Here is a 111,018-nt window from a genome sequence, read left to right on the forward strand (position 1 = left end):
GGTGGCGACCGGGACCGCTGGGAGCACCGGATGTTCGACGGCGCGTACCAGCGACCCGGCGTGACACCGGCGCAGCGGCCCACGTACGGCGGCCTGAACCTGCTCGACCACGCGGACGGTGCCTGCCCACGCTTCGGCTCCTGCCACCTGCGGCTGCGCCCGGCGGTGCTGGCCCGGGCGACCTTCTGCCTCGGCGACAGCCATCTCAGCCCGACGGTGGTCGGCACGGCCGACGCCTTCGAGGCGGTGCTCGCCGGGCTGCTGGCCGGCGTCGCCAGCACGGGCGAGTGCCTGGGCCGGGCCGGCACGGACATCGCCACCCTGGCGCGGACGCTGCTGGACCCGCCGAGCGCGCAGGGCACGGTCGGTCGCGCGCTCGACGACTACGTGGAGGCCCAGATCCACGGCCCGCTCGACCTCGCGCACGACGTCGGGGCACTGGTGGCGGACCCGTCCTTCGCCGGCACTCCGACCGGCGCGACGCTGGAATCGATCGCCCAGCGGTACGGTTTTCCGCTGCGGTGGCACCCCGGCTTCGCGCTGGACGTCGACCGGGTCGACGCCGAGTTCCGGGGTCCGGCTGTCCCGGTGCTGGCGGCGCGCCTGCACCGGGAGTTTGCCCGACCGGGCGCCCCGGTGGACGCGGCGCTGATCGGTCGGGCGGCTGCCTCGGTGGTCGCCGAACCGCACCGGTGGGCGGACCGCGGCCCGATCGCGGACACCCTTCAGCATCTGAAGCAACTCTGGCACCTGCTGGTCCGCTACGGCACGCCGTACGGCACCTGATCTGCCCGCTGCGTCGATCGTCTGTTTCGGGCCGAGATGTCCTCGGTCGCGTCGACCGTCCCACGTCCCCAGGTGACCGGCACTACCCCGGACCCCGGCCCCGGCATTTCCGGAATGCCCGACAGGTGAACCTGGTTGTGTCCCCGTACCGCCGGAGCACCAAACCCTCTTCCGCGGTCATCTCCCGAGGAGCGTTCACCCCGGAGCGTTCCGACGATCGAAAGGAACCATCGTGAAGGCCGACTTCACTCGATGGCTCCCCGCCATCGCCAAGGACTCGTACCGCAAGACCGCGCTGAGCGTGGCGGGTGTGGCTGCCCTCGGCGGTCTGGCACTCGCGCCGACCGCGGCCGCCGCCCCGGTCACCTCCGGACCCCACGAGGGCGCCGTGGCCGCCATCGACCTGGCCACCGGCAAGGCCAAGGCCGCTGCCCCCGCGCACCAGGAGGAGCAGCCCGTCGAGTCCGGGCTGACCACCGGCTCCGCCACCGGCAAGCCGCCGGCCGGCAAGCCCAGCCGCGACCAGCTCATTCCGCACGGCATCGAGGGCGCGCAGTCGCGCATCCCGCTCGACGACGCGCAGCTCGACAACGCCCGCAAGATCGTGGACGCGGCCAAGAAGACCGGCGTCGGCGACCGGGGCGCGGTGATCGGCGTCGCCACCTCGTTGCAGGAGTCGAAGCTCTACAACCTCGGCCACCTCGGCGCGTACAACGACCACGACTCGCAGGGCCTGTTCCAGCAGCGCCCGTCGTCCGGTTGGGGCACGCCCGAGCAGATCACCGACCCGGAGTACGCCGCCACGGCGTTCTTCACCGCACTGCGTAACGTCGGCGGCTGGCAGGACCTGCCGCTGACCGCCGCCGCGCAGACCGTCCAGGTCTCCGCCTTCCCCTACGCGTACGCGCAGTGGGAGGAGCAGGCGGCGGACATCGTCCAACAGATGTGGTGACACCGGCGAGTTGTCGGCCGGCTCCCTTCGATGGGAGCCGGCCGGTTCTGTTCAACAGGCCGGGTAGAGGCGGCGGGTGCCAACCCCGGCGGCGTACGCGTCCCGGTCGCTGAACCGGCAGCCGTAGTCGGGCCGCGCCACCACGGCCGGGTCCGTCACGGTGTCGCCGGCCGGGCGCTTGCCGGTGCGTACCCACGACACCAGGTCGTCCCAGGCGGCGCCGGCCTCGGCCGGGGTGAACTCGCAGTGCTGCGTGGCCCGGATCGCCCGCTGCACCACCAGCCCGCCGCGACCGTTGCGTGCCACGTCGGTGGCGTACGCCTGCTCCATGCTGAACGGAACGAACAGGTCACCGAGGCCGTGCAGGCTGAGCACCGGCGCGGTGGGCCGACCGGCGATCCGCGGCACCTCGGTCAGCGTCGGCAGGAGCCGCTGCACGACGTTCTCCGGGGGGACCCGCCGCACGGTGGCGTTGACGTTCACCGGGCTGTTCGGGGTGTACCGGGTGAGCAGGTTCGTGGACAGCTGACCGGGTCGCTGGGCGGGAGAGTTGCCGCTGCTGGTGGGCACACTGATCGAGAAGAGGAAGTCCTTCCAGACCGCGAACGCGGCGTCAGCTCCCGGACGAGGCCCGCCCGAACGATTCACCGTGATCGCCCGCAGTTGCCTGCCCCGCTCGGTGGTGGTGTCCGGCCCGGTGGGGGTCAATCCCGTCAGGCCGAGCGCCGCCTGGATGCGGGGCACCGCGTTGGTCAGGTAGTCGGCCGGGGCGGGATGGGCCGGCACCTCGGCGAGCGCCTGCGCGACCAGGTTGTAGTCCAGGTAGAAGTCGAGCAGCGTCTGATCGCCGAGCACCCCGCACATCGGCAGCGCCCCGTCGTAGTAGCCCGGGTACTGCTCCAGCGAGCGACCGATGACGTAGCCGCCCATCGATACCCCGGCCAGGTAGGTGTGGTGCGGACGGCGAACCGTCCGTCCGAAGTGGTCGGCGAGGTCCTTGGTGCCCAGCACGCCGGAGCGGATGTCGAAGCCGTTGCGGTCGTACGACGACGACGCCCAGGCGTACCCCTGTTCCAGGAGGCGCTCGCGCAACCCGAAGGCGGGCGGCTCCGGCGAGAGCACCGTGCCCTGGCCCCGGTAGCCGTGCGCCCACAACACCAGGTTGCCGTTCCACCGGGCGGGGACCTCGATGATGTAGCCGGCGTGGCGGTGCACGCCCTGGCGTACCGTCGTCGACCTGCCGCCCACGACCAGCGGGGCCAACGGCGGGTTCTCGATGGTGTAGCCGGGCAGCGGTTGGTCGCCACCCGGGTCGCGACCGGTGGCGCTGGCCGGCGCCGCACCGGCCAACCCGACCGCCAGGGTCAGCGTCACGGTCGCGGCGAGCAGCCGGCGGAGGGTACGAACGGGTGCGGACAGCATCGATGCTCCCCATCGGACGGATGTCGCCCTGGGGGCGACCAGGCGGGACGGTTGCCTACCGGCCGGTAGCGTCCTGAACCTAGGACCGCCGTCGACATGTGTCAATGGCTGTGCTGATCGGCTGGTCAAGCGGTTTGCGCCGCGTGCTGGTGGATGGTCGGCCGGACGTACCCGGTTGTCGGTGTGGGTGGGCCGGTCGGGTTGACTTGTCGGCGTGGACGAGTTGATCTGGGAGGCGGCCCGAGCGTCGCGCACGTGGCTGGACACGGCGAACGGCACCGGGCAGACCGAACTGACCTGCCGCATCCTCAAGCTGACCGAGGAGGCGGGGGAGGCGTCCGCCGCCTGGATCGGGCTGCTCGGGCAGAATCCTCGCAAAGGTGTCACCCACACCCGCGAGGACGTCGCGGCGGAGTTGGCGGACGTCGCCTTCACGGCGTTGGTGGCCATCGAGAGCCTGGGGTTGGACGCGCAGACCGTCCTGGACGCGTGCGCCGCGAAGGTACGCTCCCGCCTCGCCGGGTGAACCCGCCCCGGCCGAGGTCCCCGTACGCCGTGCGCGGCGTGGCCCGAGTCCGTGCGTGCCTGCGCGGGGCGTGTCGGAGTCCGTGCGTGCCTGCGCGGGGCGTGTCGGAGTCCGTGCATGCCCGCGCGGTGCGTGTCGGAGTCCGTGCGTGCCTGCGCGGTGCGTGTCGGAGTCCGCGCGTGCCCCAGGCGGGCATGATTCACTCGGTTTTCTTGATATCGGGGTTACTGAGGGTCCGGGATAGCCCGACTCTCTTGAAGTCGAGTGGAACTGCCCGTTTGGTGGCTCAAGATCGTGGGCGCGAGATGGTGTGGGTGTTTTGTCCGGTCAGGGTGGGTTGTGGGCTGTGACCGGATCCCTCCGTGGGCCGGAATGCTGGCCGGGGTGGGGTCGTTACACACCCTGACGATCGCAGGACCACCGGCCCGCCGCCCCGCCCTCCTGGGTGGGAATGCGGGACCCGCTCCGGTCGTTGCAGTCCCCACGGACGACCGCAGGCACCGCCTTCAGGTGGGTGCCGATGGATGGGCCACCCCCGGAATGATCCCGGCCCCCCGGTCGTTACACCTGGACCCGGCGCCACGAGCCCCCGCTCGGCAGGTCGCCGACCCCGACGCCTGACAGGGCGTCACCCCCAGACTTTCCCCGTTTGTTTGTGCAGCGCCGGACGAGGTGCTCACACCCTGCTGCCGTGTCCCCTCTTGGTGGTGGGGTGTTCTACCCCCGAAGGAGCTACCCCCATGAACACGATCATGCGTAAGAGCGTGCTGTCCGTTGCTGGTCTGGCGTTCGCCGGTGGTGTGTTCGCCGGTCCGATCGCCGCCCACGCCGCCACCCCGGTCGAGGGCAAGCCCGTCGCGGTAGCGGTGCAGACCAGCGCGCCGAAGCCGCAGGGCGAGCAGTCGCACATCGACCTCAACGGTGAGAAGACCGCCAACGTCAAGGCGATCATCGCCGCGACGAAGAAGGCCGGCCTGCCCGAGCGGGCTGCGGTGATCTCAATCGCGACGAGCCTGCAGGAGTCGAAGCTGGACAACCTGGGCCACCTCGGTGACGCCAACGACCACGACTCGTTGGGCCTGTTCCAGCAGCGCCCGTCCAGTGGTTGGGGTACGCCGGAGCAGATCACCGACCCCGCCTACTCGACGACCGCGTTCCTCAAGGGCCTCAAGCAGGTTGATGGGTGGCAGGACATGCCGCTGACCGAGGCCGCGCAGACCGTGCAGGTGTCGGCCTACCCGGACGCCTACGCCCAGTGGGAGCAGCAGGCCACCGACCTGGTCGCCCAGTACTGGAACAGCTGACCCACCGCACCACCGCACCAGCACCACCCGCACGACACCGACCGCTGGCCGGCACCCCGCAACTCGGGGTGCCGGCCAGCGGTGTATCCGCCGCCTGGTCGGGGCTCGCGCTGGTCGGGGCTCGCGCTGGTCGGGGCTCGCGCTGGTCGGGGCTCGCGCTGGTCGGGGCTCGCGGCCGAGCGGTCAGGTGCCCCACGTACCCCTCGGACATGCCAGGGAGGTGATCGACCGGCCTGATCGGCGGTTGCCCGCAGATCTTGGACACTTTCTGCTTGCGTCGCGAGACGGAGACTGTCCAAGATCTCCGCCCGGCGGCGGTGGGAGTGCGAAATTGGCGACGCCGGCGGCGGTGGGCGTGCCTGATTGGCACCGAGTGATTCGGCCGTCCGGCAGCTGCGGTACCTGCCGGCTCGACCTGGGGCGGGGCGGGAACTGTCGTCCGGCTCTCGGCGAGCCCTGACCAGGAAGCGCCGCGACGGCCCGAGGGCGTGAGCGTACAGTCGGGCGGTGGAGCGTACCGAATCGATGCTGGCGCAGACCCGGCCACCCGGCGTGGCCGAGGTGGATCCCGGCAGTGTGCTGTTGCCCGGCCACGACGTGCCGTTGGGTCGGTACACCACGGTGCGGCGGTTGTTGCCGCAGCGGGTCCGTCGGATGGTCGGCGCCTGGTGTTTCGTGGACCATTTCGGCCCGGACGATGTGGCGCAGCGGCCCGGCATGGAGGTGCCGCCGCACCCGCACACCGGTCTGCAGACGGTGACGTGGCTCCTCGACGGTGAGATCCTGCACCGCGACAGCCTCGGCAACGTCCAGCCGATCCGGCCCGGTCAACTCAATGTGATGACCTCGGGCAACGGCATCGCCCACTCCGAGCGGTCGCCGGCCGTCCACCCGCCGGTGATGCACGGCGTGCAGCTCTGGGTGGCGCTGCCGGACCCGGCGCGGGCCGGGGCGGCCGACTTCGCGCACCACGCCGACCTGCCGCGGTGGCGCGACGGCGACCTGGATCTCACCCTGCTGGTTGGCGAGTTCGCCGGGCAACGGTCACCGGCGGTGGTGCACACCCCGCTGGTCGGCGTGCAGCTGGAGTTGAGCGGTGAGGCGCCGACGACGTTGACGCTGCGGCCCGACTTCGAGTACGCCCTGCTGGCGATGTCCGGTGCCGCCGAGGCCGCCGAGGTGGGATTCGAGCCGGGGGAGTTGCTGTACCTGGGCTCCGGTCGCCGCGAGCTGACCGTGCGCGGCGGGGCCGGGGCCCGCCTGCTGTTGCTGGGCGGTGCGCCCTTTGAGGAGCCGCTGGTCATGTGGTGGAACTTTGTCGGCCGCTCGCACGAGGAGATCGCGGCAGCCCGCGCGGACTGGATGGCTGGGGACGGACGGTTCGGCGTGGTCGCCGACGATTCGGCGCCTCCGCTGCCGGCCCCCGCCCTGCCCACCACCCGCCTCAAGGCCCGCGACCGCACCGGCGGCCTGCACAACTGACGCGGCCCGACGCGGTCCGGGTGTGACCGAAAATCGCACGGGTGGCTCGGGTCGACCTGGAGCACCGGTACGCGGAGGTGACAGGACGGCGGTGACGTGCCCTGGCCCACACTTCGCCAAATTCTGACCAAACGGAGGATGTTCTGTCGTATGGTTGGACCCGGCAGTGGTGACCGCTCGGTTCGGGCGGGCCTCCACCGCTTGGTGGCCGCGACCGGTTCGGACGCGGTTCACCGCCTGGGCAGGCTTGCGCGGCGCCCCGGGTCGCGGTTCGTGACCAGGGGCGCCCGCCCGCCTGTCCCGGCACTTCGTTCGCGCCGCTCCGTGCCGTCCCCGGGGCCAGCGCCACCCCCTCCATCGGACCCACCCGCTCAGTTGGCCAGGCCGGCCAGCAGATTCACCGTCACGGCGATGATGAAGGCACCGAACAGGTACGACACCATCGAGTGCCGGAGCACCGTACGACGCATCTCGTTGCTGGTCAGGTTGGTGTCCGAGATCTGGAACGTGGTCCCGATGGTGAACGCGACGTATGCGAAGTCGGAGTAGCGCGGCGGCTCGGACTGGTTGAAGTTCACCCCGCCGTCCGGGCCGGTGTAGTAGATCCGTGCGTACCGGGCGGCGAACACGGTGTGCACCACGAACCAGGAGAGCAGCACGCTGAGTACGCCGAGGGCGCCGTGCGCCTCCCGGTCGAGCCCGGGTGGCGCGCTCTGGGCGCTGGCCACCACCAGTCCCACGGCCAGCAGGCTGGCCAGGCAGGCGACGAGCAGCAGCGCGTCGCGGATCGCCCGGTTCGGGTCCTCGTGTACGGCCAGCCGGGCGGTCCGCTCGGCGTCCATCGGCCAGAGCTTGTGCCAGACCAGGGCGAGCCAGCTCAGCGCGCCCACGTCCCAGCCCGCGAGCGCGGCGAGCGGTAGGGGTAGCAGCAGCGCGAAGAGGCAGCCGGCGATGACACCGACCACGGCCACCACGACGAGTTGCACGGCGGCGGCCGGGAAGCGTGCGTCCGGCGGTCGGGGCGGCGGTCGGGACGCCGGGCCGGTGTGGGTCATTGGCGACGCCTCGGTGTCGGAGCCGTGGCCGCCATCGCCGGGTCAGATGCCGCGCAGATGCTGCGAGACCCGGTTGTGCGTCTTGTCCCGGGCCTGTTCGGCGCGCTGCGCGGGACCCACCTCGGGCGCGGCCTCGATGCCGGCCGACCGGGCCACCTCGGTGCCGTTGGCGTAGTCCACCGGCGGCAGGGCGCGCAACGCCTTCAGTACGTCCGGCGGGGCGCCCTCCCGTTCGGCCTCGCGGACCACGTCGTCCTTCTCGGCCGGGTAGTCCAGGCTCGACAGGTACTGCAGGACGTCGGCGTAGCTCGCCATGGCGTCGGCTCCCTCGGGGCATCGATGTGGTCACGACCGGCGGCGGTTACCCACCCGCCGGCCGGTCACGCCCGAACGGCGTAGGAATCCCGGCGCCGTTTCCGCCCCGCCGCCGTGGGTACCCGCCGACGCCGACGCGAGCCCAAGGGAGTACGCGATGAACTACGACACCTTCATCGACCAGGTTTCCCACCGCACCGCGACGTCCTCGCAGCGGGCGGTCGAGGTGACCCGTGCCGTCCTGGAGACGTTCGCCGAGCGGCTGACCGGCGGCGAGGTCCTGGACCTGGCCGCCCAGTTGCCGCAGCCGTTGCAACTGGTGCTCAAGCCGAGCCCGAGCACCGAGCAGGCGGACCGGTTCGGGGCGGCCGAGTTCGTCGCCCGGGTGGCGTTGCGCGCGGGGGTGCAGGAGCCGGCTGCCCGGGACGCCGCGCGGGCGGTCTTCACCACCCTGCGGGAGGCGATCACCGGTGGCGAGTTCGATGACGTCGTCACCCAGTTGCCGCGCGACTACCGGGGTCTCGTGGAGCAGGCGATGGCTCCGGGGGCGACACTGCGCCGCGCCTGACCGCGGCGCGCACAGCTGTTTACCAGGGCAACCATTGATGTCCCGCTTGGCGCGGGGATTCAGCAGGGCCTAACCTTGTCGTGCGAGGGGAGTACTTCCCACGAACCATTCCGGTCAGTACGGCGCGCCCGGCGTGCCTCGGGTGGTTGCCCATCAGGTGATGGGTGAAGGAGACCTCGAACATGACGGTGTTCGAGGAGAGCCATGATCGAAGTGTCTTATTTGTCCGCCGCCAGCGACCTGTCGTCGGTGGGCACGCCCATGCTGTGGGCGGTGACCATCATCGGCGTCATCCTGCTGCTGGTGCTCGATTTCCTGGTCACCCGCCGCCCGCACGAGGTGTCCATGCGGGAGGCCATCGGCTGGTCGGCGTTCTACGTCGCGCTGCCGCTCGCTTTCGGCGGCTGGATCTGGTCCCGCTACGGCTCCGACCAGGGCGTGCAGTACCTGACCGGTTACCTGGTGGAGAAGTCCCTCTCGGTCGACAACCTCTTCGTCTTCATGCTGCTGCTGGCCGCGTTCGCGGTGCCGGCCGTGCTCGCCCAGCGGGTGCTGCTCTACGGCATCGCCGGCGCGCTGGTGCTGCGGGCCATCTTCATCGCCCTCGGCGCGGCGGCGTTGCAGACCCTCGACTTCGCCTTCCTGCTCTTCGCGATCATCCTCATCGCCACCGCGGTGAAGCTGCTGCGTGACGCCCTCTCCGGGCACCAGCAGGAAGTCGACATCAACAAGATGCGCTCGGTGAAGCTGCTGCGCAAGATCATGCCGGTGGTCGACGAGTACCACGGCACGAAGATGACCGTCCGGCAGGGCGCGAAGCGGGCACTCACTCCGTTCGCCCTGGTGGTGGTGGCGGTGCTGGCCACCGACATCGTCTTCGCTGTCGACTCGGTGCCGGCGGTCTACGGCATCACCGAGGACCCGTACCTGGTCTTCGCCACCAACGCGTTCGCCCTGCTCGGCCTGCGGGCGCTCTACTTCGTTCTGCACGCGGCGCTGAGCCGGCTGGTGCACCTCAGCTACGGCCTGGCCATCATCCTGGCGTTCATCGGCCTCAAGCTGGGTCTGCACTGGGCGCACGGCATCTGGGACAGCGTGTGGGAGATCCCCACCGAGATCTCGCTTGGCGTGATCATCGGTGTGCTGGCGGTGGTCACCCTGACCAGCCTGCGCGCCACCCGGGGCGGCGACGTGCCCGAGGAGCGCGAGGTCGTCACCGAGCGGCACTGACCGCACCGCGCCGGCACGACCAGGAGGTACGCGGGAAAGCTCCCGGCCGGGCCGGCGCGGGTGGTACGACTGTGCAATGGGAATCGTGTCACCGGGCTTTCAGGGTCGGCCCCGAACGCAGGAGCCGGCCCTGCCACCCGGTCAGTACCTGACCGAGGACTTCCCGGTGCTCTCGGCCGGCCCGACGCCCCGGGTGTCCCTGGACACCTGGGAGTTCGTCATCGCCGCCGAGAACGGCAGCGAGCACCGGTGGTCGTGGCAGGAGTTGATGGCCCTGCCGCAGGAGACGCCGATGGTGGACATCCACTGCGTCACCCGTTGGTCCAAGCTCGGCACCACGTGGCAGGGCGTCTCCCTGGACACGCTGCTCGCCGACGTCGACACCGGCGCGCACTTCGCGCTGGCGCACTCCTACGGCGGGTACACGACGAACCTGCCGCTGGACGACCTGCGCGGCGGTCAGGCCTGGGTGGTGCACACCTTCGACGGCGCGCCGCTGCCCGCCGAGCACGGCGGGCCGGCCCGACTGCTGGTGCCGCACCTGTACTTCTGGAAGTCCGCCAAGTGGGTGCGCGGCCTCCGGCTCAAGACGATGGACGAGCCGGGGTTCTGGGAGACCGCCGGATACCACGACTACGGCGACCCGTGGCGCGAGCAGCGGTACCAGGGTGACTGAGCGCGCCGTGGCGACGAGCACCCAGCGCCGGACGCCCAACCGGTGGCAGGTCGGCCGGCTGGTGGAGCGCCGGGTGGAGACACCGAGCGCGCAGACCCTGGTGCTGGAGGTGCCGGACTGGCCGGGGCACCTGCCGGGGCAACACGTCGACCTGCGACTCACCGCGCCGGACGGCTACCAGGCGGCCCGGTCGTACTCGATCGCCGGGCCCGTGGTGGACGGCCCGGGTGGCCCACGCATCGAGGTGACCGTCCAGCGGGTGCCCGACGGCGAGGTGTCCCCGTACCTCATCGATGTCTTTGGCGCCGGCGACCCGGTGGAGGTCCGCGGACCGCTCGGTGGCTGGTTCATCTGGAGGCCCGAGGAGACCGCGCCGGTGCAGCTGGTCGCCGGTGGTTCCGGCATCGTGCCGCTGATGGCGATGATCCGGGCGCGGCGGGCGACCGGCAGCAAGGCGCCGTTCCGGCTGATCTACTCGGTGCGCACCCCGGGCGACGTGATCTACGCCGATGAGCTGCGCCGCCGGGTCCGCGACGACTTCGGCCTGGACATCGCGTACGTCTACACCCGCGAGGCGCCCGAGGGCTGGCGCGGCGAGCCGCACCGGGTCGGGTTGGCCGACGTCAACACGCACGGCTGGCCGCCGGACCTGGAACCGCTCACCTACGTGTGCGGTCCGACCGCGTTCGTGGAGACCGTGGCTGACCTGCTGGTGGGGCTGGGTCATCCGTCGCGGCGGGTCAAGACCGAACGCTTCGGCCCCACCGGCTGACCGCCCATCCGCTCCCGTAACGCCGAGGAGATCCGATGACCGAGATGTCGTACCTGGACGGCAACATGCTCGACGGCCCGATGCGTGAGCTGTTCACCGTGGACCTGAGCACCGCGATGGGCCGTTGCGAGAACTGCGGGACGACCGGCTCGATGGCCAGCCTGCACGTCTACTCGCACGCCCCGGGTCTGGTCGCCCGCTGCCCCTCCTGCGAGGAGGTGATGGTGCGACTGGTCCGTGGACCGGACCGGGCCTGGCTGGACCTGCGCGGCACCACGTACCTCCAGGTGCCGATGCCGATGGAACAGACGTTTCCCGGCCCGCTCTGAACGACCCCCGCGCGCGCCCGCGCCGCGCTCCCGCGCGGCATGATCAACTCGGGTTCATTGAACTCGCGGTGTCCGGATGTCCCGGATGCCCCGACCCCAGTGAAGCCGAGGTGACCTTACGGGGTGAACGCCGGCTGGCCGTTTCAGGCGCTGGCGACGGTCCTGATCGTGCGGATCGCCTCGGCGACCCCACCGGACCAGGGCGTGCCGTGGCCCGGTAGGACCCACGTCGCCTGAACGTCCTCGAGGTGGCGCAGCGACGCCAGCGCCTGGTGGGGGTCGTCGGTGAAGGGCGCGGGTTGTGGACCCCGCTGGCCGGTCAGCACGTGCCGGGTGGTCAGGGCGTCACCGACGAAGACGGCGTCGGCGATCGGCACGTGGATGGCGATGCTGCCCGCCGAGTGCCCGGGGACCGCGATGACGCGTGGCGCGCCGGGCAGGTCCAGCACCTGGCCGTCGTGCACGGCGACGACCTCGGTGAGGTGAGTGGTGCGAAGTCCGCCCTTGCGCATGGCGTACCAGAAGAAGCCGGCCGTGGCGCCGAGCTTCATCGTGCCCCACGACATGTCGGCCTTGACCTCGCCTCGCGCGCGGGCCGCGTCCGCCTCGTGCACGTAGATCGGCACGCCGTGGTCGCGCCGGAGCCGTTCGGCGAACCCGAGGTGGTCGGTGTCGCCGTGGGTGAGGACGACGCCGCGGATGTCGTCCACCGAGCGGCCCAGGTCCGACAGTTCGGCCCGCAGCTCGCGCCAGTGCCCGGCCAGGCCCGCGTCGATGACTGTCACCCCCTCGTCCGTATCGACGAGGTAGACGGCCACGATGTCGTTGCCGATGCGGCGCAGGTGCGGGGCGAGCCTCATCGCCGCACCCGTGTCGGGATTGCTATCGTCTGCATGAGGCTATGGTACGTAGCCATCATGGCTATGGTCAATAGCCATCGAATCCGACCCCCGGTCAGGAGGGAAGCGGCATGCCGACGCCCGATCGGACCTCCGTCGACGCCATCGTCCGCGCCGGGCAGGACATCCTGGAATCAGCGGGTATCGCCGGCCTGACCATGCAGGCCGTCGCCGACCGGGTCGGCGTGCGCGCACCGTCGCTGTACAAGCGGGTGCGAAACCGCGACGACCTGGTGCGCCTCATCACCGAAGCCACCATTCGCGACCTCGGGGAACGGCTCGCCGTGATCGTTGCCGGCAGCGACCCACGCCGCGAGTTGGCCGAGCTGGCCCGAGCCTTTCGCGCGTTCGCGCACGCCCGACCGCGGGGCTACCAGCTGATCTTCGCACCGCGATCCGACCTCGCCGGCCCCAGCATCGTCCTGACCCACGCCGTCGAACCCGTGCTGCGGGTGACCGCGAACCTCGCCGGCGAGGACCACGCCCTGGACGCCGCACGCACGCTCACCGCGTGGGCGAACGGATTCGTCAGCATGGAACTGGCCGGGGCCTTCAAGCTGGGTGGCGATGTGGACCAGGCATACGAGTACGGCATCGCCCGCCTCGCCGACGCGCTGGCCCGATGAACACCGCCCGATGGCGCGACGCGCCGCTCGTGGTCCGGCTGGTCGTGTCGGTCGCGGTGCTGGTCTTCGCCTACGGCGGCCTGGTGCATGTCGTCCAGTTGCTCGTACCGACGCTCCGGCCGCAGCTCGCCCTGCCGGGGTGGCTCACGGTCTATTTCGTGTCCCTGACGCTGTGGGATCCCGTCGCCGCGCTGCTCCTGGCGGCCCGCCGGGTGGAGGGGCTCGCACTGGGCTGCGCGGTGCTGGTGACGGATGCGGCCGCCAACTGGTACGCCAACTACGTGTTGGACCCGGCGGTCGGCATCACCCCGGGCCGGATCGGGCAGGCGGTCATCACCGCCCTCGCCGTCATCCTTGTGGCGCTTACCCCGTGGTTGGGCCGGTGGTTCGCCGCGGCCGGCCACCCGGATCGTCCGTGATGCGCTGGCGCACGGTGCGGTCGTACGCGTCCGAGTAAGACTCCACGGTGATGGTGCCCAGGGCGGCCAACTCCCCTCCACCGGCGTCGGCGAACAGCACGTCCAGTACTCGGCTGGTCCGCGCTCGGCGTCCCTGGCGGAGGCGCGGAAACTCGAGTGCGGGTGACCCGGCCCACCCCTAGGCTTCCGCTCCGACGGCCGGCGCGGCGTCCGGTCGCAGGGGGGATGGGCGAAGCGATGACTGCACACCTGTTCGCGATCTGCTTCGACGCACGCGAGCCGCTGCGACTCGCGCAGTTCTGGTCCGGGCTCCTCGGCCGAGACCTCGTCGACGATCCACGTGACGGCGTTCTGCTGCTGCCCGCCGGCGACCCCGACTTCCGGATCCGCTTCCCCCCGCACCAGCAGCCCAAGGTCGTCCAGAACCGGATGCACTTCGACCTGACGAGCAGCTCGCTGGAGGACCAGCGGCGGTCGGTGGCCAGGGCCCTGGAGCTCGGCGGACGACACATCGACATCGGCCAGGACCCGAACGACGATCACGTGGTGCTCGCCGACCCCGAGGGCAACGAGTTCGACGTGATCGGGCCGGGCAACAAATTCCTCGCCGACACCGGGCCGATCGGCGCCCTCGCCTGCGACGGCTCGCCGCAGGTCGGCCACTTCTGGAGCGCCGCACTGGGCTGGCCGCTGGTCTGGGACCAGGACGAGGAGACCGCGATCCAGTCGCCCCACGGAGGCACGAAGATCTCCTGGGGCGGTCCGCCGTACATGTCGAACGGGGGCCGGGACCGGGTCCGATTCGACGTCGCCGCGGGCGTCGACACCGACCGACCGGCGGAGATCGACCGTCTGCTGTCGCTCGGCGCGACAGTCGTCGACGCCGACCGCGGCGATATCGGCGGGCGGGTGTTGATGGCCGACCCGGACGGCGGCGAGTTCTGGCTCCGGACGGCACGCTAGCGCGGGTCCGAGCCCGCCAGCGCGGTCCCCGAGCCACACTCGACGGCTCTGCGGCCGGTGCCGACGGACCGGGTCAGTCGAAGACCGAGACGCGGGTGCGGTGGTGCCGAGGGGATTCGATCTCGTCGAGCACCGCGACCGCGAGGTCGGCGTACGACAGGGTGGTCGATCCGGACCGGGGCACGGTATCCCCGCCGAGCCGGTAGCGGCCCCGTCGTGGAGCCGCCACGTCCAGCATCGCCGGTGGGGTGAGCATCAGCCAGTCGACCGGGGTGTCCGCCGTACGGAGCCGGTCCAGTCCGGCGGTGTGCGACAGGGCGAACGGGCGGAGCCCGCTCGGGAACGCCGTGGGGTCGTCCAGGATCAGGCGGCCGTGCCCGTCGTGGAGGTTGGCGAAGAGTCCGATGAGGACGAGGCGACGGACTCCGGCCTCGGTCATGCCGTGCAGGAGCGCGTCGACGGCGTTGACGAAGAACGTGTCGTCGAGTCGGCCGAGGGCGGCCAGGGCCTCGGGTCCGGACGCGGGGCTGACCGCGCTGACCACGGCGTCGTGACCGTGGAGGATCGTGGACGTCGAGCGCGGGTCCGTGACGTCCCCGCGGACCACCGAGACGCCGTCCGCGGCGATGTCGTTGCTCGGGTCCGGATTCCGGACCACGGCGGTGACCCGATGTCCACGGGCGCGGGCCTCGGCGGTGATGGCCCGTCCCGCTCTGCCGCCGGCACCGAAGATGGCGATGCTGCTCATGGATTCGTCCCCCGTCTAGCTGTCGCTGCGGACCACGGGAACGGTATCTACGAGATACTGGTTACTACAAGGAAACGGGGATGGATGGGGGCATACCGTGACGGAGCTGGATCCCGAGATGTTCGACCCGATGTGCCCCTCCGGTGCCCTGCCCTTCCAGATCGGTGACAAGTGGACCGGGATGGTCGTGCTCTGTCTGCAGGGTGGTCGGCGTCGCTTCACCGAGATCCGGGTGCCACTTCGTGGCGTCACACCCAAGGTGCTGACGCAGACCCTGCGGGCGATGGAACGCGACGGCCTGGTGGTGCGCACCGCGTACCCGGAAAATCCGCCGCGCGTCGAGTACGAACTCACCGACCTGGGGCGCACGCTGCTGACCCTGATCGAGGCGGCGCGTGCCTGGAGCAAGGACCACCTTCCCGCCCTGCTCGACGCTCGGGAGGCGTCGACACGAGCGGCCTCGCCCGGCCCGAGTGGTCGGCCGTGAGATATCTGCGTACCGGTGGTCCCGCCGCGATCCGGCGGCCCCGGCCCACCGACTCCGACGAGTTCGTCGCCGCCGCCCGGCGCAGTCGGGACCTGCACCACCCGTGGTTGGTCGCGCCGTCCAGCCCGCAGGAGTACGACAACTACCTGAGACGGATCCGCCGCCGCGACAGCGCCGGCTACCTGATCTGTGACCGGGCCAGCGGTGCGATCGCCGGCTACGTGAACATCAGTGGGATCGTGCTGGGTGCGCTGCGCGGTGGTTACCTGGGATACGCGGCGTTCCAGCCGTACAGCGGGACCGGGCACGCCTCGGCAGGCGTGGCGCTGGTGATCGACCACGCGTTCCACACGGTCGGACTGCACCGCCTGGAGGCGAACATCCAACCGGGCAACGAACCGTCGCGCCGGGTCGCCCGCAAGCTCGGCTTCCGGTTGGAGGGCTTCTCGCCGAACTACCTGTTCATCGACGGCGCCTGGCGCGACCACGAGCGCTGGGCGATCACCGCGCCGAGCGGGTCCGGAGGGCGGCCGGACGGCGGCTGAGCCACGTCACATGTTTGACAATAGATCCCTACAAAACGGTATAAAAAGTTACATAAGCAATGACGAGCATCAACGGATATGGTCCGGCTCGATTACCCTCGGCGAGGTGATGGTCAGTCCCGGCAATGAGCCCTGGCCGGTCCGTGTCCGTGCCGAGCACGGTGAGGTGCTGGGCGCCGGGATGGCGCTTGATGACCGTCACGTTCTGACCTGCGCCCACGTCGTCGGCGCGGCCGGCGGTACCGACCTCCCCGACGCCGAGCCGGCGTGGACGGTCCTGGTCGACCTGGTCGGCCAACCGAACCGCCAAACAGTCCCGGCCCGGGTCGTACCCGGCTGCTGGTGGCCGCCCACAAGCGACGGACGGGACGACATCGCGCTGCTTGAGCTGGCAGACCCCGCGCCGCAGGGTCCGTTCGCGCCGTTGCGACGCATGCGGGGCACCTGGGACCGCCGCGTCATTATGTACGGCTTTCCGGAAACTCTGGAACACGGCGTGTACGTCGAGGCCAGGCTCACCGGTCGGTCCGGGGCGGGACGGGAACGCGTCCAGATGCTTTCGGCGACCACCGGCCCCCAGGTAAGCCCCGGCTTCAGCGGTTCGGCGGTGGTCGACGCGCAGACCGGGCACGTCGTCGGGATGGTGGTCAGCACGTACCGCGATGGCGGCCGTGTCCAGGACGTGGCCGGCGGCACCGACCCGGGCAGCGGCCTGTCGTGGATGATTCCGATCGAGACGATCCTGGGTCGCCTCCCGCGGCTCCGCGCCCAGGTTCCCGGCGAATCCTCCGTCGACGCACGCTTCCGGTCGACGGAGGACACCCCGGCGAATCCGAGGGTTCTCCGTCAGCTCGCGGACTTCTTCGGACGCCTCTCGTCCGACAACGTGCTCGTCATCGTCATCGACCACCGTGAGTCCGACGTCGCCGCAGCGGTGCGACAGGCGGCCGTGCTCTCCAGTCGGGAGCTGCGGCCGTCGATCGATCCCGAGAAGATCTCGGACGCTCCGCCGATCGGCAGCATCGACCTCGCGGTGGACGCGACGGACCGCAGCACGAAGGACGTGTCCCGGCGGATCGCCGACTGGGTCGGCGAAGCGGACGCTGCGAGCACGGCACCGGGCCACGACCCGGCCGCCGAGACGACGCCGCGCTCCATCATCATCAACAACATCGACGAGGCCGCCGAGCCCGACACGCTGCTGTCCGAGGTGGTGCTGCCGCTCGTCGACCAGGCGCCTGCCCGTGACCTGCGGATGCTGCTGACCTTTCGCGGCACGTCGATCCCGCTGCGCACCACGCTGCTGGTGAGCCGCGTCGCCAGCCTCCAGGCCACCGAGAAGGCCGTCCGCCGGGCATATCGCAGAGCAGCCGCCGTGGTCGCCGACGTGCCCCGGCTCCAGCCCAGGGCTATCGAGCTGCGGATCCAACTGACCAAGCTGCGGGCCGCTGCCGCCACCGTCGACGGCGACACCCTGGCTGCCCTGCTCGCCTCGACCGAGCGGGCCGCCGACCGGGCGCTGGGTGCGGCCGAGTCGGTCCGCCGGGAGATCGTGGCCCGGGAGGATCTCTGGTCCGAGCTGCACGGTCGGCTGGGTGCCTATCGCGCGATGGCCGTGCAGCACCGGCTCGCCGAGGATCCGGCCCTCGGCACGTCGTACCGCCGGGCGCACGACCTGCTGCTGACCGCGCCGTGCGATCTGGTGGCGGCCGAGGCGGCGGTACGCCAGTACACCGAGGCGATCTCGCACCGAACTGACGGCCGACGCGGAGGGGCCGGGTCGTGACCACACCATGCGACTGGCCAGGCTGCGCCGGTACGGTCGACGAGACCGGGTTCTGTGACGTCTGCGGCCTGGCACCCCGTGCCGCCGACAGCGCCAAGCCGGCCGCGACCCCGTCCCGGTCGACCGCTCGGGACGTCTGGACGGTGGCCAGCCTCGTCTCCCTACCGGTGCTGACCTTCTCGCCCGACGTCACGAGCACCCAACCGTTGCGGGTGCCCGACGAGTTCCGCTTCTGCCCCAAGGGCCACCCGGTCGGTCGGAGCCGGGGCGGTCGACCGGGTAGGGACAGAGGCTTCTGCCCCTACTGCCCGACCCCGACGCCGTTCACCTTCCTCCCCGGCCTCCGGGCCGACGACGTGGTCGCCGACCGCTACCAGGTGGTCCGCTGTGTGGCCCGTGGCGGGCAGGTGTGGGTCTACCTTGCCCACGACACCCACAACGACCACGTCGACGTCGCGCTCAAGGGTGTGCTGCACGCCGCCGACGAGGCCTCCCTGAAGGCCGCGGTCGAGGAACGACGGTTCCTCAACGCGCTGGACCACCCGAACATCGTCCGGAGCATCGACTTCGCCACCCACGACGACCCGGTCGCCGGCCCTACCGGCTACATCGTGATGGACTACCTCGACGGCATGTCGCTGCGCCGGTTGCAGCTCGCCGCGAAGGATCCACGACAGCTCGATGTGTCGCTGCCGATCGACCACATCCTCGCCTACGGTCACGAGATTCTCGCCGCACTCGACTACCTGCACCGGCGCGGGTTGCTCTACACCGACTTGAAGCCCGACAACGTGATGCGCACCGCTGACCGGATCAAGGTGATCGACCTCGGCGGGGTCCGCAAGGCCGGCAGCGGGGCCGAGGGGATCGTCCACTCCGTCGACTTCTCGGTCAGCAAGGCCGAGTATCAGACCCGGGGGCCGACCGAGCGCTCCGACCTGTTCTCCCTCGGTCGCACGCTTGAGGAGTTGTACCGGTCCCGCACGCCGGGCCCGGACAATCCGGGCGCGGCTCTGGACGCCCTCGGCATCGAGTCGTTCAACCGGCTGGTCGCCCGAGCGGTCCGCCAGGACTGGGACCGGCGGTTCGCCTCCGCCACCGAGATGTCCGAGCAGCTGCTCGGGGTGTTGCGGGAGATCCTGGCGGGCCAGCCGGACCGGCGCCAACCCGAGCCGATCTCCCTGTTCCAACCCTCCGCGCAGCTGCTGGACGCGGGCCTGGGGCTGGTCCTGCCACTGCGTACCTGGATCGGCGCGGGCGACGGCACGCTCCTGGACGACGGCCTGCCCGCCTCCGTCGACGTGGCCCTCGGCCTGGCAGTGCCGCGACTCGACCCGGACGACCCGGCTGTCAACGTGCTCCGCACGGTCGACGCGTCGGACGCCCAGGCCCTGCTGGGTGAGCTGTCGATGGTCGAGCAGACGTCGGTGGAGATCGAGTTGAGCAGGTGCCGGGCACACCTCGCGCTGGCCGATCCCGACGGGGCCGCCGCGAGGCTGGCGAGCGCCGAGACGTTGACCGGCACCCGAGCCGACGTCGACTGGCGGATCGCCTGGCACCGCGGGCTGCTCGCGCTCGCCGCGGACCGCATCGACGAGGCGGGGCAGCGGTTCGACGCGGTCTACAGCGACATCCCTGGAGAGGTCGCTCCGAAGCTCGCCCTCGGCTACTGCGCCGAGCGAGCCGGTGACGCGGCGAGGGCGGCCCGCTACTACGCGGCCGTCTGGCTGCGCGACCCCTTCCAGGCCAGCGCCGCGTTCGGGTTGGCCCGGCTCCGCCTGGCGGTGACCGACCGGGCCGGGGCTGTCGCCGTCCTCGACGAGGTGCCGGCGCTCTCCCGGCATCACGACGCCGCCCGGGTCGCCGCGGTGCGGGTGCTGTCGTCCCGGTTGCCCGGCGGCCCACCCGCCGCCGGTGAGGTCAACCAGGCCGTCCACCGGCTGGCCGGGCTGAACATCGACGGCGAGTCGCGGGACCGGCTGACCACGGCGATCCGGGAGATGGCGCTCGACCTGAACTGCGCCGGCGGTGCCGCCGATCTGGCTGGTGGTCCGGTGCTGGGCGAGCCGCCGACCGAACGCGCCATCCGCGCGTTGCTGGAGAGGTCCTACCGGGCACTGGGCCAGCAGGCCCGACACGCCGATCTACCCGAACCGATGACGGCGCGCTCGGGCCGCTTCCGGCTGGCCGGTCGTACCGGCGACACTGCCCGCCGCGCCGCCCATGACGTGCTCGTCGACCGGGCGAACGCCGTCCGACCCCACAGCCGATGGTGACCCGACCCGGAACGGAGCGTGAATGGGTGGATACCGCACTGCAGTTCGACCTGGAAGTCAACCAGAACAAGTTTCTTCCCGTGGGCGGCCGGGAGATGCACGCGGTCCTCTCGGTGGCCGGACAGGAAGCGGCGGCAGCGGACGATCAGCCGGCCCGGACGGATCCGTCCCGGCTGGTCGAGGTGCTGGTGATCGACTGCTCCGGATCGATGGCCGACCCACCGACCAAGATGGCCGCCGCGCAGCAGGCCGCCGCCTCGGCCATCACCGTGCTTCCGGATGGTGTCCGGTTCGCGGTGATTCAGGGGACCCATCAGGCGAAGGTTGTCTACCCGGCGACCCAGACGCTCGCGACGGCCTCGCAGGCCACCCGGAAGGAGGCCCGCGCCGCGGTCGCACGCCTGAGCGCCAGCGGCGGGACGGCGATGGGCAGTTGGCTCGCGGCAGCCCGGGACCTGCTCCCGTCCTCCGCGCCGACGATCAACCACGTGCTGCTGCTCACTGATGGCATCAACGAGCACGAGACCGAGGAGGAGTTGGGGCGCGTCCTGCGCAGCTGCGCAGGACGGTTCGTCTGCGACCCGCGCGGCATCGGCGAGGGTTGGCACCCCGCGGACCTGCTCCGGATCGCCGCCGCGCTGCACGGCACCGCCGAGGCGGTACGGCGGCCCGGCGACCTGGCCGTCAGCTTCCAGGAGTCCGTTCTCGCCGCGCTGACCAAGCTGCTGCCGGACGTCCGGATCCGGCTGCGGATGATGCCGTACGCGGAGCTGGTCTTCTTCAAACAGAGCAGCCCCACCATCCAGGACCTCACCGGGTACGCCGACCGGGTTGACGAGCGGACGTGGGAGTTCGCCACTGGCTCGTGGGGTGCGGAGCGCCGGGATTTCCACCTCTGTCTGCGGCTCGAGGCGCCCGACGACATCCTGGAGCAGGACCGGTTGGCCGCCCGGGTCGACCTGGTGGTCGACGGGGACCTGCGGGCCACCGCCGCGACAGTCCTCGTGAACTGGACTGTCGACATGGCCAAGTCGGCCCGGATCGACCTGAGCGTCTCCCAGTTGACCGGGCAGGAGGACGTCCGGCAGGCCATCAACGCCGGCTGCGACGCGTACGACCGGGGTGACCGGGTCGAGGCACACGCACAGTGGGCCCAGGCGGTGGCGCTGGCGTCCGCGGCCCGGGACGACGCCGCGCTGGAGCAACTGCGGCACCTGGTGGACATCGAGCCCAACGGCGTCGTCCGGCTCAAGGAGGAGCTCAGCCAGACCGACATTAAGGTCAGCATCGTCGGCTCGGTGCGCAACCCGACGCACCCACCGGCGCCACGGGGGCCGGCGGTCGCGGAGAAGATCTGCGGCGCCTGTCTGGAGAGTTCGCCGGAGGGCTCGGAAATCTGCGAGAACTGTGGCACGCCGTTCACCGACGATCCGTTGGCGAGAGTGCGGGCATGACGGCGGACGCGCGTACGCCGCCGTGGGTCAGCACCACCCGGCGGACCCTTGTTCGCCTGCGGGGGTGGCTGCTCGGGATCACCGCAGTCACCCTGGCGGCCAGTCTGGCGGTCGTCCTCGGTGTCGCCCGCAACGCCGACGTCGCCGCGGAACGATCGGTGCCGGCGATCCTCGCCAGTTACGACGCACAGGACGCGCTGCGAAGCGCGCACCTCGCGGCGGTGGACAACCTCGGCGACGGTGGTGTCGTCCTCGGCGTCGGCGGCCCCGGAGTGGATTTCCAGCGCCAGATCGCCGCCGCCGGCCAGTTCCTCACCCTGTTGGCGGAGAACAACGCGGCCGGCGACGCCGGCACCCGGGACATCCAGACGATCGAGGCGCTGCTGGTCACGTACACCGGGCTCATCGGCCAGGCCGACGCGCGCCTGCGGGACGCCGAGTTGAGGGCGCTCGGGGTGGCCCTGCTCCGGGACGCGGCGAGCCTGTTGGACGACATCCTGGTCCGGATCATGGACCTGCGGGGCAAGCAACTGCTCGCTTTGGACGACCAGGTGCACAACTGGTGGACGAACACGCTGACCGCGGCCGTCTGGTTGCTGCCGTTGGTCGCGCTCGGTGTGCTGTTGGTGCGGACCCAGGTGTATCTGACCCGCCGCTTTCGCCGGGCGGTGAACGTCCCCCTGTTGCTGGCCACTGTCGCTGCGGTGGGTTTGGGGGCCCTCACCGCGCTGAGTCTCTGGTCGGCGTGTCGGCTGGACCAGACCCGAGCGGGCGTCGTTGTGGTGCACGACAGCAGGCAGTGGCAGATCAGGGACGCGGGCTTCCGGGCCGCCGACGGCCTCGCGGTCGAGGTGCAGGCGCAGTGTCAGATCGGCTGCGAGGCCAGCATCGGGGAGCTGCGCAGCTTGTACCCGTTGCCGTCTGCGTCCCCCTCGCCATCCCCGTCCTCGACGCCGAAGGATGCCGAGGCCGACGAGGCCATCACGGCCGATGCCCGCGACGCGGCCGGCAGACGCTGGATCGAACTCGCCCTGCCGCTGCTCGCGCTCGGCATCGCGGCGCTGGTCCTGGAGGGCTTTCGTCCCCGCCTGGCCGAATATGGAGAGCGATCGACATGAGGCAGTCTGGACGGACGGCCCGGAGGGCGTTGGCGATGGTCACGGTGCTGATCGCCGGTGTCGCGCTGAGCGGGTGCTTCGCCGAGCCGGCTCCGGAGGTGACGATCTTCGGCTCCTGGACCGGGGCCGAAAAGACGGAGTTCGAGGGGGTCCTCAAGAAGTTTGAAGAGGAGCCTGATATCAAGAAGCTCCGTATCAAGACCCACTACGAGGGGCACCGGGATGTCAGCCAGGTGCTCCAGGTGGGGATCGAGCGAGGTCGACCACCCGACGTGGCGGTCCTTCCCCGCGTCAACGATCTGCAACAGTACGTCAATGCCGGCCGGCTGGTGTCGCTGACCGCCGTGCTCGGGGCCGACGCGGCGGTGACTCCACAGTTGATCAATCTTGCCCGGCGGACCGAGCCGTACGGCGGCGATGCCACCTACGGCGTCGCGATTGCCACCCACCTGAAGAGCCTGGTCTGGTACGACCCGGCCAAGTTGGGCCCGACGCCGCCGCAGACCTGGCAGGAGATGGTCGACCAGACCAGGCGCACCATCGGTGACCAGCAGGTGCGTTGGTGCCTCGCCATGAGTTCCCCGCCGGTCTCCGGTTGGCCGGGCACCGACTGGATCGAGGACATCCTGTTGCACCGGTCCGGCGCGGGGGTATACGAGCGGTGGACGCGCGGCGACCTCTCCTGGACGTCGGAGGAGTTCACCGGCGCCTGGACGACCTGGGGTGACCTGCTGGCTGACTCGTCGCCGGGGACGGACCGAGCCAGCCTCTTCACCACCTTCGAGATGGCGGCGAAGGGCCTGTTTCCGGGCGGGGCGACGGCGGACGGGAAGCCGACGGAGTCGTCCGCCGCGAAGGGGTGTCACCTGGACCACCAGGGTTCCTTCGTGATCCGTGAGTACCGGAAACGCCTCGCCGAACTGCCCGCCCAGGCGCCGGGCGGCCTGCCGCCGTTCACCTTCTTCCCGACACCGCCGCTGCCCGGCCCGCAGGCCAACTCGCCGCTTCAGGAGGTCTCCGACGATGTCGCGGCGATGTTCCGGGACACCAGGCCGGCCCGGCTACTGATGAGGTACCTCGCCGGGGAGGTGGCACAGGAGACTCGGCGCGAGAAGGCCGACGGGGTGGCCTTCAGCCGGCGGGCGACACCAGCGGAGGAGTACGAGGACCCGGTCACGAGGGCTGTCGCGCAGCGACTGAGCACCAGCACGTTGTGCTGGGACGGGTCTGACCTGCTGCCGGCCACGATGGCCACGGCGTTCGAGCGGGCGGTCATGGTGTTCCTGAAAGATCAGACGCGCCTGGCCCCTTTGCTCGATGAACTGGAAGCACTTCGACAAGCGGTGCCTGAGTCCGAGTGGATGAGTCTCGGGTGCGTGCCGGCGGGGCAAGAGGAGACGTGAACGATGACGGAGCTGCGCAGATTCGATCTCGACGGTGGCGGCTCGGTGGTGGTCGAGGTCGACGGTAGGGCCGGCGTGACCCCGGCCGGCAACGCCGGCAAGGTGGTCCGTGAGGCACGGGCGACGTTCGACCGGGCGCTCTCGGAGGTACGTGATGCCGCCTCCGCCGCGCTCGGACAGTTCCAGTCGATGGCCCACCGTCCGGACGAGGTCGAGATCTCCTTCGGGGTGCAGTTGACCGCGGAGGCCGGCGCGGTGATCGCCCGCACCGGCGTCCAGGGTCAGTTGACGGTCACGGTGCGCTGGCAGCGGCCACCACACGGCCCCACCCCACCGCACCCCGAGGCACCTGTTTCGCCGCAGTGATCAGGAGGTTCGCCCCCCCGAAGTCAGGCCAGGGGCCGTGCGCCGGTGTCGTCTGATCCCATCGCGGCATCCTGCCCATCGACGGTGCTGTCTGTCTATGTCGCTGCTCGCGGATGTTTCGCCGCTCGCACCCGAGCGGCGGTTCCACGTTTGTCCTGGGCTTCGACGGGAAACGGCCCGCAATGACGAAACCTCGTGTGGTGATCGTGGGGGCCGGGTTCGCCGGTTACCACGCGGCGAAGACGTTGAGCCGAATCGCCCGTGATCGGGCCGAGATCGTGGTACTGAACTCCACCGACTACTTCCTCTACCTCCCGTTGCTGCCCGAGGTGGCGGCCGGGGTGGTCGAGCCCAAACGGATCGCGGTGCCGCTGACCGGGACGCTCAAGGGCGTACGTGTGGTGGTCGGCGAGGCGGACCACGTCGACCTGCAGAACCGGTGGGTCGGCTTTACCCAGGCGGAGGGGGAGAAGAACCGGTTGGCGTACGACCGGCTGATCCTCGCCGTGGGCAGCGTCAACAAGCTGCTGCCGATCCCGGGGGTGACCGAGTACGCGCACGGCTTCCGAGGTCTGCCCGAGGCCGTCTACCTGCATGATCACATCGTCCGGCAGGTCGAACTGGCCGAGCAGGCCGAGGACCCGGCCGAGCAGCAGGCCCGTTCCACCTTCGTGGTGGTCGGAGCTGGTTACACCGGCACCGAGGTCGCCGCGCACGGGCAGCTGTTCACCGACGCGCTGCACGCCCAGCGGCCCCGGCTCACGGTCCGGCCGCGGTGGATGCTGCTCGACGTGGCACCGCGGGTGCTGCCCGAAATGGACGAGCGGATGTCGAACACCTCGCACCGGGTGCTCAACCGCCGGGGTGTGGACGTGCGGCTGGGCACCTCCGTGGCGGAGGCGACCTGCGACGGGGTGAAGCTCACCGACGGCGAGTACGTGCCGACCTGCACCCTGGTGTGGTGTGTGGGGGTGCGCCCCGACCCGTTCGTCAACGAGTTGGGCCTGCGCACCGACCGGGGGCGGCTGGTGGTCGACGAGTTCCTCAACGTCCCCGGCTACCCGGAGGTGTTCGCCTGCGGCGACGCCGCCGCGGTGCCCGACCTGGTGAATCCGGGGAAGATCTGCGGGATGACGGCTCAGCACGCGCAGCGGCAGGGCAAGCGCGCGGCGCACAACATCGCCGCGTCGTACGGCTTCGGCAAGCGCAAGCCGTACAAGCACCACGACCTGGGTTGGGTCGTCGACCTGGGGGGCAAGGACGCGGCGGCGAACCCGTTGCAGGTCAACCTGGCGGGGTTGCCGGCCAAGACGGTCACCCGGGCGTACCACCTGATGGCGATGCCGGGCAACCGCACGCGGGTCAGCGCCGACTGGGTGCTCGACGCCGCACTGACCCGCTCGGCGGTCCAGTTGGGCCTGGTCCCGGCGAACGCGGTGCCGTTGGAGAGCACCACACCCGAGGTCGCGTCCCGAGCCCGCTGAGGGGAAGCCCGCGCTCCGGCCGGTCAGCCCCGCGGGGCGGGACCGGCCGGTCGCCGCGCGCCGGGACCGGCCGGTGGGGCGGGCCGCAGCCGGCGCGGGCCGTACTCGCGCAGCAGGGCCTGGATGATCCCGGCGGCGGGGATGGCCAGCAGCGCGCCGAGCAGACCGGCCAGCTCCGCGGCGAGCAGCACGCTGACCAGCACGGTCAGCGGGTTGAGCCGGACCGCCCGGGACAGGATCAACGGCTGGAGCAGGTGGTTCTCCACCTGCTGGTAGACCACGAAGAAGACAAGCACCACCACCCCGGCGCTGGGGGAGTGCAGGAAACCGGCCCCGGCCGCGATCACCGCGCCGAGCGTCGCACCGACAAGCGGTACCAGGTCGGCCACCGCCACCAGCAGGGCGATCACGGCCGCGAACGGCACGCCGGTGAGGGCCAGCACCACGTAGGTCAACACCCCGCAGATGACGCTGATCAGCAGGTTGCCGGTGAGGTAGCCAGTGACGGTGCGCGACACCTCTCGGCCCACCCGGCGCAGCCGCTCACCCTGACCGTCCCCGGCCGCCGCGAGCAGGCCGCGGGTGATCCGCGGCGCCTCCAGGACCATGAGGTACGCCAGCACGATGACGGTGACCAGCCCGGCGACCGTCTCGACGACGCCGCGCAGCACGCCCACCGCGGGTTGCCGCAGTCGGCTGCCGAAGTCGCGGAGCTGGTCGGAGTGCTCGCTGACGTAACGCCGCGCCCCGGTGCGCTCCAGCAGTTGCCCCAGCGGGCCCCGACCGGCGCGGGCGTCGTGCAGCAGGCCGGGCGCCCGGTCGGCGAACCGGGCCAGTTCCCCGGACAACGGCACCAGGATCAGCGCGGCCAGGATCGCCAGCAGCACGAACGCGACGAGGAACACCAGCAGCGTGGCCAGCGAGCGCCGCCGCACGAGGCGGCGTTGCACGCGGTCGACGAGGGGTTTGAGCGCCACGGCGAAGAACGCGGCGACCACCGCCCAGACCAGCACCCGGCGGGTCGCGTACACGAGGACCAACGCGAGCGCGGTCGCGAGCAGCAAACCGATCACGATCAGGGTCCGGCGGGCGGTCGCCCGGTCGTCGGCGGTGCTCATCCGCCGCGTCTTCCCCGCACTCGCCGGCAGAAACCCGGCATTGCGGACGGAGAGGTCGCTCTGGTCCTTGCGCGCGGGCCAGCCGCTCAGCCGCGCTCGTCGGCGTCCGTGACGGGGTGCGCGCCGGCGACGAACGTGTCGAGCGCGGCGGCGTGCAGCAGCCCGCCCGGCACCGGGTCCCGCAGGGCGGCCACCGCCAGTCGGCCGACCGGCAGCCCGGCGGGTCGGGACGTCGCGGCCAACACCAGGTTGCCGTACCGACGACCGCGCAGCATCCGCCGGTCGCCGAGCACGCACACGTCGGCGAAGACCGCCCGCAGGGTGGCCACCTGCACCCGGGTGGCGACGAGTGGCGGCAGGTCCGTGACGTTGACCAGGACCATGCCGTCGGGGCGCAGGACGCGGGCCACCTCGGCGGCGAACTCGACGGTGCGTACGTGCGGGGGCATCCGGGCCGCCCGGTAGATGTCGGCGATCACCAGGTCGTGGCAACCGGCCGGGGTGGCGCTGAGCGCGTCCCGGGCGTCGGCGACCTCCACCCGTACCTGCGGCGGCAGCGGCGGCAACTCCCGGGCCACCAGCGCGACCACGGCTGGGTCCCGCTCGACGACGCGTTGCGGGGAGCCCGGGCGGGTGGCGGCCAGCCAGCGGGGCAACGTCAACGCGCCGCCGCCCAGGTGCAGCACGCTCATCGGGACGCCCGTCGGGGCGGCCAGCTCGACCGCGGCGCCGATCCGTCGCACGTACTCGAAGTGCAGGTGGCGGGGATCCTCGACATCCACGTACGACTGCTCGACCCCGGCGGACAGCAGGATCCGCCCGGTCCGCCGGACCGGGTCGGCGACCAGCTCCAGCCGGTCGGCGGCGCGGTTCATGACCGGCACGCTAGCTCAGGCCGACGATCCAGCCGGCGTGCGGCCCGGCACGGCCGACGGGCCGGCGGAGCGGGAGGTCCCGCGTCCACCGGCCCGTCGGTGCCGCCGTAGCCGATCAGCTGCCGGCCATCCCGGCCCCCACCTCGTCGATCGCGTCGTCGATCCGGTGGGCGAGGTCCACGTCGAGCGCGGTCACCCCGTTGGCCTGACTGGTGCGCACGGTCAGGACGGCGGCGGTGTCTCCCGGACGTCCGATGCTCGGTCCGCGCCCGTTGTCCCGGCGCATCCGATCGAGCCGGTCGAGCACCCGGTCCAGGTTGTCCGGCGGCAACGCGACCACCCGGTGCAGACCCTGGGTGTCGCCGGCCCAGTACGGCAGGTCGTCCAGCGCCGCGTCGACCGCGTCCGGGTCCAGGGTGGGCGTGGTGGTGGAGGCGCCCACCAGGCCGCCGCCAGCTTCCGGTGGGTTCAGCAGGTCACGCAACCCGTCGGGTACGTGCAACGACTCGACGAGGTCGCCATCCCGCGCGGCGAGCGCGGCGATCGTCGCCTCCGCCTGGTATCGGGCCTGCTCGGGGGTGTTGCCACTGATCCGGCCCACCTCGGCGAGGAAGCCGGGCAGGTCACGGTGTCGCTCGATGCCGTCGACGGGCAGCACGTCGTGCAGCGACGCCGGCACCGCCGCGAGCAGGCGTTGCCGCTCGGCGGCTTCCAGGGCGAAGGCGAGGACGAGCACGGTCGCCTCGGTGCCCACCTTCGCCGTCTTGAAGTCGACCCCGGCCCGACGCCGGACCTCGTCGACCAGGTCGTGGTAGCCCATGCTGCTGACTCCGGCCGCGCCGGTCGGCGGGGACGGCTGCGGCCTCGGATTGTCGGCGCTGCCGACCGGCGGCGGCGCCGGCCCGCCGCGCGTACTGTCCGGCTTGTGCGGTCCGGCCGCCGGTGGACCGGATCGCCTGCTCTGGTCCAGGCTCGTGAGTTGCTTGGAAGCGCTCAGGCTGGCACCGATCTCGCTGGGCTGGCGACCCTGTTCGCGGGCCTGCCGGGCCAGCGCCCGACGCCGCTGGTTGTCGCCCTCCATCTGCTTACGCATGGTGGCACCCCTTCCGCTGGGGATCGTGGGCTGTGTCAGCCGCCTTCCCGCCGCCCCGGGAGCCGAAACGGGCGCCGTCGGGGCGGGTCGGCCCGGCGTCCGCGACGCTTCATCCGGCGGGGGTGAGGGGTGCTCACCCGCTCGGCGCGCACGGTCGGGTCAGGACCGAGGTTCTTCCGAGGTACGCGGAAGGTTGGTCGTCATGAAGCAGATCGTCGAGATCGTCCCCGCCCGCCGCGGCTGGTACGCCCGCTGGCAGCTCACACCCGAGGTCACCAGGTGTTACCCGGTGAGCCTGTGGGCGCTGCTGGAGGAGGCCGACGGGACCGGCCGTGAGGTCATCGGGATGGACTGCATCGGCCAGTGGCCCGGCGCGGACGACAACGAGGCGGGTGGGCAGTTCGTCCGCTACCTGTACCAGACGCCCGATTCGGGAGAGCCCGAGGACGTCGATCGGGCCCCGACGGGCGAGCTGCGCGAGAACGGACCTCGACTTCAGCCGATGACGACGCCCTAGCGACATTCCTCCGGCCCCCGACCCCAGGTCCCAGGGTCGGGGGCCACCCCGGCTGCCCGGAGGCGGCCGGGGTCGCGTCGGGCTGCCCGACGCGAACCGCTGAGAGTCCCCCCGCCGACGTCGCTGTCGATCACCGCGCCCTAGGGCCCACGCGGCGACCCTGCGTATACTTGCCGCACTGCAAATGTCCACCTGCGGGTGGAGCGAGGGGGAGAATGGTGACGTTCAGCGTCAGCTACGTCGAGCGTGACGGCGGTGGCGCCTGCCTGCGTCTGGCGGGTGAGCTGGACATGAGCACGTCCCCCGAGCTGACCGCCGCGATCGACCGGCTCATGGCCGGCAGCGAGTCCCGGGTGCTGCTCGACCTCACCGACCTCACCTTCTGCGATTCCACCGGGATGGCGGTGTTCGTCCGGGGGGACAATCAGGCCGCGGCCGACGGTGGGTGGCTCCGGCTCATCGGCGCCAACGGCCGCGTCGAGCGGGTGTTGCGGATGACCGGTCTGGCCGACGTGTTGAGCTACGAACCGGAATCGGTCGACCCCGCGTCCCACAGCGCCTCCTGATGGGCTAGATTTCCCCGCCAGCGCGGTGACCGTCAGGTCCCGTCCCCGCCGACCCGAGGCAGGTAGTGATGGGCGCAGACAGCCCGCAGCCGGTACGCATCCTGGTGGTCGACGACGACCCCGGTGACGTACTGATGATCGAGGAGGCGTTGTCGGACTCCGACGTCGACAAGGTCATCAACGTGGTCAGCGACGGCGAGGAGGCGATGGAGTTCCTCCGCGCCGAGGGCCGGCACGAGCAGGCCCGGCGGCCGGACGTGATCCTGCTGGACCTGAACATGCCCCGGATGGACGGTCGGCAGGTGCTCAGTGCGGTCAAGCAGGACGAGGACCTGCGGACCATCCCGATCGTGGTGCTGACCACGTCCAACGCCGACACCGACATCGTCGGCAGCTACACGTTGCAGGCCAACGCGTACGTCACCAAGCCGATCGACCTGGACGACTTCAACGACGTGGTCCGCCGCATCGACGAGTTCTTCGGCCGGGTGGTCGTGCTGCCCAAGCGCATCTGACGCGCCCCCGTGCGCGCATGCTGAACATTTTTCCCGAACCCCCTCGGTCGTCACCGTCGCGGCCGAGGATCCAGAAGGGGAAGTAACAGCGGCTGCCTGGGGGCGACGGGATGAGGTTCTCCATCGTTGAGACCGGTTACGACACGCGGCAGGTGGATTCCTGCCTGGACGAGTTGGGGATCCGGCTGTCCCGGCTCGCGGCGCGCGCCGAGGGTGCCGCCGACGCCTCCGGCGAGTGGGACGAGATCCGGCAGGAAGCGGCGTGGCTCAGCGGGCTCCTCCAGCGACTGGACCTCGGCGACACCGCCGTCACCCGGGACGCCTCCGCGGGCGAGCGACGGGCGGCAGCCGAGATCCTGGCCCAGGCCCGTGCCGAGCTGGACGAGGCCCGCGCGGAGGCACGACAGGTACGCGAGCAGGCGTACGAGGAGGCGGTGCAGGCCCGGCGCGACTTCGAGGCGGCACTGTACGTCCGGCGGCGGCGCGAGGCACGGGTGGACCAGCTCCTCGGTCAGGTGACCGAGGATCAGGTGCCCGCCGACACCCCGACCGCGGCTGCCGGCCTGGCAGGGCGCCGGGTGGAAGTCGGCGGGCTGGACGCGGGTGCGGAGCCGCCCTCGGGCCGTCGCTGACAGCGGCCGGCGCGGAGGTGGATGGTCGGGTCAGGTGGTGAGCGCCGCCGCGACGGTGGACGCCCGGTCCTCGTGCTGGGCGTACGCGTCGGGGTAGGCGGAGATCTGCACGGCCTGGGCGGCGGCGGTGACGCTCATGTCCTGCCAGCCGGGGACCTCGTTCAGCGCGCTGTAGAAGGCCCGCGCGGCGTACGACGGGCGCATCAGCTCGGCCACCGTGCCCCAGCCGCTGCTGGGTCGTTGCTGGAACAACCCGAGCGAGTCGTGGTCGGAGCCGCTGCCCTGGTTCGGGTAGTCGGCCGACTCGGGGAGGACGTCGCTGGCCAGGTTGTAGAGGTTGCTCTCCTGCATCGCGGTGGCCAGGGCCACCACCAGGGCGCGACGCGGCATCTTCATGTCCCGGCCGACATCCACGATGATCTTCGCGTTGTCCATCTGTGCCTGGTCGAGACCGGCCACCGGTCGGGGTCGGCGGGGCTTGACCGGCTTCTTCGGCGCCTTGCGGGCGACGGTGGGCGCGGGGGTCGGCGTCGCCGTCGGGGTGGGCAGGACCCGCGCGGGGGCGAGATCGCGGTCCAGCGACCGGGAGGCGCGCTCGTCGGCGACGGCGGCGCGGTCAGCCACCGCCTCAGCGAGGGGCTCCACCGAGCGGGCCGGCTCGTCGTCGTTGCCCCGGGCGGTGGCGACCGCGACGAGGCTTAGGCAGCAGGTGACGCCGGTGGCCAGGGCTACCCGGATCGGGGTCGAGCCCAGCAGGGGCCGCCGGGGCGGTTCGGGGACGCGGTGCCGGCCGATCGTCCGTTCGGTTGATGCGACGTCGCCCGATGGGGTGCTCGGATGCGCGTCGGTCAGCTTCTGGTCGGAGAGGTCGTCGGGATGCACCTGACGAGGTTAAAGACCCAATTGCTCGAATTCGCCTGCCCGTGCGGTGGCCTGCGCCACAATTTGCCCCGATCCGGGGGATTGCCGGGGGCGAAGGTGGCGCAAAACCTCACAACCTCGCGGATCGGGCCAGACCGGCATTTCCGATTGGCGGTGCGAAGGTGGTCAGGCGTCCGGGTCGCCGTGTTGAGGCGTGCCGTCTAGGAGGCCTCACCCCTTCGGGTGAGGTCCCCCTCGACGGAACGGGCCAGGCCGGTCTGCGCGCCCAGTCCACAGGGATAGACGTCCCCCCACGTCCTTTGCTCTGCTGCAACCGACGCAATGCCACCTGTCCGCTATCCGGACACCGGGTGTTGCGCGGGTTGAAGCAGAGCAAAGGGGCCACCCAGGGCCCCAGGCCACCCGAGCACGACGGCTGCTGGAGCAGCCCGAGCACGACGGCTGCCGGAGCAGCCCGAGCACGACGGCTGCTGGAGCAGCCCGAGCACGACGGCTGCCGGAGCAGCCCGAGCACCCGTCCCGGCGCCCCCGAGGGGCCGCCGGGACGTACGAGGGGGCGCCGACAGGCCGTCGCCTGACGTTGAATCGTTCGGCCAGACCTCAGTGTCGACCGTTCTCCGCCGGTGTGACGGTCAGCCGATGCCGGCTCGTGTCGCCGCTGGAGAACGGCCAGAGCCGGTCCGCGTACTCCACCAGGTCGGCCAGTTGATCTCGGCTCAGGCCGGCGGACGAGATCGAGGCGTGCACGTCGGCCCGGTACAGCCCGTCGTCGTCGCGCCCCAGCTTCGCCTCCGCCCGTACCTGCACGGTGTGCGCCTCATTGGTGATCTCCCCGGCCGCCTCCACCGCCGCGTGATGCAGGCAGGACGCGAAGGCGGCGGCCAGCAACTGCTCTGGTCTCAGCCCCGTGCAGTGCGCCGCCAGCGGCGAGGCCAGCGGGGTGGAAAGCCCGCCATCGTCGGTGCGTACGTGACCACCCTCGGCGGTCGCGGTGGCCTCACGCAGCCAGGAACTCTGATCCGGCATCGCGTTTCTCCCGTCGCTCGGCAGGTCGGCTACCCGGCCGCCGCCCGCCGAAACGCCCGTGCGCCCCCGGTCAGCGCCCGGAGGCCCCCTCCGGCTCGTCGAGCAGGACCACCGCCTCGGTCGCCTCGGTGGCGGCCCGTTCGGTCCATTCCGACGTCGGCACCGGCCGGCGGGGCGTCGGGGTCGTCATCGGGACGTACACCCGGGCGTCCACGGCCTCGGCCAGCAGCAGCGCCGCGACCATGCTGCTCGGGCGCAGCTCGGGATCGTCGGACAGGCAGGAGCGGCACAACTCGGCCACCTCCGGCGGCAGCCCGTCGATCTCGGGCAGCGGCTCCGGTGGCTGACAGCGGCGCACGCCGAGCAGTTCGTTGAGGGTGGCCGCGTGGTACGGCAGACGGGCGGTGAGGCTGTAGTAGAGCAGGACGCCGAGGGCGTACATGTCGGCGGCGGGGGTGGCCGGTGCCCGCTCCAACTGCTCGGGCGCGAGGAAGGCCGGGGTGCCCAACACCATCCCGGTCGGGTTCGGATCGGGTGCGCCGGCGGGGACGGCGATGCCGAAGTCGAGCACCTTCACGCCCGACGGGGTGAGCATGACGTTCGCGGGTTTGACGTCGCGGTGCACGATGCCCTCGGCGTGCGCGGCGGCCAGCGCCGCGGCGACCTCCGCGCAGACCCGTACCGCGATCCGCCAGTCCAGCGGCCCGGCCCGCAGGTGCGCGGCGAGCGTCTCACCCTCGGCCAGCTCCATCACGATGTAGGGCACGGCCCGGCCCGGCCAGGTCGAGGCGGTGCCGAAGTCGTGCACGCTCGCCACGTTCGGGTGCACCAGGCGGGCGGCCGACCGGGCCTCCGTGCGGATCCGATCCACCGGGCCGCCCTGGCTGTGCCGGCCGTCCTGGTCGTCCGGGCCGGGAAGGATGAGCTTCACCGCGACCAGTCGGTCCAGCACCTGGTCGTGGGCCCGCCACACCTCCGACATCCCACCCACCCCGATGCGCTGCTCGAGCTGATAACGCCCGTCCAGTGTGCGCATCGACCACTCCTCGCCCTCGCTCCGCCGACGGCGGGTGCTCCGATCGCGGTACCCGAGCGTCAAGCTGGGCAAACCGCAGCGGTGTTCGGGGCGATCGGCGCTGCGCCGACGGTGGCGGGTGCGGTAGCTTGCGAGCCAGAGCCGGCGTCACCGATTGTGCTGGCACGGTCACCCGAGGGGGCACCGCGATGAGCGAGGTCACCGTACGCTTCGTCGGCGGGCCCGCGGACGGCCTGGTCCGCCTGCTGCCGGCCGGCTCGGACGGCGCCCCACCGCAGCACTGGATCATGCGGCACCCGGACGGCACCGGGCCGGTGCAGCCCGGCCCCGACCACCTCTACGAACGCGACCGACCCGACGACGCGGGCGGTTGGAGCATGCGGTTCGTGCGTACCGACGCGTACGGGGTGTCCGAGTGACCACGAGGCGGGGCTGACGATGGTGACGCCGGCGTCCCGTCGGGTCGGCCGCACAGCTGGCGCACAGCTCCCGCAGGGGCGTGGCACAGGCGTCGCGGCCACGATGGGGCCCATGGGCACCAACGGGCAGGCCGCGCTGAGCCGGATCGAATTGCGTCGCCCCGACGGCGAACCCGTCCGGGTGCTGGTGGTCGACGACGAGGCGACGCTCACCGACCTGCTGTCGATGGCGCTGCGCTACGAGGGCTGGCAGGTCCGCAGCGCCGGCAACGGCATGGCGGCGTTGAGCGCCGCCCGACAGTTCCAGCCGGACGCGGTGGTCCTCGACGTGATGCTGCCCGACCTGGACGGCTTCCAGGTGCTGCGCCGCCTGCGTGAGCACGCCCCCACCGTTCCGGTGCTCTTCCTGACCGCCCGCGACGCCGTCGAGGAACGCATCGCCGGTCTGACCGTCGGCGGCGACGACTACGTGACGAAGCCGTTCAGCCTGGAGGAGGTGATCGCCCGGCTGCGCGCGCTGCTGCGGCGGTCCGGCTTCGCCGTCGCCGCCCGGGAGGACGCGGTCCTCACCGTCGGTGACCTCAGCCTGGACGAGGACAGCCACGAGGTCCGCCGCGACGGCCAGCTGATCACCCTCACCGCAACCGAGTTCGAGCTGCTGCGGTACCTGATGCGCAACCCGCGTCGCGTGCTCAGCAAGGCGCAGATCCTCGACCGGGTGTGGCACTACGACTTCGGCGGCCAGGCCAACGTCGTGGAGCTGTACATCTCGTACCTGCGCAAGAAGATCGACGCCGGTCGCGCGCCGATGATCCACACGCTGCGCGGCGCCGGCTATGTCCTCAAGCCCGCCGAGTAGCCGCCGCCCACTGCGCGCCGCCCGCCGGTGGCTGGCCGGCCGCTCCCTGCGTACCCGACTGGTGTTTGCCCTTCTCGCGCTGCTGGCGGTGGTCAGCGTCGCCGTCGCCGGCCTGACCACCGTGGCGCTGCGGCACGTCCTGATCGACCGGCTGGACGCCGAGTTGGCGCCCGCCACGGTGATGCGGGGTGACCGCCCCGGACGGCCGGCCTTCCCGGGCAGCGGCCCGGCCATCCCACCCGGGTCCCCGTCCGGGACGGTGGTCGCCGAGATCACCGATGGCCGGGTGACGAGCGCCCGGACCCTGACCGACAGCCCGTCGGGCGACGATCCGTTCCCCGACGAGCAGACCGTCGGAGTCGGCGACGTCGCCACACTGGCGGACCTGCCGGTCGACGCCACACCACGCACCGTCGACCTGGGCGCCCGCGGCGACTACCGGGCCGTGGCCCGGCAGTACTGGGACGGTCGGGTACGCGTCGTCGCCGTCCCGCTGGCCGGCGTCCAGGAGACCATCCGGCGGCAACTCGCCGCCCAGGCCGGGGTGGTCGCCCTCGGGCTGCTCGTCGCGGGCGCCGCCGGGGCGCTGATCGTGCGGGTCACGCTGCGCCCGCTCAACCGGGTGGCCGCCACCGCCACCCGGGTCACCGAACTGCCCCTGGACCGCGGCGAGGTGGCACTCGCCGTCCGCGTCCCGACCGCGGACACCGATCCGCGTACCGAAGTCGGCCAGGTCGGCGCGGCGCTGAACCGGATGCTGGGCCACGTCGCCGACGCGCTGTCCGCGCGGCAGGCCAGCGAGACCCGGGTACGCCAGTTCGTCGCCGACGCCAGCCACGAGCTGCGTACGCCCCTCGCGGCGATCCGCGGCTACGCGGAGCTGGCCCGGCGCGGCCGCGGCGAGGTTCCGGCCGACGTGGCGCACGCGCTGCGCCGGGTGGAGTCGGAGAGCACCCGGATGACCAGCCTCGTCGACGACCTGCTGCTGCTGGCCCGCCTCGACTCCGGTCGGCCGCTCGCGGTGGACCCGGTGGACCTGACCGCCCTGCTGGTGGACGCGGTCAGTGACGCGCACGTCGCCGGCCCCGACCACCGCTGGCAGCTCGGTCTGCCCGAGGTGGCGATCCGGGTGCCCGGCGACGCCGCGCGACTGCACCAGGTGGTGGCGAACCTGCTCGGCAACGCCCGGGTGCACACCCCGCCCGGCAGCACCGTCGCCACCACGTTGGCCGTCGACGCCGACAGTGCCGTGCTCACCGTCGCCGACGACGGACCCGGAGTGCCGGCGGAGGTGCGACCGGAGATGTTCGAACGGTTTGCCCGCGGCGACAGCTCCCGGTCCCGGGAGCACGGCAGCACCGGCCTCGGCCTGGCGATCGTGGCGGCCGTGGTGGAGGCCCACCACGGCACGGTCGCGGTGGACAGCCGCCCCGGCCGGACCGTGTTCACCGTCCGGTTGCCCGGCCCCAGCACGGACACCTGATCGGCCCGCGGCGACACCCGTGGGTCAGCCGCGCAGCACCTGGGCGAGGACCTCGACGACGCGTCGCGTGGAATGTCCGTCGGGGTCCTCGTCGGTGTTCAGGTCGGTCACGCTCATCCCGAGCAGCCGGTCGGCGCGGGCCAGCGGGGTGACAAGCGCGACCAGGTCGGCCCAGCGCAACCCGTCCGGCTCGGGGTAGGTCACCGCGGGCAGATCGCTCGGGTCCACCACGTCCAGGTCGAGGTGCAGCCAGGCCGGCCCGTCGGAGTCGGCGGCCAGGCCCGCCCCGACCCTCGCGGCACCTCGGCGCAGCACCTCGGCGGCGTTCACCTGGCGGATCGCCGGGTCGATCCGGGCCGCCTCGACCCGGCTGCTCTCGTCGGTGGCCGGGCGGTGCCCGAGCAGACAGACGCGGCTCGGCGCGATCAGCGTGCCGTCCGGGCCGACGGCGGCCGCCGGGCCGTGCCCGGTGACCACCGAGAGGTCCATGTCGGCGGCTTCGCCGGTCGGGGAGGTCGCACCGTCGAGAAAGTCCGGGTGGGCGTCGACGAACCACAGCTCGGTCCCCGGCGGCAGGGCACGGCAGATGCCGGGCAGGATCGCGCAGTCCCCGCCGAGCACCAGCGGTCGGTGGCCGTCCGCCAGGAGCGCGCCGACCCGCGCGGCGATCGCGCCACCGGCCCGGACCAGGCCCGCGGCGCCGATCACCCCGCTGGCCGGGTCCCGGACCGGGTCGCGCAACCGGGCCTCGTCGATCTGGCCGTCGTCGTCGGCGGACAACGCGTCGCGCAGGCCGGCCCGGCGCAGCGCGGCGGGGGCCCGTTCCTCGCCGCGCCCAGCGCCGGAGGAGTCCAGCGGCGCGTCCACGATCATCCAGCGCACGTTCGCAGCGTACCGGCGCGGTCGGGCGTTTCGACCACATTCTGTGGCGAGGCTGGGAGTACGCCGATGTGCCCGCGACGGCGATGAGGAGCGGCGTACGGTGAGGGACAAGTCCGGCTTTCTGGATCAAAAGCCTCACCGGTGCTGCGGCCGGGACGCCGGTGTCGAAACGGCGAGCGCAAGGAGCGATCGGTGATACATCTGGCCTACCTGGACGCGGGATCCGGCAGCCTGATCGTGCAGGCGGTCGTCGGCGGGGTGGCCGGCGCCGCGGTCGCCGCCAAGCTCTACTGGCGACGCCTCGTCGACCGGTTCCGCCGGCAACCGACCGACCAGCGGTGAGCGGGCCGGTCCCGACGATGGCGATCTCACCAACCGAGGTACGACCCGAGCCGGCCTCCTTCCGCGACCCCGCCAACCGCGTCTTCCACGTCGGCGACGAGGTGCTGCGCGGGCTGGACCCGCAGGCCGCCGAGCACTGGCGTGCCCTCACCGGCAGCACGTTCTTCCCGGCCCTGGTCGCCGCCCGCAAGGTCTGCGCCACCGAGGACGCCCCGTCGACACTGGTGCCCGCCGCGACCGGCGCGCCGTGGGCCGCCGTGCTGCGCCACGAGCGCATCCCGTTCGTCTCCCACCCGTACGAGTGGTCGTTCAGCATGCTGCGCGACGCCGCCCTGCTGCACCTGGAGATTCTGCACGCCGCGCTCACCGACGGCTTCACCACCAAGGACGGCTCGGCGTACAACCTGCAGTGGCGCGGCGCCGAGCCGGTCTTCATCGACATCGGCTCCTTCGAGCCGGTCCGCGACGGCGAGCCGTGGGCCGGTTACCGGCAGTTCTGCCAGACCGTGCTCTATCCGCTGATGCTCACCGCCCACCTGGGCGTCGACTTCCAACCCTGGCTGCGCGCCCGGGTCGACGGCATCGAGGCCGACGAACTCCGGCCCCTGTTCGGCGGGACCCGCCGGCTGCGCCCCGGCGTGCTGACCCACCTGCACCTGCACGGCGCCATGCAGCGCCGCAACGCCGCCGCCAGCACCACCGACGTCCGCGACCAGCTCCGGGCCGCCGGCTTCTCCCGGGAGTTGCTGCTGGCCACCGTAGGCGGCATGCGGAAACTGGTCCGCAAGCTGGACCATCGCCCCGCGGAGACCCACTGGTCGGACTACCAGCAGACCTGCGGTTACTCGGCCCGCGACCGCGTGGCGAAGGAACAGTTCGTCGCCGCCGCGGTGGCCGCCGGCACCCGCCCCCGCCTGGTGCTCGACCTCGGCGCCAACGACGGCCGGTACTCCCGACTGGCCGCCGGGCACGCCGACTACGTGGTCGCCGTCGAGCAGGACCCGGCGGTGGTCGACCAGTTGTACCGGACCCTGCGCGCCGAGGGGCAGCGCCGCATCCTGCCGCTGGTGCTGGACCTCGCCGACCCGTCGCCCGGCGGCGGCTGGCGGGGCGTCGAGCGGGCCGGCTTCGCGCAACGGGCGTCCGCCGACGTGGTGCTCGCCCTGGCCGTGGTGCACCACCTGGCGATCGGGCGCAACGTGCCGCTGCCGGAGGTCGTCGACTGGCTGACCGGGCTGACCGCGCCCGGCGGCGCGGTCGTGGTGGAGTTCGTCGGCCCGGAGGACCCGATGGCGACCCGACTGCTCGCCAACAAGCCCGCCGGCCTCTTCCCGGACTACCGACGCGACACGTTCGAGGCGTTGCTCGCCGCGCGGGGCCGGATCACCGACCGGCTGGAACTGCCCTCGGGCACCCGCACGCTCTACCGGACGGTGGTGGGTGGCTGACCCGGCCGCCCACCCACCAGCCCCGGACGCCCGGCCACGACCGGCCGCCACCCGCTGGTACCAGGGCTGGCGGAACGAGCTGGGCCGGCTGCTGGAGGTGGCCGCGCTGGTCGGGCTGGTCGTCACCCAGCCCCTACTGGACGTGCTCGGCCGCAGCCCCGACTTCTTCCTGTTCCACCGTGCCGACCCGGCCCAGATCCTGCTGCTGACCGCCCTGGTCGCGGTGCTGCCCACGACCGCGGTGGCCCTGCTCGGCGCGCTCAGTCGACTGGCCGGCCGAACCGCCCGCGCCCACACCCACACCGGTCTGGTCGGGCTGCTGCTCGCCGCCCTCGCCGTGCAGGTGGGCCGGCACGTGACGCCGCTTCGGGGCGTACCCCTGCTGCTGGTGGCCGTGCTGGCCGGTGCCGGCGGTGCGGCCGCGCACCGGCGGTGGCGGGCGCCGGGCCGGGCGCTGCGACTGGCCGCCGCCGGGCCGGTGGCGTTCGTGGCGCTGTTCCTGCTCGTCTCACCCACCTCGGCGGTGGTGCTGCCGCGCGGCGACGGCGGCACGGCCGGCACCGCCCAGGGCACCGGCGTACACCCGCCGGTGGTCATGCTGATCCTCGACGAGCTGCCGCTGGTCAGCCTGCTCGGGACGGACGGACGGATCGACGCCACGCGGTATCCGCACGTCGCCGAGCTGGCCGCCGGCTCGACCTGGTACCGCAACGCCACCGGGGTCAGCGGCTGGACGCCCAACGCGCTGCCCGCGATGCTCACCGGCCGGTACCCGGCCAAGCCCGTCGCACCGCACTACTCGCAGTACCCGGACAACATCTTCACCGCCTTCGGCGGCCTGTACGACATCCGGGCCGAGGAGAGCATCACCCGACTGTGCCCGCCCAGCCGCTGCGATCAACCGGTCGCCCCCGAACAGGGGCTCGGCGTGCTGGCCCGGCAGACCGGCAGGCTGCTCGGCCAGCTCTCCGGGCCGACGGAGAGCGCCGTCGACCCGGAGGACTCCTACCGGGAGCAGACCCGGGCCGAGGCCGGCCTGGACGCCGCCGAGCCGGTACCGGCCGACCCGACGTTCCGCTGGGACAGCCTGGACGACAACCAACCGGCCCGGTTCACCACCTTCCTGGCCGGGCTGAAACCGACGTCCCGGCCCACCCTGCACTTCCTGCACCTGCTGATGCCGCACTCACCGTGGGCCTACCTGCCCTCGGGGGCGCGCTACGACGCCCCCGAGGACCTGCCCAACGACGGCGCCGGCTGGATCGACCTGGCCCGGCAACGCCACCTCGCCCAACTCGGCTACACCGACCGGCTGATCGGCGAGACCCTGCGGACGCTGCGCGCCAGCGGCCTCTACGACCAGGCCCTCGTCGTGGTCACCGCCGACCACGGCGTCAGCTTCCGCCCCGGCGCGCAGGGCCGGGGCATGGACGCGATCAAGGCCGCCGCCGGTGAGGTCGCCTGGGTGCCGACGTTCGTCAAGGAGCCGCGGCAGCAGACCGGGCGGGTGGACGACCGCAACTGGGAACACGTCGACCTGCTGCCGACCGTCGCCGACGAGGCGAACCTCCGGCTGCCCTGGCGGGTCGACGGCCGCTCCGCCCGGCAGGCCCCCCGCACCGACGGCACGAAACACTTCTACGACCGCCCAGGCGAACCGGTCACCTTCCCCGGCGGGGTGCCCGCCCCGCCGCCACCGCCGACACCGCACCCCCTGGTCGGCACCGAGGTGCGCGCCGGACCGGCCGGCGGCAACGCTCGGGTGGCCGACCTGGCCGCGTTCACGGCCATGGACCCGGACACCGGCACCCTCCCGGCGCTCGTCTGGGGCGACGTCCCGGACCGGATCCCGGACGGCACGCTGCTGGCGGTGGCCGTCAACGGCCGGATCGGTGCCGTCGTCCCGGTGGTGCCGCCCGACCCCGGCGGACGTCGGTTCGCCGCGTTGCTCACCGACGACAGGCTGTTCCACGCCGGTAGCAACCAGCTCGACGTCTACCAGATCGCGACGGACGGTACGCTGCGACGCCTCGCACTGTCCTGAACGGGTCGTCCCGCCCACCGGGAAGCCGGGTTTCCCGGTGGCCCGGTCGGGAATCGGGTGACGCATACCTCACCGCCGAACCACGGCGGGCGTTGTCCCCCGAGCCGCAATTACGGTAGAAGCGAAGGCAATTCAACGTAGATCTGCCGGCGAAGCGAGGAACCACATGACGGAAGTCAAGCTCGATCACCCCGGCGGGCAGCTGTCGATGCCGGTACACCCAGCGGTCGACGGCCCCGCCGGTATCGGGGTGAGCAAGCTGCTGAAGGAAACCGGGATGACGACGTACGACCCCGGTTTCGTCAACACCGCGGCCGCCTCATCGGCGATCACCTATATCGACGGCGACGCGGGGATCCTGCGTTACCGGGGATACCCGATCGAGCAGCTGGCCGAGAAGTCCTCCTTCCTGGAGGTCTCGTACCTGCTCATCTACGGTGAGCTGCCGACCGAGCAGCAGTTGACCGAGTTCACCGAGTGGATCCGGCGGCACTCGCTGCTGCACGAGGAGATGCGCCGCTTCTTCGAGGGCTTCCCCCGGGACGCCCACCCGATGGCGGTGCTGTCGTCCGCGGTGAGCGCCCTGTCGACCTTCTACCAGGACAGCCTGGACCCGTTCGACTCCGAGCACGTGGAGATCTCCACGGTCCGGCTGATGGCGAAGGTCCCGACCATCGCCTCGTACGCGTACAAGAAGTCCATCGGGCAGCCGCTGCTCTACCCGGACAACTCGCTGGGGTACGTGGACAACCTGCTGCGGATGACCTTCGGCGTGCCGGCGGAGCCGTACGAGGTCGACCCGGTGATGTCGAAGGTGCTGGACATGCTGTTCGTCCTGCACGCCGACCACGAGCAGAACTGCTCCACCTCGACCGTCCGCCTGGTCGGCTCCAGCAACGCCAACCTGTTCGCCTCGGTCTCCGCCGGCGTGAACGCGCTGTTCGGCCCGCTGCACGGCGGTGCCAACCAGGCGGTGCTGGAGATGCTCCAGAAGATCCACGCCGGCGACGACGACGTCCGCTCCTTCGTCCGCAAGGTGAAGAACAAGGAGGACGGCGTCAAGCTGATGGGCTTCGGCCACCGGGTCTACAAGAACTACGACCCGCGGGCGGCGATCGTCAAGAAGGCCGCGCAGGACGTGCTGGGCCGGATGGCCAAGCCCGACCCGCTGCTGGACATCGCCATGGAGTTGGAGGAGATCGCCCTCGCCGACGACTTCTTCGTCTCCCGTCGGCTCTACCCGAACGTGGACTTCTACACCGGCCTGATCTACAAGGCCATGGGCTTTCCGACGAAGATGTTCACGGTGCTCTTCGCGCTCGGCCGGCTCCCCGGCTGGATCGCCCAGTGGCGCGAGATGATCAGCGACCCGGAGACCAAGATCGGCCGTCCGCGGCAGGTCTACGTCGGCGCGCCCGAGCGGGACTACGTCCCCTTCGCCGAGCGCTGACACCCGCTCCTCGCTTCACCAGCAGGCCGTCGACCCCTCCGGGTCGGCGGCCTGCCGCCTTCCCCGGTGCTGATCGAGCCCGGTCGGCCTGCTCTCCTTTGCATCGGCGGGGCTGGTGCTTGATCGACTCGGTTTTAGTGATGTCGGGGTGTCCCGGTGCGATTGATGGCCCGACTTCCAGGAGCACGAGTTGATCATCTGGGTGGACGCCCCGGTTTTCTGGAGAGCGAGTTGATCAGCGCGGGGTGCGGCACGACGCCGTGTCCCTGGTGCTGTCCGTGTTGGGCGAGTTGTGGTGCTGTTGCCTGCTTGGGCGAGTCATCGCCACGTCCCCGATACGATGTGCGCACCAGTCAAAACGGGGCAAACAAGCCCAGGGGGCGTTGTCGTGTCGGATGGGCGGGCCGCTCATCGGGAGTCGCGGCTCCTACGTGCCGTTCAGACGACAGGTGAGGGTCAGTCGGCGACGACGTTCGAGTTGCTCTTCGACCTGGTGTACGTCTTCGCGATCACGCGGGTGACCGCCTACATGGCCGACGCGCACAGTGCGCCCGGGGTGCTGCGGGGGTTGATCCTGCTCGCGTTGTTGTGGACGACGTGGGCCGGCTATGCGTGGCTGGGCAACCAGGCCCGGGCCGATGTGGGTCTGCTCCGGCCGGGGCTGTCGGTGGCGATGGTCGCGATCTTCATCGTCGACCTGACCGTCCTGCAGGCGTGGCACGACGCGCCGGGCGCGCTGAACGCGCCGCTGGTGTTCGTCTGCGCCTACCTGGTCGTGCGCTTCGTGCACCTCGGGGTCTACTCGGTCGCCGCCGGCAAGGACGCGGGGCTGCGGCGTCAGATCGCCCTCACGTGGATCCCGGTGGCGGCCAGCGTGACCCTGCTGTTGATCGGGATTGGGATCGGCGGGTGGTGGCAGACCCTGCTGTTCGCCGGTGCCGTCGTGGTCGAGTGGGTCGTGTACCTCCTGACGTCACGGCGGGGTGACTGGCGGGTGCACAGCGCCGCGCACTGGACCGAGCGGCACGGCTTGTTCGTGATCCTGACGATCGGCGAGTCGATTCTGTCGATCGGCTTCGGCGCCCAGGGCCAGCCCGTCGCCTGGCCGCTGCTCGTGGTCGCCGTGCTGGGTGTCGCGCTCGCCATCGGTCTGTGGTGGCTCTACTTCGATCTCGTATCGCTGGCGGCGGCACGCCGGCTGGAGCAAGCCCGAGGGCAGGCAAGAACGATCCTTGCCGTGGAGGCCTACAACTTCGCGCATTTCCCGATCGTCGCCGGCGTCGTCCTCACCGCTCTCGGCATCGAGGGCGTGGCAGCCCACGCCGGCGACGGGGACCCACTGGGTGTCTTCTCCGCCTCGGCCCTGTTCGGCGGCCTCGCGACCTACCTGGCCGGGCAGTTGCTGTTCGTCCAGCGCATGCACATGGCGCTCAACGTCGTACGGCTGGTCGCCGTGGGCGTGCTGCTGGCCGGCATCGCGCTCGCGGCCCTGGTGCCGCCGCTGGCCGCGCTCGCGCTGCTGGTGCTGATCGTCGCGGCACTGATCGTTGTGGACACGGCCCGACACAGCGACCTGCGTCGGCAGTTACGGGGGAGTAGCTGAGGGAGGCGCTAGATGACGGGAAGTTCGCCGCCGTCGACGGTCAGGCTTATTCCGGTGACCCACTGCGCCCGGTCCGACACGAGGTAGGCGACAGCCTCGGCGATGTCGCGTGGGTCTCCGGGACGACCCAGTGGGATGCCCGCCGTGGTGGCGGCAAGTGCGACGTTCATCGCGTCGGCGAAGTTCTGGCGGATCGCGTCGGCGCCCGGGGTGAGCACGTTGCCGGGGATGATCGTGTTGACGCGGATTCCGGCGGGCGCTAGCTCGCTGGCGAGCGCTTTGCCGTAGGTGTTGAGGGCGGCCTTGGCGGCACCGTAGTGCGCCAGTGGCGGCGCCGGCGTGAGCGCCGCTCCGGAGGAGATGTTGACGATCGCGGCGCCCGCCCCGGCCTCGCGCAGCGCCGGCAGCACCGCGTTGTTGACCCGCACTGCGGACAGATAGTTGAGGTAGAGCGCGTCGAGCCATTCCTCATCGGGGATGGATGAGATGCCCCCGAGGTGAGCGCGTGCCGCCGCTGCGTTGTTGACCACGATGTCGACGCCGCCGAGTTCGTCGAGCGCCGCCGCTGCGAACGCCTGCACGCCCGCGAGCGTGCCGATGTCGCCCTGAATGAAGGTGGCTGCCTTCGGTGTCTCGTCGGAGGCGTTACGCGCCGTGGTGACGACTGTCGCGCCGCCGTCGAGCAGCCGCTGGACGATGGCCGCGCCGATCCCGCGACTGCCTCCCGTGACGATCGCGCGCTTTTGGGCGAACTCGGTGGGGTCGGGTGAGGTGACGGTCCTGTACATACGGTTCACCGTAATCGACAAGATTCCCGATTCGGACCGATGCCTCAGAACGGCGCACCACGGCGGCGGGTGGCGACCACGGAAGGGACGGATTCCAGGAAGCCGAGTCGATCACCGACGGGGTCGGGGCTGGCGTGCGTCGGCGGGTCGGGGCTGGCGTTCGCCGCTCGGTCGGGGCTGGCGTGCGCGAACCGGTCGGGCTGGTGGGCCGCGACCGGTCGGGCTGGGAGGTCGCGGCCGGCCGGTGCCGGGTGGCGCGGCGTGATCGACTCGGCTTCCGGGAAGTCGGGGTGTCGCGGACGCTGGGACACCCCGACGTCAAGGAAACCGAGTCGATCAAGCGCCGGGCGTCGATCGAGCGGCGTCAGCGCAGGCCGGCGGCGGCGAGCAGGTTGCCCTCGGGTAGCGCCGGAAGCGCCCGGCCCTGGGCCATGCGCTGCTCGGCGCGTTGGGCGGTGAACGCGGCGTCGGTGGCGATGGCGGCGGCGTAGCTGGCGGCGGTGCGCTGGGCGATCGCCGACCAGCCGTACTGGTCGTGAACCATCCGGCGGGCACGGCGGGCCATGACGCGCGCCCGGTCGGGGTCGGACAGCAGCGCGTCGATCGCGTCGGTGAGTCCGTCGGGGTCGTGCGGGCGGAAGGTCATCCCGGTCACGCCCGGCTCGACGATCTCGCCGAGGCCACCGGTGGCGGCGACGGCCAGGGGTGTGCCGGCTGCCGCGCCCTCCAGGGCCACCATGCCGAACGGCTCGTAGATGCTCGGCACGGCGAAGCAGTCGGACGCGGCCATCAACGCCGGCAGGTCGGTGCCGCCCAGGAAGCCCGGCATGGTGACCATCCCGCCGAGGCCACGGCGGTGCACCTCGGCCTCCAACTCGGCGCGGTAGGGGCCGTCGCCGGCGATCACGGCCCGCAGCCCGGGGTGCCGCTCGCGCAGCCGGGGCAGCGCGGCGATCAGGTGCTGGACGCCCTTCTCGTAGACGAGGCGGCCGGCGAAGGTGACCAGCGGGCCGTCCCCGGCGAACCGGGCGCGGGCGGCGGCCACCGCGCGGGCCGGTACCCGCCAGCGGTGCGGCTCGACGCCGTTGGCGACCACGTCGACCCGGGCGGTCGGGACGTCGAACAGGGCGTTCACCTCGTCGCGCATGTACCCGGAGCAGACGATCACCCGGCCGGACTCACTGGTGAGCCACTGCTCGACGCCGTGGATGGTGCGGTTCATCTCCTCGGGCAGCCAGCCCTGGTGCCGTCCCGCCTCGGTGGCGTGGATCGTGCTGACCAGCGGGATGTCCAGGTGGTCGCGCAACGTCATCGCCGTGTGGGCGACGAGCCAGTCGTGGGCGTGGATGACGTCGTAGCTGCCGGCCTGGGTGGCTCGCAGCGCGGTGCGGGTGAGGGTGTGGTTGAAGGCCATGGTCCAGGCCAGCAGGGAGTCGGTGGCGAGGGGGAACGTGACCGGATCCTCGGGGGCGCGCAGGACGCGGACGCCGTCGGCGTACTCCTCCATCGGTGCGCCGTCGGTGTGGCGGGTGACGACGGTGACCTCGTGGCCGGCGGCGGCGAGGGCGACGGAGAGGGCGTGCACGTGGCGGCCGAGGCCGCCGACGAGCACCGGCGGGTACTCCCAGGACAGCATCAGGATGCGGCGGGTCTGCGGGGGCACCCCGGCGGCGGGGTGCACCGGCACGCCAGCAGCCGGCGCGACAACAGCGGGCACGACCACACCGGGCTGGGTCGGGAGCGGGGACCGGGAGGTCAGGGTGGGCCGGTGGGCCCGGTCCTTGCTGGCTGTGTGCTGCTCGTCGACCCGCATTGTCACATCAATCTCCGTCCATGCATGGTGGTACGCCGACGTCAGTGGCGGCGGAGTGAGGTGTAAGGGGTGGCCGAGTGGCCCGGCGGAAACGCGCGAACGCTTGTCCCCGATCAAGGAAAGGGCATCGCGCCCGAGAACGCACCTCAAAAAGGGTCATCGTGACGGAGGACACCTGCGGGTGTTGCCCGCCTCAGACGGGTGGTTTTCCGTCACCGCCTGAAAGGATGGATTGGCGCTCCCAGGCGGGGGGCATTACCTGCGTGCGCGCGGGCATGCGTCGGCCGGTGCGGGCACAACCATGGTCTAAGGAGCAACATGCAGGTCTGGCCGGGCGAGCGGTACCCCCTGGGCGCCACCTACGACGGGATGGGCACCAACTTCGCCATCTTCTCCGAGGTGGCCGACAGGGTCGAGCTGTGCCTCTTCGACGAGTGGGACACCGGCGCGGAGCGCCGCGTCGAGCTGCGTGAGGTGGACGCCTACGTGTGGCACGCGTACCTGCCGGGCATCGAGCCGGGGCAGCGCTACGGCTACCGGGTGCACGGCCCGTACGACCCGGCCAACGGGCTGCGCTGCAACCCGCACAAGCTGCTCCTCGACCCGTACGCGAAGGCCATCGACGGTGACGTCCAGTGGGACCCGGCGGTCTACGACTACGACATGGGGGAGCCGGAGAAGATGTCGGAGACCGACTCGGCGCCGTTCATGCCGAAGTCGGTGGTGGTCAACCCGTACTTCGACTGGGGCAACGACAAGCCGCCGCGCACCCCTTACCACCACTCGGTGATCTACGAGGCGCACGTGCGCGGGCTGACCATGCGCCACCCGGACATCCCGGAGGAACTGCGCGGCACGTACGCGGCCATCGCCTCCCCGCCGATGATCGACTATCTGACCCGGCTCGGGGTGACCGCGATCGAGCTGATGCCGGTGCACCAGTTCATCCACGACAACCGCCTCAGCGACCTGGGGCTGCGCAACTACTGGGGTTACAACACCATCGGGTTCTTCGCCCCGCATCACGGCTACTCGGCGCTGGGCCGCACCGGCCAGCAGGTGCAGGAGTTCCGGGGCATGGTCAAGGCGCTGCACGCGGCCGGCATCGAGGTCATCCTCGACGTGGTCTACAACCACACCGCCGAGGGCAACCACCTCGGCCCGACGCTGAGCTTCAAGGGCGTGGACGCCCCCAGCTACTACCGGCTCAGCGAGGAAGATCGCCGCTACTTCGTCGACTACACCGGCACCGGCAACAGCCTCAACGTGCGCAGCCCGCACTCCCTGCAACTGATCATGGATTCGCTGCGCTACTGGGTGACCGAGATGCACGTCGACGGTTTCCGCTTCGACCTGGCGGCCACCCTGGCCCGCGAGTTCTACGAGGTGGACCGGCTCTCCACGTTCTTCGAGGTGGTGCAGCAGGACCCGGTGGTCAGCCAGGTGAAGCTGATCGCCGAACCGTGGGACGTCGGCCCCGGCGGCTACCAGGTGGGCAACTTCCCGCCATTGTGGACGGAGTGGAACGGAAAATACCGTGACACCGTGCGGGACTTCTGGCGCGGCGAGCCGGCCACCCTCGCCGAGTTCGCGTCGCGGATCTCCGGCTCCGCCGACCTCTACCAGGACGACGGCCGCCGCCCGTTCCACAGCATCAACTTCGTCACCGTGCACGACGGGTTCACCCTCAACGACCTGGTGTCGTACAACGACAAGCACAACGAGGCCAACGGCGAGGACAACCGCGACGGCGAGAGCCACAACCGTTCCTGGAACTGCGGCGTCGAGGGCGACACCGACGACGAGGCGGTGCTCGCCCTGCGCGCCAAGCAGCGGCGCAACTTCCTGGCCACCCTGATGCTGTCGCAGGGCGTACCGATGATCGGCCACGGCGACGAGTTGGGCCGCACCCAGCACGGCAACAACAACGTCTACTGCCAGGACAGCGAGCTGGCCTGGGTCGACTGGGACAACGTCGACGAGCACCTGCTGGAGTTCGTCCAGACGTTGACCGCGTTCCGCAAACGGCACCAGGTGTTCCGCCGTCGCCGGTTCTTCACCGGCCTGCCGGTGAACGGGCGCGGCATCGACGAGCCGCTGCCCGACCTGGCCTGGCACACCCCGGACGGGCGGGAGATGACCGCCGACGACTGGGGCAACGACTTCGGCCGCTCGGTGGCGCTGTTCGTCAACGGCGAGGGCATCCGCGAACGCGGCCAGTACGGCCAGAAACACCACGACGCCTCGTTCCTGCTCTGCTTCAACGCCCACGACGCGCCGCTGGAGTTCACCATGCCCGGCAGCGAGTACGGCCAGAAGTGGGAACGGGTGATCAGCACTGCCGAACCCGAGCCTGGCGACGCCACGGTGATCAGCGCGGGCGGCACCATCCGGGTGCCGGACCGGTCCCTCGTCGTGCTGGAGAGGACGATCTGACATGCCGGCCACCCCTCCGAAGGCCACCTACCGCATCCAGGTCCGCCCCGGCTTCGACCTGGACGCCACCGCCGCGATCCTCGACTACCTCGCCGACCTGGGCGTCAGCCACCTCTACACCGCCCCGCTGCTGACCGCCACCCCCGGTTCGCAGCACGGCTACGACGTGGTCGACCACCGGGCGGTCAACCCGGAGCTGGGCGGCGAGGCCGCCCGGCAGCGACTGCTGGGCGCGCTGCGCGCCAACCAGCTCGGCCTGGTCGTCGACATCGTGCCCAACCACGCCGGTGTCGCCGTACCTTCGGCCAACCCGGCCTGGTGGGACGTGCTGCGCCGGGGGCGCGACTCGTCGTACGCCGACTGGTTCGACATCGACTGGGACCGGGGCCGGCTGCTGCTGCCGGTGCTCGCCGACGACCCGGCCGCCCTGGACGACCTCAAGGTGGTCGACGACGAGCTGCGCTACCACGAGCACCGCTTCCCGATCGCCGACGGCACCGGCGACGGCACCGCCGCCGACGTGCACGACCGGCAGCGCTACGAGCTGGTCTCCTGGCGGCGCGGTGACGCCGAGCTGACGTACCGCCGGTTCTTCGCCATCGCGGGCCTGGCCGGTCTGCGCGTGGAGGACCCGGCGGTGTTCGCCGCCACCCACGAGCTGATCCTGCGCTGGGCCGCCGCCGGGGAGGTCGACGGCATCCGCGTCGACCACCCGGACGGCCTGCGCGACCCGGCCGGCTACCTGACCCGGTTGCGGGCCGCCGCCCCGGACGCCTGGCTCGTGGTGGAGAAGATCCTGGAGTACGGCGAGGAGCTGCCGGACTGGCCGGTGGACGGCACCACCGGCTACGAGGCGCTGGCCGCGGTCGGCGGGCTCTTCGTCGACACCGACGCCGAGGGCGACTTCACGGTGCTGGACACCCAGCTCGCCGGGCACCGCACCTCCTGGGAGGACCTCACCCACGCCACCAAGCTGGCCGCCGCCACCGGGCTGCTCGCCGCCGAGCTGACCCGACTGGCCGCGCTCGCCCCCGAGGTGCCCACCGAGCAGGCCCGCTCGGCCCTCGCCGAGCTGGCCGCCGCGTTCGAGGTCTACCGGGGCTACCCACCGCACGGCGCCCGGCACCTCGCCGCCGCCCGCTCCGAGGCCGGCCGCCGTCGCCCCGACCTGGCCGGCGCCCTGGACGCGGTCACCCGCCGACTGCGCGATCCCAACGACGAGCTGGCAAAACGGTTCCCGCAGCTCACCGGCGCGGTGATGGCCAAGGGCGTGGAGGACACCGCGTTCTACCGGTGGACCCGGTTCGTGGCGCTCAACGAGGTCGGCGACAGCCCCGCCCACTTCGGGGTGCCGCCGGCGGAGTTCCACCGCAACGCCTCCGCCCAGCAGGTTCGCTGGCCCGCCACCATGACCACCGTCTCCACCCACGACACCAAACGCGGCGAGGACGTCCGCGCCCGCCTCGCCGTGCTCAGCGAGCTGCCGGGCCGCTGGGCCGAGCAGGTCAAGACCTGGATGGAGTACGCGCCGCTGCCCGACCCGGCGTTCGCCCACCTGCTGTGGCAGACCGCCGTCGGCGCGTGGCCGATCGAACGGGAACGGCTGCACGCGTACGCCGAGAAGGCCGCCCGGGAGGCCGCGGCCTCGACCAGTTGGGCGGACCCGGACCCGGCCTTCGAACAGGCCATGCACGCGGTCATCGACCGGATGTACGACGACCCGAGCCTGCACGACGAGCTGACCGAACTCGCCGCCGCCATCACCCCGGCCGGCTGGTCCAACTCCCTCGGGCAGAAACTCGTACAACTCACCATGCCCGGTGTCCCGGACACCTACCAGGGCACCGAGTTGTGGGACAACTCCCTGGTCGACCCGGACAACCGCCGCCCGGTCGACTTCGACGTACGCCGAGAGTTGCTGGCCCGCCTCGACGGCGGCTGGCGTCCCCCGATCGACACCGACGGCGCGGCGAAGCTGCTCGTCGTGTCGCGGACCCTGCGGCTGCGGCGGGCGCACCCGGAGCTGTTCACCGGCTACCGGCCGGTGCCGGCGCACGGGCGGCTGGGGCGGCACGCGGTGGCGTTCGACCGGGGCGGCGCGATCACCGTCGCGACCCGGCTGCCGCTGGGCCTGGCCCGCGCCGGCGGCTGGTGCGACACCGCGCTGTCGCTTCCCGTTAACGAGGTGACCGACCTGTTCACCGGTCGGGTCTACAGTGGCGGGGAGACCCCTCTGGACGACCTTCTGTCCGACTATCCCGTCGCACTGCTGGCCCCACCCACCGCTGCCGTGGAGGCTGCGTCATGACCGAATTCTCCGTGTGGGCACCGGACGCCACCCGCGTGCGGCTACGCCTCACCGGTGACGCCGACCACGAGATGCGCGCCGCCGCCGACGGCTGGTGGCGCGTCGACGTGCCCAACGCCGGCCTCGACTACTCCTTTCTGCTGAACGACGACGAAACCCCGCTGCCCGACCCCCGCTCACCGTGGCAGCCTGCTGGTGTGCACGGGCCCAGCCGCCGCTACGACCACTCGGCCTTCGCGTGGTCCGACACCTCGTGGACCGGCCGGCAACTGCCCGGCAGCATCCTCTACGAGCTGCACATCGGCACCTTCACCCCGGAAGGCACCTTCGACGCGGCGATCGACCGCCTCGACCACCTGGTGTCACTCGGCGTCGACCTGATCGAACTGCTCCCGGTCAACGCCTTCAACGGCGAACACAACTGGGGGTACGACGGCGTCTGCTGGTTTGCCCCGCACCAGCCGTACGGCGGCCCCGACGGCCTGAAACGGTTCGTCGACGCCGCCCACGCGCGCGGGTTGGGGGTGATCCTCGACGTCGTCTACAACCATTTCGGGCCCTCCGGGGCCTACGCGCCACAGTTCGGGCCGTACCTCGCCGAGCAGTCGAACTCCTGGGGGCGGTCGGTCAACCTGGACGGGCCGCACTCCGACGAGGTACGCCGCTACATCATCGACAGCGTCCTCATGTGGCTGCGCGACTATCACGTGGACGGGCTGCGGTTGGATGCCGTGCACGCCCTGCCGGACTCGCGGGCGGTGCCGCTGCTCGAAGAGCTGGCTCTTGCCGTGGAGTCGCTGTCGACGCACCTGGGGCGGCCGTTGTCGCTGATCGCCGAGTCCGACCTCAACGATCCGCGGCTGATCACGTCTCGGGAGGCTGGTGGGTTCGGGCTGCACGCGCAGTGGAACGACGATGCTCATCACGCGCTGCACACGTTGCTGACGGGGGAGCGGCAGGGGTACTACGGGGATTTTGGCTCTCTGGAGACGCTGTCGGATGTGCTGACGGGTGGGTTCTTCCACGCCGGGACCTGGTCGAGCTTCCGCAACCGGCACCATGGGCGGCCGCTGGATTCGCGGGTGCCTGGGCATCGGTTGGTGGCTTACCTGCAGAACCATGATCAGATCGGGAACCGGGCTACCGGGGATCGGATCTCGGCTTCGCTGTCGCCTTCGCTGCTGCGGGTCGGGGCCACGTTGCTGTTGACGGCTCCGTTTACTCCCATGTTGTTCATGGGGGAGGAGTGGGCTGCCTCTACGCCCTGGCAGTTCTTCACGTCGCATCCGGAGCCGGAGTTGGCGTCTGCGGTGCGTAGCGGGCGGCGGCGGGAGTTCGCGTCGCACGGGTGGCCGGAGGGGGACGTGCCGGATCCGCAGGATCCGGAGACGTTCGTGCGGTCGCGGTTGGACTGGGCAGAGCTGGACAAGCCTGAGCATGCTTCGATGTTGTCGTTCTACCAGCGGTTGATTGGGCTGCGGCGGTCTGTGCCTGACCTGTCGGATCCTCGGCTGCATGCGGTTTCTGTGCAGCATGGGGACCAGTTTTTGCTGATGCGGCGGGGGGACACGCTTGTGGTGGCGAACTTCGCTGGGCGGGGGCAGGGGGTGTCGCTGCCTGGGGTGGCTCGGCGGGTGTTGCTGGCTACGGGGGAGGGGGTCACCGTCATGCGGGACCGGATCCAGTTGCCTGCGGAGACTGCGGCGATTGTGGCGCTCTAACATCAATATGCGCATCAGATTACGTAGTTATTGCTCGTTCTCTAAATCACGTGGGACACGTAGTTGAGGCGCCCTTCTCCTGGGGATGTTTTCCACTTCCGCATCTACTGACAATAGGATGAGATTGAATAGGAAAAGTAGCCGCGCAAATTTAGTTATGGCGATAGCTAGGGCGCTCTCAAATATCCATTGAGAGCCATTAGGATTGCTGGGGCGATCGACCGTCATGGCACCCAGGCAAAAGACCGCGCCGACAAGTAGCCATGCAGCGATGTTGATCCAATTTCGACGAATTCTTGGTCCGTGGGTAGAGCGCAAAGCAGTTACTACGGGACCTGATGAACTGCCATACTGAGCGATTGCAGTGCCCGCGAATCCTGCTATCAGGGCCATTAAAGCGGACCCCGCGCTGTATATATCCTTTCTTTGGTCTTGGCTAGTCCATGCCAATGCATCGCCGACGTGGTGCACCCCCACGATGTAAGAATGGACCCCTACGGCTAGGGCAACGAGTAGAAGGTCAATTCCTGGATGATTGGACCATGGGTTGAGAACCCGAAATAGCCGACGTCGTAGCGAAGCCCGGACTCCAGTTAGAGCGTCGCGAACTGTGTGTCCCATGCCACCACCTCCCTCTGGAGGGTATAGCTAGGGTGTGACAGGATCCGAGGCGTCCGATCCCGCCTCGATCGCTGGCCGTGGCCTCTGCTTGAGCGAAAGAGCCCTCGGAGCCGACAGGGCCTGCTCTATGACAATTTTGTCGAGGGTGGATGCAAGTTCAGGTAGGTCGCCACGCTTATTCTCGATGGCTCGGTAGATCGCATCGATAGCAGAGTGGACCCTAACCGATTTTCCGTCCTTGTCGGTGACAGTGATCTTAGCCTTCGCGGTCAGACGGTTATTTAGGAAATCGACAGCCTCGGTCCTTTCGTTCCCATCGTCGTCAATGGATATCAACGAAGCAAAGGCTTTCTTGAAGTCTCTTGTGGCAGCGAGGCTTTGAACTTCTTCTAGTAGGTTCCTCCGCTCGCGCGGGCTCGGCGCAACCTTCAACTCAAGGCTGATCTCAACATCACCAATGCGTTCTTGCATTCGATATGCGGCATCAGCTAGTGCGCTGCTTTGCCGGATGCGATCCGGATGGTCTGCTTCAAAAGTCACCTTGACCAATTTGGCTGATTTCGCGCTATAGATTTTTTCCATTACCCGTGCGTCGATTACCGGGACAATCTCGACTTCCTCGTCAAGGACCTGATGCTGGTTTATCCAGGCAGCCAGGGTGCTAACTCGGGGTGCGGCATTGGATCCTAGTACGAGCCCCAAGGAATTTGTTTTCGGAATGAAGTGGATAAACGTCACTTCTACGTATGGGCTTGACGCATCGGACTCTGTATCAATCAGCTCGTCTTTGCCGAGGTCGAGGGACGATACCTCGTCCCGCTTCCGAGCAAGCAGCAGGTGCCAGATGCCCTTATAGTGGTAGGATTTGCCCCAGTGGTTGGCTCCGTTTATGAAGTGTCGACGCTCTTCGATCGATTGCTCGGAAATGTAGCTGAGGAGCTCTTGCCAATTCACTTTATCGCCGAAAGGCTCGCCGGTGGCGCTCCTGACTTGATAGAAACTGATTTGCGCATTGCGGCGCTTTCCGGCCAATTTTCCTCCACCAGTCGAACAAGCATAGGTCAGCAGTGGCCACCGGCTGCGCGTGGTGCGCAACGGGTTGCGGTTCTGCGTGCCCCGTTCAATCTTCTCTCGACAGAATAGACCTTGCGCGTCAACTCATCGCACTCAAGCCTCCCCGGCTGGGTGGCAACTGTCGGATTCCCGATCCTCTTGGGCAGCGGAAGTGCATAAAATGGTCACAAGAGTGATTGTTTGCCTACGTCCGCCCGGCGGAACCGCCAGCTAGGTAAGCGGGAACTTTGCTGGCTCGGGCGTGTGCGGCCGCGCGGACTCGGGGAGCGACGTTCTCGGGTAGGTGCCGTTCCGCCTCGCCTAGCGAGAAGAAGGCAACCTCGTCCAATTCTTGCCCAGGTAGTTCGAGATCGTCCAGCGTCGAGAGAGTCCCGCAGTCGAATGTCAAGCTGATAATCGCGCGGGGTCGCTCTCCCGCCGACGGTGCCCAGTCGACGACGAGCAATCCGCCGACCACCAACGTGAGACCCAACTCCTCGCGGACCTCACGTGCACAAGCTTGGTGTGGGAACTCATCTTCCTCTATGTAGCCTCCTGGGAAGACCCAGTGTTCCCTGTAGAACGGTTTGACAAGAAGCACCTCGCCTGCCGGGCTGGTGATGAAGGCCGCAGCAGCGGCGTAGAAAGAGGCCAGGTTGGCGTACCACGCCGTGGGCTCCGTCCAGGTCACCTCGATGACGGTAGCGGACGTGTCCAGATGCACTCGCGTCAGCAGTCGGCTGAGCTGGTCGTGAGAGTATGCAATATCTCGTTAACCTGGGGCTTTGCCTGCTGCGGGCTGAGTGCAGTAGTGAGTTCGCGGACGCGGGTTTGAACACGTGCGGACTGAATGCCCGCATTGTGCTGCGCTAGCTTCCACGCCCAGTTGCAGGCGGCTTCGGTGTTCCCAGCGCGGGCATGGGTCACAGCGATGAGGGCAGTGTGCAGGGCTCGAGTTCGGATGTTCTGACTGCCGAGGGTGAGCGCGTCGGGAGCGTGTCGAAGCGCCTGTGTGTATAGATGCAGGTCACCCAGGCACCTTAGCGCCGCCCCGGCGAGGTGGGCAGGGCTGAAGTAGCCGACCCAGCGCGGACCGAGATCTGTGTCCGCCCGATCGAGAGCACGCTCAGCCTTCGTGAGAGAGAGCTGGCAGGCACGTCGCTCGCCTGACTGTCCGTACGCAGTAGCGGCGGTGGCATGCAGCCGAGCGAGGACAGCGGCGGGCGCGCGTCCGGCCCCGTCAATGGCCGCTTCGATGAGCCGCGCTGCCTCCCGGGCATGCCCCACGAACACGGCCTGCGTGGCCAGGTTGGCCAGCAGGTGGGCACCGTAGAGGCGGTCGTCGGCCGCCTTCGCGAGTCGCAGACCGAGGGTCACGTGATGTTGCGCTATGGCGTGCTCGCCCGCGTCGTACGACATGAAGGCGAGCTGGCCGGAGAGCGTTGCCGCCGCGCGCACGAGGTCGCGCCCCACGGCGTCGGTGTAGGTGCCGCGCAGCATGGGCGCGACCTGACGTGCGAGGAAGTCCGCCATGACGGCACGGGTGTTTGGAGAGCCGCTGCCGTGACGTCGGTCGAGGTCGGTGAAGTGGTCCGCCAGGGCGTACAGCGACTGAACGTCGGTGGCCGTGACTTGCCGTCGGCCGGAGCGGTTGACCGTCTCGTCGGGCAGGTCATACCGCCAACTGAGCGCCGCCTGAAGGGCCTTGCCGCTGTCGAACGCTCCGCTCGAATGCTGATCGATGTGCCTGGCGAGCCTCGTCCAGGTCTGCTCGGCGGTATCGATCGCACCGTCAACGGAGGCGGGGTAGGCACATGTTCCGATGCTGTCTGCTGTGTCGAACCCCAGCTCCCTAGCGGCGACCGAGCGGCCGAGCTTGCGGGCCAGTGTTTCGGCCATGGCGGCTTGGACGTGCTCGCCAGGCCGACGACCGCGTAGCCACCAGTAGACGCTGGCAGCGTCATACCGCCAGGCACCCTCGTTGCGGCCGGCGTGATTGAGCTGGCGAGCGAAGGCGGCGTGGGCGTTGCCATATCCGGCTGCCCGGAGCATTCCTTCAAACGCCGCGTTCGTCACCGGTCGCGTCATTGTTCCGCCTCCAGGCATGAGCCAACTACTACTAGTGACGAGCCTATGGGTTGTTTCGGTCTTGTGGAGACTGGCGCAACCCCGCGCAACCCACGTCTTGAGCAGCGCAATGGGACGCATCGTTCGTCATCTGGTCGGTTACCGAGCAGCCCGCTTCGCTAATCACAGGAGTTCGTGGGCGACGGCGACAATCAGTCCGTCGCGCCCGACTGACGGAGGTGGGCGTGCTAGGCGACGAGCCCGTGAGCAGGGGCGAGCAGTCAGAGGCGGCCGAACGGGAGGCTGCCAAACAGCGCCTCTTGGCCCAGGCCGAAGCGGACCGCGTACCCGTAAACGACACGACCCGCGCGGTCCCGGACCGGCGGTGGCGGCGTGACAAGCGATGACCTCCCGATCGGTCGCCGGGTGGCCCGCTGGCGGGTGCGGCGGTCGATGACGCAGCAGATGCTCGCCGACCGGCTGCGCAGGTCGAAGAGTTGGGTGGACAAGGTGGAGCGGGGCGTGCGCGCCCTGGACCGGTACTCGGTCATCCAGGAGCTGGCCCACGTCCTGCGGGTCGACCCGGAGGTGCTGCTCGGCCAGCAGCCGAGCACCCCGGCGGGCACGCCGGACGGGGTGGACGACATCCGGGCCGCGTTCGCCCGCTACGACATCCCGCAGGCCCCGGCGCAGACGCCGGAGGAGTTGCGGAGGCAGGTCGGGTACGCCTGGTTGTCCTACCAGCACGCGCACTACGGGCAGTTGGTGCGGGTGTTGCCGGGTCTGCTGGACGCCGTCCAGGGCGCGCGGTCGGCCGAGGTGCTGGTGCCGGCGTACCGGATCACCTCGTCGCTGTTGGTCAAGCTCGGCGAGGCCGACCTGGCCTGGCTGGCCGCCGACCGCGCGATGGCCACCGCCGCCGACGACCCGGCGCTCGCGGCGACGGCGGGCATCTCGGTCAGCCAGGCGCTCCGCGTCGCCGGCCGCGACGGCTTGGCCCTGGCCGCGTCCCTCGCTGCCGCGAGCCGGGTTCGGCTGCAGCGGTCGGCGGGGGAGTGGGCGGTGGGTGGGACGCTGTTGGTGCAGGCCGCTCTTGCCGCCGCTGGCAGCGGCGACCACCACCGCGCCGGGGAGTTGACCGACCGGGCCGCGGGCGTTGCCGCACACCTTCGGGGGTACGACGACACGCACCGCACCAGCTTCGGGCCGATCGCCGTCGACCTGGCTCGGGTGGTGGTGGCGGCGCAACGGGGTGACGCCGACGAGGCGCTGCACGGGCACTCGGGCGTGGTGCGGCGGGAGGGGTGGCGGCGGTTGCCGGCCGAGTATCGGGGCGCGTACCTGGTCGATGTCGCGCGGGCGTACCTCCAGGTGGGTGACCTGCGCGGGGCTGCCCGCGCCCTGGTGGACGCGGACAGTGTCGCGCCGGCTGAGGTTCGGTGCCGGCCGTTGGCGCGTACCGTGATCGCCGAGGTTGCCCGCGCGCAGCCGGCACCGGCCGGCGTGGCGCGACTGGCGACGCTGGTTGGCCTCACCCGCTGACCGGTCCTTCTCGGAGTCCCGACTCGACGCGCTGGCGCAGCCGTTGCGCACGGACGTCCGGGAACCCGGTCAGCAGCCGGACCGCCTCCCGCTGATGCCGTTCCGCCTCCTCGGCGTGCCCGGTCCCGGTCAGCGCCGCCGCCAGGTGATCCAGCGTCAGCGCGAGCTGCCAGCCGTCGCCGAGATCGCGGTGCATCGCGGCGGCGCGGCGGTGAAAGGCGATCGCTTCCCCCGGCTGCTCCAGCCGTTGATAAGCCGCGCCGGTCTCGTCCAGCGCCACCGCCTCCCGGCTGCGGTCACCCAGTCGGCGTTGAATCGTGGCCGCCCGGTGCGCCGCCTCCATCGCCGCGGCGGGGTGGCCAAGGGCACGCTGCACCCGGGCGTACTCCACCAGCCAGTGCGCCAACCAGACCGGGCTGCCGTTCTCGGCGATGACGAGCGCCGCCTTGATCGCGGCCAGGGCCTCGCCGGTACGGCCGAGTTCCCGCAGCGTCAGACTGAGGAAGAACAGGGAGTTGCCCTCCTGTCCCCGGTCGTCGATGCCCCGCTGCACCGCCAGTGCCTGCTCCAGCAGCGGCACCGCCTCGGCGAGGTCACCCAGCTCGTACCGGGTCTCCGCGAGATTGCTCAGCAGCAGCGCCCGCCACCGCTGGTCGTCGCGTCGCGTGAAGATGTCCAGGCTCTCGCCGAACCGGGCGAGCGCGTCGTCGAGTCGGCGGTGCCGCAGTGCCAACAGCCCCAGCGCGTTGATCGACACAGCGATGCCGTGCTCGTCGCGGATGTCCCGCCGAACAGTCAGCGCGGCCTGGTGGTGCTCCGCCGCCTCCACGAGCTGGCGGGCCTGGAAGTGGGCCTTCCCCAGACTCTCCAACGCCTCCGCCTCCGCACGCTTGTCACCCAGCGACCTGGCTGCCGCGAGACCGGTCCGGGCGGTGGCGAACCACGCGTCGAAGGCGTTGCGGTGCATGAAGACGCTGCGCAACAGCACCGCCAGGTGCCAGGCCACCCGGGGCAGGCCCGCGTCCGCCGCGGCGCGCGTGGCGGCGACGAGGTTGTCCTGTTCGACGGTGAACCAGCCGTCGGCGTCCTCAGCGGTGGCGAAGGACAGGGGCGTGACGTCGCTCGGCGGGTCCAGGGGCATCGTCCGGTAGAACGGCAGGGTGCGCCCCAGCGCGGCGTCCGCCGTGTGCAGATACCAGCGGAGTACGCGGCTCACTGCCTCTCGACGGCTCTCCTCGCTCTCCAGGTGTCGCGCCTGATCCGCCGCGTACGCGCGCAACAGATCGTGCAGTTGGTAGCGGCCGGGAGCGTTCTGTTCGAGCAGGTGTGCGTGCACCAGCGCGTCGAGCGGCTGCCGAATCTGCCCCTCCGGCAGGTCGGCGAGAGCGGCTGCGGCCGGCGCGCTGAGATCCGGGCCGGGTTGCAGGCCGAGCAGCCGGAACAGCCGGGCGGCGGAGGTGTTCAACGCCCGGTAGGACCACGCGAAGACGGAGCGGACCGCGTCGGCGTCGTCGCCCTCGTCGGCGCTGAGGGCGTCCCAGAGCGCCGACTCGTCGCGCAGGTCCCGAATCAGCTCGGCGAGCGGCATGAACGGCCGGCTCGCCGCCCGTTCGGCCGCGATCCGAAGCGCCAGCGGCAGCCGCGCGCACAAGCGCGCCAGTTCGGCCAGCTCATGTGGGTCGTCCCCGGCGCGATAGGGCGCGATCACGTCTCGCAGCAGGGCCACCGCGTCGCCCTCGGACAACACCCGAAGCGTCAGGCGCCGGCCGCCGTCGCGGCTGACGAGACCGGACAGCATGCTCCGACTGGTGACGATCACCAGGCAACTGTTCGTGCCCGGCAACAGCGGGCGTACCTGCCGAACGGAGGCGGCATTGTCCAGGAGCACCAGAACCCGCCGGTCAGCCAGTCGGGAGCGGTACAGCGCCGCGCGATCCTCAAGGTCGGGGGGCACGGCGGACGCGGGAACGCCGAGCGCGCGCAGGAACCGGTCGAGCACCTGTTCCGGGCCGCTGGGCTGGCCCGGATCGTAGCCGCGGAGGTTCGCGTAGAGCTGCCCATCGGGAAACCGCTGTCGTACGGCATGCGCCCATCGCAACGCCAGTGCCGTCTTGCCCACGCCTGCGGTGCCGGAGATGACGAAGAGGGTCGCGCGGACGGCCTCGTCGAGGAGGAAGCGATTGAGTGAGCCCAGCTCGTCGATTCGGTTGACGAAGCCGAACGCCTCGCCGGGCAACTGGCGAGCAGGCGGGTGGACGGGGAGGCGGTCTACGGCGTGGAAGTGCACCCCGCCGTAGACGTCGCGGGCCTGCACGACGTCGGCGGGGCTGGACACCGTGGACTGGTTGACATGATCTGGTCGACGTTCGTCTTCGCCCGTGCCGACCATCGCTCAGTCCACCCGCGGAGGCTCCAGTGGCGCCACCGCGCGTGCGAAGTATTCGTCCAGCGGCTCACCGTCGAGGTAGAGCGCCTCGATGAACTCCTGACACCGTGCCACCACGGCCGGCGTCCGCCACCGTCGCGCCGCTTCGAGTACGCCGTCGGCGTCGTAGATCGCCTCGTACATCACATCGGTGCCGAGAGTGTAGATCTCCGGCAGTGGACGGTCAGTCTCCGCGGAGGCGACCCGATCCGGCCCCACCACCCGGGTCAGACCGCCGCATTCGTGCCGCAGTCGCAACACGTGCAGCTCCCATTGCAGGTACGCGGTGAGCGGCTCCTGGACGACCCGTACCCGGCGAGTGGCGAAGCCGCTGACGGTGACACGTCGGTAGTAGTCCTCGAACTCGGGGCGTCGCGCGTCGAGAATCCGCAGCGACTCCTGCCACCGGCCGGCGGCGAACGCCTGCCAGCCCTCGTCATGAGGTTCCTTGAACGTCTGTTGCCGCTCCAGCTTGTAGAAGCCCGGCGGCCCGGTCTTCCAGAACCGCTGCTCGAAGTCGGCCCAGTAGTCGTCGAGGGCCAGCAGTTCGCCGAGGTCTCCGCCGAGGAGCTCACGCATCGGGGATGTCCACCTTCGCCGCGAGCATGGTTGATCGAGGGATGATGATAAGGCGTTCGCCGGGGTCGACTGACACGCCGTCGGGGAGTCTGTCCCGGTAGCTCTCGGTGAGATCCTGCCCAATGACGGCGACGTCCCCGTTGCTGAGCTCCCACACATCGGGACAGCTCCCGTCTCCGGAGGTGTTGCCCAACTCGTGCGACGACTTCCCCCAACGGCGACTGAGCTGGGCGGACGGGTCTGCTTCCCATCGGCGTGCGCTCACGACGGCCTCCAGCGATGTGGTGACGTAGGCACGGATAGTAACATTGAGCTGGTTGGATCGAACTCGGCCGAGCTGGGGCGCAGACCAGCGTGGCTGACCGAAGGGTGCGCAGTGGACGACACGCTCATGCTCATCGCGGCAACCACGCTCGTCGCGTGGGCGACCACCAGCCTTGCCGAAGGGGCACGATCTGCCGTGGTGGGCCTGACCGAATTCCTCCAGCGCCGCTTTCGCGGTGAGGCCGCCGTGCAGGATTTGGCGCAGGCCACCGGAGGGGCACCGCCGCCAGAAACTGCTCTTCGTCTCGCCGCGCTCCTGGAGCAGGAGGCGCTGCGTGACCCCGCTTTCGACGCGGAGTTCCGCGCCCGTTTCGCTCAGGTGCGGGCGGTTGTCGCGACCCAGTCGGGCAATGTGACAAATACGGTGTCCGGCGAGATCGGCGGGTCAGTCGTACAGGCTCGCGACGTCCACGGAGGCATCTCGTTCGGCAGCGATGACGGCCGACAATGACGCTGCTCCCCGCTGCCGAGGCGGACGAGGCGCTGCACAGGCACTCGACCGTGATTCGGCGGAAGGCGTGGCGGCGGCTGCCGGTCGAGTATCGGGCGCGTGCCTCGTGGACGTCACGCGGGCGTACCTCCAGGTGGGTGACCTGCGCGGCGTCGCACGGGCGCTGGTCAACGCGGACAGTGTCGCGCCGGCTGAGGTTCGGTGTCGGCCGTTGGCGCGTACCGTGATCGCCGATGTCATGATGCGCGGTCCTGACCCCGATCCCCGGCATCGCGGTCAGGACCGCAGCCCGGGGTCCTGCTCGGGCGGCGACGGAAGCAGCTTCGCCGCCCGGCCACGTCGCCGCTTACTGTGGGCTCGCCCCGATGATCCCACGGCCCGCCACCGGTACGGGCCTCGGCGGATCAATCCCGCTGCGGACTCAGAGAATCGTGGTCAGCACACCTCCATCGACGCGCACCGCCGATCCGTTGATTGCGGACGCGGCGGGACTGGCGAGGAAGGTCACGGCGTTTGCGATCTCACTCGGTTCGATGAAGCGTCCCAGTAGGGAGGTCTGATTGGCACCGATGATCGCCACTTTCAGGTCGTCCTCCAGCAGGGATTGGGCATCGGCCAGCGACCTGACCGTTTCGGCGACGCCGGTGGAATATGTGGGCCCGCCCAGCACCGAGTTGACGGTCACCGCAGTGCCCTTCGTCAGCTTCGCCAGGCCGTTACCCAGTGCGAGCATCGCCGTCTTGGACGTGCCGTAGTGAAGCATATCGGCGGGGATGTTGACGCCCGACTCGCTGCTCACGAACACGATCCGGCCCCACCCCCGATCGAGCATCGCCGGCATGAGGTGCCGGGCAAGCCGGACCCCGCTGAGCACGTTCACCTCGAAGTAGAGCCGCCACTCCTCGTCGGAAATGAGGTCGAAAGGTTTGAGCTCGTAGAGCCCGACGTTGTTGATGAGGATGTCGACGCCGGGCAGCTCGTCGCACAGCCTGTCGACGTCATCGACAACTGAGAAGTCGGCTTGGATACCTGTGACGGAAACGCCGGGCGCCTCCCGACGCAACACGTCGACAGCCTCGGCCAGCTTTGCCGGGTCGCGGCCGTTGAGGACGATGTTGACGCCCTCGCCGGCCAGGGCCTTCGCGGTTGCGTAACCGATGCCTTGACTGGATCCGCTGATGAATGCGGTCTTGCCGGTGAGTTGCAGGTCCACGTGCTGTTCTCCTGGTGAGTGGTCGCCGACCGGTGCCGGAACGGTGCACCCGCCGCAGTCGGCAGGCGCTCCTCTCGACCTTGCCGCAGACCGATGAGCATCTGATGAGCACCGCATGAGTGGCTGACGCTGGTGTGGTCGGGCCGTTGGTACCTGCGGCCACGGCCGATCGATCTGGCTGCAAGGAAAGTCCCGCCTCGGGGTTCCCGGGCCTGCCGTACCGGTCCGCGGTGATGACCCACTCACAACCCGGCGCTTCGCATGGCGGCCGCGGATGACGCCTCCGCACCCCACATTGTGGGTCGGAGCCGTTGTGTGCGACGCCAGTTTGGCCGGACCCATCATCTTTCGTCCGCAATCGCCCAGAATGTCGCGCACCGGTCATGGCAATCTGGGGTTGACCCAGTTGCTCGCCTCTGCCTGATCGTGTGGGACAGCTACGCGCGGCGCGGCGTGGGCCGGCGTGGCGCGACCGGCGACGCTGGTCGGCCTGACTCGATGACCGGCGGTCAGGGCTGTCGACCTCGCGCGGTGTCAGCTTTCAGAGCGCCGCCGTCGTTCCCTCAGCACGAAGCCGACGACCATGACGAGCAGGCCGACCGCGATCAAACCGCCACTCAGGTACCGAAGCGCTGGTGATATCTCTGGCCAGATGAACCTCGCCACCATGACCATCGCGAAGAACGCGAGTACGACCAGTGTCAGCGTTGCCTGTCGACGCAGCATCGTGTGTCTCCCCCTGATGTTCCGGCGGCTGGGTCAGTTCCGCTGTCGCCGCTGGCGCAGCAGGTGCACGAGCACACCAGTCATGCCCAGAATGATGACGCCGCCCGCGATAGCCACGAAGGCGTCTGGATGGCGTTCACCGATGGTGTCGGCGAGCACAAACCCGATGATGGTGCCGACGATGACGAGGAAGATGCCGAGAGGCGGATTCTTCACTGGGCTCGCTCCTCTGTGGCACGTGGGCCTGACCCCCCGGTAGTGCTCGAAGTTGTCTCCGGCCAAACCTCCGACCGGCGTTCGCGGGTGCTGCCGTCCCTGCCGCGTGGCAGCCCTGCGCTAGCGTGTGGCCCCATGGAACCCGTGCACCTGGCCCTGGCCATCGTGTGCGCCGCCGCCAACCTGGCCATGGCCGCCGTGCTGCTCGTCAAGAGCCGAGGCGGCACGACGGTGCGGCGGATCTTCGGCCGTCCGCAGCCCCTTCCACGCCTGCGGGCCGCGATGTACGCCTGCATCGGGCTGGGGCTGGGTGTCGGCTGGCTCGTCAAGGACGTCTTCCCGCCGCACTCCACGGGCGACACGGTGGTGTTCAACGCGGTGCGGATTCTGCTGGCCGCTGCGGTCGCCACCGCCCTGTGGAGCGCCTTCCGGTACCCGCGGTCCGTCCCCGGCCGGGCCGCACGCTGATGCGAGGCACGCCCGCCCAACCCGGTGGGCGTCAGCCACTCAACGCCGCGACGACTCCCGCAGGGCGTCGCGCGCCCACTGCGCGAAGGTCGTGAGGGGGATGCCGAGGGCCTGCGCGTACTCCGGGCGGGCCGGCTGCCCGACGACGTTCATCTGCTCGTGGGAGATGGCGGCGAACTCCGGCATGCCGGCGGCGATCGCCTCCTCCTCGGTCATGTCCGGCGCGCTCAGCTCGACGCCCAGCGCGTCGGAGAGGGCCTTCGCGATCTCCGTCATCGTCCGGTAGTCGCTCGCCAACTCCAGCTCGACCCCGTGGAACCGATCCGGCTCGGCGATGGCCGCGGCGGCCGCGCGGCCGATGTCGTCGGTCGCGACGAGGGAGAGCGACGTCTGGGGCTTGATGACGGTCGCCAGGCCACCGGCGACGCCACGGGGGATCAGGTATGCCATGGAGGGCAGGAAGTTGTCCATGAAGAAGCTCGGCTTGAGAAGCGTCCAGCGTTTGAAGCCCGCCTCGCGTACCCGGTCTTGAATGCCGGCCTTGGTGGCGTAGTAGGGCGCCATGGCCGCCCACCGGCCCTCGGCCCAGCCGGGCGTCTCGGTGTGCTGGCCGGCGCCGCTCACGGAGGTGTGCACGAACTGCGGCACCTCGGCGGCCAGCGCGGCATCGATCAGGTTGAAGCCCTGGGTCAGCTCACCGTCGAAGTCGATGGTGGTTTCGGTCATCGCGGGCATCTGCACCGAGAAGACGGCCCGGGCTCCCTGGGCCGCCCTGATCAGCGAGTCGCGGTCGCGGAGGTCGCCGGTGACCAGCTCGGCGCCGAGCGCCTCGACCGCCCTCGCCCGGTCGGTTGCGGGGTCACGAACCAGGGCTCGGACGGGTACGCCGGCCGTGAGCAGGGCGCGGGCCGTGGCGCCACCCTGCCTTCCGGTGGCGCCGGTGACCAGGACGGGTGCGAAATCGGTGGACATGACGAGTCTCCTGTCGCGGGGTGAATGTTAAACGGCGGGACCCGCCGTTTCCACTCGGCTAAGATATGGCGGACCCCGCCACTTAGCAACCCGAGGTGACGCCATGCACACCCAGCGAGCGGACGCCCGGCGTAACTACGCGCGCCTGCTGGCCGTGGCCGAGCAGGAGATCGCCGCGCACGGTGCCGACGCGTCCCTGGAACAGATCGCCCGCATCGCCGGAGTCGGCTCCGCCACCGTGCGTCGGCACTTTCCCAGCCGGCACGCACTGCTGGACGCGGTCTTCCACGGGTTGATCGAAACCCTGTGCGACCAGGCCCGAGCCCTGGCGGACGCGACCGACGCGCGGGCCGCGCTGCTGGCGTGGCTGGAGACCGTCACCGGGTACGCCGCCACCATGCGGGGGCTGGCCATGGCGATGACCCGCGACTGCACGACCGAACCCACCGAGGCGCACGAGCACTGCGCCACAGACCAGCTCACCGCGGCGGGTGCACCACTCGTACGCCGAGCCGCGACGGACGGCGCGGTGGCACCGGAGGTGACCATCAGCGATCTGCTCGCGCTGATCACCGGCATCGCCCTGGCCACGGAGCACCACCCGGACCCCGCCGCCGACGCGAGGCGGCTGCTCGCTTTGGCGATAACGGGAGTCAGCCCCACGCCGAGGAGCACCGTCTCCACGGGGTGAGCAACGTGCCTGGGTGGTCGGCCTGACGAGGTGGGGGCCTGTTCTGTTCACTCGCGGCCGACCCAGGTGGCGACGCACGCCTCATTGCCGCGACGCTCGTCGGCCTTCCCCGTTTGTTTCGGGCAGCGAGGTCACCTGGGCTGGTCCTGCGTGTCGCGGTTCGCTAAGCGATCGAAAAGACACGATCGGTGGGGTCGACGACGACAGCCAGCACCGCGCCGGGCACGAGCGTCGGGTCTACCGCCCGGACCGTGTCCGCCTCGAACGTCGCGAACCCGGACCCGCTGATCCGCAGGTGCAGTTCCAGCCCGGGATCCTCTCCGCCCAGGTGGTTGGCGACAGCGAGAATCTCCGCCGTCGCGGCGACACCAGCGGCGGACAGCCGACGTGCGTCACGGCGCGAACGGTTGACCACCCGCCAGCCGAAGACGCCGAAACCAACGCCGACCAACGTCGCCAGTACGCCACCGGCGAGTAGGCCCCAGAAGTCTGCGGGCGGTCGCGGTGGCTCCAGCGTCACGGCGGCGACGAGCAGCACCGGCCCGGGCAGGCAGATGGCCAGGAACATCAGTCGGCTCAGTGTCGCGCCGATCGGACCGATGGGCGCTTCTGCCTCCCGGGGGACACTCGTCACCCCTCGCACTCTAGGTGTGTCGCGACCGGGGCGCACCGAGCGGGATGGCGCGCGGCTGGAAGAGTCAGGCGTGAATGGGCCGGGTGGCGGCTGGCAGGCGAAGGCGGCCTGGGGGCCGGCGCTGGCACTTCCGTGGCGCGGCCGGTGAGCACCAAGTCTCAGTCGTTGCCCGATCGGGTCGGTCCGGTGCCCACTGCCCGTAGGTGTGCCAGCCCTTGCGCCCAGGACTGGATGAGGGTGGTTTCGTGGTAGGCGATCTCGTGGTCCGCGCAGAACTGGCGGATCAGCGGCTGGGCGTGGCGGAGGTTGGGTCGGGGCATGCTGGGGAAGAGGTGGTGTTCGATCTGGTAGTTGAGCCCACCGAGTAGTGCGTCGAGGAACGGGCCGCCGCGCACGTTGCGGGAGGTGAGGACCTGTCGGCGTAGGTAGTCGAGGTCGTCGGCCTCGGTCAGGATGGGCATGCCCTTGTGGTTCGGGGCGAAGGAGCTGCCCAGGTAGAGCCCGAATAGGGCCTGGTTGACCAGGATGAACACGATCGCCTGCGGAACACTCAGGACCAGGAACACGGCTGCGAGGTAGCCGGCGAAGTGCAGGACGAGCAGGCCGGCCTCGGTTCGTCGGCGTTTGAGTCCGCCGCGGCTGACGATCGCCCGGATGCTGGCGCCGTGCAGGTGCAGACCCTCCGCCAGCAGCAGGGGGAAGAACAGCGCCGCCTGGTGCCGGACGAACAGCGCCCGCAGGCCGTGCTGCGTCGCGGCCTGACCCGGGGTGAAGGACAGCGGAGCCACGACGATGTCGGGGTCGCGGCCTTCGGTGTTCGGGTGGGCGTGGTGGCGGTTGTGCTTGTCAACCCACCACCCGTAACTGATCCCGTTCACCAGGTTGGCGCACACCAGGCCGACCACGTCGTTCGCCCGGCGGGAGCGGAAGATCTGCCGATGCCCGGCGTCGTGACCGAGAAACGCCAGCTGCGCGAGGAGCACCGCGACGCCGGCCGCGGTGGCCGTCTGCCACCAGGACGACCCGAGCCGCACGAACACCACGCCCAGCACTACGAGACAAGCCAGGATCACCGTCACCCGCCCCGCGTAGCGGCGGGGTCGTCGGTCGAGGAGACCCGTGTTTCGGACCAGACGGGAAAGGTCGGCGTACTCACTACCCCGGTCGCTGCGGGTACCAAGATCCGTATCACTCAACGTCGCCACTCCTTGTCAGCCACGCCGATCAGCTCGCTGGCTCCGCCGTCGGCCATGACCAGGCACTTGCGCACTTCGTCCGTGGTCGGACAGGCAAACCCCCGCTGATTCCCCAGTCTTCCGCACCGCCGCGTCTTCGCAACAGGAACCGGCGACTGATACGCGAGCAAGTCGCCCGTGGGCGCTGAGCTACCTGGCTCCCCGGGCGGGTCGTCGCACGTTGCCGCCCATCATCGCCGATCGAGGCTCGAAAGCCGGCGGACCACGGAAGGCGCCTGACCCGCCCGGGAGTTGCCGGGTCTGCTCGACGCCGCCCAGGGCGTGCGGTCGGCGGAGCTGCTGGTGCCGGCGTACCGGATCACCTCGTCGCTGCTGGTCAAGCTCGGCGGGGCCGACCTGGCCCGGCTGGCCGCCGACCGGGCGGTGGCCACCGCCGAAGACAACCAGCTCGTGGCGGCAACAGCAGCCATCGCGGTAGCCCAGGCGCTCCGCGCGTCACACCGCGACCACCTGGCCCTGGCAGCGGCCCTGACGGCCGCAAACCGCATCCTCCCGCCCACCCCCACCAACCCGACCCCGTCCCGCCCCGGTGATCATGATGTTGACGAGCCGGGTGGAGATCGAACCACCCGCCCACCTCATGATCACGGAGGCGAGGCCCGGCCGTTGACGCGTACGGTGATCGCCGATGTTGTCCGTGCGCAGCCGGCGCCGGCTGGCGTGGCGCGACTGGCGACGCTTGTCGGCCTCACCCGTCGACCGCACCTCGTCCGACCGGACCCGTGACGGGTCGTCGTCAGCCCGTCGTTTCGACTCACAGCGAACGCCACGCGTCACCGCCTCGTCCAGGTCGACCCGCCACCGGTCCTCATGCCCACGCCACGCCAGACGGCGCAGCCAAGTGACGTTGGAGTAACCAATCGGGGGTGGCAGACCGTGCCGCACGGTCTGCCACCCCGCCTCGGTGAGCCCCGGTCAGACCGCGGTTCTTGTCCAGCGCTGGTTGTTGGCGCTTCCGCAGGTCCACTGCTGGATGTCCGCGCCGTCTGCGGTCCCTGACTGGTACACGTCCAGACACTTGCCGCTGTGCCGGGCCACGAGCCGGAAGTTGCTACCCTGGGACTGCCATTGCCACTGCTGATTCTGGCCGCTGCCGCACGTCCACTGGACGATGTTCGCGCCGTCCGCGGTGGAGGCGGAGGCGACGTCGAGGCACTTGCCGCTGTTCTGGTTGACGATGCGGAAGTAGCCGCCACCGGCGTCCTCGAAGCGCCATTTCTGGTTGCTGCCGCCCACGTAGCTCCATTGCTTGATCTCGGCGCTGTCGGCCGTGGACTGCCCGATCACGTCCATCGCCTTGCCGCTGTTGACGTTGTTGATCCGGTAGTGGGTCCCCGAGGGCGGGGGCGTCGTGGACCCGCCGCCGATGTTGTCGCCATAGGCATAGCGGATCCGGTCGGCGCCAGAAGTGTTGCGGATGGTCAAGTTGAGATCGGTGCCGCTGCCACTGAGGGCGAACATCGAATACCAGTCGTGACCGGAGCCGGAGTTCTTGCCGCCGATGGCGGGCCAGTAGGTGCCGCCCATCTGGTTGTCACGCATGACCTGAGCCATGGCACGGATGTGGCGCACGAAGTTGTCGGTGCTGTTCGCGTCGGCGTAGTTGAGGCCGTTGTCCATGGGTCCGCCGAACTCGGTCGCGACCGCCCGGGAGGCACAGTTGCCCAGACGCGTCTGCATGTGACTCCGCCAGGCGTCGTAGGTCATCGAGCCGTAGAAGAACGCGTAGTGGTGGAAGGACAGCAGCGTCGAGTTGAAGCGGCTGTCGTTGCAGATGTCGCGCAGGTCCTGGCTTGCGCCAGTGCCGCCGATGAGCACCCGGCTGGGCGCGGCCGAGTAGTGGGTGCTGAGCCAGGTGGCTGCGATGTCGCGCCACTGTGCCGAGCTGTAACCGCCCGGCTCGTTCATTGGCTCGAAGTACACGTTGGTGTTCGAGCCGTAGGCGCTGGTCACGCTGGACCACATCGTGTTCCACGCGGCGAGGTTCGCGATCCTCGCGCCGGAGGAATGATCCGTCCAGAAGGTGAGGATGACCTTCATTCCACGGGCGGTGGCGGCGTCAATGGCGCCCCGGTAGGCGTTCCACCAGGTGGTGTTGGCCACTGTCTGAGTGTTGATGGGCAACCGGACGGTGTTGATCCCCATGGTGGAGGCCATGTCGTCGTAGAGGGCGTTGGCCTTGGCCTGCACTGTCGCGTAGCTGTCGGATTGGCTCAGGCCCTGCACGACGAGCGGGCTGGTGCTGAAGTTGTCACCCAGTTGAGCCCAGTTCATGCCTCTGAACTGGCTGGTGGCGGCAGCGGCCGGGCCGGCGGTGGCGGTGATGGCGATTGCCGCCGCGGCAGCCGTGGTCGCCATCACCGCGCTTGCGGCCACGAGCCTGGCCATTCGGGACAGGGGGCGGCTGAACATGGTAGGTCGCATTGCGTCGTCCTTTCTGTTGGGGGACGGGGACGGGACGATGCAGGTTCTATTGGTGTGTGGTCGCTGTTGCGGCGGCACGCCACGACATGAGCTGACTGATTCAGGATCGATCAGAGCCGAGCGCGGGCGGTCCGCAGTTTGTTGGGTGCAGGCGGTTGCGGCGCGACAGGCATCACGGCCGGACGGCCCCGACGGCATCTACGACGAGAGTGCCGCTGCGCACCACGATCTCCACGGTGTGCGTGCCGGCGCCGAGGTTGCGCAGGGCGTACGTCTGATAGAACTCGGGAGAGGCGAGCGTGCTCGCTGCGGAGTTGACCACCGTACCGTCCACCGTGACCTGCAGGACGGCCGAGCCGTTGTTCGGCCCGATGATGTCCAGTCCGGTGCCGGCGAACGTGTAGGTCAGCGTCGAGCCGCTTCCCTGGCTGGTCGACAGGCTCCGCTGAACGTTGTACATACCCTTACCGTTTTCGTGCGCCCAGGACCCGCCGTACACCAGCTTCCGGGCGGGCGGGTTGGCCAGGTCGGACATCTCCAGGTTGTCCAGCACCTCGGAGTAGTACGGCGGGCTTCCGTCGACCGTCTCCACCTTGAGGTTGTCAAACCGGGTGAAGTAGTAACCGCTGCCCAGCGTGATCCGGCCGGACAGCTTGGGATTCGGGTCGGTGTAGGTGGCCAGTGTGACGCCGTCGAGGTAGGCGGTCACCGTGCTTCCGACGCCCCTCAGCGCGATGTTGTGCCACGCGTTGGGAGCGGTGTTGAACCCACCGATCCGCACGCCGCCGGCGCCGCTGACCACGTTGCCGCTGGCGACCGCGCTGTTGTTGACCAGCAACTGCCAGCCCCCGTCGAAGGTGAACCTCACCGAGTACGGCGCACCGTTGTCACCGTGCTGCTCGCGGATGCCCAGCCGGGCGTGGTTGGCGCCGTTCTGGGTGCTGCTGTTCTCGAAGGAGACGTCGACACTGGCCTTGTAGTTGAGCCACCGGCTGTCACCGATCCTGGTGACCGCGTCCCCCCCGTTCCACGCGCCGCCCAGGCCCTGGCTCGGGCCGTCCAACTGCTGGCGCAGGACGTAATTGGTCGATCCGTCCGGCTGGTACGCCTCGAAGGCGCCGTTGCGGTCGCTGGCGTAGCGCGGGATGACGCTCCTGGCGCCGCCACGCGACGTGATGAAGTCCTCCGTGCCCGTGATGGTGCCGCCACTGCCGATCACCGGGACCGTCTTGCCGGAGTAGTCAAAGCCGTCGGCGTAGAGGATGTTGTCGCTGGTGCTCTGCACGTCGCCGGAGATGTCGGTGTCCAGCACGGTGCGCTGGCCCTCCACCGGCAGGGGTTCCAGGTACTCGGGCTTGGTGTGGTTGGCAAGCGTCGTCACGGTGACGACCGAGTTCGGCCTGACCGTCACCGAGTACACCCCGCCGTCTTCGGCCGGGACGCTGCCGAGGTGCTTCAGGTAGTTGGCGTTGAACGCCTGGCCGGGGTCGGCCGCGCGGGTTTCCCACAGCTGTAGGGCCGGAGTGCCCGAGTAGGCCATGTTCACCGGCTGGAGGCGGTACGACTGGGTGTACTCGCTGTCGTTCATGAAGACCGTGGAGAAGTTGCGCCTGTCGGGCGCGGCGAGCGTGAGATAGCTGGGCGTGCCGTTGCGTCCGACCACCGGGTTCGTCCCGGTCGCTCCGGTATAGCTGGATTCGGGGACGGCACGCCAGATACCGGCCGTGTTGCTGGAGTTCTCCCAGCCGGTCTTGGCGAACCAGCTGAAGTGCCGCAGCACGTCGATGGCGGCGTCGTAGTGCACCCAGCCCGACCAGGGATCACGGGCGCTGACGACCTCCTTGTAGGAGTACTGCCCACCCTCGTAGAAGGACCCGATGGCCGGTTGGTAGATGAAGTTGGTCCGGCGCGAGTTGACGAATCCCTTGATGATGGTGTTTCCCATCTCCAGCGCACTGTTGGTGCCGCCGATGCCGGTTCCGACCACCGACGGGGACCGCATGTTGTTGTTGGGGCGTAGGGCGGAGTTGCCGAAGGTCGCCTGTGCCTCGCTGTTCCAGATCTCCTTGTCGTAGTCCGTCGCCAGGCGCTTGAAGTTGCCGGCGCTGTCGTCGTCGGGGCTGTAGTGGTAGCCGGCCGCCGCCACCACGTCACGCAGGCCGGCGTCGCTGATCATGCTGCCGCCGAACGACCCGACACCGACCTCGTCGGAGATGACGACCTTGAGCTGGTTGTACCGGGACTGCTCTGTCGAGTTGGCGAAGTCGGCACTGTCGGTCCTGACCCGGTTGGCATAGGTCTTGGTCCAGTTCAGGTCCGCCCCGCGCTCGTTGAGACCAGGGTTGACGTAGTCGACCATGAACCCGTAGGTCCGGTACGCGCTCAGGATGGTCTTCTTGAACCAGGTGTAGACCTTGTCGTTACTGTTCGCCCAGCCGGGGGAGTTCCACCGCAGCAGGGACACCTTGACGTTGGGGTTGACCTTCTTCGCGTCGGCCGCGAGTTGGAAGCCCTGCGCACGCTTGACGTTGGGGGTCTCGGACTCCCAACGCATGGTCGCGGGGTCCGGTCCGGTGGAGTTGTTGCGGTCGTTGCCCATCTCGATCTTCACGTTGGTGAAGACCGGACTCTCCCCACCGAAGAGGACCCGCAGCAGTTGCGCGTAGGCGGTCGGGCTCTGGGCCTTGTAATCCATCAGCAACTCGCTGGTGCTGTTGGCGCTGAGCGCACCGAAGCCCTTGAACGTCAGGCCGTTGACGTTGCCGGCGCGGATGTTGTTGCCGTCCACCATGATCGTGCCCGATCCCGGAGTCGACACGTCGGTGACGATCCACTGCTGGTTGGTGCTGCCGCTGTTCGCGTACTGGACGAGGTTGGCGCCGTCGGACGTGCTGCCCCCGCCATCCAGGTACAGCCCGTTGGCCCGGTTCCTGAACTTGGCGTAGCCGCCGGAGTCCTCCCGGGTCCACTGCTGGTTGGTGCTGCCGCTGTCACTCCACTGGCCGCAGATGGACCCGCCCGTCGTGCGGCCCATCCCGTCCAGGTACAGGCCGGTGGCCCGATTCCTGATCCGGACGTGGTCGCCGACGGCATCGATCGTCCACTGCTGGTTGTCGCTGGACGACGAGGAATACTGGCCGACCGCGGCGCCGTTGGTGGTCCGGCCCATGCCGTCGATGAACTTGCCGGTGGTCCGGTTGCCCAGTTTGACGTAGGTGGCGGCTACTTCCATGGTCAGGCCCACTGGTGTGGACGCGACAGGCATGGCTACCACGTACGTCAGGGCTAGCACTGCGACCGACAGCATGCTCAGCGCTGTGGGCCTGACGCGGGCACGGCGCGGGCGGGCTGCTCCCGGAGTCTGCCGAGGCGGAGCGGATCGAGGGCTGGTCATGAGATCTCCAGTCAACCGGTCAACGTGTGGCAGGCGACGCCTCGGGCTCGCCGGCCTGCGGTGTCCAGAGGTGGCACGGCATCGTCTGATCGCATCGAATCATATTTATGCGATTCGGATCAAGAGATGCCATGAAAAGGATCGAGACGTTCAAGAACGTTCAGACTCGATCATTCGGCCGTGAGGCTGGAGGACCGCGACGGATCCACCCAGCGGTCGGGGCGCTTGTGGACGCGGACAGTGTCGCGCCGGCGGAGGTTCGGTGCCGGCCGTTGGCGCGTACGGTGATCGCCGATGTCGCCCGCGCGTGGCCGGCCGCGGCGATGCTCGCTGACCTGGAGACGTCACCGAGCCGCACCGGGTAGCAGAATCGGCAGTCTGAGGTCACGGCGACTGACACTGGAAGTGCATTGCCATGCAAGCAATTGCATATATATGCTGAGGGCGTGTTATCCGTCTATCCTCGTGCCCGTCTCGACTGTCTGTTCCTCGGGGGAAGACGGACCCTCCCGATGGTCACCTGCCGCCGGGCAGTCGGATGAGTGGGGCGGGGCTGGCGCCACCGGAGGAGCCCGGCGTGACGGGATCGCGGTGCGACCTGCGGGTGTGCTTCTTTGGTGACTCGTTCACGACGGGGGTTGGCGATCCGTCCGGTGTGGGCTGGGTGGGGCACGTGGCTGCTGCCGCCCGTGCGCAGGGCCATGATCTGACCGCCTACAACATGGGGGTTCGCCGGGACACATCCCTGGACGTGGCCCAACGCTGGCTTCCTGAAGCCCGTGTCCGACTCAAGGACGGGCAGGCTTTCGGGGTCGTGTTCGCGTTCGGGACCAACGACGTGGACCTGCAGCTCGGCCAGGTTCGTGTCCCGCCCGGCCGATCACTCGCGCTGCTTACCGCGATGCTCGATGACGCTCACGCCGCACGGTGGCACACGCTTGTCGTGGGGCCGCCGCCGGTGCTGGACCCGCAGGCAAGCAAACGGGCAGCCGATCTCGCCGCCACGATGGCGCAGATGTGTACCACCCGAGGCGTGCCGTTCGTCGATGTCACGGAGCTTTCCGCAGACCCGGTCTGGAGTCAGGAGATCGCTTCGGGTGATGCCTATCATCCGTTCGCGGCTGGTTATGCCCGCCTCGCCGCGCTGGTGGAGCCGATTTTCCTGCGGTGGCTGGCCGGCCTGCCAGCCGACCTGAGGCACTCAACATGATCAAGTCCCTGACGGTTTGACCGTGCTGTCCTGCACGGGCTGCGGCGTGGCGACCACCCTCTACCGAGGCGCACCCCGACGAGGTCGCCGCCTCCGAAACGGCCCGCGACCTCGGGCCGCGACCTGGCGGGGTTTCCGCGAACGTGAGTTTCGGGCATGTACCTGGGCAGCTGGAGGGGAGATTCGGCAATGCTGGTAACTGGTTATCTCGGCGCGGTGCTCATCGGTGCACTCGTCGGTCTGCTCGGCCGACTCATCCTGCCCGGAAGGCAGCGGATCGGTGTCTTTGCCACGTTCGTCCTCGGCGTCGGCTCGGCGGTGCTGGGCACCGTGGTCGCCAGGGCGCTGGACATCGACGACGGGGCCAACGTGGAGGTGTGGGTGCTGCGCTGGGACTGGGTCGTGCTCGCGATCCAGATCGGCTTGGCGATCATCGCCGTGGCGCTGGCAAACATGCTCACCTTCACCCGGCTCGCCGGCGGCGACGACAAGCCCCGTCGTCGGACCCGTCGCAGCCAGGCCAAGGGCTGAGCCGTCACCACACAGTGGTCAATCTCCTGGCGGTGGGCGCAGCCGGCGGCCGGCGGTGACTGTCGGTCACCTCCGCCGGGCGGGCAGCCACAGCGGATGGCCGGGGCTCGTCGTGCCGTGAGTGCGGGTGGTCTGAGGTGAGGCCATAACGCACACCGTTCGCCAGTGGGCGCCCTTGCCGGCGAGTTGGCGGGGGAGATGGTGGCCTGGCCGGGTGACGTCGTCGAAGCGTTGCGGCGGCCTGGGGCAGTTCGGGCAGGAGGCGTGGCGGGGCGCCGTACCGTGATCGTCGATGTTGCCCGCGCGCAGCCGGCGCCTACTCGCAGAAGACCCGCACGGTGGCGTCTGGTGAATCCACTTCCACGGTCACCTCGTCGAGGTGCTCCACGAGCGCCTCCAACTGCTCGGGCTTGAGCTGCGTCAGGTCGATCGGCACACCCGAGTCGCTGAGCGAGGCGTTGGCCTTGACCAGGGCCTGCGGCGGGACCAGGGCCGCCAGCCGTACGCCGGCGCGCAGCAGTTGCAGTGGCACCCGCACGTTGACCCGCGACGGCTCGCCGTTGTCGGTGGCGTCCACCAGCACCCGCAGGTACTTCACCTTGCCCTTCGGGCGGGTGTCGTGAGTCGCCGTCGGCGGTGTCTGGTCCCGTTCGAGGGCGGCGAGGAGCTGCTCCGCCTCCTCGGCGGTGATCTTGCCGGTGGCCAGCAGGTCGAGGATGTTCTTGCGTTGTTCGGTCATGCGAACCTCTCCTATCGGATAGCCACGAGCACGGCCGTGCGGCCCTGCTCGATGTCGAAGCGGGCGCCGGGCAGCGCGGAGATGACACGCCAGGCGGCGCCGAGTGCCCGCACCACCCCGATGCGGAACACGACGCAGGCCACGATCGCCGCCAGCACGACCAGGACCACGACCGGGAAGAGCACGAGCACCACGGGGAGCACCGGAACCCAGACGCGGACGGGTCTGCGGTCCGGGCGGTTGACCCTGACGGTCACCAACTGCGGCATCACGTCCGGCCGTCCAGCTCGGCCAGCGCCTGCTGTGCGGTGATCTCACCGCGGCGCAACTGGTCGATGATGTCGGCCCGCGAGGGTGCCGGGTCGGTCTCGACGAAGTCGAGCATCTGCGTGATCCGGTTGAGTCGTGACTTGATCGTCGGGTAGCTCACCCCGAAGATGCGTTCCATCTCCTTGATCGAACCGTGGCAGCGCACGAACGCCGTGACGAAGACCTGGTCCTCGATGTTGAGCTGAGCCAGTTGCGGTGGCTCGAACTCGCCCTCGATCGCGACGCCGTTGCTCGCCAGGCGCACCCGTTCGACGACGAACGGCTGCCCTCGCGTCAGGCTGGTGAGGTCCTGCCAATCCATCGCCTGATCTGTCACAACTGAATTTGTAGCTCAAGAATCCTAAGTTTCCAAGAGTTTGATCTTAATTTTCTTTATACCCGGCCGTGGTGGTGGAGGTGGGTGGCTGGGTCGATCTGCGTCTGGAGGACGTCAGCGCGGCGGACGCTGTAACCGGAACCAGGCTGACCGGCATGGCGGGGGTCGATGGCGAGGGGGCGCCGGCTCGACGGCGACCGCGAGCTGTGCGACCCGACGATGCCGACGCCCGGCGGCGACGCGACCCGGGTTGTACCGAGCCGCCGTTGGGTGCGGGCGGTGACCGGCGTGCTTGTGGCGGTGGTGGCCGCGGTCGTGTTCACCGCACTCTGCTGGGGGCTGCGCGACTGGCTCGTCGACCAGGGCCGGTGGGGCCTGCCGATCCTGCTGGCGGTGCGGATCGCCTGCTTCGCCGCGATCGGCTGGGGCTGTTGGCGGGCCTACCAGGGCTTCCGTCGACCCTGACCGTCCGCGCAACCTTCCGCCCGACGATCGGGTCGAGCTGGGCAAGCCGGCGTTGCTCGCGCCCGGCATGATTCACTCGCCTGCACAGAGGTCGGGGTGTCCCGGCGCGGCGGACACCCCGACTTCACGCGAAAGCCGAGTCGATCATTGGCCGCCGGCCGGGAAGACGGGTGGCGGGCCGTCGGATGCGCGCCGCCACGTGTCGTCTCGCCGACGACGACGACGGCCCGGCCGTGCGCCTGCGGGGTGTACGCCACGTCCTCGCCCCCGGAGAACGTCATCGCGCTGGTGAGTACGTGGACCGGGCGGTCCGCGTAGCGCGGCGCGGGAAGGTGCGCGGTCGTCCAGAACTGGCGGGTGGCGCCGGTGGACCGTTCGTAGAAGTCGTCGAGGTGCACCTGGTCGTCGCGGAAGAAGTAGCTGCAGCACATCGCGGCGCCCTCAGGTGTTCCGCCGGAGCAGGCGCGCAGGTCGAGGATGAGCGCGGCGCTGAGGGCGACCAGTTGCATCGCCGCGCCGATCGCGGCGGCGCCCACGTCGGCGTACGCGATTTCGTGGCGGCTGGGGCGCCGTGCCGACCCATCAGTCGTTTGTGGCTCGTGGCTATCCTCTCGGCCATGCCTGACTTTCGCGGGGACACCTCGGGCGTCTCGACGCTCCGGACGGCGCTGACGCTGGTCATCGTCGGAATCCTGGCGACCGGTATCGGCGTCACCTTCGTCTGGGACGACCGGGGCTCACCGCGGGAGCTGACCACGACGGGCACGCTGACCGGCTCCCACCCATCGGCCCGGCACGAGAAGCGCAAGGGGACGTGGTACGAGTTCCAGTACGCGATCACCGACGGACGGCAGGTGGCCACCAGCTTCAGGGTGACCCCCAGCGGCTCCCTCGACCGCGACGGTGACAGGGTCAAGGTGATCTATTCGCCGGATGCCCCGCTGGACGGCCGGTTGTGGGTGACCCGAGGCGGCCTGGAGTTTCTGCCGGCGGCCGGCGGGCTGGCGCTCACTCTGGGCGCGCTCCGAGTCGTCATCCGCGAACTGCTCAAGCGGCGTCGCCGGCGGCAGGCACCCGCCCGCGCGTAGCGGCGTTAGACTCGCCGGCCATGGGACTCCTGACCTTCAGCCTCAACGTCACCCTGGACGGTTGCGTCGACCACCAGGAAGGGATCGCCGACGACGAGACGCACGCCTTCTTCACCCGTCTCATGGAGGAGGGCGGAGCGATGCTGTGGGGACGCGTCACCTACGAGATGATGGAGAGCTACTGGCCGGCCGTCGCCAGCGGCGACGTGGAGGCGCCGGCGGCCCTTCGCGAATGGGCGGTCAAGCTGGAGGCCAAACCCAAGTACGTGGTGTCGTCGACGCGCCAGGACTTCCCGTGGACCAACAGCCACCACATCGTCGGCGACCTGCGCGAGGGCGTGCAGAAGCTCAAGGACGCGACCCCGACCGGGGTCCTCCTCGGAAGCGGCACACTTGCGACCGAACTCGACCGGCTGGACCTGATCGACGAGTACAAGCTGCTCGTGCATCCCAGGATCGCCGGCCACGGCCCGACGCTGTACCAGGGCGGGCTGCCCGCCACGCGCCAGCTGGAGTTGCTCTCGGCGGAGCCGCTCCGCAACGGCGCGGTGGCCATGCACTACCGTCGCGCGCGCTGAAGGTCGCCTCACGGGCGTCACTCCTGTCCGGCAAACGGGGATCGGCCTTCCTGGTGGTGCTCGAAGTTGTCCTCGGCCAAACCTCCGGCGTGCCGTCACCTTGGCGCGCCGCTGCAGAAGCGCCGTGATAAACCGAAATGTCCCCCGCGGATGGATGATCTCTCTTCCATCGGTTAGTGTCCGCGTCCGTGAATCACTCTCGAATTGCTTCCGCACTGGTGATCCTTGCCGCTGCCACCGCGCTGACCGCCTGCGGTGACGGGGACGCGGCGACGACCGCCGGCTCGACCCCGTCTGCCACCACGGCCGCCGCCTCCCCTTCCGCCGCGCCGGCGTCGTCGGCCGCCGCGGGCTCCACGGCCGACAAAGAACTCTGCACGTCGTTCAGCAAGGCCGCCGACGAGATGAAGGCCGAGCTGGTGAAGATCGCCACGGCTGGTGAGCCGACGGCGGCGGACTTCAAGAAGATCCTCGCCGATCTGGAGAAGGAGACGGCCGCGTTGGCCTCGGCCGGCGGCGACAGCAAGGTGGCCGCTGCCCTCAAGTCGTTCGGCGCCGAGGCGGGCAAGGCCGCGGCTGCCGCCGACCCGGAGTCCGCTGCCGACAACGGAGCCCTCGAGAAGGCCGGCACGGAGCTCACCGCAGCGTGCAAGGCGGCCGGAGCCAGCGTCAACTTCTGATCACGATGGTCTAACCCTGTTGCATGAGACGGGGGTCGTGGTCGCCGCCGCTGGTGACGACCGGGCGGGTCGTGTCCCTGGCGACGGCCACCATGATGATGGTGCTGAGCAGTGCGGCGACGGGGGCGAGGCCTAGGCCGTAGCGGACGCCGTTCGCCGCCACCAGACCGGTGACCGCCGAGCCGGCGGCACTGCCGATGGTGAACGCGGTGGCGACCCACGCGAACGCCTCGGCCACGGTGCCCGGCGCCGCGAGCTGGTCCACCAGGAGGAAGATGGCGGTCAACGCCGGCGGTAGGGCCAGACCGCTGATCGCCAGCAACACCGCCATCAGCGTGGGGCGCGGTGTCAGCAGCAGCGGCACGAAGCCGAGGGTCAGACCGGCGGTGAGCAGCGGCAGCCGCCGCGCTCCCGCCGGCCTGGCCCGGATGTAGAGCAGGCCGCCGATCAGGGCGCCGGTTGCCTGCGCGGCGAGCAACCAGCCGGCCAGGTGCCGGTTGCCGGCTTCCTCCGCGTAGGCGGTGACCGCCACCGCGATGCCGCCGACCGCCATCCCCGTGCCGACCACCCCCGCCAGCAGGGCCGCGAACCGGGGTACGCGCAGCGGACCGGCCCAGTGTCGTGCGGCCGGGACTCCCCGCCAGGCCCGCACGGCGGGAGCGCGGACGAACGCGGCGGTGCCGACGAGCTGCAGCAGCGCCGCCACCACCAACCCGGCGACCGGCCCGCCGAGCGCTACCGCGAGGAGCGTCGTGAGCGGTCCGGCCACGAAGATCACTTCCTGTACGGCGACATCCAACGCGTACGCGGCCGGCACTGCCGCCGGCGGCAGCAGGTCCGGCCACAACGAGCGCAGGCACGCCTCCAACGGGGGAGCGCCGAGCCCGGCGACCACGGCGCCGACCGCCGCACCCGTCGCGCCGAAGGCGCCGGTGGCCACGAAGCCGAACCCGGCGCCGGACACCACCACCGCGAGGCACAGCACCGGTGGCTGTCGCCAGCGGTCCACCGCTCGGGCGAGCAGCGGCGTACCCACCGCCACCCCGGCGGTGTACGCGGCGACGAGCAACCCGGCTGCGGCCAGGCTGAACGACTCCCGCGCGAACAGCAGGAGAGCGAGCGGCCCGGAGGCCGAGGGCAGCCGGCCCACCTGGGCGGCGAGCAGGACCCAGAGCACCTGCGGTGCACGCAGGACCACCCGGATACCGGATGTGGACATGAGACATCGCTCCCGGTGCGATGGAAGGAATCGAATGGACCCGTCAGCAACTGCCGGCGCGGGTCAGGGAGCGAAGTCGGACCGGTCGTGGTCGTTGCCGTACAACGGCAGGGGGGGCGTGATCCACCGGGCGTACGAAGCCGCGACCGCCTCCACCGGAACCACGAACTGACCGTATCGCACGACCCCGGTCCACGGGGGGGTGCGTCCTACCCGTCGGTGGCGGCCCGATTGTTCGGAGCGCTCAGCCGCGCGCCCGGGGCCGGGTGAGCACGTCGCGGATGGCGAGCACGACGAGTGAGAGCGGGATGAACACCCAGAGCTGAAGCACGGTGTACCGACGTAGCTCCCCGTCGATGGACGCGCCGGCCAGTTCGGCGTCGAGGGCGCCGGGGCGCATCAGCGCGATCGCGTACGCGGACAGCGGGGCGTAGTTGAGACCCGCGCCGGTCAGCCACAGCCCCAGTACCCGGCTGCCGAGGCCGTGCGCCGACGCCAGCAGCCAGACACCCCACGTCACCATCACGACCACGCCGACGAGGAACTCGGCCAGGATGATCCAGCGTCGACGGGTGGTGCCCCGGCTGCCGTACATGTCGATTGCCGCCAGGCGCCGAACGTTCATCGCAACGATGGTGCCACCGCCGGGCAACCTGCGGAGTCGGGCCGGAAGACCGCCGCGACCGACGCCGGTGATGAGTTTTCGCGCCCGCACCGGTCACACCCACGACAGGACCTGACGAGGCGGAAGGATGACGTGATGAGTGCGGACACACGGTTGGACGGCGAGGTCGACGAGCTGACGTTCTCGGGGCTGGCGGCTCGGCACCGGCGGGAGTTGCACGTGCACTGCTACCGGATGCTCGGGTCGTTCGAGGACGCCGAGGACGCCGTACAGGAAACATTGCTGCGTGCCTGGCGGGGACGGGAGACCTACGAGGGACGGTCCACGTTCCGGGCCTGGCTGTACCGGATCGCCACGAACTCCTGCCTGAACCTGCTGGCCAAACGCCGTCCGGAAGCCGCCAGCGGCGGTGAGGTGCGGTGGCTCCAGCCGTACCCGGATCGGCTGCTCGACGAACTGCCCGCGGGTGGCGCGGACGAACCGGAGGCGCTGGCCGTCGCGCGCGAGACGATCGAGCTGGCGTACGTGGTCGCGGTCCAACACCTCGCGCCGCGCCCACGGGCCGTGCTGATCCTGCGCGACGTGCTCGGGTGGCCGGCGAAGGACGTCGCGGACCTCCTCGGGGACTCCGTCAACTCGGTCAACAGCGCGCTGCAACGAGCCCGCGCCGGCATGCGGGAGCACCTGCCCGCCGAGCGGCAGGACTGGACCGGCGGCGAGGAGGACGCCGGCACCCGCGAGCTGGTGCGCCGCTTCACCGACGCCAGTGTGGCCACCGACATCGACGTGCTCGCCGCCATGTTGCGCGACGACGTCCGATGCTCGATGCCGCCCACGCCCGGCCTGTCCGTCGGCCGCGACGCGGTGGTCACCAACTGGGCGCAGGACGGGTTCGCCGACCTGCGGGGCCTGCGCGGGGTCCCCACCTCGGTCAACCGGCAGCCGGCGGTCGCCTTCTACCTGTGGCACGCGCAGGAGGGCGCGTACCTGCCGCTGACGATCGACGTCCTGCGCGTCACCGGCGGCGCGATCACCGAGATCGTCACGTTCCACGACGACCAGTTCCCGCGGCTCGGACTGCCCGAGCGCCTGCCGGCCGACGACGCCGAACAGGCCCGCTGACCGCGCCGGCGCGCGGCCGCGCCCGGACCGCCTGACGCTCACACCCTCGGCGACCACCACCCCGGTCAGAGGTGGGCGACGACGCAGGCTCATGCCCTCGGCGACGTGCTTGCCGGTCACGGCCGAGTTGGGTGAGCGCGGCTTCTCACCGACCTGTGCGGCCCACCGCGTTCAGTCGTAGGGCAGTCGGCGCGGTTCGAGTCGCCACCCTCGGCCGAACTGCCAGGAGGCGGTGGGCCACGCCGCGACGAAGCCGGCGATCAGCCCCAACTGGCCGGCGAACCAGAAGAGCGGGCTGTCGGGCCGCAGCGGTGGCTCGGGAAAGACCACGCGATGCGCGAGCGTCAGCCACACGAACAACGTCACCTCGAACGCGCTGATGGTCAGCAGCTCGACCCGGGCGACCGTGGACAGGGCGTGCCAGATCTTCCGGACACTGCGGCCGGGTGCGCCGACGTACCGGAAGAGCACCGCGATCGCCACCGCCGCCAGGTAGTCCCCGGCGTAGTCGACCCACAGGGTTTCCTGCGCCGGATGGGACCTGACGACGTACAGGGCGACCTCGGCGACGACGAAACCGAGGGCGCAGTGGGCGCCGCAGCGGGACACCCGGGTGACGACGATGCCCCGGCGGGGCCGTCGGCGCTGCCCCTCCTGCCGCCGCTGGCCAAACGCCTCCGGCCTGCCCCAGTTCCAGTAGAGGCGCACGGCTGCCGGGCCGACGTAGAGGACGGTCACCAGCCAGACGATCTCCATGACCCGGACCGGCTGACGGTGCCCGCGAAGATAGGTGTCGGCGACGACGACCGCGCAGCTCACGACCCCGAACGCGAGCGAGACCCAGGACAGGGCCAGCAGCCAGGTGGGTTGCATCCGCGCCCCTTCCGCACGCGGGGCGACGACGCGCCTCCCGCTGCCGCATCCGGAGGGGGCTCACTGGCCGGCGGCACCGACCGACGGCACTTCGCAGTGTTCCATGCCGCGTCCGCCGGCAGCCGGAGATCGGGTGTTGCCGCCGACCGCGGACCGATGGTTGCCGCTGACCTCGTCGTCAGTTGCCGAGGTTGACCTGCGTCCGGTGGTGTTCGCCCTTCTCGATGAGGTCGACGAACCCGAGCGCGTAGTCCGCGGCGGAGATCGCTCCGCCGTCCTCGGGGGCGACCGCGACGTCGTCGCCGAGCCGGTAACGGCCGAGTTGCTCGCTGGGCATGTATGCGCCGAACCTGAGCGCCGGGCTCACGAAGACCCAGTCGAGTGTCGCGGGCGCGGCCGGGAGGTCCTCGATGATGAGCGCTGCCCCGGCGCGGATCTCGTCGTGGAGTTCCGCCGGGACGTGGCTGAGGTCGGCGACGAAGCGTTCCGCCCCGGGCGCGGGGCGCAGCGACGAGTAGCCGCCGACGACGAACAGGGGAACGCCGGCGGCATCGGCCAGACGTGCGACGCTGCGGTAGACGTCGCGGAAGACGCCGGCCAGGGGGCCGCGTGGGGCGAGTGCGGCCACGACGACGTCCGCACCTTCGATGGACGCCGAGAGGGTCGCTTCGTCTCTGGCGTCGCCCTGGCGGTAGGTCACGTTCGGGACCGGCGCCGAGGGACCCGAGCGGCTCAGTGCGGTGACCTGGTGACCGCGAGCCGCGGCCTCCGCGACGATGGCCGAACCGGCGTAACCGGTGCCGCCGATGACGGTGATGCGAGACACGAGGTGCCTTTCCAGGAGATGGTTGGCGTCGGACGACGCGCTGCGATTACCGTACGAGTGCAACTCTCCAACGGGAAGTAGGCACTTTGTGGTAACCACCCCCGGGGTCGAGCCGGTGCTGCGGGGCAGCCCCTACCGCGCGGACTGCCCGACTCGTCACATCCTGGACCGCATCGGCGACCGGTGGACGGTGCTCATCGTAGGCGCGCTCTGGGACGGCAGCGCCCGGTTCTCCGAGTTGCGCCGACGCGTCGAGGGCGTCTCGCAGAAGATGCTCACCCAGACCCTTCGCGGGCTCGAACGCGACGGTCTCGTGCGCCGCACCGTCTACCCGGAGGTGCCGGTCCGCGTCGAGTACGCGCTCACCGAGGCCGGACGTACCCTGCGCGGGCCGCTGCGCGCGCTGGAGGAATGGTCGATCACGCACCTCGGTGACGTGTCGGCGGCGCAGGAGGCCTACGACCGGGCGAATCTGCAAGCGGCGGGCTCCACGGATCGCGACCGCTGACGCCTGGTCGAGAAACTAGAGTCGCCGGCATGCGGATCCGGATCGACGGCAGCGACCTCCCCGGGCGGCGCCCCGGTGCGCAGGCCGACGCGCTGCGGCTCGGCAACGTGCACGTCGGGGTCCAACGCAAGGCCGAGGTTGTCGATCAGGTGCCGGCCGACGCCGAGCGGGCCGCCTGGGCGTTCGAGGTGTCCAGCCGGGAGGTCGACGGGTTGCTGGACGTCGGCGGCCAGTGGGTGCACGGCCGACCCGGGGCACGCTTCCTGTATCTGAGTTGGGGCGCGGTGACCGAGGACGGCTTCGCGATGTTCCGCCGAGCGAAGCTGATGTTCACCGACATCCCGACCGAGGTGCTGCGCGCCGCACACGAGGGCGGCGGGGTCCTGGTCGGCCGGGTCGGCCTGACCGATGCGACGGGCGGCCCGATCTGCGCCCGGGTCCACCCGCCCGCGATCGAGTGGACGCTGGAGTGATCCCTACCGTCAGGTGGCGAAGTCGACGCCGCCGAGGGAGACGGACCGGTATGCGGCGAGGCGCTCGGCCTGTGCGGTGACGGCCGTACGCGCGGCGTCCGACAGCGGGTGCCAGGGCTGGACCGCGACCGTGAAGGTGCGACCGGACTTGCGGGGACGCCAGGTGCCGACCAGGTCGCCGTCGACCAGCACACCACCGGGGCGCCCCAGCACCGGCCACAACTCCTTCGCGTGGGCGGTGTCCGGCACCAGCGTCGCCCGGTCTTTGGCCTGGAGGAAAAGGTCGAACGGGCCGAGAAGGCGGGTGACCCGGGTGTCGGCGGATGCCAGCGCCTCCTCGTCGGCGGCCAGCAGCGAGCGCACCTCGCCGGCGACCGTCACCTCGATCACGTCGTCGGGCCAGCGCGCCTTCACGTCCTTCAGCGGTGCGTCGAGATAGTCGGCCACCTGTTTCGGAGTGGCCGGGCCGAGCAGGCGAAGGTAGGCGCGGACGAGGTCGAAGCGATCGCCCGGGGCGACCGCCTTCCGGAGCCCGGCGATGCGCCGCAGGACCGGTGGTGAGGTGTCGAGTTGCAGCTCCAGCCCGGCCCGCGCGGCGGCGAGCCGGAACGGCATCTCGTAGACGTGCGTGGCGTCGCAGGGCCGGCAGAACCGCAGGTACGGCTCGGGCAGCACCGAGGCCAGGCGACCGGAGACCGCTCCCTTGACCGTCGGCGTGGTGACGATGGCCCGCATCCGGGCGGCCACCTCGTCGAGGGCCGCGAGGTTGGCGATCCCGGCCGCCTTCAACGGCGTGGACGCGTCGTAGATGCGCTTGCCCGCGTCGGCGTCGGAGAAGGGCTCCACCGCGGCCAGCACGTGCCCGATGTCGGCCCGCCGGTAGAGGTGCGGGGCACCGCGCACCGTCCACAACAGCACCACCTCCGCGCCGGACAGCGCGGTCACGTCGACGCCGCGCACCGCGAGCGCCCACCGGGCGCCGTCCGGACCGGTGTTCTGCACCCCGATGTCCAGGACGGCGGCATCGGTGAGCGCGCCCGCTGTTCGGTCGAGCTGCTGGGCCCGGACCCGGAAGCTCAGCACCTGCTGTCGATCGACCATGCCTGTACCCTAGATGCGGCGGTTTGGTCCAGGCGCGCAGCGCCCATCCGGCGGGGCCGTCAGGCCACCAGCGATGCGCGGCCGTTGTCCAGGTCGTAGCGGGCGCCCACGACGCGCAGCGCACCCTGGTGCACCTTCTCGGCGATGATCGTGCTGCGGGCGGAGAGCGCCGCCACCTGCGCGGCGATGTTGGCGCGGACCCCGTTCTCCACCGGGTCGCCGGGCTGGTCCAGCACCGGCTCGACGATCGGACGCAGAGCGTCCACGATGACGCCGATGTGTCCGGGTGCCGTACCGCCGCTGTGGATGGCGTCGATGGTGGCGGTGATCGCGCCGCAGCGCTCGTGGCCGAGGACGACGATCAGCAGACTGCCGAACTCCTCCACGGCGAACTCGACGCTGCCCAGCAGCAGGTCGTCCACGATGTTGCCGGCCACCCGGTTGTCGAACAGGTCGCCGAGCCCCTGGTCGAAGAGCACCTCCGGCGCCACCCGGGAGTCCGCGCAGCCGACGGTGATGGCGAACGGGTGCTGGCCGGCGGCGAGTCGGTGCAGGTCGGTGAGGCCCTGGTGCGGGTGCCGGCCGTGGCCGGAGGTGAACCGCCGGTTGCCGGCCTGCAGCCGGCGCAGCGCCTCGGCCGGCGTACCGACCGGGTTGTCGAGCGGTGCGGCCGCCGCAGCGGACGGGCTTGCTGCCGCACCGACTGCGACGGCGGCGGCGCCACCGGCAGTCAGCAGCGAACGACGGGACAGGTGTGCACGTGCCAAGGCGATCTCCCGGGGGGCTAGGTGTTGCCTCCTTCCTACCAGTTGATGCCCACCGATGGATCTACCGTGGTCGACGAAAGTTGCCCGGGGCACTCGCCGTAGGACGCCTTGACCTTGACACGGTGACACGGTCTTCAGTGCTATCGAGGAGGTGGTCTCGATGACCGGACCGCAGAGGGAGACGAACGCCGGGCGGGCGCTCCGGGCGCTGGAGCACGGCGACCCGTCGGTGCGGCTGCGTGCGGCGCTGGCGGTCGGCACAGCCCCGGACCCGCGGTTCGTCGACACCCTCGTCGCGCGATGCGCGATCGAGCCCGAGTTCCCCGTACGCGAGATGCTCACCTGGGCACTGATCCGCCACCCACCCGCGCTGACCGTCCCGCGGCTCACCGACCAACTCCGCTCGCAGCCTGCGCAGGCCCGGAGCCAGGCGTTGCACACGTTGTCCAAGATCGGTGATCGGCGGGCCTGGCCGGCGGTGACACGGGCGCTGCTGACCGACCCGGACGACGAGGTGGCGCGGAGCGCCTGGCGGGCGGCGGTCGTCCTCGTGCCCCCGGGCGACGAGCCCGAGTTGGCCGACGTGTTGGCGACGCAGTTCGGGCGCGGCACGCGGGATACGCGGGATACGCGGTTGAGCCTCAGCCGGGCGTTGGTCGCGCTCGGTGCGGTGGTGACGCCAGTCCTGCGCGTCGCTATGACAGATCCTGACCCGCAGGTACGCGCGCACGCGATCGCGACGCAACGGCTGGCGCGGGACCCGGATGCCCATGTCGAGTTCTCGATCGAGGAGGCGAAGCGTGTGGTGGCCCTCGGCGTGACCGGCGAGAGGGGATGATGCGCAGGTGCTGATCGGTGACGTGGCGCGCCGGTCCGGGGTGAGCGCCCGCATGCTCCGGCACTACGACTCGCTCGGCCTGGTCCGACCGACCGGCCGCAGCGGCGCGGGCTACCGGGAGTACTCCGACGCGGACCTCCGGCTGATCTTTCAGGTCGAGAGCCTCCGGTCCCTGGGCCTGTCGCTGCGTGACGTCCGGCGGGCGCTCGACGATCCCGGCTTCACCCCCACCCACCTCGTCGACGACCTGATCCAGCGGACACGACAGCGCATCGCGGACGAGCTGGACCTGCTCACCCGACTGCGTCGGATCGGTGCCGCCGAACCCGCCGACTGGGAGGACGTCCTCCAGGTCGTCGCGCTCCTACAGGCACTGGGCTCACCGAGCGCGGGCCGGCGTCAGCGCGCGGCCCTGTCCTCGGCCGACGGAGTGCCGGTGCCCGTGGAGGCACTCGTCGAGGCGGCGCTGAACGAGACCGACCCGAACGTCGCCGGAGCCCTGCGATGGGCGCTGGAGCAGTCGGGGGACGGCGGCCTGGCGCTGCTCGCGGACGGCCTGCGGGCACCACAGGCCGAGGTGCGCGAACGGGCCGTCCAGACCATCGCCGAGATCCCGCACGACGCGGCGACCGACGTGCTGCGGGACGCCCTCACGAACTGCGACGTCGTGGTCCGCAGGTACGCGGCGCTGGCGCTCGGGGCACGGCGGGTGGTGGACGCGGTCCCGACGCTTGTCGACATGGTCGTCGAGGAGACGAAGGACGCCGAGGCGGCCGACGTGTTGGCCGTGCTGGCGAGCGAACCCGCGGTGGCGGAGCGGATCGCGACCAGGCTCGTCGACTGCCTCGCCCGGGGGACCCTGGCACCGTCCGCGCGTCGGCGGCTGACCGAGGCGCTGGCGGACATCCCCGGCGGCACCGCGGAGCGCGCCCTGGTGGACCTGTCCCGGGACGACGACCGCGCCGTCGCGCTGACAGCGACCTCCATCCGCACGCTCCGGACGGGGGGCGGCAAGCGCCGCACCGGGATCGGAGGATTTCGCGACGATCCCGGGCCGGGCACGACGCCGGACGACCCCCTCGCCTGAGCGAGGGGGTCGTCCGGTGGCAACGGTGTGGGCGCCCCGGTCAGCCGCCGGCGAACGTGACCTCGGTGCCGCACTTGGCGTTCTGGTTGAGGCAGGACTTCACCAGGGCGCCGAGGCGTGCCGGCTCCCAGGCGTTCATGAAGTCGCCGTGCATGGACGACGGCTTGCCGGAGGAGAGCGTGAGACCGTCACCGCCCAGCGACTGGTAGTTGACCATGAAGGACAGGTCCGGCACGGCCACCGGGTACTTGCCGGTGCAGACGCCGTTCACCGGGTCGCCCATGTGCGACTTGTGGTCGGGTGAGTCGATGTTCTTGCCGTCCCAGCAGTCCTTGAACACCAGCTGGAAGATCAGGTTGCCGCCGGGGGCGCAGACCGGCCAGTTGCCGTCGCCGCTGCGGCCGATCTCGGCGCTGCCGGCGCACCAGAACTGATTGCTACCGGCGTTCTTCGGGGTGTCCACCTGCCGCTTGGCGTCGCCCTCGACGACTCGCAGGCCCGGCGGGAAGGGCTTCACGGTCGACGGGTCCTTGACCCGCGAGCCGTAGTAGACGCGCATGCTCTTGATCGGGACCGGCTGACCGTCCTTGCGCAACTCCGGGGTCCAGTAGGCGCTGTTGTCACCCGGGGCGTTGCAGTTGGTCGTCGCGGAGAGCAGCTTGTCGGTCGTGCTGAACGCGTCGATCTTCGGACCGAAGAACGTGTGCATGTGCGAGGCGCCCGGCAGGGCCGGCACGACGATCGGGTCGTCCGGCGCCGAGTTGGCGACCTCGCAGTCGGTGTGGAACTCGGGGACCCGGGTGGTTCCCGGCGTCACCGCCTTCGGGGTGAGGGCGTCGAAGGCGGCCAGTTCCCTGCTCCACCGGGCCTGGTCGACCGGGACCCAGCCGCCGGCCGGTGCGCTCGGCGGGACGGACGTGGAGGCGGAGGCCGACGGGGTGGGACTCGGCGCGGACGAGGCGGGGGGCGTCGCCGAGGCGCTCGCCGGTGCGCTCGGCGACGAGCCCGCCGCGGGGCCGAACGTGAACCAGTTCAGGTTCACGAAGTCCGACGTCGAGGTGCTCTTCATGACCGCGAAGACGGTCTGCGGGCCGGTCGGCGCGCTGGACGCCTTCGCTGTGACTGTCGTCCACTTCTGCCAGCCGCCGGTCTGCGCGATCGGGAAGGTGGCCAGCGCCTGCCCGTCCGGCGCGCCGAGGCGCAGCTCGACCGTGCCGCCGGTGGCGTTGTGCGAGGAGACCCGGGCCGTGAGGTTGGCGCCGGTGATCGACACGCCGTCGTAGCGCAGCCAGTCGCCGCTGGCCAGCCAGCCGACGTTCCGGCCGCCGTCGGCGTCGCCGGTGCCCTCGGTCTGCGCCCCGGACTGTGCCGCGAAGGCCTCGGCCTGGACCCGGCCGGGCACGGCGACCTCTTCGGCCTGGGCGCCGGCGATGTAGATGCCGCTGGCACCCAGTGTGGCCACGACGGCGGCGGCGAGCGAGATACGGGTGCGGCGGCGACGCTTTCGCGCCCGGTCCGCCGGTGCGACATGCGCGGGGGGATTCCGCATTACCAGTGTTGTCCTTTGCGTCGGCGACAAAGCTCTTGACGAAAGGAAGTATGAGCGCGGCGGGAGTCAGCAACAACTCGCGGACGAAGAATTAAGAACGGTGCTTGGTAAGTCTCCTGGTCGCCGTCATCTCCGTTTGGGATAACAGTTTTTCGGGCGTGCAGTCTTAAGTCTTGATTAAGTGTTTGAGTGCCGGGGTCGCGTCTCCCCGGCGCCTCGATGATTACATATTTCTGAGATGATTTCTTACGGCGATTCGTTGGGTCGGCCGCCCGGCGTCGCGGTGGGGAGCCGTCGTGGACGATTCAGCCGGGACGGCAGCCGTCGAGCAGCTCGACCGAGATGCTTGGCGACAGCGAGCGGAGGAAGTCGGGCGCGTCGAAGATCTCACCGGCGGAGGCGACACCGCTCGTCCTCGTCTGACCGGCGAGGATGCGGCGGACCGCCTCGACGGCCAGGGGCGCGCTGACGGCGTAGATGTCCCGTCCGGTGGCGACGACGCGCCGTCGCGTGTCGCCGCGCCGCACCACGACGTCGACGGTGAACGTCTGCGCCGAGCGCCCCGATTCGTCGGCAGCGACCGGTGCCTGCGCGGCGGCCAGGTCGGTGGCGGCGTCGGCGGCCATGTAGGTGCGGACCTCGGGGATGGCCAGGTGGCTCGGGACGGTCACGACATCGGCCATGGTGAACTCACCGAGCACCCGGCGCCGGCCCAGCGGCGGGGGAAAATCCCAGTCCAGGCTCGGCAGGTCGTGCTCGCCGACGTGGTACTCCAACTGTCCCCCGGTGTAGCGGACCCGGCGGCCGTCACGGCGCTCGCGGGAGACGACCCCGGCGGCCACCGTCCCGGCCGTCGGGTGCCAGTTGCTCAGTCCGTACGCGACGTGCGCCTCGTCGGCCGACGTCCAGTCGCCCATCGCCGTGGTGACCAGCAGGTCGCCGAGCCCGCCGAAGAACGCCATCGCCGGGACCACCGCGACGCCGGCCGCACGGGCAGGCTCGCTGAAGTGCGCGAACGTGTCGACGTTGGCCTCGATCTCGGCCGCCACGTCCACGTACGGGATCCCGGCGCGCAGCGCGGCCTCGATCACCGGGGCGGCCGTCGAGGCGAACGGGCCGGCGCAGTTGACGACCGCTTCCACGCCGATCAGTGCCTGGTCGAGCGAGACCGGATCGTCCACCGACGCCACCCGGTAGGCGAGCCCCGACGCCGCCAGTCTGCTCTCGTCGCGGCCCAGCAGTAGCGGCACGAACCCGCGCTCGCGCAACTCCGTCACCACGAACCGTCCGGTGTGCCCGTACGCTCCGAACACCGCTACACGCTGATTCATTGCTGCCCCCTGAGAAGATCGACTGGGTACAGCCTCCAGCAGCGGCGGATGATCGGCCAGTGTCGGGAACGCCATGACCCGTACAGTTTCGGACATGACCTCTCTCGCGATCGCCGCCACCGACGGGATGCTGCACTTCGAGCTGGGGATGGCCTGCGAGGTCTTCGCCCGCGACCCGACCGGCCAGGCGGACCCGTGGTACGACGTGGTGGTCTGCGGCGCCGGGCCGGTCCGCGTCGGCCGGTTCCAGCTGGAGCCCGACGACGGGCTGGAGCGGCTGGCTCGTGCCGACACCGTGATCATCCCGGCGGTGCAGGACGTCGACGCGGACGTACCGCCCGAGCTGCTCGACGCCGTGCGCGCCGCCCACGTGGCGGGCGCCCGAATGGTCTCGCTGTGCACCGGCGCGTTCGTGCTGGCCGCCGCCGGGGTGCTCGACGGGCTGCGCGCCACCACGCACTGGGCGCACACCGAGGCGCTGGCCGCCCGCCATCCCCGGGTACGGGTCGACCCGGACGTGCTCTACGTCGACAACGGCACCGTGCTCGCCTCCGCCGGCAAGGCCGCCGCCATCGACCTGTGTCTGCACCTGATCCGCCGCGACCACGGCTCCACGGTTGCCAACGCCGTTGCCCGCCGCCTGGTGGTGCCGCCACACCGGGCCGGCGGACAGGCCCAGTACGTCGCCACACCGGTGCCCGCCCGCGACGACCACCCGCTCGCCGCCCTGTTGCCCTGGGTGCTGCGACGACTGGACCGACCGCTGACCGTCGAGGACCTGGCCCGGCAGGCGAACGTGAGTTCGCGCACCCTGGCTCGGCACTTCCGGTCGGCCACCGGCACCACCCCGCTGCTCTGGCTGTCGACGCAGCGGATCCGCCGGGCGCAGGAGCTGTTGGAGAACAGCGACGACAGCATCGACGTCATCGCCGCGGCGGCCGGCCTGGGCACCGCCACCACGCTGCGTCGGCACTTCCACCGCACCGTCGGCGTGCCGCCGGACGCGTACCGCCGCACCTTCCGGGCCACCGACTGAGCCCTGACCGGGAACGCGCAGGGCGTCACTCGTCGGAGTCGGGCAGACTGCCCGACTCCTGCCCTGCGCCGTCAGCCGAACGTGCCGCTAACGTTGGTCGGGGCGGTGCCGGGCGAAGGCGTCGGCCTTGCCCCAGCGGCCGGGGATGTCCAGCAGCGCGACCCGCCCGAAGGCCGACGGCAGCGCGGGGTCCACGGCCAGGTGGTCCTCGTGCGGGTTGAGGCCGAGCATGGTGCGCAGGAGCAGCACGGAGGCTCCGCTGGACCACGCCTGCGGGCTGCCGGCGGTGGGGTACCGGACCGGGTAGCGGGTGGTGTCGCGGTCGAACCCGCCGAAGGCCTCGGGCAACCGACCCTCGAAGAAGGTGGCGGCGGACAGGATGCTCTCCGCGATCCGGCCCGCCTCGCTGGTGAACCCGTACCGGCGCAGACCCCACGCGATGAACGAGTTGTCGAACGGCCAGACCGTGCCGTTGTGGTAGCCGAGGGGGTTGTAGCGGCGCTGCCCCTCGGCCAGGGTTCGCACCCCCCAACCGGAGAAGAGCGCCTCACCCATCAGGTGTTCGACGACCTGCGGGGCACGCTCCGGCGGCACGATGCCACTCCACAGCAGATGCCCGATGTTCGACGACAGGCTGTCGACGGGCGTGCCGTCGTGGTCCAGCGCGAGGGCGTAGTAGCCGCGGTCGGCCAGCCAGAAGTCCCGGTTGAACCGGTCGTACAGCGACGCCGCGTCGCGCTCCAGCCGCTCGGCGTAGGCAGGGTCACCCCAGACGGTACGGGCCAGTCGAGCCCCGCGGATCTTCGCGTCGTAGGCGTACCCCTGGGTTTCGCAGGTGGCCCTCGGGAAGCCCGGCAGCCGTCCGTCGGCGTAGGAGATGCTGTCCCAGGAGTCCTTCCAGCACTGGTTCTCCAGGCCGGTGGCGCGGTTTCGTCGTTCGTACCAGATGTAACCGGTGGACGTCAGGTCCGCGTAGTCGTCGATCCACGCCAGGGCCGCGCGAGCCTCCTGCTCCAACTCCCGCACCAGCGCGGCGTCGCCACTCCACCGTTCGTACTCGTCGAGCAGCACCACGAACAGCGGTGAGGCGTCCACGGTGCCGTAGTAGGGGGAGTGCGGCTGTTCCTCGAACGCGGCCGACTCCCCGTAGCGCAGCTCGTGCAGGATCCGGCCGGGATCCTCCTCCAGCACGTCGTCGGTGCGGACGCCCTGCAACGAGGCGAGGATCCGAAGCGTCGGCGGGGTCAGCGACGGGGTGACGGGCAGGGTCTGCAGGCAGGTCAGCAGGCTGTCGCGGCCGAACAGGGTCATGAACCAGGGCAGCCCGGCGGCGGGCACGGCCGCGCCGCTGAGCGAGAGCGGCGCGAAGCGCAGCGCCGCCAGGTCCACCAGGCTGCGGTGGTACACCTGTTGCAGCGCGGCGCTCTCGGTGTCCAGGGTGGGGGCCGCCGCGACCCAGGCCCGCAGGCTGGTGGGCAGGGTGGAGTCGTCGGGCCGCTGAGCCCGCAGCGCGGAGCGCAGGTCGACGCCGTCCGGACGCAGCGCCAGCATGGCCACCTGCAACCGCGTCGACCACTGCTCGCCGGGGCGCAGTCGGACCGTGAAGCGGATGCCCTCCGGGTCGAACTCGGCGGGTTCGCTCGCCGACACGACGACCTCACGTCGGTACGTGCCGCGCCGGTAGCCCAGGCGCAACTCGTCCGGACCCACGTGGGTGTAGTGCGTGCCGGTCTTCGCGCCGACGTCGAACTTGATCTCGAAGATGTCGGCGAAGTCGGCGGCCACCTCCAGCCGGATGTCGAGATCCCTGTCCTGGTCGCCGTAGTTGAAGATCGTCAGCGATTCGGTCAGGTCCGGGCCGATGCGCCTGCGCCGGATGGCCGACACGTCGGCCTGCACGTAGTCGACCGCCTCGCCCGGCACCACGAAGAACGTGACCTCGTAGTACTGGCTGTCGTCCACCGACAGCGCGGTCATGCACTCGCCGTTGACGAAGAGCATCCAGCGGGACAGGAAGCGGGTGTCGGCGGCGAACAGCCCGACCGGCGTGGCCGGGGACGACTCCACGTCACCACTGGCGTCGGACACCATGAACGTGTTGCCGTCGATACACGACACGGTGTCCGCGATGTCCCTCACCGGTCACGTCCCACTGTCGCGGCCTTGTTCTGCGAGGGCCCCGGTGTCCGCGGAAACAGCCGCCCGAGCCGCAGCGCGAGGCCGAGGTCACCGTCGACCATGATCTCGCCGCGGGTGATCGCCGCCAGACCGTTCACTTCACCGCGCGCCATCGCCTCCGCGACCGGCGCGGACACCGTGATCACGGTGGTGGCGGGGTCGGCGCTGCGCGTCACCCGCATCTGGCCGTGATCGATCTCCAGCAGCCACTGCTCCAGGTGGTCGCCGTCGCGAATGTCGAACCGCACGCTCCCGCACACCTTGTTGAACCGCGGATCCTGGCCGGCGCCCGTCAACCGTTCGAAGAACGTACTGGTCGCCGTCATCCCACCTCCCGGGCGCTGGTAGAAGCGGATGCCGGCTACCCGGTGCGGCTCGCCGTTAACTCCCGGCGGCCTGCCTCGTTCGGGTCATCCGAGGTCGAAGTCCACCACCGTCGGCGTCCGCCGGACCCGCACCGGGGTCGCGGCACCGAAGCTGGCCGCGTCGCGGTGCCACACCTGCGGGGCGTACGTGCAGTCGCAGCGCAGCTTCACCCGCTGCCCGGGGAGCAGGCGCAGGGCGTAACCGCTGCCCACGTCCGCGACGCCGGCCAGATCCCCGCTGGTCGCGTCGAACGCGATCACCTGGGCGTAGGTGGCCAGCTCGTCGACGCGTACCGCGCCGCTGACAAGCGTGCCGGCGGGCAGCGCCTGGTCCAGGGTCACCGTCTGGTGGGCGCGCACCCGCACCGACCGCGCCTGCTCCCGCCTGCCGACCCCACCGGACCACACGGTCGCCAACCCGTTCGCGGCGAACTGCACCGGCCAGTGGTACGGCCCGAGGCCGGTGATCGTGTAGCGGCCGTCCTCGTCGGTGGTGGGGCCGTGATCGCCGTACTTCGGATGCGGCACGTACGGCACCACCATCGCCAGCGCCCGATAGACCGGGGCACCCGTCGCCGCGTCGGTCACCACGCCGGCGATGCTGCCCGGCGGATCGAGCCGGATGGCCGGCACGTCGGTCACCGCGCCAGCCCGGACCCGGACCACCCGGGCGCGCTCGCGCTCACCCGTGCCGCCGTGCCGACCCACCCACTGCCAGCCGTGCGCGGTTGTGTCGTAGGGGCGCACGAGCAGCCGGTAGTCTCCGGGCGTCACGTTGTCGGCGACCAGGGTGCCCTGCTCGTCGGCGCAGCCCCCGTACCGGCCCAGCTGGTCCTCGCCGAGGATGACCGACGCCAACGCCGCGGCGTCCACCGGCACGAACGCGGCGCAGGCCCGCGGCACCGGAGCGCCCGTGGCGGCGTCGCGGACCACGGTGCGGACGACGCCGGGCGCGGTCGACGGAGACCCGGGGGTACGCGCGGCGGCCGGTTCGGCGACCCCGACGACGAGCAGTGCGACGGCGACGGCGGCGGTCAGGTGGCGCAGGAGCGAGCGGCGCATGGGGGGTCGTCCTCTCGGCGGCGCGACGGATTGGACTGACGGTATCGGCCCGTCGATGATCCAAATCGGTCAATGTCACCATGCCGACTGTTGTGGAACGCGCGCCCGCCCGGAACGGACCTTCTGCCGCGAAGCGGGCACGCGAGCCGCGTTCAGGACATAGCGTCAGGGCGGCGGCTGCGCCGCTGCGCCGGTCCGCCGCCGGTTACGCCGACCGGAGGGGACCGGAAATGGACCACGTCGACAGTGTGCTCCTGCCGGAGCTGGACGGACCCGTGCCTGCGACGCTGCCGAGCGCGCTCGGCCTGCTGAGCCTGGCCCTGGGCGTCGGCGCCCTGGCCGCTCCCGGCCCCCTCGCGCGCCTGGCCGGGGTGGACGACGCCCCGGCCGCGCGCGCGGTGCTCCCGGCCATCGGGGTGCGGGAGTTGGGCAGCGCCGCCGGCCTGCTCGGCGGTCGTCGCCCGGCGGGCTGGGCCTGGAGCCGGGTGGCCGGCGACGCCATGGACCTGACCCTGCTCGGCCGCGCCCTCGCCGACCGCAGCGGTGAACGACGCCGCCGGGTCGCCCTGACCACCCTCGCGGTCGCCGGCATCGCGGCCGTCGACGTGCTCTCCGCGGTGCGGATCAGCCGGGCTGGACGGGCACGGGCGCGGATGATCCGGATGGAGATCGCCGTGACCGTCAACCGTTCCCCCGCCGAGGCGTACCGGTTCTGGCGCGACCTGGAGAACCTACCCCGGTTCATGACGCACCTGGAGTCGGTGCGCGCCGACGACCTGCGCCGCTCGCACTGGGTGGCCCGCGGCCCGGCCGGTCACCGCGTCGAATGGGACGCCGAGATCATCCACGACCAGCCGAACACGGCGATCACCTGGCGTTCGATGGCGGGGACCGGGGTGCCCAATGCCGGGCGGGTCCGCTTCGTGCCCGCACCCGGTGACCGGGGCACCGAGGTTCGGGTGGAGTTGCGCTACGCGCCGCCGGCCGGCGCGCTCGGCCGGGCGGTGGCGAAACTCTTCGGCGAGGAACCCGAGCAGCAGGTCCGCGACGACCTGCGCCGGTTCAAGCAGGTGCTGGAGACCGGCGAGGTGGTCCGCTCGGAGGGCAGCCCCAACGGCATCTCCGTACGCCAACAGGCCATCCAACGACCCGCCCAGCCCCTGCCGCCGTCGCGCCGATGACCGCCCGCTTTCGAAAGGGACGAGGATGAAGGCCAACGCCTGGATGGGCACCGACCGGGTCAAGGTCATCGACGTACCGGACCCGAAGATCATGAACGCCCGGGACGCGATCGTCCGGATCAGCACCACCGCGATCTGCGGATCCGACCTGCACCTCTACCACGGCTACATCCCCGCCATGCGCAAGGGCGACATTCTCGGCCACGAGTTCATGGGTGAGGTGGTCGAGGTCGGCCCGCAGGTGCGCAACCTCAAACCCGGCGACCGGGTGGTGGTGCCCTTCCCGATCGCCTGCGGGCACTGCTCGTCGTGTCAACGCGGCCTCTACTCGGTCTGCGAGAACTCCAACCCGAACGCCGGCATCGCCGAGAAGATCATGGGCCACTCGCCGGCCGGCATCTTCGGCTACTCCCACCTGCTCGGCGGGTACGCCGGCGGTCAGGCCGAGTACGCCCGGGTGCCGTTCGCCGACGTCGGCCCGCTCAAGGTGCCCGACGACGTCCGCGACGACCAGGCGGTCATGCTCGCCGACGTGTTCCCCACCGGCTACATGGGCGCCGAGATGTGCGACATCAAACCCGGGCAGGTGATCGCCGTCTGGGGCGCCGGGCCGGTCGGCCTGTTCGCCGCGGCCAGCGCCCGGCTGCTCGGCGCGGAACGGGTGATCGTCATCGACCGGTACCCGTACCGGTTGCGGCTCGCCGAGGAGCACATCGGCGCCGAGACGATCAACTACGAAGAGCTGGACGTGCTGGACACCCTCAACGAGCTGACCGCCGGCCGAGGACCCGACGCGTGCATCGACGCGGTCGGCCTGGAGGGCCACCACGGCAACGCCGCCATGTACGCGTACGACCGGGTGAAGCAGGCCGCCCGGGTCGAGACGGAGCGGCCGTTCGCGCTGCGCCAGGCGATCCTCGCCTGCCGCTCGGGAGGGGTGGTCTCGGTCGTCGGCGCGTACGGCGGCTTCGTCGACAAGTTCCCCATGGGTGCGTTCATGAACCGGTCGCTCGTCATGCGGACCGGTCAGTGCCACGTCCAGCGCTACACCCGGCCGCTGCTGGAACGGATCCGGCGTGGCGAGATCGATCCGAGCTTCATCGTCAGCCACCGGCTGCCGCTGCGCGACGCCCCGAAGGGCTACAAGATCTTCCAGAAGAAGCAGGACGACTGTACGAAGGTGCTGCTCACGGCCTGACCCGACACTCCCTCCGGCCGGGAGCGACCGCGACCGGCTAGCGTATTGCCATGGATCACGGTGGCATCTCGGTGCCGGTGACGGCCGATCTCACCGTTCGGCTGCGACCGGTTGCCGAGCCCGACCTGGTGATGTTCCGCCGGTTCCGCACGGAGCCGGGCCTGATCGGGCTGGACTGGGCCGGCTTCCAGGACGCCGGGGCGCCGGCCCGGCGGTTCGCGCTCGACGGCTACCTCGGTGAGGACGACGGGCGGCTCGTCGTCGAGGTGGAGCAGGAGCAGGCGGCCGCCGGGCTCGTCAGCTACACCTCCGGGCGTTACGCCGGGCGGGCGTCGTACTGGGAGATCGGGGTCGTCCTGCTGCCACCCTGGCGCGGGCGGGGCATCGGTTGGCGGGCGCAGGCGCTGCTCTGCGACTACCTGTTCCACCACACGCCGGCGCAACGCATCCAGGCCGGCACCCACCCGGAGAACATCGCCGAGCAGCGGGCGCTGGAGAAGGCCGGCTTCCAGTTGGAGGGCGTCGTGCGGGCCAGCGAGTTTCGGGCCGGCCGGTGGCGCGACGCCCACCTCTACAGTCGGTTGCGCGACGACCCGTCACCCTGGGACGCGGGGACCACCGGCTAACGCGGCCGGACCCCGGACTCCACCGTCAGGGTCCCCGCCTCGGCGTCGATCGTGGCCCGCGCGCCGAGCGGCACGGTGAGCTGCCCGTTGCCGTGCCCCAGCCGGAGCCCACCCAGGACCGGCACGCCGAGGTCGTACAGGCGGTCCTTGAGGACCGCCGCCGCGTCCCACTCGCCGGGTTCGCCGACACTGTTGGTGATCTGGCCGATGACCACCCCGGCGACCCTGGACAGGACGCCCACCCGGCGAAGCTCGGTGAGCATCATGTCGATGCTGTAGGGGGCCTCGTCCACGTCCTCGAAGAACAGGAGCGCGTCGTTGAACTTCGGCGCGTCACTGGCGCCGAGCGAGGTGGAGAGCAGGGTGAGGCAGCCGCCGAGCAGCGGTCCCGAAGCCCGCCCGGGCACCAGCACGGGAGCGGCCGTCTCGGCCGGATCCCGGACGATCGTGACGGGGGCGGTGGTCATCACCGCCTGGCGCAGGGCCTCGGCCGACTCGGGGCCGGTGCGGCTGTCGCTCCAGTTGACCATCGGGCCGTAGAAGGTGACCAGGCCAAGGTCGCGCCAGAGCTTGCCGTGGATGCTGGTGATGTCGCTGAAACCGACGACCACCCGCGGATCCCGGCGCAGACCGGAAACGTCGAGTTCGTCGACGATCCGCTGGGTGCCGTAACCGCCACGGGCGGCGAAGACCGCACGGATCCCCGGGTCGTTGAGCGCGGCGTTGAGGTCGGCGAGCCGCTGCGCGTCGGTGCCGGCCAGATAGCCGTACTTGGCGAAGACGTGCTGGCCCAACTCGACCACCAGGCCCCAACTGCGCAGGATCTCGATGCCGCGAGCCATGTTCGTGGGGTCGGGAGTGCTGCCGGGCGACACGACCCGGACCCGATCGCCGGGCGCCAGCGCCGGTGCCCGCAGCACGCGCTTCGCACCACCCGGCGCGGCCTGCGCGGTCCCGGTCTGCACCCCGCCGGCGAGCACCGCGCCACCGGCCGCCGCCGCTCCCATCCGCAGCATGTGTCGACGGGACAGGGGGACCCGCGCGGGCCCCCGGGTCGAAGCTGGGTCGGTTCCAGAAGTGGCCACCGGCGTCCCCTCATCGTGATCAGACGATGTACGAGCCACCGCAGCCTACGACAATTCCCAGTGCCGCACGGGGTCCACAAGGGACAGCATCTCCAGTGGACGGGCGCTGCCCACGGCCCGACCTGGTTCCGCTGGCAACCCGAGTGACGTGACTGTCGGGTTTGTCCGACCCCGCCCGTCGTTGGCGGGGAAGTCCGGGTCCGCGGGTGACCCGTTTGTGGCCGGGGAGCCGGGGAACTCGCCCCGTTCGTCCGCAGGCAAGCCGGACGGCATGTCGAGGAAAACGAAGGAGCGGAGCATGGAGTACGAGCAGATGATCGCCACGGTACGACAGCGCGCCGGCCTCGGCGAGAACGAGGCCGTGCGGTCCGTAGAGGCCGTCCTGTCGGTGCTCGGTGAACGGCTCGCCGGGCAGGAGGCCGACCACCTGGCGGCACAGCTACCGGAGCGGTTGAACGGGTCCGTCACGCGCAATCCGCAGGGCCGCCGGTGGGATGTCGGCCAGTTCCTGAAGGCCGTCGGGGACCGCGAGCAGGTCGCGAACGCGGACCACGTGCGTCAGCACGCCCAGGCGGTGTTGCGGACCGTCGCCGAGGCGCTCGATGACGACCAGCGACACGACCTGCTCGCCCAGCTTCCCGGCGGCATCACCGATCTCTTCGGTGTGCCCACCCCGCGAGGCTGAGCCCGACGAGGCTGAGCCCCACGGACGCCTACGGGATCGGCCACTCGTGCACCGGTCGGTTGCTGTGCATCAGGTCGATGTAGTGGCGGACCACCTCCCGGAGCGCCTCCGGCCGGTCCAGGTGGTCGGCGGACTCCAACCGGTGCAGCGTCTCCACCTGCCAGGTCGCACCGTTGCGGCTGGTCAGGCAGCGCTGCTCGATGATGCCGAGCAGCCGGTCGCGCTCACCGGGGTCGAGCCCCCACCGGTCCAGGCCGTGGTGTGCCAACGGCAGCAACCGGCGCAGCACCAACTCGGTGACGGGCAGATAACCCAGGCCGGGCCAGAAGACCTGCGCGTCGATGCCGTGCCGGGCGCAGTTGGTGAAGTTCTCCTCAGCGGCGCTGAACGACATCTGTGACCACAGTGGCCGGTCGGATTCGGCCAGGGCACGGACCAGCCCGAAGTAGAAGGCGCCGTTGGCAATGGTGTCCAGCACGGTCGGACCGGCGGGCAACACCCGGTTCTCCACCCGGAGATGCGGTCGGCCGCGGGACACGTCGTACACCGGGCGGTTCCACCGGTAGATGGTGCCGTTGTGCAGGCGCAGCTCGGCGAGATTGGGCACCTCGCCGGCCGCGAGGGCCCGCACCGGGTCCTCCGGGTCGCAGACCGGCAGCAACGCCGGGAAGTAGCGAACGTTCTCCTCGAACAGGTCGAACACGCTGGTGATCCAGCGTTCGCCGAACCAGACCCGGGGGCGTACCCCCTGGGCCTTGATCTCTTCCGACCGGGTGTCGGTGGCCTGCTGGAACAGCGGAATGCGGGTCTCGCGCCACAGCTCCCGGCCGAAGAACAGCGGCGAGTTCGCACCGACGGCCACCTGGACGCCGGCGACCGCCTGGGCGGCGTTCCAGTAGTCGGCGAACTGGGGCGGGCTGACCTGCAGGTGGAACTGGGTGCTGGTGCAGGCCGCCTCCGGGGTGATCGTGTCGGCGGTGACCGCCAGGCGCTCCACGCCGCTGATGGCGATCGGCAGATCCTCACCGCGCGCGGCGAAGATCTGCTCGTTGAGCAGCTTGTAGCGGGGATTGGCGGAGAGCGTCTCGGCGGTCAGGTGCTCGGGGCGCAGCGTCGGCAGGATCCCGATCATGACCATGTGCGCGCCGATCGCCCGCGCCTTCACCTCGGCGGCGTTCAGGCTGGCCCGGACGTACTCCTCGAAGTCCGCGGTGCCGGTGCCGGTCAGCCGTCGCGGCGGCACGTTGATCTCGACGTTGAACTGGCCCAACTCGGTCTGGAAACTCGGGTCGGAGATCGCCGCCAGCACGTCGGCGTTGCGCATCGCCGGGTTCGACGCCTCGTCGACCAGGTTCAGCTCGATCTCCACGCCGGTCATCGGACGGTCCACGTCGAAGCGCGACTCACGCAGCATCTCGGCGAAGACGTCCAGGCAGCGGCGGACCTTGTCGCGGTAGCGGGCCCGATCTGCTCGACTGAAGGTTCGTACGCCGACGTCCTCGCCCATCGTCACCACCCTGTCACCGCTGGTTCCCCTAACCTCGCACGTCCTCGTCGGGCAGGGGAACACCTGAGGCTTCTTTCCTACCCAGTGACGGACCCGGTGACCCCTGTCCCGTTCACGAGGTCCGTCAGGTGGCGGCGCACCGACGCCGCTACCATTGCCGCCCGAGAGGTGGTGGCGTGGCGATGCGCGACAAGGTGACCCGACTGTTCGTTGCGGCGGCGATCGCGGAGGCCTGCTCCTGGCTGGCCCTGCTGGTCGGCATGCTGGTCAAGTACGGCCCGCCGGAGAACGAGCTGGGTGTCAAGATCTTCGGGCCGATCCACGGCGGCCTGTTCGTCGCGTACGTTGTGTTGACGCTGGCCGTGGCCCGGCTGCACCGGTGGAGCCTGCTGGCCACGGCGGTCGCCCTGGTCAGCGCCGTGCCGCCGTTCGCCACCCTGATCTTCGAGCGCTGGGCGCGCCGCCGGGGCATGCTCGGCGTGGCCCGCCGACCCGTCCGCGAGCCGGTGCGGATCGGCTGACCACTCAGTCGGTCAGAAAAGCACCCAGCACGCCCGCCAGGGCCTCCGGCGCCGCCTCGGCCAGGTGGTGACCCGAGTCGACCGACGTAGCCCGCACGTCGTCGGCCCACTCCCGCCAGATCGTCGCCGGGTCACCGTGCAACTCCACCATGTCGTCGCGCTCGGCCCAGACGAACAGCACCGGGCAGAAGATCTTCCGCCCGGCCGCCCGGTCGGCGTCGTCGGCGGCGCGGTCCGGCCCCAGACCCGCCCGGTAGTCCTCGCACATCGCGTGCACCGTCGCCGGGTCGTGGATGGCCCGGTGGTAGTCCGCGTAGGCCTCCTCGCCCATCTCGGCGGGGGAGCCGCCGTACCAGGCGTCCGGGTCGGCGTTGATCAGCCGTTCCGCCGGCTTGTCGGTCTGACCGAGGAAGAACCAGTGCCACCAGCGGGCGGCGAACCGGGCGTCGCAGGTGGCCAGCGCCGCGCCGATCGGCACCCCGTCGAGCACGCCGAGGCGACTGACCCGTTCCGGGTGGTCCAGGGCGGTACGCATCGCCACGTACGACCCTCGGTCGTGACCGACCACGGCGGCACGCTGGTGACCGAGCGCGTCGAGCAGCGCGATGACGTCGCGGGCCATCGCACGCTTGGCGTACGCGCTGTGGTCGGGCGTCTCCGCCGGCTTCGTCGAACCGCCGTACCCCCGCAGGTCCGGGCAGATCACCGTGTGCCGCTCGGCGAGTAGCGGTGCCACCCGGTGCCAGGTCGCATGGGTGCGGGGATGGCCGTGCAGCAGCACCACGGGCGAGCCGGCGCCGCCGTGGCGCACCCGCAGACGGACCGGGCCGACATCGATCTCGTCGAGGGTGAATCCGGGGAACATGGGGTGCCGATGCCCGGCCTCAGCGGACCCGAAACGCGGGCCGGCGGCTCAGGTCAGCGCGGAGCAGGCCGTGATGCCGGCGACCAGCAGCGCGCCCAGGAACGCCTGCAACAGCAGCGGCGGCCCGAGGTGCGACCAGAGCGTCGCGGTGCGCGGGGTGAGCAACTGCCCGGTGGTGAGGTTGACGATCCGCTCGATCCGCGGCGGCAACTCCGGGTCGCGTTGCGGGCGCAGGGTGAGTTGCACCTGGTCCGCCGGGTGCAGGGCGCTCTGCGGCAGGTGCCCGTGCAGCTCCACCTCGCAGAGCTGGCCGGCGGTGTTGCGCAGGCGCACCGGAACGACCAGATATTCCGGTCCCTGCTTGAGTTCCTTCCACCGTCGGCGGGTGCCGCCACCGCCGAAGGAGAACAGCGAGCGCAGCAGCAGGGCGGGCAGCCGGGCGATCGCCGCCGCGGCGAGCACCGCCACCAGCACCGGCTGACCGACGCGGACCTCGCGGGTGTAACCGTCGAGCAGGCGGACCAACCGCCCGGTGACGATCCTCTCCGTCGGGTGCACGATCCGTCGGCTTTCGAGTCCGCTGTCCATTGCCACCACCGAGAGTCCGCTTGTGTGCACAGATCGTATCGACGTCCTGGGTTGAACGACGTGAATGAAACCTGGTCACGGGCTCACGGCCGCGAGGTGACATCCCGGGCGAGGAGGGTAAGCGGGGGGCCGAGCTGGAAAGGGGTCGAGCATGCAGCTGTCCTTCCTGCGCCCGCTCTACGACCGTCCCGGGCCGTGGTGCTCGGTGTATCTGGACGCCTCCGCCGACACGGAGGACGCCAAACCGGCGCTGGACCTGCGCTGGCGTGCCCTGCAACGTCGCCTGAGCGAACAGGGCGCCGACGAGGCGAGCATCGCCGCGTTGGACCGGGTGATCCGTGGCCACGACCCGATGGTCGGGGACTACGGCCTCGCGGTCTTCGCCAGTCACGGGCGGGTGGTGCTCTCCGAGTACCTGTCCGCGCCACCACTTCGTGACCTGGCCAGTTTCGCGCCGCTGCCACACGTGATGCCGCTGCTCGCCCAACGCGGCGAACAGGTGGCCTGGGTACGGGTGATCGCCGACCGGCTGGGCGCCGACGCCATGGCGGTCAGCGCCGGCGGGGTGCCCCGGCGGGCGCACGTCGCTGGGCGCGACGCGTACCCGCTGCGGCGGGCGAAGCCCGGCGGCTGGTCCCAGTCGCGCTACCAGAGGGCTGCCATGGAGGCCTGGCACCAGAACGCCGGTGACGTCACCGCCGCCACGGTGGAGCTGGCGGACCGGGTCGGCGCGGACGTGGTGGTGGTCGCCGGGGACGTCCGGGCCACCGGAATGATCGCCGCCCAGATGCCGGAGCGCTGGCAGGACCTGGTGGTCCGTACCGACGCCGGGTCGCGGGCCGGTGGCGCCGACCAGACGATGCTCGACGACCTCACCGTGCAGACCATCGCGGAGGTCGCCGACCAGCGGATCAGCGCCGCGCTGGACCGGTTCGGGGTGCAGGAGGACGTGGGCGCCGGCCTCGACGCGGTCGTCTCGGCCCTGCAACGCAACCAGGTCGACACCATGATCATCGTTGATGACCCGTCGGCCGACGGCGAGCTGTGGATCGGCTCGGAACCCACCGAGATCGCCGTCGACGCGAGGCAGTTGGCCGCGATGTCGGTGGCCGAACCGCAGCGGGTACGCGCGGACGCCGCGCTGGTCCGCGCGCTGGTCGGCACCGACGCGGCCCTGACCGTGCTGGGTCCGGAGGAGGCTCCCGAGCTCACCGACGGCGTCGGCGCGGTGCTGCGCTACGTCGACCCCGGCACACCGGGGCGCGGCAATGGCTGAGCGCCGGGTGGCAGACCTCGTGGTGGAGCGGCTGCTGGCCTGGCGGGTGCCCCGCGCCTTCGGCTACCCGGGCGCGGCAATCGCCCCGCTGGTCGAGGCGTTGGACCGTGCCGGCGGCGAACCGGCGTTCGTCCCGGCCCGGCACGAGGAGACCGCCTCGTTCATGGCCACCGGGCACGCCAAGTTCACCGGCGGCATCGGGGTCTGCCTCGCCACCCAGGGACCCAGCGCCGTGCAACTGCTCAACGGCCTCTACGACGCCAAGCTGGACAGCAAGCCGGTGGTGGCGATCGTGGGGGAGGACATCTCCGGGCCGCTCGGCGGCGCGCACCAGGAGATCGGGTTGAGTCGGCTCTTCGGCGACGTGTGCAACCAGTTCGTCCGCTACGGGCGCAACCCCGAGGACGTGGCCGCGCTGCTGGACCAGGCGTTCCGGACGGCGGCGGCGACCCGCAGCCCGACCTGTGTCGTGCTGCCCCGGGAGTTGCAGGAAACCCTGGTGCCCGACGTGCAGACGTCCGCCGTCGGGGTGGTCTCGGCCACCCCCGGTGAGCCGCTGGCTCGGGTGCTGCCGCACGAGGCGGACCTCGACGCCGCCGCGCAACTGCTCGGTGGCGGCCAGCGCGTCGCGATCCTGGTGGGCCAGGGCGGGCGGGACGCGGCCGCGGAGATCATCGAGGTGGCCGACCGGCTCGGCGCCGGGGTGGCCAGTTCACTGCTGGGCAAGCCGGTGCTCGACGAGCGGCTGCCGTTCCACACCGGGGTGCTCGGCGAGGTCGGCACCCCGGCCGCCGCCGAGCTGATGGGTGGCTGCGACACCCTGCTGATGGTGGGTACCAACGACCCGTGGACCGACTACTTCCCGATGCCCGAGCAGGCCCGCACGGTGCAGATCGACATCGACGGCCGCCGGATCGGCACCCGCTACCCGGCCGACGTGCCGCTGGTCGGCGACGCCGCCGAGACGTTGCGGGCGTTGCTGACCCGACTGCGTGATCGACCCGAGCAGCAGTGGCGCGCCACCGTGGAGAATTCGGTGGACCGGTGGCGGGCGGTGGCCGCCGAGCGGGTGGCCTCGCCCGCCGACCCGGTGAACCCGCAGCTCGTACTCCAGGAGTTGTCGGCCCGTCTGCCGAGCACGGGAGCGGTCGCGGTCGACGTCGGCTCGGTCCTCTACTGGTACGCCCGGCACCTCACCCTGCCACCGGGGGTGAACGCGCAGCTCTGCGGCACCCTGGGCTCGATGGGCTGTGCGCTGCCGTACGCGGTGGCCGCCAAGCTCGCCGCCCCCGACCGGCCGGTGATCGCGCTGGTCGGCGACGGGGCGATGCAGCTCAACGGCCTCGCCGAGTTGATCACCGTGTCGCACCACTGGCAGAGCTGGCGTGACCCACGGTTGGTGGTGCTGGTGCTCAACAACCGGGACCAGAACGGCATGGGTGGCGGGCGGCAGCCGTCCTCCGACCCGGCCAACCGCCGCCCCGACGTGCCATACGCCGGTTGGGCCCGCCTGCTGGGGCTGCACGGTGTGCGGGTGGACCGCCCGGAGCTGGTCGGCGCGGCCTGGGACGAAGCCCTCGCCGCGGACCGTCCCTGCGTACTGGAGGCGGTTGTCGACCCGGCGGTGTCACTGGCGCCGCCGGAGCCGGCGTTCGCCGACCTGCGCGGCCTGTACGCCGACGGCGCTCCGGCCCGGAAGGTCCGGGAGCAGGTGGAGGTCACCGCGAACGCCGAAGACCTCGTTTAGCCGCCTTCGGCCAGGGCATCAGAAGCGGCCCGACGACGCTGGAGGTCCCATGTCCGAGCCCGCTGACCGCCGCTATGGTCCGGCGGCCCTGCCGCAGTCACGCGGCCCGGTCTCCGCCGCGGTGCTCGACGCACTCCGACGCCCGCCGCACGACCTGCCGGCGGGGCTCGGCGCCGACCTCGACCCCACCGACCCGATCACGGACGAGGACCTTCAGCTCACCCTGTTCCTCTGCTACGAGCTGCACTACCGCGGTTGGTGCGGGGTGGACGAGGCCTGGGAGTGGCAGCCGACGCTGCTCGCGCTGCGCGCCGAAGCCGAACGGCCCTTCGGGGCGGCCCTGCGCCGGCTGGTCGGCGCACCGTCGGTGCCGGCCGCCGGCGTGGCGGCCGGCCTGGGCGAACTGGTCGGGGCCGACAACGGCCCGCCGCTGGCCGCGACGCTGCAACGCCGTGCCGATCTCACCCAGTTCCGCGAGTTCGTCACCCACCGCTCCGTCTACCACCTGCGCGAGGCCGACCCGCACAGCTGGGCGCTGCCCCGCCTCGGCGGGCCGGCCAAGGCCGCCCTCGTGGAGATCCAGACCGACGAGTACGGCAACGGACGGCTGGACCGGATGCACGCCGAGCTGTTCCGGCGCACCCTCGAACGGCTGGGGTTGGACACCGCGTACGGCGCGCACCTGGACGCCGCACCCGCGGTGACCCTGGCGACCAACAACCTGATGTCGCTGTTCGGGCTGCACCGGCGCTGGCGCGGCGCGCTGCTCGGGCACCTGGCCGCGTTCGAGATGACCTCCTCGCTGCCGAACCGCCGCTACGGCAACGGGCTGCGCCGGCTCGGCCTCGACGAGGTGGCCACCCGCTTCTACGACGAGCACGTCGAGGCCGACGCGGTGCACGAGCAGATCGCCGCCCACGACATGTGCGGTGGCCTGGTCCGGGTCGAACCGGCTCTCGCCCCCGACGTGCTGTTCGGCGCGGCGGCCGGGCTGGCGGTGGACCGGCTGTTCGCCGGGCACCTGCTGGACAACTGGGCCGCCGGCCGCAGCTCTCTGCGGTCGCCGGCGTCGTCCACCGTGCCGCCGACCGTCTCGCTCACCGCGACGGCGTCGGCCGCGGTGACCCCGCCGGCCCGGCCCGTCGTCGTCTGAACGGCCGCGCCACGGTCGACGCGGCCCTCCGCCGACCCCTGCGCGCCACCTTTGCTCTGCATCAACCCGCGCAACGGTACGGCCGGGAAGTGTGGCGTCCGTTGAAGCAGAGCAAAGGACGCGGCCCGGGGGGCAGCCGCGGCCTCGTCGCTCCCTCGTTACGACGAGGCGCGGTGCGCGCGTCAGGACTGCCGGTCGGTGCCGGCGCGGAAGTTGATCGCCTTGTGGGTGCCGTCGCAGAAGGGCTTGAGCGCCGACTTGCCGCACCGGCACAACGCCACCGTGCCCCGGCGCGCGTCGATGTGCTCGCCGTCGGGCGTGACAAGTGCGAAGTCGCCGCGGACCAGTAGCGGTCCGTCCTCGTACGGGGTGATGGTGGCGGTGGCTGGCTCGCCGGTGTCGTCGGTGCGCATGGCCCCGGAAGTGCCCGCCCTGGCTCGGGCGAAACCCGTGCCGACTGCCGTCGAAGAGGCGACTCCGGCGGATCGTCGCCGAACGGCGGTGATGACCGGCGCACCCCGGTGACCAGCGGAATGTGCTGCCGGGTGGGTGATGCCCCGTTTGAACCCCATCGGTACGGGAAGCCGGGCCGCGTGGTGAGCGAACGAGGCAAGGTGGGGCCGGTGCACAAGGTGCACAAGGGGCTCACGGCCGATGGCGCCGGTCTCGCCGGCGACCGGGTCGTGGCCGCGGGCAGCGCCGCCCGGGTGTTGGTCGCCGCCACCGCCCGGGCGCTGCGCGGGGAGGACTGCGCCGATCTCGGGCACACCGGGCCGACGTCGCGCT

The 111,018-nt window shown here is 70.7% G+C and carries 110 protein-coding genes (2 of these 110 only partly in view); 63 read left to right on the forward strand and 47 right to left on the reverse strand.

Going from position 1 to position 111,018, the window contains the following annotated elements:
* Together ACFYPM_RS19045 and ACFYPM_RS19050 are read left to right on the forward strand one after the other, a co-directional pair.
* On the forward strand, positions 1-786 hold the 3' portion of the coding sequence (locus ACFYPM_RS19045; RefSeq protein WP_387198309.1) for a DUF3626 domain-containing protein. 327 nt of this gene lie to the left of the window's left edge; only the last 786 of its 1,113 coding nucleotides appear in the window; its start codon lies beyond the left edge, outside the window; it ends in the stop codon at positions 784-786.
* A 232-nt stretch (positions 787-1,018) separates the two neighbouring features.
* Positions 1,019-1,738, forward strand: a complete 720-nt coding sequence (locus tag ACFYPM_RS19050) for a hypothetical protein (protein WP_357239212.1) — start codon at positions 1,019-1,021, stop codon at positions 1,736-1,738.
* A gap of 51 nt (positions 1,739-1,789) precedes the next feature.
* Here ACFYPM_RS19050 and ACFYPM_RS19055 read toward each other — a convergent pair whose 3' ends face one another.
* Positions 1,790-3,160 (reverse strand): hypothetical protein, encoded by a 1,371-nt coding sequence (locus tag ACFYPM_RS19055; RefSeq protein WP_387198312.1) that lies wholly within the window; start codon positions 3,158-3,160, stop codon positions 1,790-1,792.
* 214 nt (positions 3,161-3,374) lie between these two features.
* On the opposite strand from ACFYPM_RS19055, the gene ACFYPM_RS19060 reads away from it, so the two are divergent.
* From ACFYPM_RS19060 to ACFYPM_RS19070, 3 genes are all read left to right on the forward strand, one after another.
* Positions 3,375-3,686: a MazG-like family protein gene (locus ACFYPM_RS19060; RefSeq protein ID WP_357239204.1), complete on the forward strand. Its 312-nt coding sequence runs from the start codon at positions 3,375-3,377 to the stop codon at positions 3,684-3,686.
* 740 nt (positions 3,687-4,426) lie between these two features.
* The gene (locus ACFYPM_RS19065) at positions 4,427-4,990 is read left to right on the forward strand and encodes a hypothetical protein (protein ID WP_387198315.1); all 564 of its coding nucleotides are present in this window, start codon (positions 4,427-4,429) and stop codon (positions 4,988-4,990) included.
* A gap of 507 nt (positions 4,991-5,497) precedes the next feature.
* A complete protein-coding gene (locus tag ACFYPM_RS19070; protein ID WP_387198318.1) occupies positions 5,498-6,472 on the forward strand; it encodes a pirin family protein in 975 nt (324 codons plus the stop codon).
* A 371-nt stretch (positions 6,473-6,843) separates the two neighbouring features.
* Here the strand turns inward: ACFYPM_RS19070 and ACFYPM_RS19075 are convergent, their stop codons facing one another.
* Both ACFYPM_RS19075 and ACFYPM_RS19080 read right to left on the reverse strand, forming a co-directional pair.
* The gene (locus ACFYPM_RS19075; protein WP_387198321.1) at positions 6,844-7,527 is read right to left on the reverse strand and encodes a DUF1345 domain-containing protein; all 684 of its coding nucleotides are present in this window, start codon (positions 7,525-7,527) and stop codon (positions 6,844-6,846) included.
* Positions 7,528-7,569: 42 nt separating this feature from the next.
* The gene (locus tag ACFYPM_RS19080) at positions 7,570-7,842 is read right to left on the reverse strand and encodes a DUF2795 domain-containing protein (protein WP_328654669.1); all 273 of its coding nucleotides are present in this window, start codon (positions 7,840-7,842) and stop codon (positions 7,570-7,572) included.
* 157 nt (positions 7,843-7,999) lie between these two features.
* Between ACFYPM_RS19080 and ACFYPM_RS19085 the strand changes: the two genes are divergently transcribed.
* The 5 genes from ACFYPM_RS19085 to ACFYPM_RS19105 all read left to right on the forward strand — a co-directional run bounded on the left by ACFYPM_RS19085 (position 8,000) and on the right by ACFYPM_RS19105 (position 11,417).
* A complete protein-coding gene (locus tag ACFYPM_RS19085; RefSeq protein ID WP_387198325.1) occupies positions 8,000-8,410 on the forward strand; it encodes a DUF2267 domain-containing protein in 411 nt (136 codons plus the stop codon).
* A 204-nt stretch (positions 8,411-8,614) separates the two neighbouring features.
* Positions 8,615-9,640 carry a TerC family protein gene (locus ACFYPM_RS19090; RefSeq protein ID WP_387198328.1) on the forward strand — a complete coding sequence of 342 codons (1,026 nt, stop codon included), beginning with the start codon at positions 8,615-8,617 and terminating at the stop codon, positions 9,638-9,640.
* A 76-nt stretch (positions 9,641-9,716) separates the two neighbouring features.
* Positions 9,717-10,316 (forward strand): sulfite oxidase-like oxidoreductase, encoded by a 600-nt coding sequence (locus tag ACFYPM_RS19095; RefSeq protein WP_387198331.1) that lies wholly within the window; start codon positions 9,717-9,719, stop codon positions 10,314-10,316.
* A gap of 7 nt (positions 10,317-10,323) precedes the next feature.
* Positions 10,324-11,088, forward strand: coding sequence for a ferredoxin reductase (locus ACFYPM_RS19100; protein ID WP_387198885.1), 765 nt, complete (start codon positions 10,324-10,326; stop codon positions 11,086-11,088).
* Between the two features lie 35 nt (positions 11,089-11,123).
* The gene (locus ACFYPM_RS19105) at positions 11,124-11,417 is read left to right on the forward strand and encodes a DUF6510 family protein (protein ID WP_357239179.1); all 294 of its coding nucleotides are present in this window, start codon (positions 11,124-11,126) and stop codon (positions 11,415-11,417) included.
* A gap of 143 nt (positions 11,418-11,560) precedes the next feature.
* Here the strand turns inward: ACFYPM_RS19105 and ACFYPM_RS19110 are convergent, their stop codons facing one another.
* The gene (locus tag ACFYPM_RS19110) at positions 11,561-12,277 is read right to left on the reverse strand and encodes an MBL fold metallo-hydrolase (protein ID WP_387198335.1); all 717 of its coding nucleotides are present in this window, start codon (positions 12,275-12,277) and stop codon (positions 11,561-11,563) included.
* A 110-nt stretch (positions 12,278-12,387) separates the two neighbouring features.
* On the opposite strand from ACFYPM_RS19110, the gene ACFYPM_RS19115 reads away from it, so the two are divergent.
* The 3 genes from ACFYPM_RS19115 (at position 12,388) to ACFYPM_RS19125 (ending at position 14,324) form a co-directional block, all read left to right on the forward strand.
* Complete coding sequence (locus ACFYPM_RS19115) at positions 12,388-12,942, forward strand: TetR/AcrR family transcriptional regulator (protein WP_387198338.1); 555 nt, start codon at positions 12,388-12,390, stop codon at positions 12,940-12,942.
* The gene (locus ACFYPM_RS19120) at positions 12,939-13,361 is read left to right on the forward strand and encodes a hypothetical protein (RefSeq protein WP_387198342.1); all 423 of its coding nucleotides are present in this window, start codon (positions 12,939-12,941) and stop codon (positions 13,359-13,361) included. The genes ACFYPM_RS19115 and ACFYPM_RS19120 overlap by 4 nt, the downstream gene beginning before the upstream one ends.
* Before the next feature lie 237 nt (positions 13,362-13,598).
* Positions 13,599-14,324: a VOC family protein gene (locus ACFYPM_RS19125; protein ID WP_387198345.1), complete on the forward strand. Its 726-nt coding sequence runs from the start codon at positions 13,599-13,601 to the stop codon at positions 14,322-14,324.
* 73 nt (positions 14,325-14,397) lie between these two features.
* On the opposite strand, the gene ACFYPM_RS19130 is transcribed toward ACFYPM_RS19125, so the two are convergent.
* Positions 14,398-15,072, reverse strand: coding sequence for an NAD(P)-dependent oxidoreductase (locus ACFYPM_RS19130; protein ID WP_387198348.1), 675 nt, complete (start codon positions 15,070-15,072; stop codon positions 14,398-14,400).
* Positions 15,073-15,169: 97 nt separating this feature from the next.
* Here ACFYPM_RS19130 and ACFYPM_RS19135 point away from each other — a divergent pair, with 97 nt between their 5' ends.
* The 9 genes from ACFYPM_RS19135 to ACFYPM_RS19175 all read left to right on the forward strand — a co-directional run bounded on the left by ACFYPM_RS19135 (position 15,170) and on the right by ACFYPM_RS19175 (position 25,991).
* Positions 15,170-15,559: a winged helix-turn-helix transcriptional regulator gene (locus ACFYPM_RS19135; RefSeq protein ID WP_387198350.1), complete on the forward strand. Its 390-nt coding sequence runs from the start codon at positions 15,170-15,172 to the stop codon at positions 15,557-15,559.
* The gene (locus tag ACFYPM_RS19140; RefSeq protein WP_387198352.1) at positions 15,556-16,104 is read left to right on the forward strand and encodes a GNAT family N-acetyltransferase; all 549 of its coding nucleotides are present in this window, start codon (positions 15,556-15,558) and stop codon (positions 16,102-16,104) included. The genes ACFYPM_RS19135 and ACFYPM_RS19140 overlap by 4 nt, the downstream gene beginning before the upstream one ends.
* Before the next feature lie 109 nt (positions 16,105-16,213).
* Positions 16,214-17,890: a serine protease gene (locus ACFYPM_RS19145; protein ID WP_387198888.1), complete on the forward strand. Its 1,677-nt coding sequence runs from the start codon at positions 16,214-16,216 to the stop codon at positions 17,888-17,890.
* Positions 17,887-20,166, forward strand: a complete 2,280-nt coding sequence (locus tag ACFYPM_RS19150) for a tetratricopeptide repeat protein (protein ID WP_387198355.1) — start codon at positions 17,887-17,889, stop codon at positions 20,164-20,166. Before ACFYPM_RS19145 ends, ACFYPM_RS19150 begins: the two co-directional genes overlap by 4 nt.
* A gap of 26 nt (positions 20,167-20,192) precedes the next feature.
* Positions 20,193-21,620 (forward strand): VWA domain-containing protein, encoded by a 1,428-nt coding sequence (locus tag ACFYPM_RS19155; RefSeq protein ID WP_387198358.1) that lies wholly within the window; start codon positions 20,193-20,195, stop codon positions 21,618-21,620.
* Positions 21,617-22,738 carry a hypothetical protein gene (locus tag ACFYPM_RS19160; protein ID WP_387198360.1) on the forward strand — a complete coding sequence of 374 codons (1,122 nt, stop codon included), beginning with the start codon at positions 21,617-21,619 and terminating at the stop codon, positions 22,736-22,738. Before ACFYPM_RS19155 ends, ACFYPM_RS19160 begins: the two co-directional genes overlap by 4 nt.
* On the forward strand, positions 22,735-24,141 hold the full coding sequence (locus ACFYPM_RS19165; RefSeq protein WP_387198363.1) for an ABC transporter substrate-binding protein: 1,407 nt from the start codon (positions 22,735-22,737) through the stop codon (positions 24,139-24,141). Before ACFYPM_RS19160 ends, ACFYPM_RS19165 begins: the two co-directional genes overlap by 4 nt.
* A 3-nt stretch (positions 24,142-24,144) precedes the next feature.
* On the forward strand, positions 24,145-24,507 hold the full coding sequence (locus tag ACFYPM_RS19170; RefSeq protein WP_387198366.1) for a CU044_2847 family protein: 363 nt from the start codon (positions 24,145-24,147) through the stop codon (positions 24,505-24,507).
* 182 nt (positions 24,508-24,689) lie between these two features.
* Positions 24,690-25,991 (forward strand): NAD(P)/FAD-dependent oxidoreductase, encoded by a 1,302-nt coding sequence (locus ACFYPM_RS19175; protein WP_387198369.1) that lies wholly within the window; start codon positions 24,690-24,692, stop codon positions 25,989-25,991.
* A gap of 23 nt (positions 25,992-26,014) precedes the next feature.
* On the opposite strand, the gene ACFYPM_RS19180 is transcribed toward ACFYPM_RS19175, so the two are convergent.
* The 3 genes from ACFYPM_RS19180 to ACFYPM_RS19190 form a co-directional block, all read right to left on the reverse strand.
* Positions 26,015-27,109, reverse strand: a complete 1,095-nt coding sequence (locus ACFYPM_RS19180; protein ID WP_387198372.1) for an AI-2E family transporter — start codon at positions 27,107-27,109, stop codon at positions 26,015-26,017.
* A gap of 86 nt (positions 27,110-27,195) precedes the next feature.
* A complete protein-coding gene (locus tag ACFYPM_RS19185; RefSeq protein ID WP_387198375.1) occupies positions 27,196-27,984 on the reverse strand; it encodes a spermidine synthase in 789 nt (262 codons plus the stop codon).
* 115 nt (positions 27,985-28,099) lie between these two features.
* The gene (locus tag ACFYPM_RS19190) at positions 28,100-29,077 is read right to left on the reverse strand and encodes a DUF2267 domain-containing protein (protein WP_387198379.1); all 978 of its coding nucleotides are present in this window, start codon (positions 29,075-29,077) and stop codon (positions 28,100-28,102) included.
* A 202-nt stretch (positions 29,078-29,279) separates the two neighbouring features.
* Here ACFYPM_RS19190 and ACFYPM_RS19195 point away from each other — a divergent pair, with 202 nt between their 5' ends.
* From ACFYPM_RS19195 to ACFYPM_RS19210, 4 genes are all read left to right on the forward strand, one after another.
* Complete coding sequence (locus tag ACFYPM_RS19195) at positions 29,280-29,594, forward strand: hypothetical protein (RefSeq protein ID WP_387198382.1); 315 nt, start codon at positions 29,280-29,282, stop codon at positions 29,592-29,594.
* A 215-nt stretch (positions 29,595-29,809) separates the two neighbouring features.
* On the forward strand, positions 29,810-30,160 hold the full coding sequence (locus ACFYPM_RS19200) for an STAS domain-containing protein (RefSeq protein ID WP_387198385.1): 351 nt from the start codon (positions 29,810-29,812) through the stop codon (positions 30,158-30,160).
* A 68-nt stretch (positions 30,161-30,228) separates the two neighbouring features.
* Positions 30,229-30,675: a response regulator gene (locus ACFYPM_RS19205; protein WP_387198388.1), complete on the forward strand. Its 447-nt coding sequence runs from the start codon at positions 30,229-30,231 to the stop codon at positions 30,673-30,675.
* Between the two features lie 110 nt (positions 30,676-30,785).
* Complete coding sequence (locus ACFYPM_RS19210) at positions 30,786-31,307, forward strand: ATPase (protein ID WP_387198391.1); 522 nt, start codon at positions 30,786-30,788, stop codon at positions 31,305-31,307.
* A gap of 30 nt (positions 31,308-31,337) precedes the next feature.
* On the opposite strand, the gene ACFYPM_RS19215 is transcribed toward ACFYPM_RS19210, so the two are convergent.
* The 3 genes from ACFYPM_RS19215 to ACFYPM_RS19225 all read right to left on the reverse strand — a co-directional run bounded on the left by ACFYPM_RS19215 (position 31,338) and on the right by ACFYPM_RS19225 (position 34,251).
* Complete coding sequence (locus tag ACFYPM_RS19215) at positions 31,338-32,189, reverse strand: hypothetical protein (protein ID WP_387198394.1); 852 nt, start codon at positions 32,187-32,189, stop codon at positions 31,338-31,340.
* Between the two features lie 600 nt (positions 32,190-32,789).
* Entirely contained in the window at positions 32,790-33,215 is a 426-nt protein-coding gene (locus ACFYPM_RS19220) for an OsmC family protein (protein ID WP_357239095.1), read from the reverse strand.
* A gap of 70 nt (positions 33,216-33,285) precedes the next feature.
* A complete protein-coding gene (locus tag ACFYPM_RS19225) occupies positions 33,286-34,251 on the reverse strand; it encodes a serine/threonine-protein kinase (protein ID WP_387198398.1) in 966 nt (321 codons plus the stop codon).
* 188 nt (positions 34,252-34,439) lie between these two features.
* Between ACFYPM_RS19225 and ACFYPM_RS19230 the strand changes: the two genes are divergently transcribed.
* The 3 genes from ACFYPM_RS19230 (at position 34,440) to ACFYPM_RS19240 (ending at position 37,012) form a co-directional block, all read left to right on the forward strand.
* Complete coding sequence (locus ACFYPM_RS19230) at positions 34,440-34,670, forward strand: hypothetical protein (protein ID WP_387198401.1); 231 nt, start codon at positions 34,440-34,442, stop codon at positions 34,668-34,670.
* Between the two features lie 112 nt (positions 34,671-34,782).
* Positions 34,783-35,529 carry a response regulator transcription factor gene (locus ACFYPM_RS19235; RefSeq protein WP_387198404.1) on the forward strand — a complete coding sequence of 249 codons (747 nt, stop codon included), beginning with the start codon at positions 34,783-34,785 and terminating at the stop codon, positions 35,527-35,529.
* The gene (locus tag ACFYPM_RS19240) at positions 35,507-37,012 is read left to right on the forward strand and encodes a sensor histidine kinase (RefSeq protein ID WP_387198407.1); all 1,506 of its coding nucleotides are present in this window, start codon (positions 35,507-35,509) and stop codon (positions 37,010-37,012) included. Before ACFYPM_RS19235 ends, ACFYPM_RS19240 begins: the two co-directional genes overlap by 23 nt.
* A gap of 24 nt (positions 37,013-37,036) precedes the next feature.
* Here the strand turns inward: ACFYPM_RS19240 and ACFYPM_RS19245 are convergent, their stop codons facing one another.
* Positions 37,037-37,885: an arginase family protein gene (locus ACFYPM_RS19245; protein ID WP_387198891.1), complete on the reverse strand. Its 849-nt coding sequence runs from the start codon at positions 37,883-37,885 to the stop codon at positions 37,037-37,039.
* Between the two features lie 201 nt (positions 37,886-38,086).
* Between ACFYPM_RS19245 and ACFYPM_RS19250 the strand changes: the two genes are divergently transcribed.
* The 5 genes from ACFYPM_RS19250 to ACFYPM_RS19270 all read left to right on the forward strand — a co-directional run bounded on the left by ACFYPM_RS19250 (position 38,087) and on the right by ACFYPM_RS19270 (position 44,781).
* On the forward strand, positions 38,087-38,236 hold the full coding sequence (locus tag ACFYPM_RS19250) for a hypothetical protein (protein ID WP_007459587.1): 150 nt from the start codon (positions 38,087-38,089) through the stop codon (positions 38,234-38,236).
* A 17-nt stretch (positions 38,237-38,253) separates the two neighbouring features.
* Positions 38,254-39,684 carry a class I SAM-dependent methyltransferase gene (locus tag ACFYPM_RS19255; protein ID WP_387198410.1) on the forward strand — a complete coding sequence of 477 codons (1,431 nt, stop codon included), beginning with the start codon at positions 38,254-38,256 and terminating at the stop codon, positions 39,682-39,684.
* Positions 39,677-41,728: a sulfatase-like hydrolase/transferase gene (locus ACFYPM_RS19260; protein WP_387198415.1), complete on the forward strand. Its 2,052-nt coding sequence runs from the start codon at positions 39,677-39,679 to the stop codon at positions 41,726-41,728. The genes ACFYPM_RS19255 and ACFYPM_RS19260 overlap by 8 nt, the downstream gene beginning before the upstream one ends.
* A gap of 166 nt (positions 41,729-41,894) precedes the next feature.
* Positions 41,895-43,178, forward strand: coding sequence for a citrate synthase (locus ACFYPM_RS19265; protein ID WP_387198418.1), 1,284 nt, complete (start codon positions 41,895-41,897; stop codon positions 43,176-43,178).
* 388 nt (positions 43,179-43,566) lie between these two features.
* Positions 43,567-44,781, forward strand: a complete 1,215-nt coding sequence (locus ACFYPM_RS19270; RefSeq protein WP_387198421.1) for a low temperature requirement protein A — start codon at positions 43,567-43,569, stop codon at positions 44,779-44,781.
* Between the two features lie 8 nt (positions 44,782-44,789).
* On the opposite strand, the gene ACFYPM_RS19275 is transcribed toward ACFYPM_RS19270, so the two are convergent.
* Entirely contained in the window at positions 44,790-45,590 is an 801-nt protein-coding gene (locus ACFYPM_RS19275) for an SDR family oxidoreductase (protein WP_387198424.1), read from the reverse strand.
* Positions 45,591-45,933: 343 nt separating this feature from the next.
* Positions 45,934-47,382, reverse strand: coding sequence for a glycosyltransferase family 4 protein (locus ACFYPM_RS19280; protein WP_387198894.1), 1,449 nt, complete (start codon positions 47,380-47,382; stop codon positions 45,934-45,936).
* Positions 47,383-47,700: 318 nt separating this feature from the next.
* On the opposite strand from ACFYPM_RS19280, the gene glgX reads away from it, so the two are divergent.
* Genes glgX through treZ form a run of 3 tightly spaced genes read left to right on the forward strand, consistent with a single transcriptional unit; the run spans position 47,701 to position 53,847 of the window.
* Positions 47,701-49,818 carry a glycogen debranching protein GlgX gene (glgX, locus tag ACFYPM_RS19285; RefSeq protein WP_387198427.1) on the forward strand — a complete coding sequence of 706 codons (2,118 nt, stop codon included), beginning with the start codon at positions 47,701-47,703 and terminating at the stop codon, positions 49,816-49,818.
* Position 49,819: 1 nt separating this feature from the next.
* Complete coding sequence (treY, locus tag ACFYPM_RS19290) at positions 49,820-52,126, forward strand: malto-oligosyltrehalose synthase (protein ID WP_387198430.1); 2,307 nt, start codon at positions 49,820-49,822, stop codon at positions 52,124-52,126.
* Entirely contained in the window at positions 52,123-53,847 is a 1,725-nt protein-coding gene (gene treZ, locus ACFYPM_RS19295; RefSeq protein ID WP_387198433.1) for a malto-oligosyltrehalose trehalohydrolase, read from the forward strand. Before treY ends, treZ begins: the two co-directional genes overlap by 4 nt.
* Before the next feature lie 648 nt (positions 53,848-54,495).
* Here treZ and ACFYPM_RS19300 read toward each other — a convergent pair.
* The 3 genes from ACFYPM_RS19300 to ACFYPM_RS19310 form a co-directional block, all read right to left on the reverse strand.
* On the reverse strand, positions 54,496-55,500 hold the full coding sequence (locus tag ACFYPM_RS19300) for a hypothetical protein (RefSeq protein ID WP_387198436.1): 1,005 nt from the start codon (positions 55,498-55,500) through the stop codon (positions 54,496-54,498).
* 226 nt (positions 55,501-55,726) lie between these two features.
* Complete coding sequence (locus ACFYPM_RS19305; RefSeq protein WP_387198439.1) at positions 55,727-56,212, reverse strand: NUDIX domain-containing protein; 486 nt, start codon at positions 56,210-56,212, stop codon at positions 55,727-55,729.
* A gap of 38 nt (positions 56,213-56,250) precedes the next feature.
* The gene (locus tag ACFYPM_RS19310; RefSeq protein ID WP_387198441.1) at positions 56,251-57,609 is read right to left on the reverse strand and encodes a hypothetical protein; all 1,359 of its coding nucleotides are present in this window, start codon (positions 57,607-57,609) and stop codon (positions 56,251-56,253) included.
* A 372-nt stretch (positions 57,610-57,981) separates the two neighbouring features.
* On the opposite strand from ACFYPM_RS19310, the gene ACFYPM_RS19315 reads away from it, so the two are divergent.
* Positions 57,982-59,130, forward strand: coding sequence for a helix-turn-helix domain-containing protein (locus tag ACFYPM_RS19315; RefSeq protein ID WP_387198444.1), 1,149 nt, complete (start codon positions 57,982-57,984; stop codon positions 59,128-59,130).
* Here the strand turns inward: ACFYPM_RS19315 and ACFYPM_RS19320 are convergent.
* Positions 59,120-61,465 (reverse strand): ATP-binding protein, encoded by a 2,346-nt coding sequence (locus ACFYPM_RS19320; protein ID WP_387198447.1) that lies wholly within the window; start codon positions 61,463-61,465, stop codon positions 59,120-59,122. The genes ACFYPM_RS19315 and ACFYPM_RS19320 overlap by 11 nt on opposite strands.
* A gap of 57 nt (positions 61,466-61,522) precedes the next feature.
* Positions 61,523-62,134 carry a DUF6879 family protein gene (locus tag ACFYPM_RS19325; RefSeq protein ID WP_387198450.1) on the reverse strand — a complete coding sequence of 204 codons (612 nt, stop codon included), beginning with the start codon at positions 62,132-62,134 and terminating at the stop codon, positions 61,523-61,525.
* Between the two features lie 376 nt (positions 62,135-62,510).
* Here ACFYPM_RS19325 and ACFYPM_RS19330 point away from each other — a divergent pair, with 376 nt between their 5' ends.
* A complete protein-coding gene (locus ACFYPM_RS19330) occupies positions 62,511-62,909 on the forward strand; it encodes a hypothetical protein (RefSeq protein WP_387198453.1) in 399 nt (132 codons plus the stop codon).
* Positions 62,910-63,330: 421 nt separating this feature from the next.
* Here the strand turns inward: ACFYPM_RS19330 and ACFYPM_RS19335 are convergent, their stop codons facing one another.
* The 3 genes from ACFYPM_RS19335 to ACFYPM_RS19345 form a co-directional block, all read right to left on the reverse strand.
* Positions 63,331-64,122: an SDR family NAD(P)-dependent oxidoreductase gene (locus ACFYPM_RS19335; RefSeq protein ID WP_387198456.1), complete on the reverse strand. Its 792-nt coding sequence runs from the start codon at positions 64,120-64,122 to the stop codon at positions 63,331-63,333.
* Between the two features lie 534 nt (positions 64,123-64,656).
* The gene (locus ACFYPM_RS19340; RefSeq protein WP_387198460.1) at positions 64,657-64,848 is read right to left on the reverse strand and encodes a hypothetical protein; all 192 of its coding nucleotides are present in this window, start codon (positions 64,846-64,848) and stop codon (positions 64,657-64,659) included.
* Between the two features lie 33 nt (positions 64,849-64,881).
* Positions 64,882-65,064, reverse strand: coding sequence for a hypothetical protein (locus tag ACFYPM_RS19345; protein ID WP_387198463.1), 183 nt, complete (start codon positions 65,062-65,064; stop codon positions 64,882-64,884).
* A 135-nt stretch (positions 65,065-65,199) separates the two neighbouring features.
* Here ACFYPM_RS19345 and ACFYPM_RS19350 point away from each other — a divergent pair, with 135 nt between their 5' ends.
* Positions 65,200-65,532: a hypothetical protein gene (locus tag ACFYPM_RS19350; protein WP_387198465.1), complete on the forward strand. Its 333-nt coding sequence runs from the start codon at positions 65,200-65,202 to the stop codon at positions 65,530-65,532.
* A 39-nt stretch (positions 65,533-65,571) separates the two neighbouring features.
* Here ACFYPM_RS19350 and ACFYPM_RS19355 read toward each other — a convergent pair whose 3' ends face one another.
* Positions 65,572-66,504, reverse strand: coding sequence for an NmrA family NAD(P)-binding protein (locus ACFYPM_RS19355; RefSeq protein ID WP_387198468.1), 933 nt, complete (start codon positions 66,502-66,504; stop codon positions 65,572-65,574).
* A 103-nt stretch (positions 66,505-66,607) separates the two neighbouring features.
* Here ACFYPM_RS19355 and ACFYPM_RS19360 point away from each other — a divergent pair, with 103 nt between their 5' ends.
* Positions 66,608-67,195 (forward strand): TetR/AcrR family transcriptional regulator, encoded by a 588-nt coding sequence (locus ACFYPM_RS19360; protein WP_387198471.1) that lies wholly within the window; start codon positions 66,608-66,610, stop codon positions 67,193-67,195.
* Positions 67,196-67,358: 163 nt separating this feature from the next.
* Here the strand turns inward: ACFYPM_RS19360 and ACFYPM_RS19365 are convergent, their stop codons facing one another.
* Both ACFYPM_RS19365 and ACFYPM_RS19370 read right to left on the reverse strand, forming a co-directional pair.
* Entirely contained in the window at positions 67,359-67,829 is a 471-nt protein-coding gene (locus ACFYPM_RS19365) for a hypothetical protein (RefSeq protein WP_387198474.1), read from the reverse strand.
* A 158-nt stretch (positions 67,830-67,987) separates the two neighbouring features.
* Complete coding sequence (locus ACFYPM_RS19370) at positions 67,988-69,025, reverse strand: fatty acid desaturase family protein (protein WP_387198476.1); 1,038 nt, start codon at positions 69,023-69,025, stop codon at positions 67,988-67,990.
* A gap of 291 nt (positions 69,026-69,316) precedes the next feature.
* Here ACFYPM_RS19370 and ACFYPM_RS19375 point away from each other — a divergent pair, with 291 nt between their 5' ends.
* Complete coding sequence (locus ACFYPM_RS19375; RefSeq protein ID WP_387198479.1) at positions 69,317-69,811, forward strand: hypothetical protein; 495 nt, start codon at positions 69,317-69,319, stop codon at positions 69,809-69,811.
* A 189-nt stretch (positions 69,812-70,000) separates the two neighbouring features.
* Here the strand turns inward: ACFYPM_RS19375 and ACFYPM_RS19380 are convergent, their stop codons facing one another.
* Positions 70,001-71,461: an RICIN domain-containing protein gene (locus ACFYPM_RS19380; protein WP_387198481.1), complete on the reverse strand. Its 1,461-nt coding sequence runs from the start codon at positions 71,459-71,461 to the stop codon at positions 70,001-70,003.
* Positions 71,462-71,681: 220 nt separating this feature from the next.
* Entirely contained in the window at positions 71,682-74,774 is a 3,093-nt protein-coding gene (locus tag ACFYPM_RS19385; RefSeq protein WP_387198484.1) for an RICIN domain-containing protein, read from the reverse strand.
* 706 nt (positions 74,775-75,480) lie between these two features.
* Here ACFYPM_RS19385 and ACFYPM_RS19390 point away from each other — a divergent pair.
* Together ACFYPM_RS19390 and ACFYPM_RS19395 are read left to right on the forward strand one after the other, a co-directional pair.
* Positions 75,481-76,113 (forward strand): GDSL-type esterase/lipase family protein, encoded by a 633-nt coding sequence (locus ACFYPM_RS19390; RefSeq protein WP_387198487.1) that lies wholly within the window; start codon positions 75,481-75,483, stop codon positions 76,111-76,113.
* 189 nt (positions 76,114-76,302) lie between these two features.
* Complete coding sequence (locus ACFYPM_RS19395) at positions 76,303-76,644, forward strand: GlsB/YeaQ/YmgE family stress response membrane protein (protein ID WP_387198490.1); 342 nt, start codon at positions 76,303-76,305, stop codon at positions 76,642-76,644.
* A 316-nt stretch (positions 76,645-76,960) separates the two neighbouring features.
* Here ACFYPM_RS19395 and ACFYPM_RS19400 read toward each other — a convergent pair whose 3' ends face one another.
* Genes ACFYPM_RS19400 through ACFYPM_RS19410 form a run of 3 tightly spaced genes read right to left on the reverse strand, consistent with a single transcriptional unit; the run spans position 76,961 to position 78,029 of the window.
* Positions 76,961-77,383 carry a hypothetical protein gene (locus tag ACFYPM_RS19400; RefSeq protein WP_387198493.1) on the reverse strand — a complete coding sequence of 141 codons (423 nt, stop codon included), beginning with the start codon at positions 77,381-77,383 and terminating at the stop codon, positions 76,961-76,963.
* Between the two features lie 11 nt (positions 77,384-77,394).
* Complete coding sequence (locus tag ACFYPM_RS19405; RefSeq protein ID WP_387198496.1) at positions 77,395-77,640, reverse strand: hypothetical protein; 246 nt, start codon at positions 77,638-77,640, stop codon at positions 77,395-77,397.
* Positions 77,641-77,651: 11 nt separating this feature from the next.
* Entirely contained in the window at positions 77,652-78,029 is a 378-nt protein-coding gene (locus ACFYPM_RS19410; RefSeq protein ID WP_387198499.1) for a DUF2089 domain-containing protein, read from the reverse strand.
* Positions 78,030-78,197: 168 nt separating this feature from the next.
* Here ACFYPM_RS19410 and ACFYPM_RS19415 point away from each other — a divergent pair, with 168 nt between their 5' ends.
* Positions 78,198-78,494 (forward strand): hypothetical protein, encoded by a 297-nt coding sequence (locus ACFYPM_RS19415; RefSeq protein WP_387198502.1) that lies wholly within the window; start codon positions 78,198-78,200, stop codon positions 78,492-78,494.
* Here ACFYPM_RS19415 and ACFYPM_RS19420 read toward each other — a convergent pair.
* Complete coding sequence (locus ACFYPM_RS19420) at positions 78,470-79,030, reverse strand: S41 family peptidase (protein ID WP_387198505.1); 561 nt, start codon at positions 79,028-79,030, stop codon at positions 78,470-78,472. The two genes, ACFYPM_RS19415 and ACFYPM_RS19420, sit on opposite strands and share 25 nt — an antisense overlap.
* 81 nt (positions 79,031-79,111) lie before the next feature.
* Here ACFYPM_RS19420 and ACFYPM_RS19425 point away from each other — a divergent pair, with 81 nt between their 5' ends.
* The 3 genes from ACFYPM_RS19425 (at position 79,112) to ACFYPM_RS19435 (ending at position 80,840) form a co-directional block, all read left to right on the forward strand.
* Positions 79,112-79,582 (forward strand): DUF3592 domain-containing protein, encoded by a 471-nt coding sequence (locus tag ACFYPM_RS19425; RefSeq protein ID WP_387198508.1) that lies wholly within the window; start codon positions 79,112-79,114, stop codon positions 79,580-79,582.
* A 20-nt stretch (positions 79,583-79,602) separates the two neighbouring features.
* Positions 79,603-80,160 carry a dihydrofolate reductase family protein gene (locus ACFYPM_RS19430; protein ID WP_387198511.1) on the forward strand — a complete coding sequence of 186 codons (558 nt, stop codon included), beginning with the start codon at positions 79,603-79,605 and terminating at the stop codon, positions 80,158-80,160.
* A 188-nt stretch (positions 80,161-80,348) separates the two neighbouring features.
* Positions 80,349-80,840: a hypothetical protein gene (locus tag ACFYPM_RS19435; protein WP_387198514.1), complete on the forward strand. Its 492-nt coding sequence runs from the start codon at positions 80,349-80,351 to the stop codon at positions 80,838-80,840.
* Positions 80,841-80,850: 10 nt separating this feature from the next.
* Here the strand turns inward: ACFYPM_RS19435 and ACFYPM_RS19440 are convergent, their stop codons facing one another.
* Both ACFYPM_RS19440 and ACFYPM_RS19445 read right to left on the reverse strand, forming a co-directional pair.
* Positions 80,851-82,059, reverse strand: coding sequence for an MFS transporter (locus ACFYPM_RS19440; RefSeq protein ID WP_387198517.1), 1,209 nt, complete (start codon positions 82,057-82,059; stop codon positions 80,851-80,853).
* Between the two features lie 244 nt (positions 82,060-82,303).
* A complete protein-coding gene (locus ACFYPM_RS19445) occupies positions 82,304-82,684 on the reverse strand; it encodes a hypothetical protein (RefSeq protein ID WP_387198520.1) in 381 nt (126 codons plus the stop codon).
* A gap of 135 nt (positions 82,685-82,819) precedes the next feature.
* Between ACFYPM_RS19445 and ACFYPM_RS19450 the strand changes: the two genes are divergently transcribed.
* Positions 82,820-83,806, forward strand: a complete 987-nt coding sequence (locus tag ACFYPM_RS19450; RefSeq protein ID WP_387198523.1) for an RNA polymerase subunit sigma-70 — start codon at positions 82,820-82,822, stop codon at positions 83,804-83,806.
* A gap of 171 nt (positions 83,807-83,977) precedes the next feature.
* Here ACFYPM_RS19450 and ACFYPM_RS19455 read toward each other — a convergent pair whose 3' ends face one another.
* Together ACFYPM_RS19455 and ACFYPM_RS19460 are read right to left on the reverse strand one after the other, a co-directional pair.
* Positions 83,978-84,679 carry a DUF4396 domain-containing protein gene (locus tag ACFYPM_RS19455; protein WP_387198526.1) on the reverse strand — a complete coding sequence of 234 codons (702 nt, stop codon included), beginning with the start codon at positions 84,677-84,679 and terminating at the stop codon, positions 83,978-83,980.
* Between the two features lie 178 nt (positions 84,680-84,857).
* On the reverse strand, positions 84,858-85,505 hold the full coding sequence (locus ACFYPM_RS19460) for an NAD(P)-dependent oxidoreductase (protein ID WP_387198529.1): 648 nt from the start codon (positions 85,503-85,505) through the stop codon (positions 84,858-84,860).
* Between the two features lie 88 nt (positions 85,506-85,593).
* Between ACFYPM_RS19460 and ACFYPM_RS19465 the strand changes: the two genes are divergently transcribed.
* Positions 85,594-86,013, forward strand: a complete 420-nt coding sequence (locus ACFYPM_RS19465; protein ID WP_387198532.1) for a winged helix-turn-helix transcriptional regulator — start codon at positions 85,594-85,596, stop codon at positions 86,011-86,013.
* Between the two features lie 29 nt (positions 86,014-86,042).
* Entirely contained in the window at positions 86,043-86,486 is a 444-nt protein-coding gene (locus tag ACFYPM_RS19470) for a DUF5990 family protein (protein WP_387198535.1), read from the forward strand.
* A gap of 9 nt (positions 86,487-86,495) precedes the next feature.
* On the opposite strand, the gene ACFYPM_RS19475 is transcribed toward ACFYPM_RS19470, so the two are convergent.
* Complete coding sequence (locus ACFYPM_RS19475) at positions 86,496-87,587, reverse strand: winged helix DNA-binding domain-containing protein (protein ID WP_387198537.1); 1,092 nt, start codon at positions 87,585-87,587, stop codon at positions 86,496-86,498.
* A 59-nt stretch (positions 87,588-87,646) separates the two neighbouring features.
* On the reverse strand, positions 87,647-88,354 hold the full coding sequence (locus ACFYPM_RS19480) for a carbonic anhydrase (RefSeq protein ID WP_387198540.1): 708 nt from the start codon (positions 88,352-88,354) through the stop codon (positions 87,647-87,649).
* A gap of 160 nt (positions 88,355-88,514) precedes the next feature.
* Here ACFYPM_RS19480 and ACFYPM_RS19485 point away from each other — a divergent pair, with 160 nt between their 5' ends.
* Complete coding sequence (locus ACFYPM_RS19485; RefSeq protein ID WP_387198544.1) at positions 88,515-89,192, forward strand: HEAT repeat domain-containing protein; 678 nt, start codon at positions 88,515-88,517, stop codon at positions 89,190-89,192.
* Positions 89,193-89,199: 7 nt separating this feature from the next.
* A complete protein-coding gene (locus tag ACFYPM_RS19490) occupies positions 89,200-90,279 on the forward strand; it encodes a MerR family transcriptional regulator (protein WP_387198547.1) in 1,080 nt (359 codons plus the stop codon).
* A gap of 40 nt (positions 90,280-90,319) precedes the next feature.
* Here ACFYPM_RS19490 and ACFYPM_RS19495 read toward each other — a convergent pair whose 3' ends face one another.
* Positions 90,320-91,828: a DUF1996 domain-containing protein gene (locus tag ACFYPM_RS19495; protein WP_387198550.1), complete on the reverse strand. Its 1,509-nt coding sequence runs from the start codon at positions 91,826-91,828 to the stop codon at positions 90,320-90,322.
* A gap of 305 nt (positions 91,829-92,133) precedes the next feature.
* Entirely contained in the window at positions 92,134-93,159 is a 1,026-nt protein-coding gene (locus tag ACFYPM_RS19500; protein WP_387198553.1) for a saccharopine dehydrogenase family protein, read from the reverse strand.
* Positions 93,160-93,253: 94 nt separating this feature from the next.
* On the opposite strand from ACFYPM_RS19500, the gene ACFYPM_RS19505 reads away from it, so the two are divergent.
* Positions 93,254-94,195 (forward strand): helix-turn-helix domain-containing protein, encoded by a 942-nt coding sequence (locus ACFYPM_RS19505; protein ID WP_387198556.1) that lies wholly within the window; start codon positions 93,254-93,256, stop codon positions 94,193-94,195.
* An 87-nt stretch (positions 94,196-94,282) separates the two neighbouring features.
* Here ACFYPM_RS19505 and ACFYPM_RS19510 read toward each other — a convergent pair whose 3' ends face one another.
* From ACFYPM_RS19510 to ACFYPM_RS19520, 3 genes are all read right to left on the reverse strand, one after another.
* Positions 94,283-96,334 (reverse strand): glycogen debranching N-terminal domain-containing protein, encoded by a 2,052-nt coding sequence (locus ACFYPM_RS19510; RefSeq protein ID WP_387198559.1) that lies wholly within the window; start codon positions 96,332-96,334, stop codon positions 94,283-94,285.
* On the reverse strand, positions 96,331-96,699 hold the full coding sequence (locus tag ACFYPM_RS19515; RefSeq protein ID WP_387198562.1) for an SCP2 sterol-binding domain-containing protein: 369 nt from the start codon (positions 96,697-96,699) through the stop codon (positions 96,331-96,333). Before ACFYPM_RS19515 ends, ACFYPM_RS19510 begins: the two co-directional genes overlap by 4 nt.
* Before the next feature lie 84 nt (positions 96,700-96,783).
* Positions 96,784-97,800, reverse strand: coding sequence for a carboxypeptidase regulatory-like domain-containing protein (locus ACFYPM_RS19520; RefSeq protein WP_387198564.1), 1,017 nt, complete (start codon positions 97,798-97,800; stop codon positions 96,784-96,786).
* A gap of 230 nt (positions 97,801-98,030) precedes the next feature.
* Here ACFYPM_RS19520 and ACFYPM_RS19525 point away from each other — a divergent pair, with 230 nt between their 5' ends.
* The 3 genes from ACFYPM_RS19525 to ACFYPM_RS19535 are packed head-to-tail and all read left to right on the forward strand — an operon-like array spanning position 98,031 to position 100,805.
* Complete coding sequence (locus ACFYPM_RS19525) at positions 98,031-98,981, forward strand: SRPBCC family protein (RefSeq protein ID WP_387198567.1); 951 nt, start codon at positions 98,031-98,033, stop codon at positions 98,979-98,981.
* A 25-nt stretch (positions 98,982-99,006) separates the two neighbouring features.
* On the forward strand, positions 99,007-100,179 hold the full coding sequence (locus ACFYPM_RS19530) for a zinc-dependent alcohol dehydrogenase (RefSeq protein WP_387198570.1): 1,173 nt from the start codon (positions 99,007-99,009) through the stop codon (positions 100,177-100,179).
* A gap of 50 nt (positions 100,180-100,229) precedes the next feature.
* Positions 100,230-100,805, forward strand: coding sequence for a GNAT family N-acetyltransferase (locus tag ACFYPM_RS19535; RefSeq protein ID WP_387198573.1), 576 nt, complete (start codon positions 100,230-100,232; stop codon positions 100,803-100,805).
* Here ACFYPM_RS19535 and ACFYPM_RS19540 read toward each other — a convergent pair.
* Positions 100,802-101,821 (reverse strand): LD-carboxypeptidase, encoded by a 1,020-nt coding sequence (locus ACFYPM_RS19540; RefSeq protein WP_387198575.1) that lies wholly within the window; start codon positions 101,819-101,821, stop codon positions 100,802-100,804. The two genes, ACFYPM_RS19535 and ACFYPM_RS19540, sit on opposite strands and share 4 nt — an antisense overlap.
* A gap of 367 nt (positions 101,822-102,188) precedes the next feature.
* Between ACFYPM_RS19540 and ACFYPM_RS19545 the strand changes: the two genes are divergently transcribed.
* A complete protein-coding gene (locus ACFYPM_RS19545; protein WP_387198578.1) occupies positions 102,189-102,575 on the forward strand; it encodes a DUF2267 domain-containing protein in 387 nt (128 codons plus the stop codon).
* A 28-nt stretch (positions 102,576-102,603) separates the two neighbouring features.
* Here ACFYPM_RS19545 and ACFYPM_RS19550 read toward each other — a convergent pair whose 3' ends face one another.
* A complete protein-coding gene (locus tag ACFYPM_RS19550; protein ID WP_387198581.1) occupies positions 102,604-104,082 on the reverse strand; it encodes a glutamate--cysteine ligase in 1,479 nt (492 codons plus the stop codon).
* A gap of 182 nt (positions 104,083-104,264) precedes the next feature.
* Here ACFYPM_RS19550 and ACFYPM_RS19555 point away from each other — a divergent pair, with 182 nt between their 5' ends.
* Positions 104,265-104,603 (forward strand): DUF3817 domain-containing protein, encoded by a 339-nt coding sequence (locus ACFYPM_RS19555; protein ID WP_387198897.1) that lies wholly within the window; start codon positions 104,265-104,267, stop codon positions 104,601-104,603.
* A 4-nt stretch (positions 104,604-104,607) separates the two neighbouring features.
* Here the strand turns inward: ACFYPM_RS19555 and ACFYPM_RS19560 are convergent, their stop codons facing one another.
* Positions 104,608-105,468, reverse strand: a complete 861-nt coding sequence (locus tag ACFYPM_RS19560) for an alpha/beta fold hydrolase (RefSeq protein WP_387198584.1) — start codon at positions 105,466-105,468, stop codon at positions 104,608-104,610.
* 48 nt (positions 105,469-105,516) lie between these two features.
* Positions 105,517-106,065 carry a hypothetical protein gene (locus ACFYPM_RS19565; RefSeq protein WP_387198587.1) on the reverse strand — a complete coding sequence of 183 codons (549 nt, stop codon included), beginning with the start codon at positions 106,063-106,065 and terminating at the stop codon, positions 105,517-105,519.
* Positions 106,066-106,207: 142 nt separating this feature from the next.
* Between ACFYPM_RS19565 and ACFYPM_RS19570 the strand changes: the two genes are divergently transcribed.
* From ACFYPM_RS19570 to ACFYPM_RS19580, 3 genes are read left to right on the forward strand one after another with little or no spacing between them, the layout of a single operon-like run.
* Complete coding sequence (locus tag ACFYPM_RS19570; RefSeq protein ID WP_387198590.1) at positions 106,208-107,332, forward strand: Vms1/Ankzf1 family peptidyl-tRNA hydrolase; 1,125 nt, start codon at positions 106,208-106,210, stop codon at positions 107,330-107,332.
* Positions 107,325-109,079 (forward strand): thiamine pyrophosphate-binding protein, encoded by a 1,755-nt coding sequence (locus ACFYPM_RS19575; RefSeq protein ID WP_387198593.1) that lies wholly within the window; start codon positions 107,325-107,327, stop codon positions 109,077-109,079. Before ACFYPM_RS19570 ends, ACFYPM_RS19575 begins: the two co-directional genes overlap by 8 nt.
* A gap of 49 nt (positions 109,080-109,128) precedes the next feature.
* Positions 109,129-110,232, forward strand: a complete 1,104-nt coding sequence (locus ACFYPM_RS19580; protein ID WP_387198596.1) for an iron-containing redox enzyme family protein — start codon at positions 109,129-109,131, stop codon at positions 110,230-110,232.
* Between the two features lie 182 nt (positions 110,233-110,414).
* On the opposite strand, the gene ACFYPM_RS19585 is transcribed toward ACFYPM_RS19580, so the two are convergent.
* Entirely contained in the window at positions 110,415-110,645 is a 231-nt protein-coding gene (locus ACFYPM_RS19585) for a CDGSH iron-sulfur domain-containing protein (RefSeq protein WP_387198599.1), read from the reverse strand.
* Positions 110,646-110,825: 180 nt separating this feature from the next.
* Between ACFYPM_RS19585 and ACFYPM_RS19590 the strand changes: the two genes are divergently transcribed.
* Positions 110,826-111,018, forward strand: partial view of a hypothetical protein gene (locus tag ACFYPM_RS19590; RefSeq protein ID WP_387198602.1) — the start only. Its footprint extends 1,250 nt past the window's final position; 193 of the gene's 1,443 nt are visible here — the first part of the coding sequence; the start codon lies at positions 110,826-110,828; the stop codon falls past the right edge of the window.

It is taken from the genome of Micromonospora sp. NPDC005203 (genome assembly GCF_042872705.1).
Classification (GTDB): Bacteria; Actinomycetota; Actinomycetes; order Mycobacteriales; family Micromonosporaceae; genus Micromonospora.

Bases quoted from the DNA above. Each gene is read 5' to 3' on its own strand.
- ACFYPM_RS19085 (WP_387198325.1), top strand. From the start codon at position 8,000: ATGAACTACGACACCTTCATCGACCAGGTTTCCCACCGCACCGCGACG.
- treY (WP_387198430.1), top strand. From the start codon at position 49,820: ATGCCGGCCACCCCTCCGAAGGCCACCTACCGCATCCAGGTCCGCCCC.
- ACFYPM_RS19575 (WP_387198593.1), top strand. From the start codon at position 107,325: ATGGCTGAGCGCCGGGTGGCAGACCTCGTGGTGGAGCGGCTGCTGGCC.
- ACFYPM_RS19095 (WP_387198331.1), top strand. From the start codon at position 9,717: ATGGGAATCGTGTCACCGGGCTTTCAGGGTCGGCCCCGAACGCAGGAG.
- ACFYPM_RS19540 (WP_387198575.1), bottom strand. From the start codon at position 101,821: ATGCTGCGGATGGGAGCGGCGGCGGCCGGTGGCGCGGTGCTCGCCGGC.
- ACFYPM_RS19550 (WP_387198581.1), bottom strand. From the start codon at position 104,082: ATGGGCGAGGACGTCGGCGTACGAACCTTCAGTCGAGCAGATCGGGCC.
- ACFYPM_RS19165 (WP_387198363.1), top strand. From the start codon at position 22,735: ATGAGGCAGTCTGGACGGACGGCCCGGAGGGCGTTGGCGATGGTCACG.
- ACFYPM_RS19495 (WP_387198550.1), bottom strand. From the start codon at position 91,828: ATGCGGAATCCCCCCGCGCATGTCGCACCGGCGGACCGGGCGCGAAAG.
- ACFYPM_RS19500 (WP_387198553.1), bottom strand. From the start codon at position 93,159: ATGAATCAGCGTGTAGCGGTGTTCGGAGCGTACGGGCACACCGGACGG.
- ACFYPM_RS19065 (WP_387198315.1), top strand. From the start codon at position 4,427: ATGAACACGATCATGCGTAAGAGCGTGCTGTCCGTTGCTGGTCTGGCG.
- ACFYPM_RS19340 (WP_387198460.1), bottom strand. From the start codon at position 64,848: ATGCTGCGTCGACAGGCAACGCTGACACTGGTCGTACTCGCGTTCTTC.
- ACFYPM_RS19160 (WP_387198360.1), top strand. From the start codon at position 21,617: ATGACGGCGGACGCGCGTACGCCGCCGTGGGTCAGCACCACCCGGCGG.
- ACFYPM_RS19225 (WP_387198398.1), bottom strand. From the start codon at position 34,251: ATGCGCACACTGGACGGGCGTTATCAGCTCGAGCAGCGCATCGGGGTG.
- ACFYPM_RS19105 (WP_357239179.1), top strand. From the start codon at position 11,124: ATGACCGAGATGTCGTACCTGGACGGCAACATGCTCGACGGCCCGATG.
- ACFYPM_RS19360 (WP_387198471.1), top strand. From the start codon at position 66,608: ATGCACACCCAGCGAGCGGACGCCCGGCGTAACTACGCGCGCCTGCTG.
- treZ (WP_387198433.1), top strand. From the start codon at position 52,123: ATGACCGAATTCTCCGTGTGGGCACCGGACGCCACCCGCGTGCGGCTA.
- ACFYPM_RS19255 (WP_387198410.1), top strand. From the start codon at position 38,254: ATGGCGATCTCACCAACCGAGGTACGACCCGAGCCGGCCTCCTTCCGC.
- ACFYPM_RS19470 (WP_387198535.1), top strand. From the start codon at position 86,043: ATGCGGATCCGGATCGACGGCAGCGACCTCCCCGGGCGGCGCCCCGGT.
- ACFYPM_RS19175 (WP_387198369.1), top strand. From the start codon at position 24,690: ATGACGAAACCTCGTGTGGTGATCGTGGGGGCCGGGTTCGCCGGTTAC.
- ACFYPM_RS19210 (WP_387198391.1), top strand. From the start codon at position 30,786: ATGAGGTTCTCCATCGTTGAGACCGGTTACGACACGCGGCAGGTGGAT.
- ACFYPM_RS19425 (WP_387198508.1), top strand. From the start codon at position 79,112: ATGCCTGACTTTCGCGGGGACACCTCGGGCGTCTCGACGCTCCGGACG.
- ACFYPM_RS19520 (WP_387198564.1), bottom strand. From the start codon at position 97,800: ATGCGCCGCTCGCTCCTGCGCCACCTGACCGCCGCCGTCGCCGTCGCA.
- glgX (WP_387198427.1), top strand. From the start codon at position 47,701: ATGCAGGTCTGGCCGGGCGAGCGGTACCCCCTGGGCGCCACCTACGAC.
- ACFYPM_RS19235 (WP_387198404.1), top strand. From the start codon at position 34,783: ATGGGCACCAACGGGCAGGCCGCGCTGAGCCGGATCGAATTGCGTCGC.
- ACFYPM_RS19555 (WP_387198897.1), top strand. From the start codon at position 104,265: ATGCGCGACAAGGTGACCCGACTGTTCGTTGCGGCGGCGATCGCGGAG.
- ACFYPM_RS19080 (WP_328654669.1), bottom strand. From the start codon at position 7,842: ATGGCGAGCTACGCCGACGTCCTGCAGTACCTGTCGAGCCTGGACTAC.
- ACFYPM_RS19280 (WP_387198894.1), bottom strand. From the start codon at position 47,382: ATGCGGGTCGACGAGCAGCACACAGCCAGCAAGGACCGGGCCCACCGG.
- ACFYPM_RS19245 (WP_387198891.1), bottom strand. From the start codon at position 37,885: ATGATCGTGGACGCGCCGCTGGACTCCTCCGGCGCTGGGCGCGGCGAG.
- ACFYPM_RS19265 (WP_387198418.1), top strand. From the start codon at position 41,895: ATGACGGAAGTCAAGCTCGATCACCCCGGCGGGCAGCTGTCGATGCCG.
- ACFYPM_RS19580 (WP_387198596.1), top strand. From the start codon at position 109,129: ATGTCCGAGCCCGCTGACCGCCGCTATGGTCCGGCGGCCCTGCCGCAG.
- ACFYPM_RS19585 (WP_387198599.1), bottom strand. From the start codon at position 110,645: ATGCGCACCGACGACACCGGCGAGCCAGCCACCGCCACCATCACCCCG.
- ACFYPM_RS19355 (WP_387198468.1), bottom strand. From the start codon at position 66,504: ATGTCCACCGATTTCGCACCCGTCCTGGTCACCGGCGCCACCGGAAGG.
- ACFYPM_RS19475 (WP_387198537.1), bottom strand. From the start codon at position 87,587: ATGGTCGATCGACAGCAGGTGCTGAGCTTCCGGGTCCGGGCCCAGCAG.
- ACFYPM_RS19445 (WP_387198520.1), bottom strand. From the start codon at position 82,684: ATGAACGTTCGGCGCCTGGCGGCAATCGACATGTACGGCAGCCGGGGC.
- ACFYPM_RS19415 (WP_387198502.1), top strand. From the start codon at position 78,198: ATGGCGAGGGGGCGCCGGCTCGACGGCGACCGCGAGCTGTGCGACCCG.
- ACFYPM_RS19535 (WP_387198573.1), top strand. From the start codon at position 100,230: ATGGATCACGGTGGCATCTCGGTGCCGGTGACGGCCGATCTCACCGTT.
- ACFYPM_RS19325 (WP_387198450.1), bottom strand. From the start codon at position 62,134: ATGCGTGAGCTCCTCGGCGGAGACCTCGGCGAACTGCTGGCCCTCGAC.
- ACFYPM_RS19110 (WP_387198335.1), bottom strand. From the start codon at position 12,277: ATGAGGCTCGCCCCGCACCTGCGCCGCATCGGCAACGACATCGTGGCC.
- ACFYPM_RS19440 (WP_387198517.1), bottom strand. From the start codon at position 82,059: ATGTCCACATCCGGTATCCGGGTGGTCCTGCGTGCACCGCAGGTGCTC.
- ACFYPM_RS19125 (WP_387198345.1), top strand. From the start codon at position 13,599: ATGACTGCACACCTGTTCGCGATCTGCTTCGACGCACGCGAGCCGCTG.
- ACFYPM_RS19530 (WP_387198570.1), top strand. From the start codon at position 99,007: ATGAAGGCCAACGCCTGGATGGGCACCGACCGGGTCAAGGTCATCGAC.
- ACFYPM_RS19205 (WP_387198388.1), top strand. From the start codon at position 30,229: ATGGGCGCAGACAGCCCGCAGCCGGTACGCATCCTGGTGGTCGACGAC.
- ACFYPM_RS19170 (WP_387198366.1), top strand. From the start codon at position 24,145: ATGACGGAGCTGCGCAGATTCGATCTCGACGGTGGCGGCTCGGTGGTG.
- ACFYPM_RS19220 (WP_357239095.1), bottom strand. From the start codon at position 33,215: ATGCCGGATCAGAGTTCCTGGCTGCGTGAGGCCACCGCGACCGCCGAG.
- ACFYPM_RS19200 (WP_387198385.1), top strand. From the start codon at position 29,810: ATGGTGACGTTCAGCGTCAGCTACGTCGAGCGTGACGGCGGTGGCGCC.
- ACFYPM_RS19430 (WP_387198511.1), top strand. From the start codon at position 79,603: ATGGGACTCCTGACCTTCAGCCTCAACGTCACCCTGGACGGTTGCGTC.
- ACFYPM_RS19455 (WP_387198526.1), bottom strand. From the start codon at position 84,679: ATGCAACCCACCTGGCTGCTGGCCCTGTCCTGGGTCTCGCTCGCGTTC.
- ACFYPM_RS19395 (WP_387198490.1), top strand. From the start codon at position 76,303: ATGCTGGTAACTGGTTATCTCGGCGCGGTGCTCATCGGTGCACTCGTC.
- ACFYPM_RS19485 (WP_387198544.1), top strand. From the start codon at position 88,515: ATGACCGGACCGCAGAGGGAGACGAACGCCGGGCGGGCGCTCCGGGCG.
- ACFYPM_RS19350 (WP_387198465.1), top strand. From the start codon at position 65,200: ATGGAACCCGTGCACCTGGCCCTGGCCATCGTGTGCGCCGCCGCCAAC.
- ACFYPM_RS19515 (WP_387198562.1), bottom strand. From the start codon at position 96,699: ATGACGGCGACCAGTACGTTCTTCGAACGGTTGACGGGCGCCGGCCAG.
- ACFYPM_RS19075 (WP_387198321.1), bottom strand. From the start codon at position 7,527: ATGACCCACACCGGCCCGGCGTCCCGACCGCCGCCCCGACCGCCGGAC.
- ACFYPM_RS19185 (WP_387198375.1), bottom strand. From the start codon at position 27,984: ATGAACCGCGCCGCCGACCGGCTGGAGCTGGTCGCCGACCCGGTCCGG.
- ACFYPM_RS19570 (WP_387198590.1), top strand. From the start codon at position 106,208: ATGCAGCTGTCCTTCCTGCGCCCGCTCTACGACCGTCCCGGGCCGTGG.
- ACFYPM_RS19180 (WP_387198372.1), bottom strand. From the start codon at position 27,109: ATGAGCACCGCCGACGACCGGGCGACCGCCCGCCGGACCCTGATCGTG.
- ACFYPM_RS19545 (WP_387198578.1), top strand. From the start codon at position 102,189: ATGGAGTACGAGCAGATGATCGCCACGGTACGACAGCGCGCCGGCCTC.
- ACFYPM_RS19115 (WP_387198338.1), top strand. From the start codon at position 12,388: ATGCCGACGCCCGATCGGACCTCCGTCGACGCCATCGTCCGCGCCGGG.
- ACFYPM_RS19385 (WP_387198484.1), bottom strand. From the start codon at position 74,774: ATGCCTGTCGCGTCCACACCAGTGGGCCTGACCATGGAAGTAGCCGCC.
- ACFYPM_RS19240 (WP_387198407.1), top strand. From the start codon at position 35,507: ATGTCCTCAAGCCCGCCGAGTAGCCGCCGCCCACTGCGCGCCGCCCGC.
- ACFYPM_RS19190 (WP_387198379.1), bottom strand. From the start codon at position 29,077: ATGCGTAAGCAGATGGAGGGCGACAACCAGCGGCGTCGGGCGCTGGCC.
- ACFYPM_RS19505 (WP_387198556.1), top strand. From the start codon at position 93,254: ATGACCTCTCTCGCGATCGCCGCCACCGACGGGATGCTGCACTTCGAG.
- ACFYPM_RS19230 (WP_387198401.1), top strand. From the start codon at position 34,440: ATGAGCGAGGTCACCGTACGCTTCGTCGGCGGGCCCGCGGACGGCCTG.
- ACFYPM_RS19145 (WP_387198888.1), top strand. From the start codon at position 16,214: ATGGTCAGTCCCGGCAATGAGCCCTGGCCGGTCCGTGTCCGTGCCGAG.
- ACFYPM_RS19120 (WP_387198342.1), top strand. From the start codon at position 12,939: ATGAACACCGCCCGATGGCGCGACGCGCCGCTCGTGGTCCGGCTGGTC.
- ACFYPM_RS19525 (WP_387198567.1), top strand. From the start codon at position 98,031: ATGGACCACGTCGACAGTGTGCTCCTGCCGGAGCTGGACGGACCCGTG.
- ACFYPM_RS19090 (WP_387198328.1), top strand. From the start codon at position 8,615: ATGATCGAAGTGTCTTATTTGTCCGCCGCCAGCGACCTGTCGTCGGTG.
- ACFYPM_RS19310 (WP_387198441.1), bottom strand. From the start codon at position 57,609: ATGACGCGACCGGTGACGAACGCGGCGTTTGAAGGAATGCTCCGGGCA.
- ACFYPM_RS19400 (WP_387198493.1), bottom strand. From the start codon at position 77,383: ATGACCGAACAACGCAAGAACATCCTCGACCTGCTGGCCACCGGCAAG.
- ACFYPM_RS19055 (WP_387198312.1), bottom strand. From the start codon at position 3,160: ATGCTGTCCGCACCCGTTCGTACCCTCCGCCGGCTGCTCGCCGCGACC.
- ACFYPM_RS19560 (WP_387198584.1), bottom strand. From the start codon at position 105,468: ATGTTCCCCGGATTCACCCTCGACGAGATCGATGTCGGCCCGGTCCGT.
- ACFYPM_RS19130 (WP_387198348.1), bottom strand. From the start codon at position 15,072: ATGAGCAGCATCGCCATCTTCGGTGCCGGCGGCAGAGCGGGACGGGCC.
- ACFYPM_RS19195 (WP_387198382.1), top strand. From the start codon at position 29,280: ATGAAGCAGATCGTCGAGATCGTCCCCGCCCGCCGCGGCTGGTACGCC.
- ACFYPM_RS19450 (WP_387198523.1), top strand. From the start codon at position 82,820: ATGAGTGCGGACACACGGTTGGACGGCGAGGTCGACGAGCTGACGTTC.